The organism is Paraplanobispora takensis, from assembly GCF_016863195.1.
GTDB lineage: Bacteria > Actinomycetota > Actinomycetes > Streptosporangiales > Streptosporangiaceae > Planobispora > Planobispora takensis.
On record NZ_BOOK01000029.1, the window covers coordinates 57,332 to 171,719 of the forward strand.

General features: G+C 72.2%; 98 protein-coding genes and 1 riboswitch (2 of these 99 cut by a window edge). Of the genes, 49 read left to right on the top strand and 49 right to left on the bottom strand.

Features of this window, described 5'->3' with window-relative positions; all coding sequences use genetic code 11:
* Positions 1–383 carry the 3' portion of a TetR/AcrR family transcriptional regulator gene (locus Pta02_RS19150; RefSeq protein ID WP_203876229.1) on the top strand. 253 nt of this gene lie to the left of the window's left edge, so 383 of the gene's 636 nt are visible here — the last part of the coding sequence; its start codon lies off the left edge, out of view; it ends in the stop codon at positions 381–383.
* A 208-nt stretch (positions 384–591) separates the two neighbouring features.
* Here Pta02_RS19150 and Pta02_RS19155 read toward each other — a convergent pair whose 3' ends face one another.
* The 7 genes from Pta02_RS19155 to Pta02_RS19185 form a co-directional block, all read right to left on the bottom strand.
* Entirely contained in the window at positions 592–2,376 is a 1,785-nt protein-coding gene (locus Pta02_RS19155) for an NAD+ synthase (RefSeq protein WP_203876230.1), read from the bottom strand.
* A gap of 81 nt (positions 2,377–2,457) precedes the next feature.
* Positions 2,458–3,999, bottom strand: a complete 1,542-nt coding sequence (locus tag Pta02_RS19160) for a glycoside hydrolase family 13 protein (protein ID WP_203876231.1) — start codon at positions 3,997–3,999, stop codon at positions 2,458–2,460.
* A gap of 193 nt (positions 4,000–4,192) precedes the next feature.
* A complete protein-coding gene (locus Pta02_RS19165) occupies positions 4,193–5,086 on the bottom strand; it encodes a TolB-like translocation protein (RefSeq protein WP_203876232.1) in 894 nt (297 codons plus the stop codon).
* Between the two features lie 143 nt (positions 5,087–5,229).
* Positions 5,230–7,266, bottom strand: coding sequence for a sensor histidine kinase (locus tag Pta02_RS19170; RefSeq protein ID WP_239130926.1), 2,037 nt, complete (start codon positions 7,264–7,266; stop codon positions 5,230–5,232).
* Between the two features lie 195 nt (positions 7,267–7,461).
* Positions 7,462–8,958 (bottom strand): BTAD domain-containing putative transcriptional regulator, encoded by a 1,497-nt coding sequence (locus Pta02_RS42190; RefSeq protein WP_203876233.1) that lies wholly within the window; start codon positions 8,956–8,958, stop codon positions 7,462–7,464.
* 148 nt (positions 8,959–9,106) lie between these two features.
* Positions 9,107–11,107: a sensor histidine kinase gene (locus Pta02_RS19180; RefSeq protein WP_239130928.1), complete on the bottom strand. Its 2,001-nt coding sequence runs from the start codon at positions 11,105–11,107 to the stop codon at positions 9,107–9,109.
* 68 nt (positions 11,108–11,175) lie between these two features.
* Complete coding sequence (locus Pta02_RS19185) at positions 11,176–12,396, bottom strand: MDR family MFS transporter (protein WP_203876234.1); 1,221 nt, start codon at positions 12,394–12,396, stop codon at positions 11,176–11,178.
* A gap of 47 nt (positions 12,397–12,443) precedes the next feature.
* Between Pta02_RS19185 and Pta02_RS19190 the strand changes: the two genes are divergently transcribed.
* The 3 genes from Pta02_RS19190 (at position 12,444) to Pta02_RS19200 (ending at position 16,643) form a co-directional block, all read left to right on the top strand.
* Complete coding sequence (locus Pta02_RS19190; protein WP_203876235.1) at positions 12,444–13,448, top strand: ArsR/SmtB family transcription factor; 1,005 nt, start codon at positions 12,444–12,446, stop codon at positions 13,446–13,448.
* Positions 13,449–13,649: 201 nt separating this feature from the next.
* Complete coding sequence (glnA2, locus tag Pta02_RS19195) at positions 13,650–15,011, top strand: gamma-glutamylpolyamine synthetase GlnA2 (RefSeq protein ID WP_203876236.1); 1,362 nt, start codon at positions 13,650–13,652, stop codon at positions 15,009–15,011.
* Positions 15,012–15,485: 474 nt separating this feature from the next.
* Positions 15,486–16,643 carry a carboxylate-amine ligase gene (locus tag Pta02_RS19200; protein WP_203876237.1) on the top strand — a complete coding sequence of 386 codons (1,158 nt, stop codon included), beginning with the start codon at positions 15,486–15,488 and terminating at the stop codon, positions 16,641–16,643.
* Here the strand turns inward: Pta02_RS19200 and Pta02_RS19205 are convergent.
* Both Pta02_RS19205 and Pta02_RS19210 read right to left on the bottom strand, forming a co-directional pair.
* Positions 16,631–18,199, bottom strand: a complete 1,569-nt coding sequence (locus Pta02_RS19205) for an NAD(P)-binding domain-containing protein (RefSeq protein WP_203876238.1) — start codon at positions 18,197–18,199, stop codon at positions 16,631–16,633. The genes Pta02_RS19200 and Pta02_RS19205 overlap by 13 nt on opposite strands.
* The gene (locus Pta02_RS19210) at positions 18,196–18,759 is read right to left on the bottom strand and encodes a carboxymuconolactone decarboxylase family protein (protein ID WP_203876239.1); all 564 of its coding nucleotides are present in this window, start codon (positions 18,757–18,759) and stop codon (positions 18,196–18,198) included. The genes Pta02_RS19205 and Pta02_RS19210 overlap by 4 nt, the downstream gene beginning before the upstream one ends.
* Positions 18,760–19,026: 267 nt before the next feature.
* On the opposite strand from Pta02_RS19210, the gene Pta02_RS19215 reads away from it, so the two are divergent.
* A complete protein-coding gene (locus Pta02_RS19215; RefSeq protein ID WP_203876240.1) occupies positions 19,027–19,419 on the top strand; it encodes a nuclear transport factor 2 family protein in 393 nt (130 codons plus the stop codon).
* A 110-nt stretch (positions 19,420–19,529) separates the two neighbouring features.
* On the opposite strand, the gene Pta02_RS19220 is transcribed toward Pta02_RS19215, so the two are convergent.
* Positions 19,530–20,219, bottom strand: coding sequence for a carboxymuconolactone decarboxylase family protein (locus Pta02_RS19220; RefSeq protein ID WP_203876241.1), 690 nt, complete (start codon positions 20,217–20,219; stop codon positions 19,530–19,532).
* A 275-nt stretch (positions 20,220–20,494) separates the two neighbouring features.
* On the opposite strand from Pta02_RS19220, the gene Pta02_RS19225 reads away from it, so the two are divergent.
* The 6 genes from Pta02_RS19225 (at position 20,495) to Pta02_RS19250 (ending at position 31,354) form a co-directional block, all read left to right on the top strand.
* A complete protein-coding gene (locus tag Pta02_RS19225) occupies positions 20,495–24,097 on the top strand; it encodes a WD40 repeat domain-containing serine/threonine protein kinase (protein ID WP_203876242.1) in 3,603 nt (1,200 codons plus the stop codon).
* A 245-nt stretch (positions 24,098–24,342) separates the two neighbouring features.
* Complete coding sequence (locus Pta02_RS19230; protein WP_203876243.1) at positions 24,343–25,068, top strand: PaaI family thioesterase; 726 nt, start codon at positions 24,343–24,345, stop codon at positions 25,066–25,068.
* A gap of 191 nt (positions 25,069–25,259) precedes the next feature.
* A complete protein-coding gene (locus Pta02_RS19235) occupies positions 25,260–26,198 on the top strand; it encodes an acyl-CoA desaturase (protein ID WP_203876244.1) in 939 nt (312 codons plus the stop codon).
* Between the two features lie 89 nt (positions 26,199–26,287).
* Positions 26,288–27,001 carry a type 1 glutamine amidotransferase gene (locus tag Pta02_RS19240; RefSeq protein ID WP_203876245.1) on the top strand — a complete coding sequence of 238 codons (714 nt, stop codon included), beginning with the start codon at positions 26,288–26,290 and terminating at the stop codon, positions 26,999–27,001.
* A gap of 174 nt (positions 27,002–27,175) precedes the next feature.
* Complete coding sequence (locus Pta02_RS19245; protein WP_203876358.1) at positions 27,176–30,157, top strand: bifunctional [glutamine synthetase] adenylyltransferase/[glutamine synthetase]-adenylyl-L-tyrosine phosphorylase; 2,982 nt, start codon at positions 27,176–27,178, stop codon at positions 30,155–30,157.
* Between the two features lie 132 nt (positions 30,158–30,289).
* Complete coding sequence (locus Pta02_RS19250) at positions 30,290–31,354, top strand: hypothetical protein (protein ID WP_203876246.1); 1,065 nt, start codon at positions 30,290–30,292, stop codon at positions 31,352–31,354.
* A gap of 136 nt (positions 31,355–31,490) precedes the next feature.
* Here Pta02_RS19250 and Pta02_RS19255 read toward each other — a convergent pair whose 3' ends face one another.
* The 4 genes from Pta02_RS19255 to Pta02_RS19270 all read right to left on the bottom strand — a co-directional run bounded on the left by Pta02_RS19255 (position 31,491) and on the right by Pta02_RS19270 (position 33,900).
* Entirely contained in the window at positions 31,491–32,348 is an 858-nt protein-coding gene (locus tag Pta02_RS19255) for an LLM class flavin-dependent oxidoreductase (RefSeq protein WP_203876247.1), read from the bottom strand.
* 64 nt (positions 32,349–32,412) lie between these two features.
* Positions 32,413–33,015, bottom strand: a complete 603-nt coding sequence (locus Pta02_RS19260; RefSeq protein WP_239130936.1) for a C40 family peptidase — start codon at positions 33,013–33,015, stop codon at positions 32,413–32,415.
* A gap of 129 nt (positions 33,016–33,144) precedes the next feature.
* A complete protein-coding gene (locus Pta02_RS19265; protein ID WP_203876249.1) occupies positions 33,145–33,360 on the bottom strand; it encodes a hypothetical protein in 216 nt (71 codons plus the stop codon).
* Positions 33,361–33,435: 75 nt separating this feature from the next.
* Complete coding sequence (locus Pta02_RS19270) at positions 33,436–33,900, bottom strand: Lrp/AsnC family transcriptional regulator (protein WP_203876250.1); 465 nt, start codon at positions 33,898–33,900, stop codon at positions 33,436–33,438.
* A 65-nt stretch (positions 33,901–33,965) separates the two neighbouring features.
* Here Pta02_RS19270 and Pta02_RS19275 point away from each other — a divergent pair, with 65 nt between their 5' ends.
* The 3 genes from Pta02_RS19275 (at position 33,966) to Pta02_RS19285 (ending at position 37,025) form a co-directional block, all read left to right on the top strand.
* Positions 33,966–34,889: an SMP-30/gluconolactonase/LRE family protein gene (locus tag Pta02_RS19275; protein WP_203876251.1), complete on the top strand. Its 924-nt coding sequence runs from the start codon at positions 33,966–33,968 to the stop codon at positions 34,887–34,889.
* 135 nt (positions 34,890–35,024) lie between these two features.
* Complete coding sequence (locus Pta02_RS19280; RefSeq protein WP_203876252.1) at positions 35,025–36,551, top strand: alpha/beta hydrolase; 1,527 nt, start codon at positions 35,025–35,027, stop codon at positions 36,549–36,551.
* A 132-nt stretch (positions 36,552–36,683) separates the two neighbouring features.
* Positions 36,684–37,025, top strand: a complete 342-nt coding sequence (locus Pta02_RS19285; protein WP_203876253.1) for a DUF5713 family protein — start codon at positions 36,684–36,686, stop codon at positions 37,023–37,025.
* Between the two features lie 42 nt (positions 37,026–37,067).
* Here Pta02_RS19285 and Pta02_RS19290 read toward each other — a convergent pair whose 3' ends face one another.
* The 3 genes from Pta02_RS19290 to Pta02_RS19300 all read right to left on the bottom strand — a co-directional run bounded on the left by Pta02_RS19290 (position 37,068) and on the right by Pta02_RS19300 (position 40,566).
* On the bottom strand, positions 37,068–37,703 hold the full coding sequence (locus tag Pta02_RS19290) for a dihydrofolate reductase family protein (protein WP_239130938.1): 636 nt from the start codon (positions 37,701–37,703) through the stop codon (positions 37,068–37,070).
* A 240-nt stretch (positions 37,704–37,943) separates the two neighbouring features.
* Positions 37,944–39,368 carry a type I glutamate--ammonia ligase gene (gene glnA / locus Pta02_RS19295; RefSeq protein WP_203876255.1) on the bottom strand — a complete coding sequence of 475 codons (1,425 nt, stop codon included), beginning with the start codon at positions 39,366–39,368 and terminating at the stop codon, positions 37,944–37,946.
* 157 nt (positions 39,369–39,525) lie between these two features.
* Entirely contained in the window at positions 39,526–40,566 is a 1,041-nt protein-coding gene (locus Pta02_RS19300; RefSeq protein ID WP_203876256.1) for a hypothetical protein, read from the bottom strand.
* Positions 40,567–40,694: 128 nt separating this feature from the next.
* Between Pta02_RS19300 and Pta02_RS19305 the strand changes: the two genes are divergently transcribed.
* On the top strand, positions 40,695–41,159 hold the full coding sequence (locus tag Pta02_RS19305; protein WP_203876257.1) for an RDD family protein: 465 nt from the start codon (positions 40,695–40,697) through the stop codon (positions 41,157–41,159).
* Positions 41,160–41,249: 90 nt separating this feature from the next.
* On the opposite strand, the gene Pta02_RS19310 is transcribed toward Pta02_RS19305, so the two are convergent.
* The 10 genes from Pta02_RS19310 to Pta02_RS19355 form a co-directional block, all read right to left on the bottom strand.
* A complete protein-coding gene (locus Pta02_RS19310; RefSeq protein ID WP_203876258.1) occupies positions 41,250–42,050 on the bottom strand; it encodes a class I SAM-dependent methyltransferase in 801 nt (266 codons plus the stop codon).
* Complete coding sequence (locus Pta02_RS19315; RefSeq protein ID WP_203876259.1) at positions 42,050–42,727, bottom strand: DUF4191 domain-containing protein; 678 nt, start codon at positions 42,725–42,727, stop codon at positions 42,050–42,052. Before Pta02_RS19315 ends, Pta02_RS19310 begins: the two co-directional genes overlap by 1 nt.
* Positions 42,728–42,902: 175 nt before the next feature.
* Positions 42,903–45,431 carry a beta-glucosidase family protein gene (locus tag Pta02_RS19320; RefSeq protein WP_239130940.1) on the bottom strand — a complete coding sequence of 843 codons (2,529 nt, stop codon included), beginning with the start codon at positions 45,429–45,431 and terminating at the stop codon, positions 42,903–42,905.
* A 134-nt stretch (positions 45,432–45,565) separates the two neighbouring features.
* Entirely contained in the window at positions 45,566–46,495 is a 930-nt protein-coding gene (gene lipA, locus Pta02_RS19325) for a lipoyl synthase (protein ID WP_203876261.1), read from the bottom strand.
* A gap of 159 nt (positions 46,496–46,654) precedes the next feature.
* The gene (gene lipB, locus Pta02_RS19330) at positions 46,655–47,332 is read right to left on the bottom strand and encodes a lipoyl(octanoyl) transferase LipB (protein WP_203876262.1); all 678 of its coding nucleotides are present in this window, start codon (positions 47,330–47,332) and stop codon (positions 46,655–46,657) included.
* Positions 47,333–47,360: 28 nt separating this feature from the next.
* Positions 47,361–48,098: a Type 1 glutamine amidotransferase-like domain-containing protein gene (locus Pta02_RS19335; protein ID WP_203876263.1), complete on the bottom strand. Its 738-nt coding sequence runs from the start codon at positions 48,096–48,098 to the stop codon at positions 47,361–47,363.
* A 38-nt stretch (positions 48,099–48,136) separates the two neighbouring features.
* Positions 48,137–49,030 (bottom strand): TIGR01777 family oxidoreductase, encoded by an 894-nt coding sequence (locus Pta02_RS19340; protein ID WP_203876264.1) that lies wholly within the window; start codon positions 49,028–49,030, stop codon positions 48,137–48,139.
* Positions 49,031–49,185: 155 nt separating this feature from the next.
* Positions 49,186–50,658, bottom strand: coding sequence for a 2-oxoglutarate dehydrogenase, E2 component, dihydrolipoamide succinyltransferase (gene sucB, locus Pta02_RS19345; protein WP_203876265.1), 1,473 nt, complete (start codon positions 50,656–50,658; stop codon positions 49,186–49,188).
* 36 nt (positions 50,659–50,694) lie between these two features.
* Positions 50,695–52,074 (bottom strand): dihydrolipoyl dehydrogenase, encoded by a 1,380-nt coding sequence (gene lpdA / locus Pta02_RS19350; RefSeq protein ID WP_203876266.1) that lies wholly within the window; start codon positions 52,072–52,074, stop codon positions 50,695–50,697.
* Positions 52,075–52,234: 160 nt separating this feature from the next.
* Positions 52,235–53,722: a leucyl aminopeptidase gene (locus Pta02_RS19355; protein ID WP_203876267.1), complete on the bottom strand. Its 1,488-nt coding sequence runs from the start codon at positions 53,720–53,722 to the stop codon at positions 52,235–52,237.
* A gap of 127 nt (positions 53,723–53,849) precedes the next feature.
* Between Pta02_RS19355 and Pta02_RS19360 the strand changes: the two genes are divergently transcribed.
* The 3 genes from Pta02_RS19360 (at position 53,850) to Pta02_RS19370 (ending at position 56,392) form a co-directional block, all read left to right on the top strand.
* Positions 53,850–54,197 carry a GntR family transcriptional regulator gene (locus Pta02_RS19360; protein ID WP_203876268.1) on the top strand — a complete coding sequence of 116 codons (348 nt, stop codon included), beginning with the start codon at positions 53,850–53,852 and terminating at the stop codon, positions 54,195–54,197.
* 65 nt (positions 54,198–54,262) lie between these two features.
* Entirely contained in the window at positions 54,263–55,303 is a 1,041-nt protein-coding gene (locus tag Pta02_RS19365) for a hypothetical protein (RefSeq protein WP_203876269.1), read from the top strand.
* 165 nt (positions 55,304–55,468) lie between these two features.
* Positions 55,469–56,392, top strand: coding sequence for a CPBP family intramembrane glutamic endopeptidase (locus Pta02_RS19370; RefSeq protein ID WP_203876270.1), 924 nt, complete (start codon positions 55,469–55,471; stop codon positions 56,390–56,392).
* Between the two features lie 63 nt (positions 56,393–56,455).
* Here the strand turns inward: Pta02_RS19370 and Pta02_RS19375 are convergent, their stop codons facing one another.
* Together Pta02_RS19375 and Pta02_RS19380 are read right to left on the bottom strand one after the other, a co-directional pair.
* Entirely contained in the window at positions 56,456–57,334 is an 879-nt protein-coding gene (locus tag Pta02_RS19375) for an adenosylcobinamide-GDP ribazoletransferase (protein ID WP_239130942.1), read from the bottom strand.
* A 197-nt stretch (positions 57,335–57,531) separates the two neighbouring features.
* Entirely contained in the window at positions 57,532–58,518 is a 987-nt protein-coding gene (locus Pta02_RS19380; RefSeq protein WP_203876271.1) for a bifunctional adenosylcobinamide kinase/adenosylcobinamide-phosphate guanylyltransferase, read from the bottom strand.
* A gap of 224 nt (positions 58,519–58,742) precedes the next feature.
* Here Pta02_RS19380 and Pta02_RS19385 point away from each other — a divergent pair, with 224 nt between their 5' ends.
* On the top strand, positions 58,743–58,949 hold the full coding sequence (locus Pta02_RS19385) for a hypothetical protein (protein ID WP_203876272.1): 207 nt from the start codon (positions 58,743–58,745) through the stop codon (positions 58,947–58,949).
* 106 nt (positions 58,950–59,055) lie between these two features.
* Here the strand turns inward: Pta02_RS19385 and Pta02_RS19390 are convergent, their stop codons facing one another.
* A complete protein-coding gene (locus tag Pta02_RS19390; protein WP_203876273.1) occupies positions 59,056–60,054 on the bottom strand; it encodes an aldo/keto reductase family protein in 999 nt (332 codons plus the stop codon).
* Positions 60,055–60,109: 55 nt separating this feature from the next.
* On the opposite strand from Pta02_RS19390, the gene Pta02_RS19395 reads away from it, so the two are divergent.
* Positions 60,110–61,192 (top strand): SMI1/KNR4 family protein, encoded by a 1,083-nt coding sequence (locus tag Pta02_RS19395; protein ID WP_203876274.1) that lies wholly within the window; start codon positions 60,110–60,112, stop codon positions 61,190–61,192.
* Positions 61,193–61,336: 144 nt separating this feature from the next.
* Here Pta02_RS19395 and Pta02_RS19400 read toward each other — a convergent pair whose 3' ends face one another.
* On the bottom strand, positions 61,337–61,945 hold the full coding sequence (locus Pta02_RS19400) for a DUF3043 domain-containing protein (protein ID WP_203876275.1): 609 nt from the start codon (positions 61,943–61,945) through the stop codon (positions 61,337–61,339).
* A gap of 145 nt (positions 61,946–62,090) precedes the next feature.
* Here Pta02_RS19400 and Pta02_RS19405 point away from each other — a divergent pair, with 145 nt between their 5' ends.
* From Pta02_RS19405 to Pta02_RS19415, 3 genes are all read left to right on the top strand, one after another.
* Positions 62,091–62,930 carry a PspA/IM30 family protein gene (locus Pta02_RS19405; RefSeq protein ID WP_203876276.1) on the top strand — a complete coding sequence of 280 codons (840 nt, stop codon included), beginning with the start codon at positions 62,091–62,093 and terminating at the stop codon, positions 62,928–62,930.
* Complete coding sequence (gene pspAA / locus Pta02_RS19410) at positions 62,927–63,205, top strand: PspA-associated protein PspAA (protein ID WP_203876277.1); 279 nt, start codon at positions 62,927–62,929, stop codon at positions 63,203–63,205. The genes Pta02_RS19405 and pspAA overlap by 4 nt, the downstream gene beginning before the upstream one ends.
* Before the next feature lie 141 nt (positions 63,206–63,346).
* A complete protein-coding gene (locus Pta02_RS19415) occupies positions 63,347–65,752 on the top strand; it encodes a serine/threonine protein kinase (RefSeq protein ID WP_203876278.1) in 2,406 nt (801 codons plus the stop codon).
* Positions 65,753–65,891: 139 nt separating this feature from the next.
* On the opposite strand, the gene nadA is transcribed toward Pta02_RS19415, so the two are convergent.
* Positions 65,892–67,046: a quinolinate synthase NadA gene (gene nadA, locus Pta02_RS19420; protein WP_203876279.1), complete on the bottom strand. Its 1,155-nt coding sequence runs from the start codon at positions 67,044–67,046 to the stop codon at positions 65,892–65,894.
* A 184-nt stretch (positions 67,047–67,230) separates the two neighbouring features.
* Here nadA and erpA point away from each other — a divergent pair, with 184 nt between their 5' ends.
* Positions 67,231–67,584: an iron-sulfur cluster insertion protein ErpA gene (gene erpA, locus Pta02_RS19425; RefSeq protein WP_203876280.1), complete on the top strand. Its 354-nt coding sequence runs from the start codon at positions 67,231–67,233 to the stop codon at positions 67,582–67,584.
* 153 nt (positions 67,585–67,737) lie between these two features.
* Entirely contained in the window at positions 67,738–68,724 is a 987-nt protein-coding gene (locus Pta02_RS19430; protein WP_203876281.1) for a carbohydrate kinase family protein, read from the top strand.
* Between the two features lie 118 nt (positions 68,725–68,842).
* Here the strand turns inward: Pta02_RS19430 and Pta02_RS19435 are convergent, their stop codons facing one another.
* The 3 genes from Pta02_RS19435 to Pta02_RS19445 all read right to left on the bottom strand — a co-directional run bounded on the left by Pta02_RS19435 (position 68,843) and on the right by Pta02_RS19445 (position 70,787).
* Positions 68,843–69,265: a CBS domain-containing protein gene (locus tag Pta02_RS19435; RefSeq protein ID WP_203876282.1), complete on the bottom strand. Its 423-nt coding sequence runs from the start codon at positions 69,263–69,265 to the stop codon at positions 68,843–68,845.
* Between the two features lie 92 nt (positions 69,266–69,357).
* A complete protein-coding gene (locus tag Pta02_RS19440; protein ID WP_373872400.1) occupies positions 69,358–69,639 on the bottom strand; it encodes a sulfurtransferase TusA family protein in 282 nt (93 codons plus the stop codon).
* Between the two features lie 14 nt (positions 69,640–69,653).
* A complete protein-coding gene (locus Pta02_RS19445; protein ID WP_203876283.1) occupies positions 69,654–70,787 on the bottom strand; it encodes a cysteine desulfurase family protein in 1,134 nt (377 codons plus the stop codon).
* Positions 70,788–71,003: 216 nt separating this feature from the next.
* On the opposite strand from Pta02_RS19445, the gene ctaC reads away from it, so the two are divergent.
* The 4 genes from ctaC (at position 71,004) to Pta02_RS19465 (ending at position 75,217) form a co-directional block, all read left to right on the top strand.
* Positions 71,004–71,750 carry an aa3-type cytochrome oxidase subunit II gene (ctaC, locus tag Pta02_RS19450; RefSeq protein ID WP_444980747.1) on the top strand — a complete coding sequence of 249 codons (747 nt, stop codon included), beginning with the start codon at positions 71,004–71,006 and terminating at the stop codon, positions 71,748–71,750.
* 29 nt (positions 71,751–71,779) lie between these two features.
* Entirely contained in the window at positions 71,780–73,408 is a 1,629-nt protein-coding gene (gene ctaD / locus Pta02_RS19455) for an aa3-type cytochrome oxidase subunit I (protein WP_203876361.1), read from the top strand.
* Positions 73,405–73,800, top strand: a complete 396-nt coding sequence (locus tag Pta02_RS19460) for a cytochrome c oxidase subunit 4 (protein WP_203876285.1) — start codon at positions 73,405–73,407, stop codon at positions 73,798–73,800. The genes ctaD and Pta02_RS19460 overlap by 4 nt, the downstream gene beginning before the upstream one ends.
* Positions 73,801–73,987: 187 nt before the next feature.
* Entirely contained in the window at positions 73,988–75,217 is a 1,230-nt protein-coding gene (locus Pta02_RS19465) for a L,D-transpeptidase (protein WP_203876286.1), read from the top strand.
* 265 nt (positions 75,218–75,482) lie between these two features.
* Here Pta02_RS19465 and qcrB read toward each other — a convergent pair whose 3' ends face one another.
* Genes qcrB through ctaE form a run of 4 tightly spaced genes read right to left on the bottom strand, consistent with a single transcriptional unit; the run spans position 75,483 to position 79,699 of the window.
* A complete protein-coding gene (gene qcrB / locus Pta02_RS19470) occupies positions 75,483–77,153 on the bottom strand; it encodes a cytochrome bc1 complex cytochrome b subunit (RefSeq protein ID WP_203876287.1) in 1,671 nt (556 codons plus the stop codon).
* Positions 77,150–78,256 carry a cytochrome bc1 complex Rieske iron-sulfur subunit gene (gene qcrA / locus Pta02_RS19475; RefSeq protein WP_203876288.1) on the bottom strand — a complete coding sequence of 369 codons (1,107 nt, stop codon included), beginning with the start codon at positions 78,254–78,256 and terminating at the stop codon, positions 77,150–77,152. The genes qcrB and qcrA overlap by 4 nt, the downstream gene beginning before the upstream one ends.
* Positions 78,253–79,095: a cytochrome bc1 complex diheme cytochrome c subunit gene (qcrC, locus tag Pta02_RS19480; RefSeq protein WP_444980748.1), complete on the bottom strand. Its 843-nt coding sequence runs from the start codon at positions 79,093–79,095 to the stop codon at positions 78,253–78,255. Before qcrC ends, qcrA begins: the two co-directional genes overlap by 4 nt.
* Complete coding sequence (gene ctaE, locus Pta02_RS19485; protein ID WP_203876290.1) at positions 79,082–79,699, bottom strand: aa3-type cytochrome oxidase subunit III; 618 nt, start codon at positions 79,697–79,699, stop codon at positions 79,082–79,084. Before ctaE ends, qcrC begins: the two co-directional genes overlap by 14 nt.
* A 195-nt stretch (positions 79,700–79,894) precedes the next feature.
* Here ctaE and Pta02_RS19490 point away from each other — a divergent pair, with 195 nt between their 5' ends.
* The 3 genes from Pta02_RS19490 (at position 79,895) to Pta02_RS19500 (ending at position 82,392) form a co-directional block, all read left to right on the top strand.
* Complete coding sequence (locus Pta02_RS19490) at positions 79,895–80,293, top strand: DNA-binding transcriptional response regulator (protein WP_203876362.1); 399 nt, start codon at positions 79,895–79,897, stop codon at positions 80,291–80,293.
* A gap of 54 nt (positions 80,294–80,347) precedes the next feature.
* On the top strand, positions 80,348–81,391 hold the full coding sequence (gene trpD / locus Pta02_RS19495) for an anthranilate phosphoribosyltransferase (protein WP_203876291.1): 1,044 nt from the start codon (positions 80,348–80,350) through the stop codon (positions 81,389–81,391).
* Between the two features lie 131 nt (positions 81,392–81,522).
* Positions 81,523–82,392, top strand: a complete 870-nt coding sequence (locus tag Pta02_RS19500; protein ID WP_203876292.1) for a sensor histidine kinase — start codon at positions 81,523–81,525, stop codon at positions 82,390–82,392.
* Here Pta02_RS19500 and Pta02_RS19505 read toward each other — a convergent pair.
* Both Pta02_RS19505 and Pta02_RS19510 read right to left on the bottom strand, forming a co-directional pair.
* Positions 82,339–82,626 carry an Lrp/AsnC family transcriptional regulator gene (locus Pta02_RS19505; protein WP_203876293.1) on the bottom strand — a complete coding sequence of 96 codons (288 nt, stop codon included), beginning with the start codon at positions 82,624–82,626 and terminating at the stop codon, positions 82,339–82,341. The genes Pta02_RS19500 and Pta02_RS19505 overlap by 54 nt on opposite strands.
* A 123-nt stretch (positions 82,627–82,749) precedes the next feature.
* Positions 82,750–84,498 carry a DEDD exonuclease domain-containing protein gene (locus Pta02_RS19510; protein WP_203876294.1) on the bottom strand — a complete coding sequence of 583 codons (1,749 nt, stop codon included), beginning with the start codon at positions 84,496–84,498 and terminating at the stop codon, positions 82,750–82,752.
* Positions 84,499–84,645: 147 nt separating this feature from the next.
* Between Pta02_RS19510 and Pta02_RS19515 the strand changes: the two genes are divergently transcribed.
* Positions 84,646–85,902: a sensor histidine kinase gene (locus Pta02_RS19515; protein WP_203876295.1), complete on the top strand. Its 1,257-nt coding sequence runs from the start codon at positions 84,646–84,648 to the stop codon at positions 85,900–85,902.
* 71 nt (positions 85,903–85,973) lie between these two features.
* On the top strand, positions 85,974–86,651 hold the full coding sequence (locus tag Pta02_RS19520) for a response regulator transcription factor (RefSeq protein ID WP_203876363.1): 678 nt from the start codon (positions 85,974–85,976) through the stop codon (positions 86,649–86,651).
* A gap of 162 nt (positions 86,652–86,813) precedes the next feature.
* Here Pta02_RS19520 and Pta02_RS19525 read toward each other — a convergent pair whose 3' ends face one another.
* The gene (locus Pta02_RS19525) at positions 86,814–87,164 is read right to left on the bottom strand and encodes a DUF1801 domain-containing protein (protein ID WP_203876296.1); all 351 of its coding nucleotides are present in this window, start codon (positions 87,162–87,164) and stop codon (positions 86,814–86,816) included.
* A 258-nt stretch (positions 87,165–87,422) separates the two neighbouring features.
* On the opposite strand from Pta02_RS19525, the gene Pta02_RS19530 reads away from it, so the two are divergent.
* Complete coding sequence (locus Pta02_RS19530; protein WP_203876297.1) at positions 87,423–90,776, top strand: helix-turn-helix transcriptional regulator; 3,354 nt, start codon at positions 87,423–87,425, stop codon at positions 90,774–90,776.
* Positions 90,777–90,810: 34 nt separating this feature from the next.
* Here the strand turns inward: Pta02_RS19530 and Pta02_RS19535 are convergent, their stop codons facing one another.
* Positions 90,811–91,929: a phosphotransferase family protein gene (locus Pta02_RS19535; RefSeq protein WP_203876298.1), complete on the bottom strand. Its 1,119-nt coding sequence runs from the start codon at positions 91,927–91,929 to the stop codon at positions 90,811–90,813.
* 250 nt (positions 91,930–92,179) lie between these two features.
* On the opposite strand from Pta02_RS19535, the gene Pta02_RS19540 reads away from it, so the two are divergent.
* The 6 genes from Pta02_RS19540 to Pta02_RS19565 all read left to right on the top strand — a co-directional run bounded on the left by Pta02_RS19540 (position 92,180) and on the right by Pta02_RS19565 (position 100,091).
* Positions 92,180–93,442 carry an NYN domain-containing protein gene (locus Pta02_RS19540; RefSeq protein WP_239130946.1) on the top strand — a complete coding sequence of 421 codons (1,263 nt, stop codon included), beginning with the start codon at positions 92,180–92,182 and terminating at the stop codon, positions 93,440–93,442.
* A gap of 240 nt (positions 93,443–93,682) precedes the next feature.
* Positions 93,683–94,669, top strand: coding sequence for a C40 family peptidase (locus Pta02_RS19545; protein ID WP_239130948.1), 987 nt, complete (start codon positions 93,683–93,685; stop codon positions 94,667–94,669).
* A gap of 773 nt (positions 94,670–95,442) precedes the next feature.
* Positions 95,443–95,600: riboswitch (cyclic di-AMP (ydaO/yuaA leader) on the top strand.
* Positions 95,601–95,706: 106 nt separating this feature from the next.
* Positions 95,707–96,192: a C40 family peptidase gene (locus tag Pta02_RS19550; protein ID WP_203876301.1), complete on the top strand. Its 486-nt coding sequence runs from the start codon at positions 95,707–95,709 to the stop codon at positions 96,190–96,192.
* Positions 96,193–96,475: 283 nt separating this feature from the next.
* Positions 96,476–97,291 carry a gluzincin family metallopeptidase gene (locus tag Pta02_RS41955; protein WP_203876302.1) on the top strand — a complete coding sequence of 272 codons (816 nt, stop codon included), beginning with the start codon at positions 96,476–96,478 and terminating at the stop codon, positions 97,289–97,291.
* A gap of 272 nt (positions 97,292–97,563) precedes the next feature.
* Positions 97,564–98,841, top strand: a complete 1,278-nt coding sequence (locus tag Pta02_RS19560) for a M48 family metallopeptidase (protein WP_203876303.1) — start codon at positions 97,564–97,566, stop codon at positions 98,839–98,841.
* Complete coding sequence (locus Pta02_RS19565) at positions 98,838–100,091, top strand: glycosyltransferase family 4 protein (protein WP_203876304.1); 1,254 nt, start codon at positions 98,838–98,840, stop codon at positions 100,089–100,091. The genes Pta02_RS19560 and Pta02_RS19565 overlap by 4 nt, the downstream gene beginning before the upstream one ends.
* A gap of 49 nt (positions 100,092–100,140) precedes the next feature.
* On the opposite strand, the gene Pta02_RS19570 is transcribed toward Pta02_RS19565, so the two are convergent.
* The 3 genes from Pta02_RS19570 to Pta02_RS19580 form a co-directional block, all read right to left on the bottom strand.
* Positions 100,141–100,773, bottom strand: a complete 633-nt coding sequence (locus Pta02_RS19570) for a carbohydrate ABC transporter permease (protein ID WP_239130955.1) — start codon at positions 100,771–100,773, stop codon at positions 100,141–100,143.
* Positions 100,774–101,097: 324 nt separating this feature from the next.
* A complete protein-coding gene (locus Pta02_RS19575) occupies positions 101,098–101,877 on the bottom strand; it encodes a carbohydrate ABC transporter permease (RefSeq protein WP_239130957.1) in 780 nt (259 codons plus the stop codon).
* Positions 101,874–103,010 (bottom strand): ABC transporter substrate-binding protein, encoded by a 1,137-nt coding sequence (locus Pta02_RS19580; RefSeq protein ID WP_239130959.1) that lies wholly within the window; start codon positions 103,008–103,010, stop codon positions 101,874–101,876. Before Pta02_RS19580 ends, Pta02_RS19575 begins: the two co-directional genes overlap by 4 nt.
* A 184-nt stretch (positions 103,011–103,194) precedes the next feature.
* Here Pta02_RS19580 and Pta02_RS19585 point away from each other — a divergent pair, with 184 nt between their 5' ends.
* Positions 103,195–105,183, top strand: a complete 1,989-nt coding sequence (locus Pta02_RS19585) for a beta-galactosidase (protein WP_239130967.1) — start codon at positions 103,195–103,197, stop codon at positions 105,181–105,183.
* A 48-nt stretch (positions 105,184–105,231) separates the two neighbouring features.
* Here Pta02_RS19585 and Pta02_RS19590 read toward each other — a convergent pair whose 3' ends face one another.
* On the bottom strand, positions 105,232–107,025 hold the full coding sequence (locus tag Pta02_RS19590; RefSeq protein WP_203876307.1) for an AMP-dependent synthetase/ligase: 1,794 nt from the start codon (positions 107,023–107,025) through the stop codon (positions 105,232–105,234).
* 235 nt (positions 107,026–107,260) lie between these two features.
* Here Pta02_RS19590 and Pta02_RS19595 point away from each other — a divergent pair, with 235 nt between their 5' ends.
* The 7 genes from Pta02_RS19595 (at position 107,261) to Pta02_RS19625 (ending at position 113,408) form a co-directional block, all read left to right on the top strand.
* Entirely contained in the window at positions 107,261–108,028 is a 768-nt protein-coding gene (locus Pta02_RS19595) for a metallophosphoesterase family protein (protein WP_203876308.1), read from the top strand.
* Positions 108,029–108,157: 129 nt separating this feature from the next.
* On the top strand, positions 108,158–108,595 hold the full coding sequence (locus tag Pta02_RS19600; protein ID WP_203876309.1) for an SRPBCC family protein: 438 nt from the start codon (positions 108,158–108,160) through the stop codon (positions 108,593–108,595).
* A gap of 40 nt (positions 108,596–108,635) precedes the next feature.
* Positions 108,636–109,805: an ArsA family ATPase gene (locus tag Pta02_RS19605; protein ID WP_203876310.1), complete on the top strand. Its 1,170-nt coding sequence runs from the start codon at positions 108,636–108,638 to the stop codon at positions 109,803–109,805.
* A complete protein-coding gene (locus tag Pta02_RS19610) occupies positions 109,798–110,400 on the top strand; it encodes a hypothetical protein (protein ID WP_203876311.1) in 603 nt (200 codons plus the stop codon). Before Pta02_RS19605 ends, Pta02_RS19610 begins: the two co-directional genes overlap by 8 nt.
* Before the next feature lie 22 nt (positions 110,401–110,422).
* Positions 110,423–111,367, top strand: coding sequence for an ROK family glucokinase (locus Pta02_RS19615; RefSeq protein WP_203876312.1), 945 nt, complete (start codon positions 110,423–110,425; stop codon positions 111,365–111,367).
* Between the two features lie 167 nt (positions 111,368–111,534).
* Positions 111,535–112,248, top strand: coding sequence for an endonuclease/exonuclease/phosphatase family protein (locus tag Pta02_RS19620; RefSeq protein WP_203876313.1), 714 nt, complete (start codon positions 111,535–111,537; stop codon positions 112,246–112,248).
* A gap of 23 nt (positions 112,249–112,271) precedes the next feature.
* On the top strand, positions 112,272–113,408 hold the full coding sequence (locus tag Pta02_RS19625; RefSeq protein WP_203876314.1) for a beta propeller repeat protein: 1,137 nt from the start codon (positions 112,272–112,274) through the stop codon (positions 113,406–113,408).
* Positions 113,409–113,434: 26 nt separating this feature from the next.
* Here Pta02_RS19625 and Pta02_RS19630 read toward each other — a convergent pair whose 3' ends face one another.
* Both Pta02_RS19630 and Pta02_RS19635 read right to left on the bottom strand, forming a co-directional pair.
* Positions 113,435–113,917, bottom strand: coding sequence for a hypothetical protein (locus Pta02_RS19630; protein WP_203876315.1), 483 nt, complete (start codon positions 113,915–113,917; stop codon positions 113,435–113,437).
* Positions 113,918–113,983: 66 nt separating this feature from the next.
* A protein-coding gene (locus Pta02_RS19635; protein ID WP_203876316.1) for an alpha/beta hydrolase crosses the window boundary here: on the bottom strand, positions 113,984–114,388 show its 3' portion. It continues 360 nt past the right edge of the window; the window shows 405 of its 765 coding nt (coding positions 361–765); its start codon lies beyond the right edge, outside the window; it ends in the stop codon at positions 113,984–113,986.

The following is a 114,388-nucleotide window of genomic DNA, read 5'->3' on the forward strand; positions in this document are numbered from 1 at the left end:
CTCTGCCCCCGCTGGAGGAAGGGCCGTTCCGCGACTGGCTGGTCACCTACCTGGAGATCATGCAGCGGGAGGCGCGCGATGTGCGCAGCCGATGCGTGATGAACATCGCGATGAACGGCTACGATCGCGACCCCCGCCTGGTCGAGCGCATCCGCCAGGTGACGATCAAGCCGCGTCAGGAGGCGCTGGCGGCCCTGCTGCGCCGCGGCGTCGAGACGGGCGAGCTGCGGGCCGACCTCGACCTGCCGATCGCGATGGCGATGGTGGTCGGCACGGTGATGTGGTACGTCAAGTCGGCCGGCTTCGGCGAGGGCGGGCAGCTGTCGGAGAACGTCGCCGAGCGCCTCGCCGACCACATCATGGCCGGTCTGGTCCCCCGCTGAGGTCTCTCCGGCCGACGCCCGCCGGGTCAGGCGTCGAACTCGCCGAGTTCGACGCAGTCGCCGGTGGCGCTCAGGGAGGACCTCCGCCAGATCGCGCCGGGCGGATCCGCTGTCATCGATCGATCACCTTCAACAGGCCGGCCGGCTCCGCCCCTCCACCATCCGGCCCCGCGCGGGGGCGCGCAACGGCGCGCCCCCGCGACGGTGGTCAGGACGGGTTCTCGCGCCACCGGTTGGTGATGGGCAGGCGGCGGTCGCGGCCGAAGTTCTTGGGCGTGATCTTGGGGCCCGGGGGATACTGGCGGCGCTTGTACTCGGCCACGTCGACCAGGCGGATGATCCGGGCGACCAGCTCGGGGTCGTGGCCCGCGGCGATGAGCTCGGCCGAGCCCATGTCCTTCTCCACGTAGTCGTCCAGGAGACGGTCCAGCACGTCGTACTCCGGCAGGGAGTCGGTGTCGCGCTGGTCGGGGCGCAGCTCGGCGCTGGGCTCCTTCTCGATGGAGTTCTCCGGGATCGGCGGCGCCGGGAAGTCGTACAGGAACGGGCCGGAGACGCCGACCTGCTCGTTGCGCCAGCGCGACAGCTTCCAGACCAGGGTCTTCGGGACGTCCTTGATCGGGGCGAAACCGCCCGCGGAGTCGCCGTAGAGCGTGGAGTAGCCGGTGGCCAGCTCGCTCTTGTTGCCGGTGGTCAGGACGAGGTGGCCGTGCTGGTTGGACAGGCCCATCAGGATGGTGCCGCGCACCCGCGCCTGGAGGTTCTCCGCGGCCAGGCCGGTCAGCGCCAGCTCCTTGTCGAAGGCCGTCACGATGTCGCTGATCGGGACGATCCTGGCCTTCACCCCCTGCCGCGCGACCAGCTCGTTGGCGTCGCCCAGGGAGTGCTCGGAGGAGTACTGCGAGGGCATCAGCACCACGTGGACGCGGTCGGGGCCGATCGCGTCGGAGGCGATGGTGGCGGTCAGCGCCGAGTCGATGCCGCCGGACAGGCCCAGGATGACCGACTGGAAGCCGTTCTTGGCCACGTAGTCGCGCACCGACAGGACCAGGGCGGAGTAGACCTCGGCGGTGTCGTCGAGGTGCGCGGCGACGGCCGGGGGCTGCGGGTCGTACGGCTCCAGCGGGCTCGACGACAGCTCCACCCGCTCCACCGTGATGACGGTGCCGTCCCCGGCGTCCACCTCGGAGGCGGCGGCGCCCCCGTGGCGGGCCTCGGGCAGCTCCAGATCCGCCACCAGCAGTTCCTCGGTGAACTGCGCGGCCCGCGCGATCAGCTCGCCCGAGGCGGAGACGATGATCGAGTCGCCGTCGAAGACCAGCTCGTCCTGACCGCCGACCTGGTTGGCGTAGGCGAGGACGCAGCCCGCCTCCCGGGCCCGCCGGGAGACCAGCTCCAGGCGCGCGTCGTCCTTGCCCCGTTCGTACGGCGAGGCGTTCGGCACCACCAGCAGCCCGGCCCCGGCCTCGGCCGCCACCGCGACCGGGCCGCCGTCCTGCCACAGGTCCTCGCAGACCGCGATGGCCACGTCCACTCCGTGCAGCCGGAAGACCGGCATCCGGTCGCCGCGCACGAAGTAGCGGTACTCGTCGAAGACGCCGTAGTTCGGCAGGTGGTGCTTGGCGGTCTTGGCGACCACCCGCCCCCGGTGCAGCAGCGCCGCCGCGTCGAGCGGGGCGCCCTTGGGCTGCCCGACCCGGGGGGCCAGCCGGGCGCGGTCGACGTATCCGACGACCACCGGGATCTCGCCGAGCCCCTCCTCGGCCAGGCGCCGGGCCGCGGCCTCGACCGCCGCGATCGAGGCTTCCACGAACGAGGAACGCAGTACCAGGTCCTCCACCGGGTAGCCGGTGAGGAACATCTCGGTGAAGACCGCCAGATGCGCGCCGCGGTCGGCGGCCTGCCGGGTCCACTCGACGAGCTTGGCGGTGTTGGCCGCCAGGTCGCCGACCGCGGGATTGGTCTGTGCAAGGGCGATTCGCAGTTGAGCCACGCTCTCACCTTAGTTCTCGTGCCTCGGACGGGTCCGGGGTGATCCCGGGGAAAGGCGTCCCTTACCCGGGGGAACGGGGCGTCACTCGCGGAACCAGGCCGTGCCGCCGCCGGCCACCGTCCCGGGAGGCGCGTCCTCGGAGGCGAGCACCGGCACGCCCCGGCCGGTCCGGTACGGCTCGTCGCCGAAGACGGTCACGCAGACCATGCCGCCGCGCCGGAAGGCCAGGACGTCCTCGCGGCCGGTGGGCAGCCACTCCAGCGGGCCCTCGAAGCCCGGGCGCGCCAGCAGGGCGTCGCGGTGCAGGCGCCAGGTCGAGCCGTCCCGCTCGATCTGCTCCTCGACGGCGAATTCGCCGAACCAGGAGGGCTGGGGCAGCCAGGTCTCCTGCGCGCAGGAGAAGCCGAACGACGGTCCCTGCGCGGTCCAGGGCAGTGGGACCCGGCAGCCGTCACGGCCGTGCTCGGTCCCTCCGGAGCGGAACCAGGTGGGGTCCTGCCGGGCCTCGTCGGGCAGGTCGAGCACCTCGGGAAGACCGATCTCCTCGCCCTGGTACAGGTAGACCGAGCCGGGCAGCGCCAGTACCAGCAGCGCCGCGGCGCGGGCCCGCCGCACGCCCAGTTCCACGTCCACGACGCCGCGCGGGCGGGTGTCCGGGCCGCCGGTGCGGGTGACCAGGCCGAAGCGGCTCACCGCCCGGTGGACGTCGTGGTTGGCGAGCGTCCAGGTGATCACGGCCCCGGTGGATACGATCTCCTGCAGCCCCCGGTCGATGGAGGCGCGGAAGCGGGCGGCCTCCCACGGGCAGACGAGCAGGTCGAAGTAGAACGCCTGCTGGAGCTCGTCGGGCCGCAGATAGAGCGCCAGGTCGCCCACCGTCGGCACCCAGATCTCCCCGACGAGTGTGCGGCCGCAGGCGTCGGCGAGCTTGCGCCAGCGGCGCAGCACCTCGTGCACCTCGGGCTGGTTCTGGGCGAGGATGTTGTACTCGGGATGGTGCGGCCAGTCGGGCAGGTCGGGGTGCTTGAACAGCATGTGGACCACGTCGATGCGGAAGCCGTCCACGCCCCGGTCGAACCAGAAGCGCAGCACGTCCTCGAAGTAGTCGCCCACCTCGGGGTTGCGCCAGTTGAAGTCGGGCTGGCCGGGGTCGAAGCTGTGCAGGTACCACTGGTCGTCCACCCGGGTCCAGGCCGGGCCGCCGAAGACCGACTGCCAGTTGTTGGGCGGCTCGTCGCCGCGGCCGGGCCGGAAGACGAACCGCTCCCGCGCGGCCGGGTCGCCGGCCAGGGCCTGCCGGAACCAGGGATGCTCGACCGAGCAGTGGTTGGGCACCAGGTCCATGAACACCTTCAGACCGCGCTCGTGGGCGTCGGACAGCAGCCGGTCGAAGGCCGCCAGGCCGCCGTAGCGGGCGTCGATGTCGGTGTAGTCGGCCACGTCGTAGCCGTGGTCGGCGCCGGGGGAGGGATAGCACGGGTTGAGCCAGATCCCGTCGACGCCCAGCGAGGTCAGATAGTCCAGCCGGGCCCGCAGCCCGTCCAGGTCGCCGACGCCGTCGCCGTCGGCGTCGCTGAACGAGCGCAGGTACACCTGGTAGATGACGGCCTCACGCCACCACATGGGTTTCCCCCTTCAGAGCCCCGGACGGTATCCGCAGGGGTTCCTCCCCTCCCGCGCGGATCATATCCACCCGTATCCACGGCGCTCCGTCCCAGGCGGCTGCGGGTGGGAGACCTACGGCCGCCCCCGCCCGAGAGGGCGCCGCACGCCCGGCCGGGGAGACCTCGCACGCCCGGCCGGGGAACGGCCGGGGTCAGCCGATGATCTGCAGCAGCCCGCGCCCGCGGTCGGCGGCCTTCTCGCTCAGGCTCTGCAGCCGCTCGCCCGAAGGGCTGAGCACCACCAGCGTGTTGGCGGGCGAGCCCGCGACGCGGACCACCAGGCGGCCGTCCTTCAGATAGCGGGCGCCCAGCAGCCTGCCCCTGACGGGGACGGCGATCTTCTTGCCGGTCGTCGTGTCGTAGACCGACGGGGTGAAGGACAGCGGCCAGGAGCCGTCCCCGGCGTCCGCGTTCGCGCCGATCGCGTTGACCACGACGCGGCGGCCGTCGGGGGACAGGCTCTCCACGTGGTTGGCGAGCTTGACGCCGGGCGCCTTCCTGGAGACGCGCGAGCCGGTGTCCAGCAGGTGGACGCCCACGGTGTCACCGGCGTATCCGGCCAGGGTGCGGCCGTCGGCCGACCAGGTCAGGTGGCAGGGGCCCAGGGTCGTGCCGAGCCTGCCCAGTCCCTTGCCCCCGGCGCCGACCACGGCGACGGCCGTGCGCTCGGCCGAGCCGGCCAGCGGGAAGGCGATCCGCCTGGAGTCGGCCGACCAGGCGGGGGTCATACACGGGCCCCCGGCGGCCGCGCCCTTGGCGACGATCTTGTCGGTGGCCTTGCCGCCGTCGAGGCCGGAGACGTGCAGCCGGCCCTTGCCGTCGATCCAGGCGACCTTCCTGCCGTCGGGGGAGGCGGAGAACTGCCCGGTGAGCGAGGCGCCGCGCGCCGTCCACAGCGTGCGGCCGCCGGAGAACACCCGCATGTCATTGCCATAGCTGAGGTAGACGCCCTTGCCGGTCAGCGGCGCCGGGGCGGCGGCCTGTGCCGGAACGGCGGCGGTGGTCACGGCGAGTGCGGCGCCGGCGGCCAGAGCCCAGTACTTCACGGACGATCTCCTCATCAACGGTAGATATCGGTGGTTAGAACCCTGGAAGGGAAGAAAGGTTCACCGATCGTCCGGGAATTGTCCCAACCGAAACCTGGGACGGCGGAGAGGCGCCGGAGCCGGGGCCGGAAGCAGGGCCGGGGTCAGCGGGTGACCGGCAGAACGGCCTCCACGACCGTGCCGCCGCCGGGAGCCGGCGCGATCACGCACGTCCCGCCCAGCTCGGTGGCGCGCTCGCGCATCGAGATCAGGCCGATGCCGGAGCGGGCCTCCTCGGGCAGCCCCCGCCCGTCGTCGGTGATCCGGATCGCGAGCAGGCGCTCCTCTCGCCGCAGCGAGACCGTCGCCGAGTGAGCCCGCGCGTGCTTGCGGACGTTGGTGAGCGCCTCCTGCGCGATCCGGTAGGCGGCCACCTCGGCCGCCGCGGGCAGGTCGGACAGGTCCCCCTCGGCCTCCACCGTGACCGGGAGACCGCCCTCGGCCGCCAGGCCCCGTACGGCTCCCGCCAGGCCGAGCTCGTCCAGGGTGGGCGGGCGCAGGCCGTACACCAGCTCCCTGATCTCCTGGCCGACCGCGTCCATCCCGCCGCGCAGGTCGAGCAGGAGCCGGTCGGCCGAGGCGGGCGCGGTGCGCAGGCTGATCCGGGCCATGTTGATCGCCATGGCCATGTCGGCCAGCGCGTGGCCCAGGCCGTCGTGCAGGTCACGGCGCAGGCGGCGGCGCTCCTCCTCGCGGGCGGTCAGGATGCGCTCGCGCGAGCGCTGCAGGTCGGCGGTCATCCGTACGGCGTGCACCACGTCGGCGACGTACGGCGTGACCACGGCGATCAGCCGGTCGTTGTGGGCGGCGGCGAACCTGCGCGGCCCCGGCGGGCCGAGCAGCAGCCGGCCGACCGGCTCGCCGTGCCAGACCAGCCGGACCACCCGGGGCGCCGGCCCCAGCGTGCCGAGCTCCACCCGCCGGCTCGCCAGGTCGCGCACCTCGACCGCGACCCCGGTGACGCCGAGCCCGTCGCGGATCACCGCGGCGACGGCGCCCAGCGCGCCCGCGGGCTCGGCCTCGCCGACCTGCCGGGCCAGCCGGGCGGCCAGGACGGCGGGGTCGCCGTGCGTGCCGTACATGAGCCGGTCGACCAGGCGCCGCAGCCGGTTGCGCAGCGGGTGGAAGAACACCCCGGCGACCAGCGCGGCGGCCAGGCCGCCGATCCGGTCGTAGCCGGACAGGAACACCCCGGCCACGGCGCCCGCGCCGAAGTAGACCAGGCTGACCGCGGCGACCAGCCCCGCGGCGACGAAGGCGCGGCTGACCACGGTGTCGATGCCGTACAGCCGGTAGCGCAGCGCGGCGAAGGCGATCGCGACGGCGGTGATGGCGGTCCACAGCGTGGACATCGGCCACCAGTCCGTCCCACCGATCAGGAAGAAGGTGTAGACGGCGAAAGCGGACATCGGCCAGGCGATCTGGCGCCGCCCGGCCGGGTCGGCCCGGCGGAAGCGCATCACCAGGGAGATCACGGCCACCACGACGAGCCCCACGAGGATCGCCTGGATGACCGCCTGCACGGTGCCGGCGTGGAAGGCGAGCGCCTCGACGCCGATCGGGTTGGGGATCGGCTCGGGCCAGCGCGACCGCTCCCGGGGCGGCGAGGGGAGGAGGAGCTGGTAGCAGGTCTGGAGGACGAGCATGGAGATCGACAGCGCCAGCACCGGCCGCCAGCGCCGCGACGGCAGGCGGCCGTCGGGGGAGAACAGCGGCATGATGACGCCCAGCAGCATGCCGCCGATCCCCCAGCCCACGCTCATCAGCAGGCGGAAATATCCCGAGGCGGCCATGTCGCCCGCGGCCCCGGCCGCCAGCGTCGCCGACGTCGCGAAGGCGTTGACCGCGCACCCCAGCCCGCCGGCGCACATCAGCCAGCCGGTGATCCGGGGCGCGCCGTGCGCCAGCAGGAAGATCCCGATCAGGGGGAAGGTCAGGCCCGCCGCGGTGTCGGGAGTGGCCGGGACGCCGGTGTTCCACGCGGGCGGCAGGCCGAGACCGGTGACGAACCCCCATACGGTGAGTACGGCGGAGGCCAGGGCCGTCACGGCGGCGAGGACTCCCCGGGGCGAGGCGAGGAAGGCGGCCATCGCACTGGGACGCGGCCCGTCGAAGTCGCCGGTGCCGGCGGGCCCGTCCACCGCGTCCACTCCGTGCCCGGGGCTCTGCGCGGTCCGCGCGCCCGGCCGCCCGGGACCCTCGGACGCGTCCTGTATCCCCGGTCCGGGTCCGTCCGCCGCATTCTGTGCGCCCGGTCCGGGTCCGTCCGCCGCATCCTGCGCGGCCTGCCCGCCGGGAGCGGCGCGCCGGTCTCCTCCCGCCTGCCCGAACATCGGTTACCTGCTCACGTCGCCGGGGTTGACCAGGCCGGACTCGTAGGCCGCGACGACGAGCTGGGCGCGGTCGAACAGGCCGAGGTGGTCCAGGAGCTTGTTCACGGACTGGGCCACCGACTGCTCGGGGACCGCCAGGGTGGCGGCGATCTGCCGGTTGGTGAGCCCGCGGGCGACCAGCTTGAGCAGGTCGAGCTCGGTGTCGCCGAGACCGGCCAGCGCGGGCGGGGCCGCGGGGTCGGTGCGCCCGGCGAAGGCGGAGATGAGGCGGGTGGTGACGGCCGGGTCGATCAGCGCGTCACCGGCCTGCGCGGCGCGCATGGCGGTGATGAGCTGTTCGGGCGCGGAGGTCTTGAGCACGAAGCCGCTGACCCCGGCCCGCAGCGCCGAGTAGAGGTTGTCGTCGGTGCCGAACGTGGTCATCATGATCACCTTCGGCGGGTCCTCGTCGGCGAGGATCCGCCGCGCGGCGGTCAGGCCGTCCAGGCGCGGCATCTGGATGTCCATGAGCACCACGTCGGGACGGGTCTCGCGGACCATCGCGATCGCCTGCTCGCCGTCGCACGCCTCGCCGGCGAGCTCGAAGCCCGGCTCGCTGTCCAGCACCACCCGCAGACCGGTGCGCACCAGCGCCTGGTCGTCGACCACGACGACACGCAGCGGCGGCGGCCCGGCCGGAGCGGGCACGGGGGAGGCCGCGGGCGCGGCGGGCGTCTCGGCCGGGACCGCGGTGACCGGATGTCCCGCGGGCAGGTCCAGGTGGGGGGCCTGGGCCAGGATGTCGGACTCCAGGCGCTGGAGTGCGGCGCCGAGGTCGAGGCCCAGCTCCTCGCGGACCACCGTCCTGGCGCGTCGGAGCGCTCCCAGCGCGTCGCCCTGCCGGCCCCCGCGGTACAGGGTCAGGGCCAGCAGCCGCCAGCCCTCCTCCCTGAGGGGGTGGGCCGACACGTGCGCCTCCAGGTCCGCGACCAGGGCCGCCGAGTGGCCCAGCGCCAGCCCCGCGTCGGCGCGCCGCTCGACCGCGGTCAGCCGGAGCTCCTCCAGCCGCCCGGCCTCGGTCACCGCCCACGACAGGTCGGAGAACTCGGCCAGCGCGGGCCCCCGCCACAGGGAGAGCGCCTCCTCCATGCGCTCCCACACGGCGGCCGGGGGGCCGTCCGTCTTGACCGCGTTCTCGAACCGCCAGGCGTCAACCTGCCCGGTCTCGGCGCGCAGCGCGTACCCGGGCGGGGCCGAGACCAGCACCTCGGCCTCCTCGCGGGGCGCGCGGCCCGGCTCCAGCGCGCGGCGCAGCCGCGACACGTAACCCTGGATGGTGGACAGCGCCTGGGCCGGCGGCTCGCCCGGCCAGAGCTCGTCGATGAGCACGCTCACAGGGACGGCGCGGCCCTTGGCTACGAGAAGCCGGGCGAGCACCGCCATCTGGCGTTGTCCGCCCAGGTCGAGCACCACATCACCGTGGCGCGCCTGGAACGGTCCTAGTGCACGGAATGTCAGCATCGCAGCAGTAAGGGTACGGCTACCTGGACTAACGTCATACGGCAACATTCACCATCGTTCGCTCGCTGTGGATCTCACGGTGAGATCTCACGGTGAGATCCCGTTGTGAGACTCGCTGTGGGATCTGCGGGTTCTGTGGGACATCGGGTCAGTGGCAGGGCTCCGTGTCGAGGGTCAGGGGCAGCACCGCCTCGACCACCGTGCCGCCCCCGGGCGGCGATGTGATCATGCAGGTGCCGCCGAGTTCGGCGGCGCGCTCGCGCATCGAGGCCAGCCCCACACCGGAGCGCCGGTCGGGCGGCACGCCCGTCCCGTCGTCGCTCACCCGGACGCCCAGGTGCCCCTCGCGCTCCAGCGAGACGCGCACGACGGAGGCCCCCGCGTGCTTGCGGACGTTGGTCAGCGCCTCCTGGACGATCCGGTAGGCGGCCACCTCGGCGGCGGCCGGCAGCCCGTGCAGGTCGCCGCCCACCTCGACCTGCACGCCCGGCCCGGCCATCTCCCTGATCGCCCCGGCCAGGCCGAGGTCGTCCAGGGCCGGGGGGCGCAGGCCGTACACCAGGTGCCTGATGTCGCTGGTGACGCTGTCCATGCCGGAGCGCAGTCCGTCGAGCAGCCGTTCGGCGTTCTCGGGGGATTCGTGCAGATAGCCGCGGGCCGCGTTGATGGACATGGCCATGCCGCTGAGCGACTGCCCCAGGCCGTCGTGCAGGTCGCGGCGGAGACGGCGGCGCTCCTCCTCGCGGGCGGCGATGATCCGCTCGCGGGAGCGGCTCAGCGCGCCGACCAGCCGGACCGCGTGGGCGGCATCGGCCACGTACGGCGCGAGCGCGGCGATCACACGCTCGTTGTGCGCGGCGGGCAGCCGCCGGGCCCCCGGCGGGCCGATGAGCAGCCGGCCCACCGGCTCGCCGTGCCAGACCAGCTCGACCTCGCGGACCACCTCGCCGAGCTCGCCCGAGGTCGTCGGCGCGGGCCACTCGCCGGCCTGCCCGCCGGCGGGGGGCTCCCCGGCGAACCGCACGGCCACCCCGGTGACGGACAGCCCTTCGCGCAGCACCTCCAGCGCCGCGGGCAGGCCCTCGGCGGGGTCGATCCGCTGCAGCCGCCGCCGCAGCTCCCCGGCCAGCGCCACCGGGTCGCCCCTGCTGCCGTAGAGCAGCCGGTCGACGCCGCGCTGCAGCAGCGTGCGCAGCGGGTGGAAGAAGGCGCCGGCGCACAGGGCGGCGAGCAGCCCGCCGATCTCGTACACATCCGACAGGAGCACGCTGGAGGCCGCGACCACCGCGACGTAGGCGCCGCCGATGACACCGACGAGGCCCGCGCCGACCAGGGCGCGGCTGAGGAGGGTGTCGATGCCGTAGAGCCCGTGCCGCAGGATCGCGAACGCGATCGCGGCCGGGATGAGCGGGACGGTGAACGAGGCCAGCCACCAGACCGAGCCGCCGATCGCCCACGGGACGATCAGGCCCGCGAACGCGAACAGGGGCCAGATGATCTGGCGCCGCTCGGCCGGTCCCGCGCGCCGCAGGCGGATCGCCAGCGAGGCGAACGCCAGGCCCATCACCCCCGAGGTCAGAGCGCGCAGGGCCTCGGTGAGGGCCGGCACGGGCGCGACCGCCTCCAGAAGGACGAGTGCCGACCGCAGGGCGTCGGCGCCCACGACCAGGACGGCCGCGGCGATCAGATATCGCCAGCGGGGCGAGGGCAGGCGGCCGGTCGGGTACAGCAGCGGCAGCAGCACGCCCAGCAGGAAGGTCGCCAGGGCCCAGCTCTGGCCGACGATCACCCACAGCGGCTTGGGCGCGCCGAAGACGTAAGGAGTGGGCGCCTGCAGCAGGGCGGCGTTGGCCGCCAGGATGTTGACCGCGCAGGCCAGGCCGCCCAGGGCCAGCAGCCAGCCGATGAGCAGCCGGGGCCGCCGGAGGATCAGCAGGGCGCCGAAGATCGGGAAGGCCGTGCCCGCCATGTCCTCGGGTGCGAAGGGCAGGGGGGTGTAGCCGGGCTGCGGCAGCTTGGCGGTCACCACGATGTTGGTGCATTCGAGGGCCACGGACAGGACGGCGATCAGCACCCCGCCCAGGCGCATGCGGCCGTTCGCCCCGGCGAAGAAGCTCGCCGGGGCCGATCCGCCCAGCTTGCGCGTCATATGGCCCCTTTATGTACGGACTTAGAGGGACATTAGTCGCAGTGAGCAAATGTTCAATCAAAATGCGTTCAACGCGATATTGATCCGGTACGGCGGCGCAGCGCCGGGCCGATCGCGAGCAGGCCGCCGGCGGCCACCAGCTCGATCGCGCCGATGGTCAGCCAGAGGGCGGTGGGCCCGGCGTCGAGCAGCCGGGTGCCGACCAGCGGGGCCAGCATGGTCCCGGCCGACCAGGAGAAGCCGAACATGCCCGAGTAGCGCCCGCGCAGGTGCGCGGGGGCGAGGGAGGCCACGATGGCGCCGGGGATGCCCGCGGTGACGATCTCGCCCAGCGTCCAGACGACCACGGTGAGCGCGTACCCGATGACGCTGGAGGCCAGGGCGGTCAGCGCGAAGCCGCCGCCGATCACCGCGAACCCGATCGCGAGCGTGGTGCTGTGGTCCCGCCTGCCGAACCAGTCGGCCGTCAGCGGCTGGATCAGCACGATCAGGATGCCGTTGACGGCCATGACCAGGCCGTAGCCGACCTCGCCGAACCCCGCGCCGGTCATGGCCAGCGGCAGGGTCGTGAACGCCTGGGCGTAGACCAGGCTGGAGAGCACGCAGACCGCGAGATAGGCGACCATCAGCCGGTCCCCGAGCACCGTGCCGAACCCGCCGCCCGCGGCGCCCTCGCGCCGGTCCGGCTCCGGCCTGGTCTCCGGCACCGCCCGCCACACCAGCAGCCCGAAGATCACCGCGGTGGTCGCGTTGAACCAGAACATCCAGCCGTAACCCGCCTCGGCCAGCCAGCCGCCGACGACCATCGCCACCGCGAAGCCCAGGTTCAGCGCCCAGAACAGCAGGCCGTAGGCGCGCGGCCGGTCCTCGGCGGAGACCAGGTCGGCCACCAGCGCGTTGGAGGCGGGCCGGTAGGCGTCGAGCGTCAGGCCGAGCACGAACATCGCGGCCACGATCGCGGGCAGCGAGGTGCTGGCCCCCAGCGCGACCATGGTCGCGGCGGTCGCGATCATGCCTCCGGTCAGCGTGATCCGCCGCCCCAGCCGGTCGGCCAGCCAGCCCGCCAGGATCTGTGAGATCAGCGAACCCGCCCCGAAGACCGCCATCACCGCGCCCGCGGCGGCCAGGGACATGCCGCGCGCCTGGGTCAGGTAGACGCCGATGAACGGCTCGACCATCATGCCCACCCGGTTGACCAGCGTCCCCGTCCACAGCGCCCAGAAGGCCCGGGGCAGACCGCCGATCTTGGATTGCAGGAAGGTGGGCTTGGAGAGGGTCGTGGTCGTCATGGGACCAGCGTTGGACAGGTGTTCGTAAAGGTGCGAATCTTTTAGCCGTGCCTAAAGGATCGAAGGAGGGCGGGGCCCGGAAGAACTCCTGCCACGTCGAGTGGATCTTCGCCCCCCACGACGTGGCCCGCATCCGCTTCGCCTTCTCGCCGATCTGGGAGCTGGTGGCCAGCCTGCGCACGCTCCGCGATCCGGCCAGGCGCTCCCTGCACCTGCCCTGGGTGCGCGCCGTACGGCCCCGCCTGGCCGGGCTGGACCTGTCCGAGCTGTTCGCGCTGGTCCCCAAGAACGGCTACATGGTCGACTTCATGACCCCCACCCCCGAGACCCCGGTGCCCGACTTCGCCGCCGAGCTGGAGCGGGTACGGCGCACGCCGCCCGATCGGGCCGCCGCGGAGGCGGGCTGGGTCTCCGGGGCCGACCCGCGGATCATCGAGCGGTTCGTCGCCGACCCCGCGGCCGGGGTGGCCCGGGTCGCCGACACCCTCCGGCGCTACTGGGAGGCTGCCTTCGCCGAGTTCTGGCCCCGCGTGCACGGCCTGCTGGAGAGCGAGGTGACGCGCCGCTCCCGGCAGCTGGCCGCGGGCGGCGCCCGGGAGCTCTTCGCCGACCTGCACCCGAACGTCACCTGGCGCGGCGACAGGCTCGCCGTCGCGCGCCGCTGGGAGTACTCCGCCCCGCTGGGCGGCGACGGCCTGGTGCTCGTGCCGACCGCCTTCTGGTGGCCGGACACCGCCGTGATGGTCGAGCCGTACCAGCCGATGCTCATCTACCCCGCCACCGGCGTCGGCACCCTGTGGACCACCGGCCCGCCGCCCGCGCCCGGCGCCCTGGCCGCGCTGATCGGCCGCACCCGCGCGCAGATCCTCACCGCCCTCGCCGACCCGGTCACCACCTCGGCCCTGGCCCGGCGGATGGACCTCACGCCCGGGGCGGTCAGCCAGCACCTGACCGTCCTGACCGACGGCGGGCTGGCGGCCCGCCGCCGGCTCGGCCGCGAGGTCGTCTACAGCCGTACCCCGGTCGGCGACTCCCTGGTCTGCTCCTCCTGATGTCCCGGCCTTCCCGCTCCCGGATCCCGGCGGCCGGGCACGGTTCCGTGCGGGCGCGGCGGGAAGGACACTGGGATCGGGGCCGTGACGAGGCCGATGCGGTATCGCGGCGCCGTTCCTCGTAACGTGTGCGAAACACGCAGCGGGCAGACTGATAGACGACCAGGCGTGTCGCATCGCGCCGTCAGTGGAGGAGAGGCCTTGGACCGCCAGCAGGAGTTCGTTCTCCGGACGCTCGAGGAGCGCGACATCCGGTTCATCCGGCTCTGGTTCACCGACGTTCTCGGGTTCCTCAAGTCCGTCGCCGTCGCCCCGGCCGAGCTCGAGGGAGCCTTCGCCGAGGGCATCGGCTTCGACGGCTCGGCCATCGAGGGCTTCGCCCGCGTCTACGAGTCGGACATGCTGGCCAAGCCCGACCCGGCGACCTTCCAGATCCTGCCCTGGCGCAGCGAGAACCCGGGCGCGGCCCGGATGTTCTGCGACATCCTCATGCCGGACGGCTCGCCTTCGCACGCCGACCCGCGCTGGGTGCTCAAGAAGACCCTGGCCAAGGCCTCCGACATGGGCTTCAGCTTCTACACCCATCCCGAGGTCGAGTTCTTCCTGCTGAAGAACCGGCCCGAGCGCGGCACGCGGCCCGAGCCCATCGACGAGGGCGGCTACTTCGACCACACCCCGCACAGCTCCGGCCACGACTTCCGGCGTCAGGCGATCATGATGCTGGAGTCGATGGGCATCTCGGTCGAGTACAGCCACCACGAAGGCGGTCCCGGCCAGCAGGAGATCGACCTGCGCTACGCCGACGCGCTCACCACCGCCGACAACATCATGACCTTCCGTCTGATCATGAAGGAGGTCGCGCTGGAGCAGGGCATCTGGGCGAGCTTCATGCCCAAGCCCTTCACCGAGTACCCCGGCTCCGGCATGCACACCCACATGTCGCTGTTCGAGGGCGACCGCAACGCCTTCCACGAGCCCGGCGCCGAGTACCAGCTGTCCAAGACCGGCCGCGCCTTCATCGGCGGCCTGCTGGCCCACGCCGCCGAGATCACCGCCGTCTGCAACCAGTGGGTCAACTCCTACAAGCGCCTGTGGGGCGGCGCCGAGGCGATCGCCGGCCAGGGCGGCGAGGCCCCGAGCTACATCTCCTGGGGCCACAACAACCGCTCGGCCCTGGTCCGCGTGCCGATGTACAAGCCGCACAAGAGCGGCTCCACCCGCATCGAGTTCCGCTCGCTCGACTCCGCCTGCAACCCCTACCTCGCCTTCGCGGTGATCCTCGCCGCCGGTCTGAAGGGCATCGAGGAGGGCTACGAGATGCCCCCCGGCGCCGAGGACGACGTCTGGGCCCTGACCAGCGCCGAACGCCGCGCCCTCGGCATCGCCCCCCTCCCGCAGTCCCTGGACGAGGCCATCGCCACCATGGAGCGCAGCGAACTGGTCGCCGAGACCCTCGGCGAGCACGTCTTCGACTACTTCCTGCGCAACAAGCGCGCCGAGTGGAGCGAGTACCGCCGCCAGGTCACCGAATACGAGCTCGGCCGCTATCTGCCGGTCCTGTGACCGCAGGCCGGCGGTGACCGGTCGGGCGCGAGGGTTCTGCCCGCGCCCGTGGAGGTGAGCCGCGGGGCCCGGCGGGGAGCCCGCCCTAGGGACGCAGCAGCTGCGGGACCGCGGAGGGGTTCCGCACTTGTGGATCAACGTGGGACGCTCTCCGGCATGACCGGGACCCGCCGTTCCAGGTGCTCCTCGTCTTCCTGGGCGCCGCGGTGGCCGGGCGGGCCCTGCGATTCGAGGCGGGGTTCCGCGAGCACCGCCGACGGTGATCGGGGGGACCCGGCCGATCCGTATGACGGGTTGTGACCGTCCCGGCCCCGTGACGTCCTCCTCCACCACCCCTGTCGGCCGACGACAGGCCCCTGCTTTCCGGGAGAAAGGCGATCTTCCGCCTGTGCGGTCGCGGTCCGGTCGATAGTGTGGCGGCGTCGATCACCGTGCCGTCGATCGCGGGGGAGGCGTTCCCCGCTGGGAGTGCAGATGACCGTGACCGCGGACTCCGCGCGTCCGATGCCCTTCGACGCGCTCTGCCCGCTGGTGGGGGTGGAGGAGGAGTACTTCGTCGTCGACCCCCTCACCCGCGAGGCGGCGCCCCGGGCGGCCGCGGTGCTGGAGCGGGCCGCGGCCGAGCTCGGCGGGACGGTCAGCTCGGAGATCACCCGGTACCAGGTGGAGGCCAAGACGGCGCCGTGCGCGCGCACCTCCGAGCTGGAGGAGCGGATACGGCGGATGCGGGCGGCGATGGCCGCCGCGGCGCAGCGGGAGGGGCTCGCCGTGGTCGCCTCGGGGACGCCGGTCCTGGGTGACGTCGTCCCGCCGCTGATCACCGAGGACCCGCGCTACGAGGTGGGCATCGCCACCTACCGGTCCCTCCACGACGAGCAGGCCATCTGCGCCGGGCACGTCCACGTGCACCTGCCGGACCGGGAGCGGGCGGTGCTGGTGGGCAACCACCTGCGGCCGTGGCTGCCGGTGCTGCTGGCGATGACGGCCAACTCGCCGCTGTGGGCGGGACGCGACACCGGCTACGCCAGCTGGCGGGCCCTGTGCTGGGGCAAGTGGCCGGTGGCCGGGCCGCCGCCGTACTTCGCCTCCCTCGCCGAGTTCGAGGAGACGATCGCGGCGCTGACCGAGTCGGGGGCGCTGGTCGACCCCGGGACGATCTTCTGGGACGTACGGCCGTCCGCGCGGCTGCCGACGCTGGAGGTCCGGGTGGCCGACGTGCCCGCCACCGCGGGGGAGTCGGCGATGCTCGCGGCCGTGGTGCGCGGCCTGGTGGTGACGTCCCTGCAGCGGGTGGAGCGCGGCGACCCGGGCCCGCCGCTGCCGGCCGAGCGGCTGCGCGCGGCCTACTGGCGGGCGGCGCGCGACGGCCTGGACGGGCACGGCGTCGATCCCGGCACCGGCCGGCTGCGGCCCGCCGGCGAGCTGCTGGAGGCGTTGCTGCGGCACATCGGCCCGGCCCTGGAGGAGACCGGCGACCTGGACATGGTCGGCGGGCGGATGGCGTGGCTGCGCGCCGCCGGCACCGGGGCGGCGCGTCAGCGGGCCGCCCTCGGCCGGCGCGGGCGGCCCGCCGACGTGGTCGACGATCTGGTGGCGCGGCTGGTGGAGCGGGACACCGCTCAGGCCGGGTGAGCCTCCCCTGAGGCGAGCCGCGCGGCCAGGAAGTCGCGCAGCGGCCGCACGTGCCGTACCGGATCCAGCCAGCGGGCCATCAGGTCCTCCAGCAGGTGCTGCTCGCCCGTCTGCTCACGGTGCCGCCAGGCCCGCACGACCGGGTGCAGGAAGGCGCTCTCGTCGGCCCGCTCGGGGGTGGGGTGCCGCCGGATGGCGAACACGTCGGGATGGTCCCGGCGCCCCCAGCGCAGGGTGACGGTGAAGTACAGCGGGTGCCCGCCGAAGCGCTCGACCGCGTAGTCCTCCGGCAGGTCCTCGTAGCGTGTGACCTCCCCGGTGGTCTCGTCGACCACGTACACGTCGCACAGGTACTCGAACTGCGTCCACAGCGCCGAGCTGTAGTTGACCCGCTCCAGCATGGCGGTGGTCAGCCCGTCCGGGTCGGCCGGAAGGGTCCGCCGGTCGAGCGGGACGCCCTCGTAGCGCTCGCGGAGCAGGGCGGTCATGGTGCGCAGGTTGTAGCGGAACCCGTCGATGAACGCCGAGGAGGCGCGTTTGAAGTCGCGGGCCTGCATCAGGGTGCCCGCGAAGTACAGGCCGTCGACGTTGACCGACCGGAAGTCGGGGCGGATCGCCGGAAGCCGCCCGCCGGGGACGCGCTCGGGCAGGCAGGAGTCGTCGAAGAGCGAGGTGTCCATGGTGAAGCCGGTGCAGCGCAGCACGTCGTCGTACTCCAGCAGCGCCTGCTCGCCGTCGGCCAGGGTGTAGGTGATGGCGACCTCGAAGTGGTCGCCGTCGCGCCGGATCCGGTCGACGTCGCACTCCAGCACCCCGTGCAGGGTCTTGAACCAGTAGCTGTCCAGCAGCGCGCCGTACTGGCCGCGCACGTGGCCGGGATGCTTGCTCGTCCAGGCCAGGCGCACCGGGCTCGGGCTGGCCAGGTGGACCACCGCCGCGTGGCCGAGCAGGGCCTGGGCGGTCTCGAACGCCGAGTTGCCCTTACCGATGATCAGGACCCGCCGGTCGGTGAAGTCCTCCCCGGAGACGGGCATGTCCTCATACCCCCGGGCCAGCTCGATCCCGGGGATGTCGGGGACGTACGGCCCGCCCCACCCGGCCGCGACGATCACGCACTCGGCGTGGAAGACCTCACCCCCGGCGTGTACGGCGAAGCGGTCGCCGGTCTTCTCGATCCGGTCGACGGGCGTGGAGAAGCGCACGTTGAGCCGGTGCCCGCGCTGGAAGTCGGTGAGATAGCGGACCAGGTCGTCGGCCTGGGGGAAGTAATCCTGCGAGTAGCGGGGGAACATCAGCTCCGGCTCGTCGTTGAGCAGCGAGTTCCAGTCCCAGCGCAGGGCGATCTCCGGGTCCTTCTGGCCGGTGTGGACCTTGTTCAGCGAGATCAGCCTGCGGTGGCGCGGATAGCGGCGGAAGAACCCCCCGGGCCCGGCCTCGCGCTCCAGGGTGAGATAGTCGGCCCCGGCGCGCTGCAGGAAGTAGCTGAGCTGCAGTCCGCCCGGACCGGCACCGATGATCAGATAGCGATGGGCGCGCCCCCCGGCTCCGGCCGTCATCGGGCCCGCTGCTCCGCCGGGGCGGCCTCGCGCGCGTATCCGGCCGTGACGATCACCTCGGCCATCGCGGCATAGGCCGCCGGGTCGTCGGGGGCGAAGGTGCCCAGGCCGTCGACGTAGCGGTTGAACATGCAGAAGGCCGCGGCGATCAGCACGGTGTCGTGGATCTCGACGTCGGTGGCGCCCTCGCGCCGGGCGCTGAGGATCAGGTCCTCGGTGACGGCCCTGCCGCTGCGCTGGACCGCGCCGGCGATGGCCAGCAGGGCCTTGAGCTTGGCCGGGATCGGCGCGCCGGCCGGGTCGGCGCGCACCTGCTCCACCAGCTCCATGCCCTCGGGCAACTGGGCCGCGGCGAAGGCGGAGTGCGAGGAGCAGCAGAACCGGCACTCGTTGAGGCCGGAGACGTAGGCCGCGATCAGCTCGCGCTCCCCGCGCGTCAGCGTGCTCTCTCCGCGCAGCAGCACCTCGGCCAGCTGGTTCAGCGGCAGGGCCGTCTCGGGGCGGAAGCGGAACAGGCCGCGGATTCCCGGGTCGTCGGAGTTGAGGGAGATGTGCGGCATGGCGCTCCTTATACGGACGCGTGGAAAATCCACTTACGCGACGAACGAATCCGCCCGACCGATCCTGATGATCGCCACATCGCCGTCCGGCTGTCAATGCCGGATTCACCCCTATTGTTGCAATAAGGGTTCGTCACTATTCCGGGAATTGTCGGGTCCGCCTGGCCATACGGTAAGTCTGTTATTGCCGTATTGTCGATTTCGGTGAATCGGGCGTAACGTCACTCACGTTCCGGAAGGCTCATCCCACCGCAAGGAGTTCCTTTCATGTCAGAACACCCGGACGTCACGGTCGTCCGCGAGAGCTACGAGGCCCTGGCCAAGGGCGACCTGGACCGGTTCCGCGACGACCTGCTCGCCGACGACGTGACGTTCCACATCCCCGGCCGGGGCGCGCTGGCCGGCGACTACCGCGGCAAGGAGGAGGTGGCCGGCTACCTGGCGAAGTTCATCGAGCTCGGCGGCGTGCTGCGGTTCGAGCCGGACGCCTTCCTGTCCGACGACGGGCGGGTGGCCGCGCTGCTGCACATCCGGGGCGAGCGCGAGGGCCGGGTCCTGGACGAGCGGGGCGTGCACGTGTTCCGCGTCGCCGGCGGCAGGATCAGCGAGCGCTGGAGCTTCCCCCAGGACGCCTACGCCGTCGACGAGTTCTTCGCCTGACGGGGCTCACGCCGATGAGCCTGACGGGCTCGCGCCGATGAGCCTGAGGGCTTCCGGCGAGCCTGATGGCTTCCGGTGCCGCCGGTGCGCGCACCGGCGGCACCGGCTCCTCACCCCTGGCGCAGCGCCTCGGCCAGCACCGCCACGTACCCCCCGGTCCGCCGCGCCCGCTCGGCGTAGTGGGCCGGGTCGTCCGAGGCGACCGTCCCGAGGCCGTCGACGTAGCGGTTGAACATGCAGAAGGCCGCGGCGATCAGCACGGTGTCGTGGATCTCGACGTCCGTGGCGCCCTCGCGCCTGGCCTCGGCGACCAGATCCCCGGTGACGGCCCTGCCGCTGCGCTGGACCGCGCCGGCGATGGCCAGCAGGGCCTTGAGCTTGGCCGGGACCGGGGCGCCGGCCGGGTCGGCGAGCACCCGGTCCACCAGTTCCATCCCCTCGGGGAAGCGCACGGCGGTGAACGCCGCGTGGGTGGAGAAGCAGAACCGGCACTCGTTCAGCGCCGACACGTAGGTGGCGATCAGCTCGCGCTCCCCGCGCGTCAGCGTGCTGTCCCCGCACAGCAGCACCTCCACCAGCTGGTTCAGCGGCAGGGCCGTCTCGGGGCGGAAGCGGAACAGCCCGCGCACCCCCGGATCGCCGGAGTCGAGGGAGATGTACGGCTCCGGCTTCCCCTCGTGGTTGACCCACGTCTCCGGCTCCGGCCATTGGATTTCGCAGGAGACCAGGTCGGGCAGGACCGTGATCGACGGCTTGGCGGCGGCGCGCAGAGTGGAAGGATGAGTCACTGCGTTCGTCATTTCTCGCACCTTTCACGCGTTCTCGATTTTCCTCACGCCCTCGAATGTGCGCCTCCCGGCTCTCCGAAAACAGACAAAACAGGATCATCATGTTGTTCGTGGGTGCCGCTTCCTGCCAGTCCGGCGCTTGACGCCGCGCGATTTCTCCTATTCGCCGACCGGCTGAGAAGTCCGGCGGGCTCTTCGCGACAGCGGGCGGGACCGGTCCGGTTCCGGCGCGAACAACCCGCTCCCCCCGTGCGTCCAACCACCGTCAGGTGTCGTGGAGGTGTGCGGTGGGACGCAGCGGGCTCGCCCCGGGGGATCCGGAGCGGCTGGGGGGATACTGGCTGGCCGGGAGGCTGGGTCAGGGGGGCCAGGGAGTCGTCTACGACGCATACGACGAGACGGGCCGCCGGGTCGCGGTCAAGGTGCTGCACGGTGACGTGGCCGCCGACCCGGTGCTGCGCAACCGCTTCGCCAGGGAGGCGGCCGCGGCGCAGCGGGTCGCCTCCTTCTGCACGGCGCGGCTGATCGCGGCCGAGACGACCGGGCCCAAGCCGTACATCGTCAGCGAGTACGTCGAGGGCCCGAGCCTGCGCCGCTCGGTGGAGATGGGCGGGGTGTTCGAGGGCGACCGTCTCATGCGGCTGGCCGTGGCGATCGCGACCGCGCTGACCGCCGTCCACGAGGCCGGCGTCGTGCACCGCGACCTCAAACCGGACAACGTGCTGATCGGCCCCGACGGGCCCCGCGTCATCGACTTCGGCATCGCCAAGACGAAGGAGACCTCGCTCAGCTTCCCCGCCCAGGTCGTCGGCACCCCGCCGTACATGGCCCCGGAGACGCTGACCGCCGCGCGGGTGGGCCCCGCCGCCGACGTCTTCGCCTGGGGGGCGACGGTCCTGTTCGCGGCGACCGGGCACAGCCCGTTCGAGGCCGACAGCGTGGGCGCGGTCATGCACCGGGTGCTCACCCGCGAGCCGTCGGTGGACATGCTGCCCGAGCCCCTGCGCTCCCTGGCCGCCGCCGCGCTGGACAAGGACCCCGAGGCCCGGCCGGCCGCCCGCGACCTGCTGCTCGGGCTGGTCGGCAAGGGGAGCGGCCTGCTCGACGAGGGGGCCAGGGCCGCGGCGGGCCTGCGCGCCCCGCGGAGCCCCGACACCGTCTCCCGCGGGCTCGGGGCGGTCGCCGAGGACGTCTACGCCGCGCTGGGCCCGGCCGGGCAGGAGGCGGTGCCCCGCATCATGCTGCGCATGGTGGTCCCGGGTGACAGCGGCGCCGACACCGTGCGCCGCGCCGCCCTGAGCGAGTTCGCGCCGAGTGACGAGCCGGTGCTGGCCGCCTTCATCCGGGCGGGGCTGCTCTTCCGGGACGAGAGCACGGTACGGCCGGCCGGCGCCGCGCTCCTGCGGGCCTGGCCGCGCCTGCACTCCTGGCTGGAGGCCGAGCGCACGGGGCTGCCGATCCACCGGCGGCTGGGCGAGGCCGCCCGCCTGTGGGAGGAGCACGGCCGCAAGCCCGGCGACCTCTACCAGGGCACCCCGCTGGAGATCGCCCGCGAGTGGGCCACCACCGGCCGCCACTACGTGGACCTCAACGCGCTGGAGACCCGGTTCCTGGACGAGGGCACGGCCGCCACGCGGCGTGCCGTACGGCGGCGCAGGCTGTTCACCACTGCGCTGGCCACGCTGACGGTCGTCGCGGTCCTGGCCGGTCTCCTGGCCGAGCAGCAGCGCCGCGCCGCCGACGCCGAGCGGACGAAGGTCGCCGCGCGGCTGGACGAGGCGGTGGCCCGCTCGCTGGCCGGGCAGGCCGGACGGCTGCGCCCGGTGGCCCCGGAGACCGCCAGGCTGCTCGGCGTGGCGGCCTGGAGGACCGCCCCGGTCCCCGAGGCCCGCACGGCGCTGCTGGAGTCGGCGGGACAGCGGGAGACGGCGGCGTTCACCCTCCCCGCGGGCGAGCTTCCGGCGAGCGTGGAGGATCCGCCCGCCACGGTGATGGACGCGCGCGGCGGGCGGCTGGCGGTCGTGGCCGGCACGGAGGGGCGGATCTGGGACCTCGCCACCCGCAGGCAGGTGTCGAAGATCACCGGCATCCCCCGGGACGTGTACGGCTTCCAGCTCAGCCCCGACGGCACCCGGCTGGCGATGCGGGGCGACCGCGACCGCGTCTGGGACGGGCGGACCGGGCGGGTCACGCCGTCGGAGCTGTCGTCCGACGGGTTCGAGGCGTTGCTGGCGCAGTGGCGGGACTCGGGCGACGGCACGCTGCCCAGGTGGTTCCCCGAGACCTCCGCGGAGCGCTGGGGGTCGGTCAGCGGGGACGGCCGGTACGGCGCGCTCGTCCGCTACGTCACCGACATCCAGGTCTGGGACCTGAACCGGCGCACGATGATCGGGACCGTCCCGGAGAAGGGCGGCTGGCCCTCGCCGGCCTCGGGCGACCCGGCGATGTACACGGAGTTCAGCCCGGACGGCAGGACCCTGGCGGTGCTCAGCGAGCCGGGCGTGGTGAAGCTGTACAGGCCCCGCGAGAGCCCGGAATGGCCGTTCATGACGCTGCGCTACCAGCCGGGGGAGAACTTCGGGGGGATGCAGTTCAGCGGGGACGGCCGGTTCCTGGCGATCGGCGGCGGCCACGAGGTGACCATGTGGCGGATCGACCACGCGGCGTGGGCGCCCTACGACGGCATCCGGGTGCTGCGCCATCCGCTGGCCCTGGCCGACCCCGAGGACGTGCGCTTCGGCCCCGACGACCGGACCCTCGTGGTCGGCGACGGGGTGTCCGTGCGCGTCCTGGACGTGGCGGACCTGACCAGGCCGAAGCTCGCGACCGGCGGGGAGGGCTTCCTGGTGGACGCCGCCTTCAGCCCGGACGGGAGCCTGCTGGCCACGCTCAGGGTGCGCAACCCGCGCGACTACCGCAGCCGCACGGCCACGCTCGCGCTGTGGGACACCGCGACCGGACGGCGCCGGGCCCGGCTCACCGGCCCGTGGGCCGACCCCGACACGGACGAGTTCCTGCCGCCGGCCGAGACGAACACCGATCACCGCCTGGCCTTCAGCCCGGACGGGCGCACGCTCGCCGTCGCGGGAGCCGAGATCACCCTGGTCGACGCGGCGTCCGGGAAGGCCGCCGGGACGCTCGCCCGGACCGGCCCCCGCCTGCTGCCGGGGGATCCGGCGACGCTGCCGAAGCCGGACATCACCCTGCCCGCCTTCGATCCCGCCGGGCGGCGCCTGGTCGCCGTGGACCACGACGCGATCGTCTCCTGGGACGTGGCCGGGCGGCGGCAGGAGTCGGCGACGGTCCTGGACCGCCCGGAGCAGGGCTGGGGGCTGGCGGTGCGCCCCGACGGCGGGGAGCTGAGCGTGTTCGGGGACAGGGGGGTCAGCGTGGCCGCGATCACCGGTGCGGCCCGCCCGGCGTTCCCCGCCACCCGCAAGAGCGCGGTCCTGCGTTACAGCGGGGACGGGCGCACGCTGCTCGTCGGCGATCCCGACGGCTCGGTCCGCCTGTGGGACGCCGGGAGCCGGCAGGTCACCGACCCGCCGCTGCGGGGCCACTCCGAGCTGGTGACGACCACCGCCCTGGCCGGCAACACGCTGGCCACCGGTTCGCGCGACGACACGGTCCGCCTGTGGGACCTGACCACCCGCGAGCAGGTCGTCGCCCTGTCCGGGCACACCGACGACGTGGTCGCGCTGGCGGTCACCCCGGACGGGACGCTGCTCAGCGCCGGGCGCGACGGGGTCATCGGGCGCACCGACCTCGACCCCGGGCGGGTCGCCCGCGCGGTCTGCGACCGGGCCGGCCGTACCCTCACCGCGGACGAATGGGCGCGTCACGTGCCCGGCCGGCCGTACCGGGACGTGTGCACCGCGGCCGGGCCCTGAGCGGGAATCCGGAATCGGGCGCACGGAGGGGATTCACCGGGAGGGGATCCGGCGGCGGGGGATCCGGCGGGAGGAGATCGGCCGGGAGAGGATTCACCGCCGCGTCAAGGGTAGATCGTCAACCGGGATCAGGTCTTCGGTCACCCCTGATTGGGGCTATCGACCCCTGTTCCGGTAAAATCGGTCGGTCCCTATGCAGGTTATATATCTGGATCAATCGCCTTAAAGGCGACAGGAGGTGCGGCATGACGACGGCTGCCGGTCTGCAGACCGTGGTGACCGTCCCGGCACGTTTCCGCGGCCCCGAGGGCTCGGCGAACGGCGGATGGATCGCGGGCACGGTCTCCGAGGCGCTTCACGGCGCCCGCCACGACTCGGCCGTCGAGGTGACGCTGCACGCGCCCACGCCGCTGGAGAGCGAGCTGGACCTGCGCCAGCTGGCCAACACCGCCACCCTCACCCACGGCGAGACCCTCCTGGTCGAGGCGATCACCGTCGCCGAGGACATCGAGGCCCCGGCGTTCGTGCCCTTCAACGAGGCGGCCCACGCCGAGCGCGGCTTCGCCGGACTGACGGGCCACGCCTTCCCCGGCTGCTTCGCCTGCGGCATGCGCGAGCCCGGCGACGGCCTGCGGATCTTCCCCGGCCGGGTGGAGGGCGCCGACCTGGTCGCCGCCGGCTGGCGGGTGCCGATGACCGTCACCGACCAGGACGGAGTCGTCCCCGACGCGGTCGTCTGGGCCGCGCTCGACTGCGCCACCGGCTGGGCCCACTTCGGGCCCGGCGAGTTCGCGCTGCTCGGCCGCCTGACCGCCCGGGTCCACCGCCGCGTCTACCCCGGCGGCACCTACTCCGTGGTCGCCCGCGCCACCGGCCGCGAGGGTCGCAAGCTCTTCGGCGAGAGCGCGATCTACGAGGTGGACGGCACCCTGGTCGCCGCCGCCAAGGCCACCTGGATCGTTCCGGCCTGAGGCCGCCCTCCCGCGGGACCGTTCCGGCCCGGGGCCGGGACGGCCCGGAGCGCGACGATCCGTGATCCGGCCCCTTCCGCCACCCCGTGGGAGGGGCCGGGCCGCTTTATGAGCGGCGTGATAATTTTCGCCGGATAAATCGCCATCCGGGGCGGAGAGTTTGTCGCGGGACGCGACTACCTTCGGCGGACATGGCCTCCCCTTCCGCCGCACCGCCGGACCTCGCCGCCGCACCCGTGCCGTGGTTCGAGCGCCTTCTCGTCGTCCTGTTCGTCGTCGTGCCCTTCCTGGCCGTGCTGGCCGCCGTCCCCTTCGCCTGGGGCTGGGGGCTGGGCTGGCGGGACGTGGTCATCGCCGTGGTGATGTACCTGATCACCGGGTTCGGCATCACCGTCGGCTACCACCGGCACTTCACCCACCGCTCCTTCCAGGCGAAGACCTGGCTGCGGGTGGTGCTGGCGGTCGCCGGCGGCATGTCGCTGCAGGGGCCGGTCATCCGCTGGGTGGCCGACCACCGGCGCCACCACAAGTACGCCGACCGGGACGGCGACCCGCACTCGCCGTGGCGGTTCGGGCCGGGGTTCGTCGGGCTGGGCAAGGGCCTGTTCCACGCCCACGTGGGATGGCTGTTCCGTTCCGAGCGCACCTCCCGGCGGCGCTTCTGCCCCGACCTGCTCGCCGACCGGCCGATCAGGTTGCTGTCCCACGACCTGGCGTACGTGCCGGTCGTGCTGCTCTCGCTGGGACTGCCCACCCTGATCGGCGGGCTGTGGGGCGGCTCCTGGCACGCGGCGCTCACCGCCTACTTCTGGGGCGGGCTGGTGCGCATCTTCGCCCAGCACCACGTGACGTGGTCGATCAACTCGATCTGCCACACCTTCGGCAAGGAGGAGTTCGCGGTCAGGGACCGCTCCCGGAACGTGTGGTGGCTGGCCGTGATCTCGCTGGGCGAGGCCTGGCACAACCTGCACCATGCCGACCCCACCTGCGCCCGGCACGGCGTGCTCCGCGGCCAGGTCGACCCCAGTGCCCGGCTGATCTGGCTGTTCGAGCGCTTCGGCTGGGCCTGGGACGTGCGCTGGCCGGATCCCGGGCGCCTGGCCGCCCGGCGGGTGGGCGCCGCGGCCTGAGACGAGCGCGGCCTGAGGCGAGCGTGGCCTGCGATGAGTCCGGCCTGCGGCGACCCGGGAAAACCGGCTGCACGCCCCATAATTACCGCATGAGGATTACCGTCATCGAACACGAGGCCGCAGCCGGTCCGGGGTACCTCGCCGAGTGGCTGACCGGGGCCGGAGCCGTCTGCGAGGTCGCCCGGCCGTACCTGGGCGAGGCGGTGCCGCAACGCGCTGCCGACGGGCTGGTCGTGCTCGGCGGCGAGGCGGCGGCCTGGGAGGACGAGCAGTACCCCTGGCTGCCCGCCACCCGCGACCTGCTGCGCCGCTCGGTCGCCGGCGGCGTGCCGACGCTGGGGATCTGCCTGGGGGCGCAGCTGATGACGCTCGCCTGCGGGGGGAGCGTCGAGCGCGGCGAGCGGGGCCTGGAGGTCGGCGCGTGCCGCGTCCTGCCGCTCCCGGCCGGGCGGGACGATCCGCTTCTGCGCGGTCTGCTGGACGGCCCGGAGCCCGCGGTGGCGGTGCAGTACCACCGTGACGCGATGACCCGCCTGCCCGAGGGGGCGGTGCCGCTGGCGACCGGGGAGGCCTATCCCAACCAGGCCTACCGGCTGGGGGAGCGGGCCTGGGCGGTGCAGTTCCACCCCGAGGCCACCCCGGAGATATTCGTGAACTGGACGAATGACTCCGCCGACTACCTGACGGGCCAGGACTACCGCGTCGAGGACCTCAACGCGGAGGTCAAGGCCGCCGAGGCCCGGCTCGTCGCGAGCTGGAGGCCCTTCGCCGAGCGCTTCGCCGCCGTGGCCGGGAAGCCGTGATCGGCTGATTACGCGGAGAAACCGCTGACGACTCCGCACCGTTTCCGAACTACCGTGGCGGCGACGCTCCGACGACGTGGCGTGTTTGCCGTTGATCCCCTGGTGCAAGATTGAGGAAGGTCAGTGGTGCTTGCGATCGGAGACGAGGAAGGGGCGGTGGAGACCGTGCCCCGCATGCAGACGACCGCCGGGCGGCTGGCCCGGCTCGGCTTCGCCGACGGGGCCAGGGCCGAGCGGCTCCTCGACGAGCTGGGGCCGGAGGCCGTCGGCGACGTCGCACTGCTGGACTCCCTCGTCGGCGCGGCCGATCCCGACCTGGCGCTCACCTCGCTCAACCGGCTCGCCGAGCGGGATCCGAGCGTTCTCGGAGCGCTCCGTTCCGATCCCGGCCTGCGGGACAGGCTCCTGGGCGTCTTCGGCGTCAGCGCCGCCCTCGGGGACCACGTGGTCAGGCATCCGGAGCACCGGCGCCTGCTGGAGGGCGAGGCGGCCGCGCGCCGCCCGTCGCAGGAGGAGCTCCGCACCGACCTGCTGCTGGCGGTCGGAGCCGAACCCGACGAACCCGGGCCGCGCGCCCGCGACGCCTCCACCGAGACCCTGTCCGCGCTGCGCGTCGCCTACCGGGGCCGCCTGCTGCACCTGGCCGCCAGGGACGTCATCGGGGAGGCCTCGCTGGCCGAGGTCACAGCCGAGCTGTCGGCGCTGGCCGGCGCCGCGCTGGAGGCGGGACTCGCCGTCGCCAGGTCGGAGCACCCCGAGGCCGCGGGCGTACGGCTGGCCGTCATCGGCATGGGCAAGTGCGGAGCACGCGAGCTCAACTACATCAGCGACGTCGACGTGATCTTCGTGGCCGAGCCCGGCGAGGACGCCGGGGAGGGCGCCGACGAGACGCAGGCCGTACGGCTGGCCACCCGGCTGGCCCAGGGGATGATGCGCGCCTGCTCGGCCACCACCCCCGAGGGCGCGCTGTGGGAGGTGGACGCGGCGCTGCGCCCCGAGGGCAAGGCGGGGCCGCTGGTGCGCACCCTCGCCAGCCACCAGGCCTACTACCGGCGCTGGGCCAAGACCTGGGAGTTCCAGGCGCTGCTGAAGGCCCGGCCGGTCGCCGGGGACCCCGGACTCGGCGGACGCTACGTCGCCGCGATGAACGAGATGGTCTGGCAGGCCGCCACGCGCGAGAAGTTCGTCGAGGACGTGCAGGCGATGCGCCGCCGGGTGGAGGCGCACGTCCGCGTCGAGGAGGCCGAGCGGCAGATCAAGCTCGGCCCCGGCGGGCTGCGCGACATCGAGTTCGCCGTCCAGCTGCTCCAGCTCGTGCACGGCCGCCTGGACCCCATGCTGCGCCGTCGCGCCACGCTGCCCGCGCTGGCCGCGCTGTCGCGGGGCGGCTACGTCGGCCGCGACGACGCCAAGGCACTGGCCGAGGCCTACAGCTTCCTGCGCCAGGTCGAGCACCTGATCCAGCTGCACCGGCTGCGCCGTACCCACGTGGTGCCCGAGGGGGAGGGCGACCTGCGGCGGCTCGGGCGCGGGCTGGGCATGACCAGCGACCCGGTGGGGGAGTTCACCACCCGGTGGAGGCGGCACGCGATGGAGGCCCGCCGCCTGCACGAGAAGCTGTTCTACCGGCCGCTGCTGCAGGCCGTGGCCCGGCTGCCCGAGTCGGAGGACCGCCTGTCCACCGCCGCGGCCCAGGCCCGCCTGGAGGCGCTCGGCTACACCGACCCCGCCGGGGCGCTGCGCCACATCAGCGCGCTGACCAGCGGCGTCTCCCGCCGGGCCGCCATCCAGCGCACGCTCCTGCCGGTCATGCTCGGCTGGTTCGCCGACGCCCCCGACCCCGACGCCGGGCTGCTGGGATTCCGCCAGGTCTCCGACAAGCTCGGCGCCACCGCCTGGTACCTGCGGCTGCTGCGCGACGAGACCGCGGTGGCCGCCCGGCTGGCCAGGCTCCTGGGCACCAGCAGATACGCCACCGGTCTGCTGATGCACGCCCCCGAGGCGGTGGCGATGCTCGGCTCCGACACCGAACTGGAACCCCGGCGCCCCGAGGCGCTGCTGTCGGAGGCGCGGACCGTGGTCGGCCGCCACCCGCACCAGGCCGAGACGGCGGTCGCCGCCGTGCGCGCGCTGCGGCGCAAGGAGCTGTTCCGTACGGCGGTCGCCGACCTGGACGGGATCATCGACATCGAACGGGTCGGCCAGACGCTGTCCCACCTCAACGACGTGACGATCCAGGCCGCCCTGGACGCGGCGATCGCCAAGGTCGAGATGGAGCGGCGGACCCCGCTGGGCACCCGGTTCGCGGTGATCGCGATGGGCCGCCTGGGCGGCCTGGAGTGCTCCTACGGCAGCGACGCCGACGTGATGTTCGTCCACGAGCCGCTGCCGGAGGTGCCGGAGAAGGAGGCGACCGACGCCGCCCACGCCGTGGCCAACGAGCTGCGCCGGCTGCTGGCCCTGCCGGCTCCCGACCCGCCGCTGACCGTCGACCCCGACCTGCGCCCGGAGGGCCGCCAGGGGCCGCTGGTCCGCACGCTGGCCTCCTACGCCGCCTACTACGGGCGCTGGTCGTCGCCGTGGGAGGCCCAGGCGCTGCTGCGCGCCCGTTTCTGCGCCGGGGACGCCGGACTCGGGGTGGCCCTGTTGCACCTGGCCGACCCGCTGCGCTACCCGCCCGAGGGCGTGTCCGACGCCGCCGTGCTGCAGATCCGCAAACTGAAGGCGCGGATGGAGGCCGAGCGGCTGCCGCGCGGGGCCGACCCCACCCTGCACACCAAGCTCGGCCGGGGCGGGTTGTCGGACGTGGAGTGGGTGGCCCAGCTCATCCAGCTGCGCCACGCCGGGCGGCTGCCGTCCCTGCGCACCACCCGGACCCTGCAGGCGCTGCGCGCGGCGGTCGCCGAGAAGCTGCTCGACCCCGCCGACGAGGCCGTGCTGGCCGAGGCCTGGTGCTTCGCCTCCCGGATCCGGGACGCGATCGTCCTGGTCAAGGGCCGCGCGGCCGACTCCATCCCGGCGGACGTCCGCGAGCGCGCGCTCATCGCCCGCGCCCTCGGCTACCCGCCCGAGGGCAGCGAGGATTTCATGAACGACTATCTGCGCGTCACCCGCCGCGCCCGCACCGTCGTGGAGCGCGTCTTCTACGGGGACTGACGACTCCTCCAGGAGGACCGACGGGTCCTTCCGCGAGGACCGGCAGATCCGGAAAGACCGATATCCACGGGGTTTCGGGTTCCTGTTGCGCCCGCTCTGACCGGCGTGTATCAACAGTCCGGGTGATCCGTTTTGATATCCGTTTACGCTGATCTGGCCATCGGCCTCGTCCTGGCCTTCCTGCTGCTGTCGCTCCTGGTCAGCGGGATCAACGAGGCCTTCGTCCGGATGCTCGGGATCCGCAGCAAGTTTTTGTGGGCCTACCTGCGCGACACCCTGGACGGCGGTTCGGAGGAGGGGAAGTCGTGGATCCCCACCAAGGTCGCCGACGTCTTCGCCAAGCTGCCCTTCTCCAAGGACGACCCCCGTCCCGAGCACAGCCCGGACCCGGCTCCCCCCGTGGTCGCGCCGGTGCCGGTGGACCCCGCCACCGTGCTGGCCGCCGACGAGCCGGTCCCCAAGATCGACATGACCGAGCGGATCTACCAGCGGCTGCAGGAGATCGACCACCCCAAGGGGAAGCGGACCAGCATCTCCGACATCCCGCCCGAGCGCTTCTCCGGCGCGGTGATGGAGCTGGTCTCCGCCGAGGAGGACGGGGTCGAGGGCCTGCTGACCAAGCTGGAGGCCATCAACAGCCCGCTGGCCGGGCACCTGCGGGGCGTGTGGGAGGGCGCGCAGCGGGACCTGGAGAAGTTCCGCCGCGGCGTGGAGAACTGGTTCGACGGGGAGATGCAGCGCCTGTCCAACCTCTACCGCCGCTACGTCAAGTGGGTGGTGTTCGCCCTCGGGGTGACGCTGACGCTGCTGTTCGGCATGGACGCGCTGGAGTACGGCAAGACGCTGCTGCGGGACAACGCCTTCCGGGCCGGGGTGGCGGCCATCGCGGGCGGCAGCGAGGGGGGCCTGACGGCGCTGGAGGAGAAGTGCGCCGGGGCCAAGCCGTACGACTGCGTGACCGAGTCCCTCAGCTCGCCCGCCATGGTCAAGGTCTTCGACCACGCCATCGTGAGCATCACGATCCCGCCGGGCGGTGAGGACCCGTCCCTGAACTGGAACGGCGCCCTCTGGTGGGACCGCGTGAGCAGCCCGGGGCACTGGCCCGGCTTCATCCTGACGGTCGTCGCCCTGCTGTTCGGCGCTCCCTTCTGGTGGGACGTCCTGCGCCGCCTGACCGGGTTCCGCAACCGTTCCTGAGCGTGCCTGCGGCGCGGCATGTCCGGCGGTCCGTGCGGTCCGTCCGGGACGCGGTCTGCCCGGGTGCGGTCCCGTCCGGGGCGTGGTCCGTGCGGGTACGGCGCCGCCCGGTTCCCCGGGCGGCGCCGTACCCGGATCAGCGCAGGGCGGGCAGGATCCGGTCGACGTGGCCCAGAGGGTCGGACCCGATCGGGCGCAGCACCACGGTGCCGGCCCCGGCCTCCCACAGCGACCTGACGACCCCGGCCGCGGTCTCGGCCGGTCCGGCGGCCATGGGCACCTCGTGCGGCGCGACGCCCAGGAACTCCGCCTGTCCGGTGGCCGCGGGCAGGACGGCGGCGCGGACCTCCTCGGGGTCGTCGCCGACGTAGAGGTGGACGAACACCACCACCTCGTGGTCGCCGCCGGTCTCGCCGATCATCGCGCGGGCCCGCCGTACCCGCCCGGCGTCGAACCCCTCGGGCAGGATCGTGCCCTGGGCCACCCGCCCGGACAGCTCCAGCGAGCGGGGCCGTACCACACCGGCCAGGACCGGCGGCGGTACGGCGGGCGGATGCACCAGGCCGATCCCGTCCAGCCGTACGGCGCGGCCGTCGCAGGTGACCCTCTCGCCGCGCAGCAGCGCCCGCACCGCCACGATGGTCTCCTCCAGCAGCGCCAGCGGCGAGGGCGCGAGCGCCCCGACGCCGCGCATCCACTCCTGCACGCCGTGGCCGATCCCGGCGGCCAGGCGGTGCGGGTGCACGCGGGCGAGGTTGCCCAGCTCCATGGCCAGCAGGGCGGGGTTGCGCAGCGGGGCCGGGGTGATCCCGATGCCCACGCGCAGCCGCTCGGTGACGGCCAGCGCCGTGGCGGCCGACGAGATCGAGCCCGTCCAGCCCAGGTCCTCCACCACCCACAGGTCGTCGACCTGCGTGACGCCGTCCAGGCGGCGGGCGAAGGGGACGAGGTCCTCGGGGGGAAGGTCGCGGTCGAACATCACGCCCAGGCGCATGGCTCTCCTCGATGGCGGGGATCATCACGGACCGGGCCCGGGACGATCACCGGGCTCCGGCCGGTCAAAGGTAACGGAAGAACCCGGCGAAGCCCCTGACCCGGGTCAGGGGGTCGATCCTGACCGTGGTCCCGGTGCGCAACGCGTTGATCATCTTGCCCTCGCCGATGTAGACGCCGACGTGGTGGGTCCTCACCTTGCGCCTTTTCACCGTGCCGTAGAAGACGAGGTCGCCCGGGCGCGCCAGCCGGGCCGGGACCTTCGTGAGCCGCCGGACGTGGTCGTCGGTGTTGCCCGGGCCCAGGACGTCGCGGCCGTAGGCCAGGTGATAGACCCAGCGGGCCAGTCCCGAGCAGTCGAGGCCGCGGGTCCTGGTGGCGGGGCACGGTCTGATCGAGCCCCGATAGCCCCGGCAGGTGCCCAGCGAGGGCCCGGGCCGCTCGGCGTGGCCGCCGCCCCAGGAGTAGGGGATCGCCCCGCCGGGCCAGCCGGGCCGTCCGTCCCCGGCCCGGATCGCGTGGGCGATGGCGGTCAGCCGGTTCGGGGTGACGGCGGGCAGGATCGGTACCGAGGCGCTCGTCCCCAGCAGGACGGCCACGAGCACGGCCGCCGCGGCCGTCCCCCGGTGACGGGCGGACGCCCTTCCGGAGAGTCCGGCCACCTTCACCAACCCCGTTTTATCGCGCTATATCAAAATTATTCTGCCGGACGAAACCCCGGCCCGCGCGGCGTGACCGGGGAGCGGCGTGCGCGCGGGGCCGCTGAGGTGCTCGGATGCGCTCAGGCGTGCTCGCGCTCAGTCGCAGTCGTCGATGTCGACGTCGACCTTCTTCTTGGTCTTCGGCTTCTGGCTCGACGAGGAGCCCTTGGGACCCTTGGTGGCCTGGGCGAACGGGGCGATCGCCGTACCACTGGCCGAGGCGGCGCACGCCTCGTCGTCCACGGTGCAGGCGACGAGCGAGGACAGGGCGATGACGATGGCGCCGGCGGTGAGGGCGACGGTACGGAACACGGTTGTTCGTTCTCCTGCTTGTGCGGTTTGTTGCCCTCTATGGATATCCGAAGTCACTTGCATCGCGCTGAAACGTCACTTGTCTCCTGAATCGGATGGGGCTCCCGGGACGTGGACGCCGCGCTCGAAGAAGGTCTCCAGCACCACGACGGTCTGCGTCCCGGTCACCCCGTCGATCTTGAAGACCCGGCGCAGCACGTCCTGCAGTTCCCGGGTGCTGGAGGCGCGCACCTTGACCAGCAGCGAGGCCGGGCCCGCGATGACGTGGGCCTCCTCGATCTCCGGGACCGCCGCCAGGGCCTCGCCGGTCCCGCCCATCCAGGTGTTCCCGTCGACCATCACGTACGCCAGCACGTCCCGGCCGGCCGCCACCGGATCGATGTCCACCGTGGTCCGCCGGATCAGCCCGCGCTCGCGCAGCTTCCTGACCCGTTCGTGGGCCGCGCCGGCCGACAGGCCCACCGCCGCTCCGAGCGCGGCGTACGGCCGTGCGGCGTCCTCCTGCAACAGGCCGATCAGCATCCTGTCGACGTCGTCCATGACATGAACATATCAGGAGGATCAGGCGTTTGACGGAACTGCATTCGGCGATGTTTGCTCTTCTCATGACAGAGTTCACGAGGGAGACCGTCCCGGCCGAGTTCGACGTCCTGGACGAGCGCTTCGCCACGGTGGGCGGTGACGAGCGGATCGAGCGCCTCCACCACGGCTGCCGCTGGGCCGAGGGACCGGTGTACGTCCCCGCGGGCCGCTATCTGCTGTGGAGCGACATCCCCAACGACCGCATGCTCCGCTGGGACGAGCTGACCGGCGCCGTGGGCCCGTTCCGCGTCCCGGCCGGATACGCCAACGGCCACACCCTGGACGCCCGGGGCCGCCTGATCTCCTGCGAGCAGGGCAACCGGCGGGTGACCCGTACCGAGCACGACGGCTCGATCACCGTCATCGCCGACCGGTGGGAGGGCAGACGCCTCAACAGCCCCAACGACGTGGTGGTGAGGTCCGACGGCTCGATCTGGTTCACCGACCCCTCCTACGGCATCACCAGCGACTACGAGGGACACCGCGCCGAAAGCGAGATCGGCGCGGACAACGTCTACCGCGCCGATCCGGTCACCGGCGAGGTGCGCCTGGTGGCCGGTGACTTCGTCCGCCCCAACGGGCTGGCCTTCTCCCCGGACGAGCGGCAGCTCTACGTCGCCGACACCCGCCGCAAGCACCTGCGGGCCTTCGACGTGCACGACGACGGCACGCTGTCGGGCGGCAAGGTGCTCGCCGAGTGCGCGGCCGGTTCCTTCGACGGGATCAGGCTCGACGACACCGGCCGCATCTGGGCCGCCACCCACGAGGGCGTGCACTGCTTCACCCCCGACGGCACGCTGATCGGCAGGCTCCCGCTCCCGGAGAAGACCTCCAACCTGGTCTTCGGCGGGCTGAAGCGCAACTGGCTGTTCATGACCGCCTCGACCTCCGTCTACGCCATCATGCTCAACGTCCGCGGAGCCCGCCCCGCCTACGCCGCCGGATGACATTTGTCACCGCGCTCGCCTGCAAGATCCACAAGCGTCCGGTGATATCGGCGACTGTCCGTGCGCAGGAGGGGCGGGACAGGATCTTTCCTGAAGGAAACCGCATCTCATCGACTTCCTCAGGAGTTCCAGGCCATGAACAGAGCCCTCCCGCGCCCCGCGAAGATCACGGCGATGGCCGCGACCCTGCCCCTGGCACTGTCCCTGGTCGCCACCGGTGGCCCGGCTGCGGCGGCGAGCACCGGCCCGAGCGCCACCGGCCAGGGATGGATCACCTGGGGGTCGTGCGCCGGCATGCGGCCCGCCGAGGGCCGCAAGCTCCCCGCGGGCACCGAGTGCGGCACGCTCACCGTCCCCCTCGACTATGCGGATCCCCGGGGCGGGACCGTCGATCTGGCGTTGATCCGCGTCAAGGCCACCGGCCCGGGCAGGCGGCTGGGGTCGCTGGTGTTCAACTTCGGCGGCCCCGGCGGCTCCGGCGTGGACATCCTCCCTCTGGCCGCCCCGGCCTATACCGCCTTGAACGCCCGCTACGACCTGGTCTCCTTCGACCCGCGAGGGGTGGAGCGCAGCTCCGGCGTGCGGTGCGGCGGCGCCGGGGAGATGGAGAAGTACAACGCCGCCGACGGCTCCCCGGACACCCCGGCCGAACGGGCCCGGCTCAGGCGGGCCACGGCGGAGTTCGTCCGGGCCTGTCAGAAGACCTCCGGCCCGATCCTGCCGCATGTGGGCACCGTCGACGCGGCCCAGGACCTGGAGCAGCTGCGCGCGGCGCTGGGCGAGGACGGGCTGAACTACTTCGGCATGTCGTACGGCACGCATCTGGGCGCGGTCTACGCCACGATGTTCCCCGAGCAGGTGGGCCGCTTCCTGCTGGACGCCCCGCTGGACCCCACACTCTCCTTCCGGCAGCGCACTCTCGACCAGATGAGAGGGTTCCAGCGCTCGTACGAGGCGTTCCTCGCCGACTGCGCCGCCAAGGGCGCGGGCAGGTGCGCGCTCGGTGCGACCCGCAAGACCGCGGGCAAGACGGTCGGGGCACTGTGGAAGCGCCTGGACTCCGAGCCGCTGAAGGTGGGCGGGCGGGAGCTCAACCAGACGCTGGCGACCACCGGCATCGGGGCGGCGCTGTACTCCCGGCAGGCCTGGCCGGTGCTGGAGCAGGCGCTGAGCGCGGCACTCAAGGGCGACGGCCGCCTCCTGCTGGCCATGGCCGACAGCTACACCGGCCGCAGGGCCGACGGCACCTACTCGACCATGCTCACCAGCTTCCCGGCCATCAGCTGCGCCGACAGCACCGAACGGCCCGGCGCCGCCGAACTGGCCGGGACCGAGGCAGCGGCGAGGAAGATCGCCCCCATGTTCGGCGGCGCCGGCCTCGGCAGTCTCTGCGCGCGCTGGCCGTTCGCCGGCAGCGACCTGGCCAAGAAGGTCGACGCCACCGGCTCGGCCCCGATCGTGGTGGTGGCCACGACCGGTGACCCGGCCACGCCGTACGCGTGGGGGCCGAAGCTGACCGCGCAGCTCGGGACCGCCGTCCTGGTCACGTCCGAGGGCGAGGGGCACGGCGCCTACGGGGTCAACGCCTGCACGACGAAGGTCGCCGACGCCTACCTGCTCGACGGGAAGGTCCCGGCCGAGGGCACGCTCTGCCGTTCCTGACGCCGTGACCGGCCCGGGGCACGGCTGCGGTGAGCCGGGTTTGCGGTGGCGCGGTGTTTGTCGGTGGCGTGGTGCAGGATGCGGGACGTCGTTCCACGGTGAAGAGTTCCACGGTGAAGATGGGAGATCGCGATGCCGCTCACGAACCAGCAGGTGCTCGGCCATGTCTTTCTCAAGGAGATGTACGGCGACGGATACTTCCCCGACCACGTCGTAGACAAGGGCGGAGCGATCCTGCTGAGGCTGTGCGAGCGGATCGAGGCCGAGCGGCCGTCGGACCTGGCGGCGCTGTACGCCCTCACCAAGCCCGCGACGGAGGAGTTCAACGACCTGCAGGAGGAGTTCGAGGCGGCCGGCAGCATGATCGACACCGTCGGGCGGGAGATCATCTGCGACCACTTCTGGTTCGTGGCGCAGGCATACGGGTTCACCGACGCGGACGCGGAGGAACTGGTCGCCGCCCGCGACTGGTGAGGAGCCCGCTCCCGCGGCGGCTTCGGGCCGCACGTGAGCTGATCAGCCCGGGCCGAGGCCGCGGTCTTCGCGTCGCATGTCCCCGGTGACGGGGGTTCCCTCGCCGAGGCCGTACCGCAGGAGCACGGCGCCCTTGGGTGAGGCGACGGGCGGTTCGAGGAGCACCAGGCTGGCGGGGACCGCACCGCCGTCGAACACCTTCTTGCCGACGCCGAGCGTGATGGGGAAGATCCACAGGTCGAGCCGGTCGAAGAGGCGCTCGCGCAGGAGGGTCTGCACCAGGTTCAGGCTGCCGATCACGTGGACGTGCTCGTGCTTGTCACGCAGCTCGCGTACGGCGCCCGCCAGGTCGGGTCCCAGTTGCGTCGAGCCCGCCCAGCTCAGGTCCGGATTGCCCCGTGAGGCGACGTACTTCGGGATGCCGTTGAACAGCGTGGCGATCCCGCCGTCGACGCCGTCGACCTGGTCCGGCCAGTACGCGGCGAAGATGTCGTAGGTCCTGCGGCCCAGGAGCAGGGCGTCCATGCCCTCCATCCCGGCGCCGATCTGCCGGCCGACCGTCTCGTCGAACAGGGGTGCCTGCCATCCCCCGAACGGGAAACCGTCGGGGTCCTCCTCGGGGTCACCCGGCGCCTGACCGACGAGGTCGAGCGTCGCGAACAGATCGATGTGGATCATGCCCATGGTGTCCTCCTCGACGTGTTCCGGCACGAACGCGGTCGGCGTCCGGACGCGAACCCATCGAACGATTGTTCGTGAACCCACGAATGATCGCCGAAGACACGGCCCCTGTCCACCCCGTCCGCCAAGGAAAGCCGCCATGCGGAAAACCCGTCATGCGGAAAGCCCGCGGCAAGGTGCAGGACCTTCCCACGGGCTTCCGATTCCCGACGTACGGCACCGCCGCGCGGCGACCGGTCAGACGTCGTAGTAGAGCTCGAACTCGTGCGGGTGCGGGCGCAGGCGGATCGGGTCGACCTCGTTCTCGCGCTTGTAGGCGATCCAGGTCTCGATCAGGTCGGCGGTGAAGACGCCGCCCTCCAGCAGGTACTCGTGGTCGGCCTCCAGGGCGGCGAGCACCTCGGGCAGGGAGCCGGGGACCTGCGGGATGTTGCGGGCCTCCTCCGGGGGCAGCTCGTAGAGGTCCTTGTCGACCGGCTCGACCGGCTCGATCTTGTTGCGGATGCCGTCGATGCCGGCCATGAGCATGGCCGAGAAGGCGAAGTAGGGGTTGCAGGACGGGTCCGGCACGCGGAACTCGATGCGCTTGGCCTTGGGGTTGGAGCCCGTGATCGGGATGCGGATGCAGGCCGAGCGGTTGCGCTGGGAGTAGACCAGGTTGACCGGGGCCTCGTAGCCGGGGACCAGGCGGTGGTAGGAGTTGACCGTCGGGTTGGTGAAGGCCAGCAGCGACGGGGCGTGCTTGAGCAGGCCGCCGATGTAGTAACGGGCGGTGTCGGACAGGCCCGCGTAGCCGACCTCGTCGTAGAACAGCGGCGAGCCGTCCTTCCACAGCGACTGGTGGCAGTGCATGCCGGAGCCGTTGTCACCGAAGATCGGCTTGGGCATGAAGGTGACCGTGTGGCCGTACTCCAGGGCCGTGCTCTTGATGATGTACTTGTACAGCATCAGGTTGTCGGCGGTCTTCAGCAGCGTGCCGAACTTGAAGTCGATCTCGGCCTGGCCGGCGGTGCCCACCTCGTGGTGCTGCATCTCGACCTCGATGCCCGCCTCGATGAGCCGGCGGACCATCTCCGAGCGCAGGTCGGTGAAGTGGTCCATCGGCGGGACGGGGAAGTAGCCGCCCTTGTAGCGCGGCTTGTAGCCGAGGTTGCCGCCCTCCTGGGCCTTGCCGGTGTTCCAGGCGCCCTCGATGGAGTCGATGTGGTAGTAGCTCTCGTGGGCGCTGGTCTGGAACCGCACGTCGTCGAAGATGTAGAACTCGGCCTCGGGGCCGAAGTAGACGGTGTCGGCGATGCCGGTGCCCCGGAGGTACTCCTCGGCCTTGCGGGCCACGTTGCGCGGGTCGCGGGTGTAGGCCTCACCCGTCAGCGGGTCGTGCACGAAGAAGTTGATGTTGAGCGTCTTGTGGTCGCGGAAGGGGTCCAGCACCGCCGTGGACGGGTCGGGCAGCAGCAGCATGTCCGACTCGTGGATGGCCTGGAAGCCGCGGATCGAGGAGCCGTCGAACATCAGTCCGTCGGAGAAGACGTTCGCACCGAAGTTCTCGGCGGGGAAGGTGAAGTGGTGCGTCGTGCCGGGCAGGTCGGTGAACCTGACATCGACGAACTGAACTCCTTCGTCCTTGATGAAATTCAGGACGCCGTCGGCGGAGTTGAACACGCGAACCTCCCAAGGGGCACGGGCTATCGGACCGAAAGTAGGCCTGTGCCGTTACCGCCCCGTGTCTCGTTTGTTTCACTCGTGTTAAGGGGGAGCATCCCACGGTAGCCCTCCCCGGCCGGGTGAGACGGGGAGAAACCCTTCTTTTGCCCGGGTTTCACGTTCCGGTCGTCCTCCCGCAGCCCTCGATGTCCCTCTGCTCCAGGTCGTACGGATCGACCGGGGCGCCGGTCGCCTTGGCCGCCTCCTCATCCAGGGGAGCGTCGTCGTAGGACGGGCGTACGAAACCGTCGTCGACGTCGCAGCGGGCGCCCGCGACGCTGTTGTTCCACCGCTTGAGCCAGATCGCCGGCCTGCCGTTCTCGCGGTAGGCGAAGAACTCACGCTTGCTGTGGGCGACGAGCCGCATGGCGGTCTCCGGCTGCCCCGGCCGCCGCACGGCGTAGACGAACAGGTAGTTCACCTTGACCCGGACGCCCGGATACCCGTTCTCCCGGGAGGGGGAGAGCGTGGTCCTGCCGCGCACCTTGATCACGTCGGTGACGAGCTCGGTGGTCCTGGGGGCGAAGCTGGTCAGCAGATAGCGGGTGTTGTAGTAGTCCTTCTTGTTCTTCTTCGTCTTCTTCCGGTCGAGGTTCTTCAGGAACCACACCCGGTCCCCGGGGTCCAGAAGTTCGGCAAAGGGCTTGGACCCGGACTTGAGCAGGACACGCCGATCGAGGTGGGCGGCTTTGAGCAGGGCCCTGGTACGGCTGAGCGCGGCGGCGACCTCCTTCTTGCTCAGCCCGCCCATCGCCTTGGGGCGCGGCATCGTCAGGCCCTTCTCCCCGTCGGCGTACTTCATCGCCGGGGAGCCCTCGAAGGGGGACACGGCGACCGGCTCCCTCTCGACGGGCGTCGTCTCCTCGGGGACCGGCCCGAAGGCGCGGTCGGCGTCCTCGGGCACGGCGTCGGCCAGGGCGGTTGTCAGGGCCGTACCGGCCTGTCCCAGGACCTCCGGGCGCCAGGCGACGAACGCCCCGGCGCCCGCGACCGCCACGGCCGCCACCGCCGCGGTGATCCGCAACCTGCGACGGCGCCTGAAGCGGGGCAGGTGAGCCCACTCCCGCTCGGCCGTCTTCCTCATCTTCCGGCGCTCCTGCCGGTCGATCTGCTCCATGAGGGCGTTGAAACGCTCGTCGAGGTCGTTATCTGACACTGGGGGGTGCTCCGCAACGAAAGTGATTAAAGGGACTGCCGGTGCATATGATGTACGGCTTTCGCCTCATCCGGGTAACAGGTTCGGGCGGGTTAGAGGGCGGCCCCACCGGCGGATACGGTGGGGACATGAGCAGCAGGCAGCAGCCCCGTTGGACCCAGACCTGGCTCGGCGGCGTCAGGTCGGCCGGAGTCGACCTGGGCTACCCGGGACAGCGGCTCGGGCTGCCCGAGGAGGGCAGCGGCGCGGTGGCCGGGTTCGGCCGCAGGATCGGCGCACTGCTGATCGACTGGATGATCTGCACCTGGGCGATCGCCCAGGGCCTGCTGCGGATCAATCCCGCCGAGCAGGGGTGGGTCCCCCTGGTCGTCTTCGGGCTGGTGAACATCCTGCTGGTGGGGACCATGGGGATGACCTTCGGCATGCGCCTGCTGGGCATCCGGGTCGCCGCCCTCGACGGGGGCAACCCCGGCTTCCTGCCGGCCGTACTGCGCAGCCTGCTGCTGTGCCTGGCCGTGCCCGCGCTCATCTGGGACCGCGACCAGCGCGGCCTGCACGACCGCGCGGCGAACACCGTGGTCGTGCGCGCGTGACGGTCGTGCGGCGTGACGGTCGTGTGCCTGTGACGGTCGTGCCCGTGTGACGCCCCGGCCGCGCGCGAAGAGGCCCCCGGCCCGCGGATCTCAGGCGGGCCGTTCGCAGGTGAAGATCGCGGTGCCGGGCAGGTGGCGGCCGCGCAGCGGGCTCCAGCCTCCCCACACCCGGTCGTGCCCCTCGGGCCACTCCGGCTCGGTCAGCGCCGTCAGGACCAGCCCCGACGCCACGATGTGCCCCACCCAGTCGGCCATCGTGCGGTGGTGCTCGACGTAGCTCGGCCGTCCGCCGGCGTCGAACTCCACGTACGGCGCGCGGTCGAAGTAGGACCGGTCGGAGGTCAGGCCGCGGGGCCCCGGATCGTCGGGGAAGGCCCAGCGGACCGGATGGCTGACGGAGAAGACGAAACGGCCGCCGGGCCGCAGGACCCGGCGGATCTCGGCGAACACGGCCGCCGGATCGGCGACGAACGGCAGCGCGCCGTACGCCGAGCAGGCCAGGTCGAACGACTCGTCGGCGAAGGGCACGGACTCGGCGTCGGCCTGCACCGCGGGGAGCGGCGTGCCGAGGTCGAGGTCGATCCGGCGCGAGTGCTGGAGCTGGCGGAAGGACAGGTCGAAGGCGGCCACCCGGGCGCCCCGGCCGGCCAGCCACCGCCCGCACTGGCCCGCGCCGCAGCCGATCTCCAGCACGTCCCTGCCCTCGACGTCGCCCAGCAGGCGCGCGTCGGCCTCGTCGAGCCCCTCGGGGCACCAGACGAAACCGGAGTCGCGCAGGAACCCGCCGTGCTCGGCCTGGTAGTCGTCGGCCGCGTCGTCCCACCAGCCGCGGTTGGCCCGCGAGGTCGCCGTGGCGTCGACCCGGTGACGGCCGACCCCCTCCGGCGACATCAGCGCATCTTCGGACGGGGCATCTTCGCCCCGCGCGGCAGCGGGCCCTTGGGCATCGGCAGCGTCTGCGGGAGCGCCTTGAGCCGGTTGTTGATCTCGTAGACGGCCGGCTTCTTGAGGTTGCGGGGCAGCTTCATCAGGTGCCGCTGGAGCTTGCCGATCGGGATCTGGCCCTCGCCGTCGCCGGCCTGGACGTCGTAGACCGGCACGTCGAGCGCGATCCGCTGGACCCGCTTCTTCTCGGCGACGAGCATCTTCTGCACCCGGGTGCCCGGGCCCTCGGAGACCAGGATGATCCCCGGGTAACCGACCACGCGGTGCACGATGTCCTGGTCGCGGTTGACGGCGACGGCCGGGGTGACCTCCCAGTTGCCCCGCATGCCCTGCAGGATCGCGGCGGCGGCACCCGGCTGACCCTGCAGCATGGAGTACTGCGCCTTCTGGGCGAGCTGACCGAAGACCACCAGGCCGACGGTGAGAGCCAGCATGACGCCCATGATGTACAGCGGCCACCAGCCCGTGACCAGGCCCAGCACGACGAACAGCACGAGTGTGCCGAGCGCCGAGGCGTAGACGATCGGCATACCCTTCGGGTTGGCCTGCTTGATGATCTGCGCGATCATGCGGAGCTGCTTGATGCGCCCCATGCTCTCCGGGTTTTCCGGCTTCTTCGCCATGTATGAAGGATACAAATCCCGGAGTCAAGAAATGAAAACGTGACCTTCGATCGCATGCCCCGATCCCGCCCGCGGAGGCGCGAGGGGGCTCCGGCGGACGGGATGCGACGGGCCACGGCGGGGTACGGCGGGCGCGGCTGACCCCGGCGGGTCCGGCGAGCGGGTCCGGCGAGGCTCAGACGGACACCACGGCGCCGAGCGGCCGGTCGGCGACGCTGCGGCCCGCCTCGACCGTGTAGTCCCCGCAGACGGTCCTCCAGCCCTCGCCCGTCCACACCTGGAAGGCGCGCTCGGGCAGAGTGACCGTCGTGATCACCGTCTGGCCCGGCTCGGCGTCGACGACGTCGAAGCCGGCCAGCCAGCGGGCGGGTCGTCCGGGGTCGCGCTCCACGGGCGAGAGATAGAACTGCACGACCTCCCGGCCCGGGCGCCGCCCGGTGTTGGTCACCGCCACGCTCACCGTCCTGGCCGTGGCGGTGATCGTGCCGTAGGACCAGGTGGTGTACCCGAGGCCGTGCCCGAACCAGAAGGCGGGCTCGCGTCCCGCGCGCTCCCAGGCGCGGTAGCCGATGAAGACGCCCTCGTCGTAGGCGACCTCCCCCTCCACCGGGGTCACCTCCAGCACGGGCACGTCGGCCTGGGCGGCCGGCCAGGTGGTGGGCAGCCGGCCGCCCGGCTCCACGTCACCGAACAGCACGTCGGCCAGCGCGTCGCCGGCCTCCTGGCCGGGGAACCAGGTCAGCAGGACCGCCGGGACCCGCTCCAGCCACGGCATCTCCACCGGGGATCCGGCGTTGACCACCACGATCGTGCGCGGGTTCGCCCCGGAGACCTTCGCGATCAGCTCGTCCTGGCGTCCGGGCAGCGCCAGGCCGGTGCGGTCGAAGCCCTCGCTCTCGACCTCCGGCGTGGTCGAGGCGACCACCACGGCCACGTCGGCGTCCGCCGCGGCGCGCACGGCCTCGGCGATGAGCGCGTCGTCGCCGGGGGAGGGGGCGGCGTGGCCCAGGGCGAACGCCACGAAGACCATGCCGCCGACCGTCCCGGTCCGATGCCGCAGGCTCAGCTCGACCGGGACGCCCTCGGTGAGGGCGACCGCGACCCGCCGCTCCGGAGGGGACAGGAAGGCGGCGCCGGGATCGCCGCCGTCGGGGACGAGGACCTCGTCGAGGACCGTGGCGCCGTCGACCGTCAGGGTGTACGCCCCGGCGCCCGTGACCGAGAACTCGTGCTCGCCGCCGGCGACGGGGGTGTGGCTGAGGCGGATCTCCACGGCGGCCAGGCGCTCGCCGTCCACGTCCGCGGGCAGGCGGCCGAGCCGGCGCACCTCGGCGGCGGCCAGGGGGTGCTCGGCCAGGACCTCCCCCTCCGGGTCCAGGAACAGCACGCGGGCCGGGCCGGCCGGCGGCGCGAGCCGTATCCGGGGATCGGTGCCGCGGGCGTGGCGGACCTCGACGCCCTCCCGGGCGCGCAGGCCGTCCAGCGGCGAGACGATCCGGTCGGGGAACACCCGGGCGCTGCCCCCGCCCATGATCCTGGCCTCCCCGGCCGCCGACCCGATCAGGGCCACACTCCGGATCCCCTCGAGCGGGAGCAGCCCGCCCTCGTTGCGCAGCAACGTGAACGACCGCGCGGCCACCTCCCTGGCGAGCGCCACCCCGTCGATCGCCGTACGGCCGGCGCCGGGGACGTCCGCGACGCCGCCCGCCGTACCGGCGCCGGGGGAGAGGGAGGCACCGGCGGCGTCGGCGGCGGAGAGAGTGGCCTCCTGCGGGGAGGCGCCGGAGAGAGCGGCGTCGTGCGGGGAGGTCCCGGAAACGTCCACGGCATCGCCCGCCGTGCCGGCGCCGGGGGGTTTCAGGGCGCCGACGCGCCGGGCCAGGCGCAGGACGCGGCGGACCTGGTCGTCGACGATCTCCTCGGGGACGCGGCCCTCGCGGACGGCGGCCTCCAGCTTCCCGCCCCAGGGGCCGGACGGGCCGGGCATGGCGACGTCGAGGCCGCCCTCGGCGGTGGCCTCGGTGGAGCGGGCGGCGGTCCAGTCGGAGACGACGAAGCCGTCGAAGCCCCACTCGCCCTTCAGCAGGTCCCGCTGCAGGGCCCGGTGCTCGGTCATCGTGATCCCGTTGACCGCGTTGTAGGCGGCCATGACGCCCCAGGCGCCGGCCCGCACCACCCGCTCGAACGGCGCCAGATAGACCTCGCGCAGCGTCTTGTCGCTCACCTTCACGCTGACCGTGAACCGCTCGGTCTCGAAGTCGTTGGCCACGAAGTGCTTGGGCGTGGTGGCCACGCCGCCCTCCTGCACGCCCTCGACGTAGGCGGCGCCGATCTCACCGGTCAGGTACGGGTCCTCGGAGAAGCACTCGAAGTGGCGCCCGCCCAGTGGGCTGCGGTGCAGGTTGAGGGTCGGGGCCAGCAGCACGTGCACGCCCTTGCGCCGGGCCTCCTGGGCGAGCAGCCGCCCGGCCCGGCGGACCAGCGCGAGGTCCCAGGTCGCCGCCAGCGCGGTGGGACTGGGCAGGGCGATCGAGGGGTCGGCGGCGGTCCACTGCTCGCCGCGCACCCCGATCGGGCCGTCGCTCATCACCAGCCGATCGAGCCCGATCTCGGGCATCGCCGGCAGCGACCAGGTGTCCGCCCCGGTCAGCAGGCGCACCTTGGCACGCAGATCGAGCTTCGCGATCAGTTCTTCGATGTCCACGGCGCCAGTCTCACTCTGCATACCGAGCGTCCGGTAGGCGCCGAGATCGGATCGTTGCACGCGCTGCCGGGCCGGGTTAACGGCAAGGGCCCCGCGCGGGTGCGCGGGGCCCTTGCCCTTCCGTCCGCGGGCGTCTACGCGTGCTGGCGGGCCTCGACGGCCTGCTTGTACAGGCGGCCGGCCCGGTAGGAGGAGCGGACCAGCGGGCCGGACATGACCCCGGCGAAGCCGATCGCCTCGGCGTCCTTCTGGAACTGCACGAACTCCTCGGGCTTGACCCAGCGCGTCACCGGGTGGTGGCGCGGGGTGGGCCGGAGGTACTGCGTGACGGTCAGCAGGTCGCACCCGGCCTCGTGCAGGTCGCGCATGGCCTGGACGACCTCCTCCGGCTCCTCGCCCATGCCCAGGATCAGGTTGGACTTGGTCACCAGCCCGGCCCGGCGGGCCTTGGTGATCACTTCCAGGGAGCGCTCGTAGCGGAAGGCTGGGCGGATGCGCTTGAAGATCCGCGGCACGGTCTCGATGTTGTGCGCGAACACCTCGGGCCGGGCGGAGAAGACCTCCTCCAGCTGCGCGTCGTCACCGTTGAAGTCGGGGACCAGCAGCTCGACGCCGCAGCCGGGCAGCAGGGCGTGGATCTGCCGGGCGGTCTCGGCGTACAGCCACGCGCCGCCGTCGGGCAGGTCGTCACGGGCGACGCCGGTCACCGTGGCGTAGTTGAGGCCCATCTGGCGGACCGACTCGGCCACGCGGCGCGGCTCGTCGGTGTCGTACTCCTTGGGCTTGCCGGTGTCGATCTGGCAGAAGTCACAGCGCCGGGTGCACTGGTCGCCGCCGATGAGGAAGGTCGCCTCGCGGTCCTCCCAGCACTCGGAGATGTTGGGGCAGCCGGCCTCCTGGCAGACGGTGTGCAGACCCTCGCGCTTGACCAGCGCCCGCAGCTCGGTGTGGTTGGGACCGGTGCGGAACCGGGTCTTGATCCACTCGGGCTTCTTCTCGATGGGGGTCTCGGCGTTGCGAACCTCCAGGCGGAGGAGCTTGCGGCCATCCGGGGAAACGGTCATGCTTCCTCCTTCGCCGGTCGCACGACCAGGCTGCTGTGGTGCCGGTCGGTTCGCTCGCTGCGCTCGCTCACGTGTATCACCCTACGCTTTGCGGAACCTGGGATCGCCAGGGGGTCACCGGATTATCCTACGTCTCCGCGGAGTCCGGCACGCCCCGGGTCAGCGCCGGAAGAGATCCTCCTCCGGCAGGTCGAAGGACTGCATGCCGAGCGCCTCGGCCAGGCGCTTCTCGGCGTAGGGCATGACGTCGTCGACCACGATCCGGCGGCCGGTCTCGGCCGACAGCGAGGAGACCCCGGCGCCGCTGATCCCGCAGGGGTCGATCCGGTTGTACCAGCTCGGGTCGTTGACGCAGTTGAGGGAGTAACCGTGCATGGTGACGCCCCGGGTGACCCGGATGCCGATCGCGCCCACCTGCCGGTCGGGCAGGCCGTGGGAGGCGTCGCCCGGCGCCCACACCCCGCTGAGGCCCTCGACCCGGCGCGCCTGAACCCCGAAGTCGGAGCAGACCTGGATGAGGACCTCCTCCAGCAGCCGGACGTAGGCGACGACGTCCAGCCGCTCGCCCAGCCGGATGATGGGATAGCCGACGAGCTGGCCGGGGCCGTGCCAGGTGATCCGGCCACCCCGGTCGACGTCGATGACCGGGGTGCCGTCGGAGGGCCGCTCGTGCGCGGCCGTACGTCTGCCCGCCGTGTAGACCGGAGCGTGTTCGAGCATCATGCAGGCGTCGGGCATCTCCCCGGCCGCCCTCCGGGCGTGGATCCGCCGCTGGAGGTCCCATGCCTGCTCATAGGGGACATCGACGCCAAGTCGGACGATCGCCAGCTCGCTCACGGACAAAGACTAGTTGACCCGCTCGCCGTCACGACATGAGAAGCCGGGGCTCGATGCGGAACTCCTTGACCCCGCCGGCCCCGTCGAGCTCGACCTTGTAGGCGTAGCCGTCGGGGCTCACGCTGACGGCCTGGATGAAGTCGGTGCCCACGTAGTGCAGGGCGACGCCCTCGTCGGCGGCGTAGCCGCCGGGCAGCTCGCCCGAGGCCACCGAGGCGTGCAGCAGCTGACGGCGCTGGGGGTCGGAGTCGTAGTGCACGCCGCAGGAGTAGGGCAGCATGGCCAGGCCCTCCGCCCACGCCTGCAGCGTCGGCCCGAAGGAATCGGTGTTGCCGCCCACGTGCCAGCACAGCGCGCCCGCGCTCTGCCCGGCCAGGACCACACCCGCCCGCCAGGCCTCCTCGAAGACGTCGTCCAGGCCGTGCAGCCGCCACAGCGCCACGAGGTTGGCCACGCTGCCGCCGCTGACGTAGATCATGTCCTGGCTCAGGACCCACTCGCGCGGATCCTCCACGTTGGGCATCGGGAAAACGGTCAGGTGGCTGACCTCGACGTCCCAGTCGCGGAACGCCCCGTACATCTTCAGCAGCCACTCCGAGTCGTCACCCGTCGCGGTGGCCAGCAGTCCCAGTCGTGGACGGTCCTGGCCGGTCAGGTCGAGACCGTAGCGCAGCAGGGCGCTGGCCTCGATGAACCCGTAACGGGCCGACGGGCGGAACGAACCGCCGCCGATCGCGAGGATGTGGGACTGACCTGACCTGCTCATGCGTGATCTCCCGATGACTCTCCGTACGAACTGCGCCCCTAGAGTACGGCGAAGAGTGCGTCGTTGAGGTGGTTATGCCGGAACGCGTAGCCCGTCCCCACCAGGCGCCGGGGTATCACGCGCTGCCCGGCCAGCACGCCCTCCTGCGCGAACTCCCCGATCGCGGCGCGCAGCACGGGCCCGGGAACCGCCAGCGGCATCGTGGGCCGGTGCACGGCCCGGCCCAGGGCCCTGGTGAACTCGGCGTTGGTCACCGGCTCCGGCGCGGTCAGGTTCACCGGACCCTCGACCTCCTCGGTCCGCAGGAGGTGCCGTACGGCCTCCACCCAGTCCTCGACGGAGATCCACGACCAGTACTGCCCGCCCGAGCCGAGCGGCGCGCCCAGGCCGAGCTTGAAGATCGGCAGAATCCGGGTCAGCATGCCGCCCTCGCGGCTCAGCACCAGCCCGGTGCGCAGCAGCACCGTCCGTATGCCCGCCGCCGCGGCGACCTCCGCCTCGGCCTCCCACGCCCGGACCACCTCGGCCATGAAGCCCTCGCCGGAGGGGCTCGACTCGTCCACCTCGCGGTCGCCGGTGTCGCCGTAGTAGCCGATCGCGGACCCGGACAGGAACACCCCCGGCGGGGCCGAGAGCTTCGCCAGCGCCCCGGCCAGCGTCCGGGTGCCGTCCACCCGGCTGCGCATGACCTCGCGCTTGTGCTCCTCGCTCCAGCGGCGGTCGCCGACGCCCGCGCCGGCGAGGTGGATCACCGCCTGCGCGCCCTCCAGGGCGGCCGGGTCGATGAGCCCCTTGGCCGGGTTCCAGAACGACTCGTCGCCGCCCTGCGGCGCCCGCCGTACCAGTCTGACCACCCGGGAGCCGTCGGCCCGCAACGCGCCGACCAGGGCCGAACCCAGCAGCCCCGAGGACCCCGTCACGATGATCGTCATGTTCCCCAATGTAACCGACCTCCACCGTCCCCTTCGGGAGGCGGACCGCGCCGGTTGCCCGCGGACGGGACGGGTGCCGGGGGACGGGACGGGCGCCCGGGAACGGGACGGGCCGGCCCGCGGGATGCGGACCGGCCCGTGGGCGTCGAGGAGGACTAGGCGTTGAGGCCCAGCTGGTTCTCGAAGCGGCCCTCCTCCAGACGGCGCTTGACCGTCACCAGGAAGCGGGCGGCGTCGGCGCCGTCGACCAGGCGGTGGTCGTAGCTGAGCGCGAGGTACACCATCGAGCGCACGGCGATGACCTCACCCTCGGGGGTGTCCACGACGACCGGGCGCTTGACGACCGCGCCGGTGCCCAGCATGCCGACCTGCGGCTGGTTGAGGATCGGCGTGTCGAACAGCGCGCCGCGGCTGCCGGTGTTGGTCAGCGTGAACGTGCCGCCGGTGATCTCGTCCGGGCTCACCTTGTTGGCCCGGGTGCGCTCGGCCAGGTCGGCGATCTTACGGGCGAGGCCGGCGATGTTGAGGTCGCCGGCGTTCTTGATGACCGGGACGAGCAGGCCGCGCTCGGTGTCCGTCGCGAAGCCGAGGTGCTCGGCGTCGAAGTAGGTCACCTCGTTGGTCTCGCTGTTGATCGTGGCGTTCAGCTTCGGGTGCTGCTTGAGCGCCTCGACGGTGGCCAGGGCGAAGAACGGCATGAACGAGAGCTTGACGCCCTCGCGCCGCTGGAACTCGGCCTTCGCCCGGTCGCGCAGCCGCGCGATCTTGGTGACGTCGACCTCGACCACGGTGGTGAGCTGGGCCGAGACCTGCAGCGACTCGACCATGCGCTTGGCGATGGTCTGCCGCAGGCGGGACATCTTCTCGGTACGGCCGCGCAGGGTCGTGTCCACCTCGACCGGCTCGGGAGCCTGGGCGGCGGCGGGCTGCTCCTGGGCCGCGGCCTGCGGGGCCGGAGCCGGGGCGGCCTGCGGGGCCGGGGCGGCGGCCCGCTCGCGCTGGGCGCGCGCGGCCTCCAGCACGTCCTGCTTGCGGATGCGGCCGCCGACACCGGTGCCGTTCAGGCTGTCGAGGTCCACGTTGTGCTCGCCGGCGAGCTTGCGGACCAGCGGCGTGACGTACGGGCTCTCACCGGAGGACGGCGCGGGCGCCGGGGCGGGGGCCGCCGGCTGTGCCGGGGCCTGCGGGGCCGGGGCCTGCGGAGCCGGGGCCTGCGCGGCCGCCTGCGGGGCGGGGGCGGCCTGCGGCGCGGGAGCCTGCGGGGCCGGGGCCTGCGGGGCGGGCTGCGGGATCGAGGAGATCGGCGCCTGCGGGGCCGGCTCCGGCTCGGGCTCCGGGGCGGCCTGCGGGGCCGGCTCGGGCTCGGCCGGGGCGGCGGCGCCCTCGGTGGCGTTCTCGTCGATCAGGGCCAGCTCGGTGCCGACCTCGACGGTCTCGTCCTCGGCGACAATGATCTTCGTGAGGATGCCCGCCGCCGGGGACGGGATCTCCGTGTCGACCTTGTCGGTGGAGACCTCGAGGAGCGGCTCGTCGGCCTCGACGCGCTCGCCCTCCTTCTTCAGCCAGCGGGTGACGGTGCCCTCGGTGACGCTCTCGCCGAGCTGGGGCATCTGTACGGACTTCGGCATGGTGTCTTCTCTCGCGCTTTCGAGTGAGGGCTTCGGCTAGTTGTGGACGTGCAGCGGCTTGCCGGCCAGGACGAGCATCGCCTCGCCGATGGCCTCGGACTGGGTCGGGTGGGCGTGGATGAGCTGGGCGACCTCGGAGGGCAGGGCCTCCCAGTTGTAGATCAGCTGGCCCTCGGTGACGAGCTCGCCGATGCGGCGGCCCACCATGTGCACGCCGAGCACCGGGCCGTTCTTCTGGGCGATGATCTTGACCGCGCCCTGGGTGCCGAGGATCTGGCTCTTGGGGTTGCCCGCCAGGTCGTAGGTCGCCTCCACGACCTCGTAGCCGCGCTCCCGGGCCTGGGCCGAGGTGATGCCGACCGAGGCGACCTCCGGGTCGGAGTAGGTGATGCGCGGGATGCCGTCGTAGTCGATCGCGGGCGGGTTGAGGCCGGCGATGTGCTCGGCCACCATGATGCCCTCGGCGAAGCCGGCGTGCGCCAGCTGCAGGGTCGGGATGAGGTCGCCGACCGCGTAGACGCCGGGGACGCTGGTCTGGCAGTGCTCGTTCACCACGACGGTGCCGCGCTCGATCGCGATGCCCGCCTCCTCGAAGCCCATGCCGGAGGAGACGGCGCCGCGGCCGACGGCCACCAGCAGCAGCTCGGCGTCGATGGTCTTGCCGTTGGCGAGGGTGACGACCACGCCGGTGTCGGTGGTCTTGACGCCCTCGAAGAAGACGCCCAGCTCCTGCTTGATGCCGCGGCGGCGGAAGGCCCGCTCCAGCAGCTTGGAGCTGGACTCCTCCTCCAGCGGGAGCAGGTGGGGCAGGGCCTCGACGATGGTCACCTCGGCGCCGAAGGAGCGCCAGACGCTGGCGAACTCCACGCCGATGACGCCGCCGCCGAGCACGACCACCGAGGCCGGCACGCGGTCCAGCTTGAGCGCGTGCTCGCTGGTGATGATCCGCTCACCGTCGATCTCCAGGCCGGGCAGCGACCTGGGCGCCGAGCCCGTGGCCAGCACGATGTTGCGGCCCTCGTAGATCGTGTCGCCCACGGCGATGCGGTTCGGGCCCGCGAGACGGCCCTCACCCTCGATGATCGTGATGCCCTTGCTCTTGAGGAGGCCCTGCACGCCCTTCCAGGCGCGAGTGACGATCTTGTCCTTGAACGTGTGGACGGCGGGGACGTCGATGCCCTCGAAACGTGCCTTGACGCCGTAACTCGCGCTCTCCCGGGTCTCGTCGGCGACCTCCGCCGAGTGCAGGAGGGCCTTGGTGGGGATGCATCCCCGGTGCAGGCACGTACCGCCGATCTTGTCCTTCTCGATCAGGGCGACCGTCTTGCCCAGTTCCGCCGCCCGGAGGGCGCAGGCGTAGCCGCCGCTGCCTCCGCCCAGGATGACGATGTCGTAGGGGCCGCTGCCATCAGCCACAGGAATGCTCCTTGTCGGATTGGTATGCCACCGAGGTCTCGCTGTCGGCCCGGCCCCGGCAACCGCATCTTTTCACTTGTCCGCGCCGCTCGTGCCCCGCTGCGCGGGGCGGATGCGGGCCCCGTCCGCCCAGCCTGAGGGGCGGGACGGACGGGGGCGCTCAGCCCGCGTAACGCTCGGCGATGCCGACGAGGGTCCGGGTGATCGCACCCGTCCCGCCCTTCGGCGTGTAGCCGTGCGGCTCGCCCTTGTTGAAGGCGGGCCCGGCCATGTCGATGTGCGCCCACTTGACGCCGTCCGGCACGAACTCCCGCAGGAAGATGCCCGCGGTGAGCATGCCGCCGAACCGCTCGGGGTGCAGGTTGGCGATGTCGGCGACGGGGGAGTCGAGGCCCTTGCGCAGTTCCTCCGGCAGGGGCATGCCCCAGGCGGCCTCGCCCTGCTCGCCCGCCACCGCGACGACCTCCTCGCGCAGCGCGTCGTCGTTGGCCATGACGCCCGCCGTACGCCAGCCGAGCGCGACGATCTGCGCGCCGGTGAGCGTGGCGATGTCGACGATCAGGTCCGGGTCGTCCTGGCCCGCCCTGGCGATGCCGTCGATCAGGACCAGGCGGCCCTCGGCGTCGGTGTCGAGCACCTCCACGGTCTTGCCCGCGAAGCTGGTGAACACGTCGGAGGGGCGCTGGGCGGTGCCGCTGGGCATGTTCTCCGCCAGGCAGAGGTAACCGACCGCGTTGACCTTCAGGCCCAGCCTGGCGATCGCGACGAGCGCGCCGAAGACCGCGCCCGCGCCGCCCATGTCCGACTTCATCCAGTCCATGGAGGTGGTCGGCTTGAGCGACAGGCCGCCCGAGTCGAAGGTGATGCCCTTGCCGACGAAGGCGACGGTCTTGGCCGCCTCCGGGTGGCTGTAGGCCAGGCGGACCAGGCGCGGCGGGTTGACCGAGCCCTGGCCGACGGCCACGATGCCGCCGTAACCGCCCTCCTTGAGGGCCGTCTCGTCGAGGACCTCGACCGACAATCCCACCTCGGTGCCGGTCTGCTCGGCGATCTCGGCGAAGCGGGACGGCCACAGGTCCGACGGCGGGGTGTTGACGAGGTCGCGGACCAGGGAGACGGAGGCCGCGACGGTGGAGGCGCGCTCGACGGCCGCCTCGGCGCCGTCGGCCCCGCTCAGCACGGTCAGCTCGGACACCGGGACGACCTGCTGCTCGCCGGTCCGGTACTTGGTGAAGGAGTAGGCGCCGAGCAGCCCGCCCAGGGCCAGGGCGCCGGCCTGCTCGGCGGAGGCGGCGGGCAGGGCGAGCGCCACGCGGGCGGTCCCGGCCAGGGCGCGGGTCGCGACACCCGCGGCGCGCCGGAGGGTCTCGGGGTCGTAGTCGCCCCCGGGGGCGTCGCCGAGACCGACGACGACCAGGAGCGGAGCGGTGAGGGCGCCGAAGGTCGGGACCTTGGCGATCTCGCCGGGCTTGCCCTTGACGCCCACGGCGTCGAGAGTTGCGGCCAGTCTGCCGCCGAGCGCCTCGTCGAGCCCCTCGGCGCCCGGGGCGGCCCGCAGGCCCTCCGGGCCGGTGTGGATCCCGACGACCAGCGCATCGGTGTCGAAAGAGACGACGTTGTCACTTGGGTTCAGCCGCACAGTGGTCACGTAAGGAGATGCTAGTCCTCGCCGCCTCGTATACGGAAACGCGGGTTCATCCTACCTATAGGTAATCCGGGAATGATGCTAATCGGATTGGCTCCATTTCTAGAATGGTGCTATTGTCGATAGCACCATGTTGCTCACTCTGGATCTGAACGACCTCCGCCCCCTGCATGAACAAGTGGCCGGGGCGATCCGTCGCGCCATCGCCGACGGCTCCTACGCGCCCGGGGACCGCCTGCCGCCCGCCCGCGATCTGGCGGGCGCGCTCGGCATCAACGCCAACACGGTGCTGCGCGCGCTGCGCGACCTGCGCGACGAGGGCCTGCTGGAGTTCCGCCGCGGTCGCGGCGTCAGCGTGCTCGGCCGTCCCGACGCCCACGCGGTGCTGGTGGAGGCGGCGCGTGAGCTGCTCGCCGAGGCCGACCGGTACGGCTACGGCCCGGAAGAAGTGATCCACATCATCAGGGAGCTCTCATGACCGCGCCCGCCCTCGACCGGAACGCCGCGGACCGGAACGCCCCCGCCTCTCGGACAGGAGGAAGCATGCCCGTCTTCTCACCCGGCCGGAACGCCCCGGGTGCGGTTGCGCCGGTCCCCTCGCGGGGCCGCGCGGTCACCGTCGCCGCCGTCTGGGGCTCGTTCGTCACCGCGGTCCTGGTCGCGGCGCCCCTGATGCTCCGCGACCGCCTGCCCGACCCGCTGGCCACCCACTGGAGCGGTGGATCCGTCCCCGACGGGAACGCGTCCTTCGGCGTCGCCCTGGTCTTCTCCGTGGCCCTGTGGGCGGTGATCTGGGCCGGGTTGCTCGGCTCCGCGCTGCACGGCGCGGTCCTGCGCGCGAGGCTGCCCCGCGTGCACTGGTGGGGCTTCCTGCTGGGCGGAGCGGTGTTCGCGCTCGGCATGCAGGCCGTCACCCTCAACGCCAATCTCGACGCCGCCACCTGGCACGAGGCGCTGCTGCCCGGGTGGCACGTCGCCGTCGTGATCGCCGCGAGCGCCGCGGCGGGCGTGCTCGCGGGCTACCTCGGCCGGGGTGAGCCGGACCGAGTCCCGGACCGGTCGTCGGCGGACAAGCCGATCATGCGGCTCCGGCCCGGGCAGCGCGCGGTCTGGGTGAGCCGGGTCTCCAACCCCTGGCTGATCGGCCTGACCACCACGGCCCTGCTGGCGGCGATGGTCATCACCGGGCTCGCCGTGCTGGGCGTGCTGGAGGCCACCGCCGCCTGGATCGCCCTGGCCGTCTCCATCCCCATCGGGCTGATGGGGGTGGCCACGGCCACGGTCCAGACCAGGGTCGACGCGGAGGGCCTGCGCGTCGGGTTCGGGCCGTGGGGCCGGCCCGCCCGCCGTACCCCGGCCGACGCGATCGAGTCGGCCTGGGCGGAGCGGCGCAGCCCCGCCGAGGTCGGCGGCTGGGGGATCCGCGTCGTGCCCGGCAGCGGGCGGACCACCCTCATGCTGCGCGGCGGCGACGTCCTGGTCATCCGCCGCACCGGAGGAGGGGAGTTCGCGGTCTCCGCCGACGACGCCGAGCGCGGCGCCGCCCTGCTGAACGCCTACATCGCCGAGACCGCCGGCTCCTGAACGCCTGCCGCCGAGACCGCCGGCCCCTGAACGTCTACCGCGGAGACCCCGGCTCCTGAACGTCTACGCCGCCGGGGCCGGCGACCTCCGACCCGCCTCCCCGTGCTCCGCCGCCCCGTCCCGACCGGGGAGGCCGGTTCCCCGTGCCCGAAGGAAGGTGCCCTCGTGCCACGCCGTTCCCCGGACCTCCGGTTGTTCCTGCTCGTCGCGTTCGGCCTGTCCTGGCTGCTCGCGCTCCCTTTCTGGGTGGGGGAGGTCGCCCTCGGCTCCCCGCCCGCCGCCGCGATCAGTGTGGCGATCATGTTCACCCCGGCGCTCGGGGTGCTGGCCGTGTGGCTGTACGGCAGGCGGCGCGGGCTTCCCGGCACGGCCCGGCGCGAGTGGGCCGCGCGGACCGGCCTGACCCTGGGGGAGAACAGGAGGCGCACGATCGCCCTATTCGCGCTCGCCTGGTTCGGCACCCCGCTGCTGACCGTCGCGGCGATCGCGCTCAGCGCCGCCCTCGGGCTGCTCACGCTGGACCTCGCCGGGCTCGGCCTGTACCGGCAGACCCTCGCGCAGGCCACCCCCGGGCAGGAGATCCCGGTCGACCCGGCGGTCCTGGCCGCGGTACAGGCCGTCTCGGCGGTGACGGTCGCCCCGCTGATCAACTCGATCGCCGCGTTCGGCGAGGAGTGGGGCTGGCGGGGCTGGCTGCTGCCGCGCCTGATGCCGCTGGGCACCGCGCGGGCGCTGCTGCTGTCCGGGGTGATCTGGGGCGCCTGGCACGCCCCGCTGACCCTGCGCGGCTACAACTACCCCGAGCTCGGGGCCTGGGCCGCGCCGATGTTCGTCGTCTTCTGCGTCGCCTACGGGACGCTGCTCGGCTGGTTCAGGCTCCGCACCGGCAGCGTCTGGCCCGCGGTCGTCGGCCACGGCGCGCTGAACGCCTCGGCGGGTCTGCCCCTGCTGCTGGGCGACGCCGCCGCCCCGCCGAACCTCGCGGTCGCCGGGATCACCGGGCTGGTCGGCTCGGCCATGCTGGCGGTGATCTCCGCGGTGCTGTTCGCCCGCCGGCCGGTACGGTCGTCCGCCCCGGTCACCACCTGACCGGGGAGAGTCCTCGGCCGCGCCGCCACGGGCTCCCGTCTCGCGGGGTCTGGCGGCGGCGCGTCACCATACCGCCGCGCAGACCACCAGCGCGGCGGCGGTGGCGGTCTCGACGAGCGCGCCGAGCACGTCCCCGGTGATCCCGCCCAGCCGCCGCACCGCCCTGCGCCGCAGCGCCCAGGCCGCCGGCAGGCCCGCGACCACCGCCGCCGCGGGCAGTGCGCCGAGGGCCCCCGGGCGGAACGCGGAGGCCAGGACGGCCACGCCCGCGAGCGAGAGCACGGTGGCGGCCAGCGCGGGGCCGCGCCGTACGGTGCCCGCCACCATGGAGCCGAGCCCGCCGGGCCGGGCGGCGGGCACGTGCTCGCGGCAGGCCCAGGTGAGCGCCAGCCGTCCGGCGACGCAGGCCGTCACCAGCGCGGGCGGCCCGGCTCCCGCCGTCACCGCCTCGGTCAGCGCCGCCACCTGGACCAGCAGAGTGAGGACGAGCGTCACGACGCCGAACGGGCCGATGTCGGAGCGCTTCATGATGTCCAGGGCCCGGTCCGCGGGCTTGCCGCTGCCCAGCCCGTCGGCCAGGTCGGCCAGCCCGTCCAGGTGCAGCGCCCGGGTGAGCAGTGCGAGCGTGCCCACGGCCAGCGCCGAGGCGAGCAGCGGGGAGATCCCCAGCCACAGCGCGGCCACCAGCACGGCCGTGGCGGCCACCCCGAGCGCCGCCCCCACCAGCGGGGCGAGCACCATCGCCCGGCCTCCGGCCCGGCGGTCGACCACGCCCGGCCGTACCGGGAAGACGGTCAGCGTACCGACCGCCAGCCGGAACCCGTCGGCGAGCGTGGACGGCCGCCCGGGAGCGTCCGGTCCCGGGGAGTCCGCGGGCCCGTTCCCTGTGGCGTCCGGGCCGTCCGGGTCCTGGGAACCCTCCGGGGGCGGTGTCTCGGGCACAAGCGGTGATCGTAGCGCCGGTCCCGCCGGGGGAGCCGGGCAGGTACGGGGCGCGCCGAGGGGGAGCGGTCGCCGGGGCCCGACGGGACCGGGCCGGCAGGGAGGAGGTGGCCGAGGGCCGGACGGGACCGGGCCGGCAGGGGAGAGCCGGCCGGGGGGCGGGTCGGATCGGGAGGGGGAGGAGGCGAGGGGCGGGGTCAGATCGGGAGGGGGAGGAGGCGGCCGGCGACGACCAGGGCGACGTCCTCGGACTCGGCGGCCAGGCGCTGGTTCAGCCGGCCCAGGGCGTCGCGGAAGGCCCGGCCGCTGGAGGTGGCCGGGACCACGCCCAGGCCGACCTCGTCGGAGACGGCCACCACGCGCGAGCGCGTCTCCCGCCACGCGGCCACCAGTTCGTCGCAGCGTGCGTCCACCCGTTGCCGGGCCGCCGCGCCGCCCTCCCACGCCCCGCACTCGTCGAAGACGGCGGCGATCCAGGTGCCGAGACCGTCGATGAGCAGCGGCGCCCGCGAGGTCCGCAGCAGTCCGGTCAGATCCGTGGTCTCGGCCGTCTCCCAGCAGGCCGGGCGGCGCTCCCGGTGGCCGCGTACCCGCGCCAGCCACTCCGGGTCGTCCCCGCCGGAGGGCCCGGTCGCCACGTAGACGACCTCGGGCTCGGCCAGCAGCCGCAGCTCCGCCTCGGCCGACTTGCCCGAGCGCGACCCGCCCAGCAGGAGCGTCCGGCGCGGCTGCGGGGGCCGGGCGGGCGCGGCCTCGCGGGTGTCGAGCACCGTGCCGTCGGGTACGGCGCGTACCCCCCACAGCGCGAGCCTGCGCTCCAGCTCGGCCTCGGACGGCACCCGGTGGTCGATCCCCACGGCCACGACCGGGGTGCCCTCCCCGGCCAGACCCCGGCGACGCAGCTCGCCCAGCCGTTCCGGCCGGTCCAGCACGTCGATCAGCACCAGGTCGCAGGGCCCGTCCCCGGCGGGGGCGTCCGCGGGGTCGAAGCCCGCCGGCGCGTACAGCAGTCGCGTGCCGTCGGGGAGGACGACGGCGCCGCCGTCCGGCGGGAGCGGTGCGCGACCGTCGGCGACGGCGCCGAAGGGCCGGCGGGGGGAGGGCCGGCGGGCGCAGGACGCGCAGCCGCACCCCGGGACGGGCCAGCCGAGCGGCCCGGCCGTCCCCTCGATCAGGACTTTCACCCCGCAAGGGTCGCACGCCCGGGGCGGGACCCCGGCCGCTCGGGGGCCGGCGGGCTGGACGGGACCGCCGCCGGGGAGGAGCGTGCGGAACGGGAGGGCACGGGTGACCGGGAGAGGGGACGCGGGTGGCGCGATCCCGGAGTCGGAGCTGGAAGATCGGGGGATAGTAGGGTTCGCTGAGCCGTCAAGGGCGACGGCGACAACCGGCGAGAGGGGCGTGTGGAATGACGTGGCGCTGGCGTTACGAGAACGCTGACGGTGGCGAGCTGGCCGGTGGGGCCCTGCCGGCCGACACGTTCCCGAACCAGGCCGACGCGGAGTCCTGGCTCGGTGAGAACTGGCGTCAGCTGCTGGAGGCCGGGGTGGAGCAGGTCAGTCTCCTGGAGGACGGCCGGCCGGAGTACGAGGGGATGTCGCTGCGCCCCGAATGAGCCGGCACGGCCGCCGATGAGCCGACGCGGCCCGTCGGCGCCGGAAGCGGCGGAGCCCCGGGATCTCCGGGCGAAGGGGAGATCCCGGGGCTCTGCAGCCGGTTGCCTACGGGCGCTTGGCGGGGCTGACGGTCTTGGCCGGGTCGCGCTCGACGATCGGGCCGAGAGCGTCGTCGATCTTCTTCAGCACCTCGGCGTCCAGCTTCACACCGGCGGCCTTGACGTTGTCGCGGACCTGCTCCGGCCTGGTGGCGCCGACGATCGCGGAGGCCACGTTCGGGTTCTGCAGCACCCACGCCACCGCGAGCTGGGCCATGGTCAGGCCGAGGTCGGCGGCGATCGGCTTGAGCTCCTGAACGCGGGTGAGCACCTCGTCGGTGAGCATCCGGGAGATGAAGTTGCCGCCGGTGGGGTCGGTGGCCCGGGAGCCCGCGGGCGGCGGCCGGCCCGGCAGGTACTTGCCGGTGAGCACGCCCTGCGCGATCGGGGACCAGACGATCTGGCTCAGGCCCTCCTTCTCGCACAGGGGTACGACCTCGGACTCGATGACCCGCCACAGCATGGAGTACTGCGGCTGGTTGGAGACCAGGCGGTCGAAGCCCATCTCGTCGGCGATCTTCAGGGCGGCGGCGATCTGCTCGGCGTTCCACTCGCTGACGCCGACGTAGAGGACCTTGCCCTGACGTACGAGGTCGTCGAAGGTCTTGAGGGTCTCCTCGAGGGGGGTCTCGACGTCGAAGCGGTGGGCCTGGTAGAGGTCGACGTAGTCGGTCTGCAGACGGCGGAGCGAGCCGTGGATCGACTCGGTGATGTGCTTGCGGGACAGGCCGCGGTCGTTCGGGCCGGAGCCGGTCGGCCAGTAGACCTTCGTGAAGATCTCCAGCGACTCGCGCCGCACGCCCTTCAGCGCGCGGCCGAGCACCTCCTCCGCGCGGGTGCCGGCGTAGACGTCGGCCGTGTCGAAGGTGGTGATCCCCTCGTCGAGCGCCGCCTTCACGCATTCCTTGGCGGCGTCCTCCTCGACCTGGGAGCCGTGCGTGATCCAGTTGCCGTAGCTGATCTCGCTGACCATGAGACCGCTGCGGCCAAGGTGACGGAATTCCATGCTCCGACCCTATTAGGCGCTCTCCGGTGGATTGATTCGGGATACCCTGCCCGGCGTGCGGCGGTTGATCAGTTCTCGATGGGTACGGCTCGCGCTCGCGGCCGCCGTCACGGCGGTCGTCGTCGTGGCGGTGCTCCGGCTCCGGCGCGCCCCGGCGGGCTCCGAGGTCCGGGTGTCCCCGCGGACCCCGCCCTCCCCGAGGGGAGCGGCGGGCTCCGATGCCGTGCCCGGGCGGGAGACGCCGGTCGGCGCCGGTCCGGCGGGCCACCCCGGGGGACCTCCCGCGGCGGAGGCGCCCGCGGCCCGGAAAGAGGTGATCCGCCGCCGCGTGGTCCGCTGGGGATCGGTCGTGATCGCGCTGTGCGTGCTGGTCTTCGCCACCCGGGCGGTGGAGAGGGCGGTCTTCTCCGAGGAGACCGTCCCCGTGGCGGAGCGCTTCGAGGAGCCCCCCGCGCCCTCGGCGACGTCCGCCGACTCCTCCGCCGCACCGTCCGCCGACTCCTCCGGCACGGCGGCTGAGGAGGACTGCCGGCCGGGGACGGAGACTCCGGCGGTGCGCGAGGTCGACCCCAGGGTGACCCGGGCGGTGAACCGGCAGTGGCGGCGGATCGAGCGGTGGCTCGAAGCCAACGCGCCCAGGACCCACCGCACGCTCTCCCCGCCCGCCCGCGCCCGGACGATCGCGATCGCCGAGGCGCAGATGGGCCTGCGCTTCCCCGGCGACCTGCGGGCCTCGCTCCTGCGGCACAACGGGAGCGTCCTCAACAAGGGCTCCGGACTTACGATCTTCCTGTACGAGGCCATGAACGTGCGCGACATCCGCGACACCTGGCGGAGGCTCTGCGGGATCGGCGCCGGTGACCGCATCGGTCCGCGCGTCGGCTCGTGGGAGGGGCGGATGATCCCGGTCGGCGCGGACGGGAGCGGCAACCACCTGGTGGTCGACTCGATCCGGCGCGACGTCGGACGGACCGGCGATGAGGGGGAGACGAGCTTCGAGCTCGGGGGCGTGCGGATCCCCTCCTATCACGCCCTGCTGAGGATGACGGCCGACGCTCTGGAGCGGGGCGGGACCGTGGGCCAGTGGAGGCCCGTCGTCGACGGCGGCACGTTGAGCTGGGAGACCGTCCGGAACTGAGACGGCCCGGCACGGCCGTCCTCCCAAAGATCCGGGCACGTGAGAGCCCCGTCATGCGGAAGGCCCGGGCGGGCACGGAGGCCGGGTACGCGCGAAAGGCCCCGCGGTTCCGTCGGGGGACCGCGGGGCCTTTCGCAGACCGGGCTACTTCTTCGGCGGGACGGGCCTGCCGCCGGGCAGGAACTGGGGCGGCGGGAAGCGCAGCTTGCGGATCTGCAGCGCGCGCATCGCCGCGTAGAAGCCGACTCCCTTGAGGCTCTCGCCGGGGAACTTCTCGGCCGCGAGCTTCTTGACCTTCCAGGCCACCCAGATCGAGGTCAGCAGGACGCCGACCATCATGAGCGGCCAGCCGATCGTGATCACCGACACGTAGACGTAGGCGCGGATCTGCTGGGGGAAGGGGATCCAGGTCAGCAACAGGATGACCAGGGAGAACGGCAGGAAGTACTGGCTGACCAGGCGGCGGGAGTCGACCCAGTCGCGGGCGAACTTGCGCACCGGCCCCCGGTCGCGGACGGGGAAGTATCGCTCGTCACCGCGCAGCATGCCCTCGCGGGCCTTGGCGCGGTCGGCGGCCTGGCGCTCGCGGAGGTTCTTGTAGGCCTCTTTGCGGTTCTGCGGAGCGTTCACCGGCTGGCGGCGACGGCCTTCGGCGTCCCTGCGCTTGGGGGTGGGACGCCCCTTGCCCACGGGCTTCGGATCGGCGGCGGAGGCGGGGGAGTCGTCCGCGGCGGCTTGGGTACGTCGGAACACAACGTCAGCCTACCGGGACTGCAACTTAGTGACGCCCCCGTGCGTTATGCGTAGGGTGAACCCTATGTGGGCCCGCCGCTTTCCTGGGGGCAGGAATCACCGGGGCGACCCGAAGCGCATTTGAAGAAGGGGACGGCCGACGCGCATGAGCGTGATGAAGAGACTTTCCTTGATCTTTAAGTCCAAGGCGAACAACGCCTTGGACAAAATGGAGGATCCGCGCGAAACCCTGGACTACTCCTATCAGCGGCAGCTGGAGCTGCTGCAGAAGGTGCGCCGGGGTGTGGCCGATGTCGCGACATCGCGTAAGCGGGTGGAACTGCAGATCAACCAGATCGAGGCGCAGGCGCGCAAGCTGGAGGACCAGGGCCGCAAGGCGCTGGGCGTCGGCCGGGAGGACCTGGCCCGCGAGGCCCTGACCCGGCGCAGCAGCCTGCAGACCCAGATCGCCGACCTGCGGGTGCAGCATGACAACCTGCAGGCCGAGGAGGAGAAGCTCACCACCGCTTCCCATCGGCTTCAGGCCAAGGTTGACTCCTTCCGCACGCGCAAGGAGACCATCAAGGCCACTTACACCGCCGCCGAGGCGCAGACCCGGATCAACGAGGCCTTCTCCGGCATCTCCGAGGAGATGGGCGACGTGGGCCTGGCGATCCAGCGCGCCGAGGACAAGACCGCGCAGATGCAGGCGCGGGCCGGCGCCATCGACGAGCTGCTCGCCAGCGGCGCGCTCGACGACTTCAGCGGTTCGCGCGGCGACGACATCCAGGCGGAGCTCGACCGCATGGGCGGCGGCAACGACGTGGAGCTGGAGATCGCCCGGATGAAGGCCGAGCTGGGCCAGGCGCCGGCGCCCAAGAGCGCGATCGAGCCGGGCCCGCCGCAGCAGCAGCCCTACCAGCAGCCGCAGCAGCAGCCGTACCAGCAGTCGCAGCCGCAGTCCGAGCCGACTCAGCAGTACCGCCAGCCGGGGGAGGGCCAGTGATCGTTCGAATCATGGGCGAGGGGCAGGTGGAGATCGCTCCCGGTGATCTGACCGTCCTCAACGACCTGGACGGTCAGCTGGAGGCGGCGATCGAGGCGGGGGACGAGGACACCTTCAGGACCCGGTTGCACGCCCTGCTGGACCAGGTGCGGCACGTGGGCAAGACGCTCCCCGACGACAGCCTGGAGCCCTCGGAGCTGATCCTTCCCCCGGCCGACGCCTCCATGGAGGAGGTCCGGGAGATGCTCGGCGACGAGGGCCTCATCCCGGGATGATCTGACCGTACGGCACGGGCCCGGTCCGCCGGGACCGGGATCCGGCCGTGGGTCCTGTCAGGATGGCCCATGCATGATGTGCGGGCCGTTACCTTTTGCCCTCACAATGGGACACAAAAAGCCCAAAAGGAGGGTGTCGTTATGCCGGACCTTGCGCCCCTGCGGCCCGGGGATCCCGAGAGGGTGCGGGAGTACCGGCTCACCGCGCGCCTCGGGGAGGGTGGCCAGGGCACGGTATACCTCGGCGAGTCCCCCGACGGAGCCAGCGTCGCGGTGAAGCTCCTCCGCGCCGACCTCGCTCAGGACGAGGAGGCTTTGGAACGTTTCGTTCGCGAGGTCAGCACGACCCAGCGCGTCTCGGCCTTCTGCACCGCCGCTGTTCTGGACACCGGAGTGGACCAGAACCGGCCGTACATCGTCAGCGAGTACATCGACGGGCCGACGCTCGACGCGGTGGTGGCCGGCGAGGGGCCCCGCACGGGCTCGTCCCTGCACCGGCTCGCGATCGGCACGGTCACCGCGCTCGTGGCGATCCACCAGGCGGGGATCGTGCACCGGGACTTCAAGCCGTCCAACGTGCTGCTGGCCTCCGACGGTCCCCGCGTCATCGACTTCGGCATCGCCAAGGCCCTCGACCGGACCTCGACGCTGACCGCGATGGCGATCGGCACGCCCGCCTACATGACCCCCGAGCAGCTCGCCGGCGAGGCCGCCGGCTCACCCGCCGACATGTTCGCCTGGGGCTGCACCATGGTCTTCGCGGCCACCGGGCAGCCGCCGTTCGGCACCGACAGCCTGCCCGCGATCTTCAACCGCATCATGAACGTGGAGCCGGACCTGTCGGCCCTCACCGACCCGGCCCTGCGCGAGCTGGTGGGCCAGTGCCTGGCCAAGGACGCCGGCCGGCGCCCGACGGCGGGCGAGGCCCTGATGCGCCTGCTCGGCCACACCGTCCCGACCGCCCCCGGCACGCCGCCGCCCGCCGCGCCCCGGGGCATCCTCATGGAGGGCGTGGCCGCCGCCCAGCAGACCGGTCCCGAGGGGTACGCCCACCAGCAGGGCCCCGGCGGTTACCCGCCGCACCAGACCGGTCCCGGCGGGTTCCCGCCCTACCAGAGGGGCCCGGGCGGGTTCCAGCAGCCGCAGGGGCCCGGAGGCTATCCGCCGCACCAGACCGGCCCCGGCGGCTTCCCGCCGCACCAGACGGGCCCGGGTGGCTTCCCGCCCCACCAGACCGGCCCCGGCGGGTTCCAGCAGCCGCACGGCCAGCCGCAGGGGCAGGCCGCCTTCCAGCAGGGGCCCGGGGGCTATCCGCCGCACCAGACCGGTCCGGGCGGCTTCCCGCCGCAGGGCCAGGCCACCTTCCCCGGACAGCTCTACGGGGGACCGTCCCAGGGCGCCTCGCCGTACGGCATGCAGGGCCAGCAGCCCGGCACCTCCGGTGGCGGCGGACGGGTGCGCCGGGTCTGGGTCGCGGTCGCCTCCGGCCTGGTGGTCGCGCTCATCGCGGTCGGGGTCACACTGCTGATCCAGCGCTCCGGCGGCGAAACCGGGGAGGACGGCCCCTCGCCGACGCCGGTCGCCAACAGCGGCGGACCCTCCGGCACCCCCACCCCGGCCGTCGCGGCGATCCCCGAGGCGGAGCGTCAGATCAAGCTCCCGGGCAGCTCGATCACGATCCACGAGAGCGACAAGGATCCGATCAAGCTGACGTCCTACACGCTGACGTCGGGCAAGAACTTCTTCCTCTACGCCCGCGAGAACGGCGGGAACGGCTTCGCCAAGAACGACGACTACTACGACTACACGGTGGACGTCTCGGGCGCCAAGGCGCTCGGCACCGACAAGAAGTACAGCGCGGACAACTACTTCCAGCTCTCGATCATCGACCGGGCCGCCGGCTCCGCGGACCAGGTCAAGATCACCAAGTATCCGGTCTACCCGACGCTGCCGCAGTGGTCGCCGGACGGGAAGAAGGCGCTGGTGACGCTGTACGAGCTGGTCGGCGACAAGAGCAACCCGTACGGGTTCGCGGTCGTCGACGTCGCCACCAAGAAGGCCAAGGTCATCAAGGTGAAGGAGAAGGACGCGGGCACCTGGAGCTACTTCTGGCGTGGCGACGGCCGGGCGGTCGGCACGTGGGCGCTGGCCGGCAAGACCCAGCGCATCCGCTTCTACGACCCGCAGAGCGGCGTCGTGCTGCAGACCCTGCTGGACGTGGGCACCCCGCTCACCGTCGAGGGCGACGACATCAACCCCTCCGGCACGCTGCTGATGACCCACTGCAAGGGGGCCTCCGAGCAGGACAAGGAGATCTGCGTGTGGTCCACGACGGCGGACGCCGAGCCCGAGGCCCGGGTCCCGTTCGACACCAAGCGGCTCGTCGGCTGGTACGACGACCAGCACATCGTGGCATGGCAGCAGAAGGGCTCCACCCACGAGGCCGTGGTGATCGACTTCAAGGGGCAGGTGAAGCGGGTGCTCGCCGTCAGCACCAACGCCAAGGAGTACGAGCAGCAGTTCATGCGCTACACCCGGGTGAAGTGACGCACGGCGTTCCCTGACACGTACCGCGTTCCCTGAGACGTACGGCGTTCCCTGACACGTGAGGAGGCCCCGGCGCACCGCCGGGGCCTCCTCACGTGCCCGTGCCCTGCGCGCCCGGAGGGGTCCGGGCGCGGCGGGGTCACGGGAGGGCGAGCATCCGGTCCAGGGCGACCTTGGCCCAGTGGGTGGTGTCGGCGTCCACCGTGATCTGGTTGACGACCTGGCCCGCGGCCAGGGACTCCAGCGCCCATACCAGGTGCGGCAGGTCGATGCGGTTCATCGTCGAGCAGTAGCAGACGGTCTTGTCCAGGAACGTCACGTTCTTGTCGGGGAACATCGCCCCCAGCCGCTTGACGAGGTTCAACTCGGTGCCGACGGCCCAGGAGGAGCCGGCCGGGGCGTCCTGGAGCTTGTTGATGATGTACTCGGTCGAGCCGACGTAGTCGGCCTTGACGACCACCTCGTGCTTGCACTCGGGGTGGACCAGCACGTTGACGCCCGGGATGCGCTCGCGCACGTCGTCGACGTTCTGCGCCGAGAAGCGGCCGTGCACCGAGCAGTGCCCGCGCCACAGGATCATCTTCGCGTCGCGCAGCTGCTGGACGGTCAGCCCGCCGTTCGGGCGGTGCGGGTTGTAGACGACGCAGTCGTCCAGCGACAGGCCCATCTCCAGCACCGCGGTGTTGCGGCCCAGGTGCTGGTCGGGCAGGAACAGCACCTTCTCGCCGCGGGAGAAGGCCCAGTCCAGGGCCCGCCGGGCGTTGGAGGAGGTGCACACGGCGCCGCCGTTGCGGCCGCAGAACGCCTTGATGTCGGCGCTGGAGTTCATGTAGGTCACCGGGACGGTGACGTCCGCGATCCCGGCGTCCTCCAGCGCCTCCCAGCACTCCTCGACCTGGTCGAAGGTCGCCATGTCGGCCATCGAGCACCCGGCCGCCATGTCGGGCAGCACGACCTTCTGCGCGTCGCCGGTCAGGATGTCCGCCGACTCGGCCATGAAGTGCACGCCGCAGAAGACGATGTACTCGGCCTCGGGCCGCGCCGCGGCCTCCCGGGCGAGTTTGAACGAGTCCCCGGTCACGTCGGCGAACTGGATGACCTCGTCGCGCTGGTAGTGGTGGCCGAGCACGAAGACCCGGTCGCCGAGCGCCGCCTTGGCGCGCCTGGCCCGCTCGACCAGCGCCGGGTCGGACGCCGCCGGCAGCTCTCCGGGACAGTCCACGCCGCGCTCGCTGTGCGGGTCGGCGCTCCGGCCGAGAACGAAGAGCGGAAGCCCGGTCTCAGTGGTCGTCACGACCACACCCCCTTATCGTCGGAATGACGACTAATGATGACACACGGTTTGAGGGATTTATTCCGGAGGGTGGAGGGGTCGTGGAATGTGTGGCAGTGGGCAGGTGTTGGTAGCGTCTAAGAAGGACGTCAGAAACAGACAGCCGCTCCAGGCGGGCGGCTGACGCAGACGCGGGAGTCACCACATGTCGGTTGAGAGCAGCGAGACCACGGCGCAGGGCCTGATCCTCAGTGACGCGGCCGCGGCGAAGGTCAAGAGCCTGCTGGAGCAGCAGGGCGAGGAGGGACTCCAGCTGCGCGTGGCCGTGCAGCCCGGTGGCTGCTCCGGCCTGCGCTACCAGCTCTTCTTCGACGACCGTTCGATGGACGGCGACATCGTCTCCGACTTCAACGGCGTGAGTGTGGTCACCGACCGTATGAGCGCGCCGTACCTCATGGGCGCCACCATCGACTTCGTCGACACGATCGAGAAGCAGGGCTTCACGATCGACAACCCGAACGCCACGGGCTCCTGCGCCTGCGGCGACTCGTTCAACTAGTCGTTCGACTGGGCGGTTCCGTCCGCCGGGACGGGCCGGGAAGCCCTGCCGGGTGAGATGTTCCTCACCCGACAGGGCTTTCACGTGCCATGAGTTCGCGTATTCTTGCGTGGCTCATTTTCCGAAGATGCTGACAACGAGGAGAAGGATCCCGTGCGCATCGCCGTCACCGGCTCCATCGCGACCGACCATCTGATGACCTTCCCGGGCCGCTTCGGCGACCAGCTCATCGCCGAGCAGCTCGATCGGGTCTCCCTCTCGTTCCTCGTGGACGACCTGCAGGTCCGCCGCGGCGGCTGCGCGGCCAACATCACCTTCGGGATGGGCTGCCTGGGCCTGTCGCCGATCCTCGTCGGCGCGGTCGGCACGGACTTCGCCGACTACCGCTCCTGGCTGGAGCGGCACGGGGTCGACTGCGACTCGGTGTACGTCTCCGAGACCCACCACACCGCACGGTTCCTGTGCACCACGGACGAGGACCACAACCAGATCGCCTCGTTCTACACCGGCGCGATGGCCGAGGCCCGGCTGATCGAGCTGCAGCCGATCGCCGAGCGCGTGGGCGGGCTCGACCTGGTGCTGATCAGCCCCAACGACCCCGACGCGATGCTCCGCCACACCGACGAGGCCCGCCAGCGCGGCATCCCGTTCGCGGCCGACCCCTCCCAGCAGCTGGCCCGCATGCCCGGCGAGCAGATCCGCCAGCTGGTCGACGGCGCCGCCTACCTGTTCGGCAACGACTACGAGAAGGGTCTGATCGAGCAGAAGACCGGCTGGTCCGGCGAGGAGATCCTCGACCGGGTCGAGGTCCGCGTCACCACGCTCGGTCCCAAGGGCGTCGTGATCGACCGCAAGGGCGAGCCGTCCCTGCACGTCCCGGCGGCCCCCGAGCTCGGCAAGGCCGACCCCACCGGCGTCGGCGACGCCTTCCGCTCCGGCTTCCTGGCCGGTCTCGCCTGGGACCTGTCCCTGGAGCGCTGCGGCCAGATCGGCAACCTGACCGCCACCCACGTCCTGGAGCGCGTCGGCGGCCAGGAGTACGAGCTCGGCCAGCAGGTCTTCCTGGAGCGCTTCGCCGCCGCCTACGGCGCAGAGGCCGCCGGCGAGGTGGCCGGGCACGTGCGCTGCCACTACGCCTGACGGCCCCGGCGTGCGCCGTCGCGACATCCGGCGGCCCCGCACGCCCTGTCATCGAGCCCGGCGTCCCCGGCGGGCGCCGGCACGACGCCCGGCGCCCGCCGTACCGCCTCTGCGCCGGTCAGACTCCCGCGTAGACGCGGTGGACGAAGTCGGCGAGCTGGTCGTCCGGCAGGTTCTTGGCGAGGTCCGCTTCGCTGATCATGCCGACGATGCGCCCGTTGTCGATCACCGGCAGCCGCTTGATCTGGTTCTGCTCCATCTTGGCCAGCGCCTCCTCGACGCTGGCCTCGGCGGAGACCCAGACCAGGCCGGTGGCCAGCTCACCCGCGGTGATCTGCGCGGGGTCCCCGCCCGCTGCCAGGCACTTCACGACGATGTCGCGGTCGGTGATGATGCCCTTGAGCCGGTCGTCGGTCCCGCAGATCGGCAGCGCTCCGACGCCGATGTCCTTCATCATCCGTGCGGCGTCCAGGAGAGACTGGTTCTCTCCGATGCACTGACACCCCGGGTTCATCACGTCCTTGGCGGTTTCCCCGCTCATCCCTGTTTCCCCCCGAAACGTGTGGTTGTGTTCCGGGTGGGCTCCTACCCACTTTCCGGGCGTATCCACTGGTCGCCCCGCAGGTGGACGGCTCAGTAGTTGCGCCGCACGTGGATGGCCCAGCCGCCCTGCGGGAGCTCGTGGCTGCCCACGTGGTGGTGCGACTTCAGCCGGCACCAGGCCGGGATGTCGGTGAAGGCCGCCGGATCGTCGGCCAGGACGGAGACGACCGCGTTCAGCGGGACGTGGTTGATCTGCTCGGCGAGCATGATGATGGGGATCGGGCACTTCTTGCCCAGGGCGTCGACGGTCAGCGCCGGAGCCTGGGCGGCCTGCTGGGCGGCGGTGTGCCTGGGCGTCATCGCGTCACTCACTCCCCGAGTCCTGATCATGATTTTACTCCCGCCTCCTCCCGGATCCTGCGGACGGCGTCCGGCAGGACGGACAGGAAACGGTCGACGTCGGCCCCGGAGGCGCCACGGGGCAGCGACACCCGGACGTTGCCGTGGGTGAGCACGCCCATGGCCTCCAGGACATGCGATGGACGAAGCGTACTCGCCGTGCACGAACTGCCGGACGAAACGGCGAATCCGGCCTTGTCCAGCTCCACGAGAAGCGCCTCCCCCTCCACGTAGAGGCACGAGAAGGTCACGATGTGCGGGGCCCGCGCGACGGGCTCGCCGATGACCTCCACGTCCGGCACGAGCCGGGGGACCTCCGCCCGGATCCGGTCGACCAGCGCCGCCAGCCGGGCCCCCTCCCGCTCCGCCTCGGCCGCGGCGGCGCGCAGCGCGGCGGCCGCGGCGACGATCGCGGGCACGTTCTCGAAGCCCGGGACCCGGTTCTCGCGCTCGTCCTGGGGCAGCGGGCCGCGCCACCGCACGCCCTTGCGCACCGCCAGCACACCGACGCCCGCGGGGCCGCCCCACTTGTGCGCGCTGGCGGTCAGCACCGACCAGCCCGGGGGAACGGGCATCCGGCCCGCCGTCTGGGCGGCGTCCACCAGCAGCGGGACCCCCGCCCCGGCGCACAGCTCCGCCGCCTCGGCGACCGGCTGGAGCGTGCCGACCTCGTGGTTGGCGCTCTGCAGGCACGCCAGGGCCGTACCCCCGGCGCGGACCGCCTCGCCGAAGGCCGCCAGGTCCACCACCCCGGTGAGGCCGACGCCGACGGTCTCCACCGTGCCGCCCTCGCGCTCGTGGACCTCCCCGGAGTGCAGCACGCTGGAGTGCTCCACCGCCGAGACGACCAGGCGCCGCCCCGCCCGGTGCCGGCCGCGCAGGACCCCCAGGACGCCGAGGTGGACCGCCTGGGTGCCGGAGGCGGTGAAGGACACCTCGTCCGGGCGGCAGCCGAGCACCTCGGCGACCTCCGCCCTGGCCCCTTCCAGTAACATCCTTGCCCGGCGTGCGGGGCCGTACAGCCTCGCCGGGTCGGCCCATCCGGCGTCGAGCGCCGCAGTCAGGGCCTCCCGGGCCCGGGGATGCAGCGGCTCGGTGGAGGCCGCGTCGAAGTACGCCACGCACCAATCGTCGCATCACGCGCGACACAATCGGGGGCTGCGCGGGAGGCCGGAGGCAGCCCGCGCTAATGTGTCCCAAAGCGTGAAGCTGTGAACTGTCAGTTGTGAATCTGAATAAACGACCGCCCAGGAGTGACTCTTGGGCTTCATCTGTGGGGTAGGCGATCCGTGAGTCCGACCCGCCGTTCTGCACGGCGTCCGTTGGCCCGCCGCCGGGTGCCACGCACTGCCGCTCTGGCGCTGCTGCTGGTGTCCGCGACGGCGTGTAGTGCTGAAGACTGGTCCCGTGGCGGCATGCCTGAGGGCATCACCGAGCAGTCCGAGGTCGTCCAGAGTCTGTGGAACGGATCCTGGATCGCCGCCCTGGCCACCGGCGTGGTCGTGTGGGGCCTGATCCTGTGGTCCGTGGCCTTCCACCGCAAGCGGAAGAACTCGAACGAGCTGCCGCCCCAGGTGCGGTACAACCTTCCGATCGAGATGCTGTACACGATCGTGCCGCTGATCATGATCAGCGTGCTGTTCTTCTTCACCGCGCGCGACCAGAACTACCTGACCGACATGTCGCAGAAGCCCGACGTGACGGTCAAGGTCGAGGCGTTCCAGTGGAGCTGGCGTTTCACGACCGAGGTGAACGGCAAGACGGCCCAGGTCGTCGGGATCCCCGCCGACAACTACGAGAAGGGCCCCCAGCTGGTCCTCCCGGTGAACAAGCGGATCCAGTTCAATCTCCAGTCGCCGGACGTCATCCACTCCTTCTGGGTGCCGGCGTTCAAGTTCAAGCTCGACGTGATCCCGGGTGTGGACAACCGCTTCCAGGTCAACACGCTGAACGCGCCCGGCGTCTACGCCGGCCGCTGCGCGGAGCTGTGCGGCGTCGACCACAGCCGGATGCTCTTCAACGTCAAGCTCGTCACGCAGGCCGAGTTCGACCAGTACATCGCTAGCCAGGCGGGTGCCCAGTGACCGCACAGAACGTTCCCGTCCCCTCGGTGATGGCGACCCGCAAGGGGTCGATCATCGCGAAGTGGGCGTCGTCCACCGACCACAAGGTCATCGGACATCTCTATTTGATCACCTCGTTCGCGTTCTTCCTGATCGGCGGCGTCATGGCGCTGGTCATCCGCGCCGAGCTGGCCCAGCCGGGCCTGCAGGTGGTCAGCAACGAGCAGTTCAACCAGCTGTTCACCATGCACGGCACGATCATGCTGCTGATGTTCGCCACGCCGCTGTTCGCCGGTTTCGCCAACGAGCTGATGCCGCTGCAGATCGGCGCGCCGGACGTGGCCTTCCCCCGGCTGAACATGGTCAGCTACTGGCTGTTCCTGTTCGGCAGCCTCATCGCCATCTCGGGTTTCCTGACCCCCGACGGAGCGGCCAGCTTCGGCTGGTTCGCCTACACCCCGCTGTCGAACTCGGTCTCCTCCCCCGGCATCGGCGGCGACCTGTGGATCCTGGGCCTGACCATGAGCGGTCTGGGCACGATCCTGGGCGCGGTCAACTTCATCACCACGATCGTCTGCATGCGCGCGCCCGGCATGACCATGTTCCGCATGCCGATGTTCACCTGGAACGTGCTGCTGACCTCGATCCTGGTGCTGATGGCCTTCCCGGTGCTGGCCGCGGCGCTGCTGGCGCTGGCCGCCGACCGCAAGCTGGGCACCCACATCTTCGATCCGGCCACCGGCGGGCCGCTGCTGTGGCAGCACCTGTTCTGGTTCTTCGGCCATCCGGAGGTCTACATCATCGCGCTGCCGTTCTTCGGCATCGTGACGGAGGTCCTGCCGGTCTTCAGCCGCAAGCCGCTGTTCGGCTACATCGGCCTGGTGGGCGCCACCATCGCCATCGCCGGGCTGTCGATCACCGTGTGGGCGCACCACATGTTCCCGACCGGCCAGGTGCTGCTGCCGTTCTTCTCCTTCATGACCTTCCTGATCGCGGTCCCGACCGGGGTGAAGTTCTTCAACTGGATCGGCACCATGTGGCGCGGCCACCTGAGCTTCGAGTCGCCGATGCTGTTCTCGATCGGCTTCCTGGTCACCTTCCTGTTCGGCGGTCTGACCGGTGTCATCCTGGCCTCGCCGCCGCTGGACTTCCAGGTGACCGACTCCTACTTCGTGGTGGCGCACTTCCACTACGTGGTCTTCGGCACCGTGGTGTTCGCGATGTTCGCCGGCTTCTACTTCTGGTGGCCGAAGTTCACCGGCAAGATGCTCAACGACACCCTGGGCAAGTTCCACTTCTGGACGCTGTTCATCGGCTTCCACACCACCTTCCTGGTGCAGCACTGGCTGGGCGCGCAGGGCTTCCCGCGCCGCTACGCCGACTACAGCCCGATCGACGGCTTCACCGACCTGAACATGGTCTCCTCGGTCGGCGCGTTCGTCCTGGGCGCCTCGACGCTGCCGTTCCTCTACAACGTGTGGAAGACGGCCAAGACCGCGCCCAAGGTCACGGTCGACGACCCGTGGGGCTACGGCAACTCCCTGGAGTGGGCCACCTCGTGCCCGCCGCCGCGGCACAACTTCACCTCGCTGCCGCGCATCCGCTCCGAGCGCCCGGCGTTCGATCTCAAGCACCCGCACGTCACGCCGGCCGAGCGTGAGCTGGAGGAGGTCCGATGAAGGTTCAGGGCTGGATGTTCATCCTGATCGGCATCTTCTTCGCCGCGGTGGACGTCGTCTACTGGTACTGGTCCAAGGAGCCGGTCGGCACGACGGCGATGGCCATCTCGGTGGGCTTCGCCCTCATGATCGGCTACTACCTGATGTACACGGCCCGCCGCATCGGGGCCCAGCCGGAGGACGACAAGCAGGGCGAGATCAGCGACGGCGCGGGGGAGCTCGGCTTCTTCAGCCCGCACAGCTGGTGGCCGCTGTTCGTCTGCCTGTCGGTCGCGCTCACCGCGCTCGGCTTCGTCATCGGCTGGTGGCTGTTCATGATCGGCGTCTTCGCGGTGGTCATGAGCATGGTCGGGTTCGTCTTCGAGTACTACCGGGGCAACTTCTCGCACTGAGCCGCACGTACCGGACCCGCCCGCGGATCCGGTACGGCGGGCCCTGCGCCCAAGCGGGCCACGGAAACCTCCGTGGCCCGCTTTTTGGCGTTTATTGGCAGCTCAGAGGGGATGTGTCGGGTGCCGTGCCGCTTGCTCCGGGTAGTAACGGACTGTAGTAGATCAGGCGGAGAACGGGGGAGTTCACGTGGGGCAGGCGATCCGTGGTTCGACCTATGCGCCGGGGCTGGTGGCCCTGTCACTGGTGACGGCGTGTTCGGCGGCGGACGCCGCGACCGGGTGGGCGGATCCCGCTCAGAACGCGGGATCGGCTCCGGGGGCCGTACGGGCCGCCGCGACCGTGCTCGTGACGCCCGCCGACAGCAGCGGGGACGTGCCGACCGACATGCCCGTCCTGATCGGCGCCCGGGGCGGGACGCTGAAGAAGGTCAGCGTGAAGGGCTCCAAGGGCTCTCTGGCGGGCGTTCTGAGCGCCGACAAGACTCAGTGGCGCAGCCGGGGGACGGCGGCTCCCGGGGCCACCTACAAGGTCACCGTGGAGGCGGTCAACCCCGACGGGGAGACGACGGAGACCACCAGCTCCTTCTCCACGGTCAAGGCCGAGGACCGCTTCTCCATCGCGAGCCTCACGCCGGACAGGGACTACACCGGCCTCACCGTGGGCGTCGGCATGCCCATCATGATCACCTTCGACCGGGACATCTCCGACCGCGTCGAGGTCGAGCGGAACCTGACGGTCCGCACCTCCAAGCCGGTCCAGGGCGCCTGGCACTGGTTCGACGACAGGACGGTCCACTTCCGGCCCAAGCGCTTCTGGCCGGCCTACACCAAGGTCCGGCTGGAGGCCCGCCTGACGGGGGTCCGCGGCGGCGAGGGCCTGTACGGCAGGGCCGACCGCGTCCTCGACTTCAAGGTCGGCCGCTCCCAGATCACCCAGGGCAGCATCCAGAGCCACCACCTGACGGTCAAGCGCGACGGCAAGAGGATCCGCACGATCCCGATGAGCGCCGGCCAGGGCGGCCAGTGGAAGTACCACACCACCAGCGGCGTCCACCTGGCGATGTCCCGCGAGCCGGTGACCATCATGGTCTCGCCCGGCATCGGCCCCGGCCAGCCGGGTTACTACCGCAAGACCGTCTACAACACCGTGCGCATCTCCAACAGCGGCGAGTACGTCCACAGCGCGCCCTGGTCCGTCGGATCGCAGGGGAGCGCCAACGTCAGCCACGGCTGCGTCAACGTCAGCCCCGGCCACGCGAAGTGGTTCATCGACAACACCCTGATCGGCGACCCGATCATCATCACCGGTTCGCCCCGTGTGCTCGAGCCCCTCAACGGCTGGGGCCACTGGCAGGAGGACTGGTCGGAGTGGACCCGCTGGAGCGGCACCCTGGGCTTCGTCACCGAGACGGCCTGACTCCACCGCCCGAGCTCCAGGCCTGACCGCCTGGCCCCCGGCGCTGACCGCCTGGCCCCCGGCGAACCGGGGCGAGAGGGCTTCTGACGGGACCGGAAGGGCTTCTGACGAGGCACGGGACCTTCCGGTGGGCGGCCGGGGGTTTCCGGCGCCGCCGTACGGGGAGGAGCCCGCTGGGGAGAGGAACCGAAAGGCCCGGGCGGTGATCCGCCCGGGCCTTTCGCCTGTCGCAGTGGAGCAGTGGACCGGTCCCGCCGGTCCCGGCTCAGCGGGTGATGGACTTGTCGTCCCCGCCCGCTCCGACGGCCGCGTGCTCGTCGCCGTGACCGTCGTGGTGGCCGTCGTGGTGACCGTCGTCCAGCGGGATCTTCTCGCCGCCGTACGCGGTGCTCATCCTGGCCTTGAGCTTGCCGATGGGGCCGCGCATGCCCTTGGGCGGGATGCCGCCGGGCTCGGTGTCGGCGCCGGTGAGGACCGGAACCGGCTCCTTGCCCCGCATGTGGGCCTCGATGTCCGCCGACGGCGGCACGTGGACCTCGATGTACTCGCCGTGGGGCAGGCGCTTGATGACGCCCGACTCCACACCGTGCCCGATGATCGCCGCGTCCTTGCGCTGCAGGCCGAGGCAGATCCGGTAGGTGACGATGTAGGCGATGACCGGCGCCACGAAGATCAGGACCCGGCCGATGTAGGTCGTCCAGTTCAGCGAGACCTTGAAGACCCAGGAGATCTCGTCGTTGGCGCCCAGCAGCCACAGCACACCGTAGAACGTGATCGCGGAGATGCCGATCGAGGTGCGGTGCGGGTTGTTGCGGGGACGGTCGACGACGTGGTGCTCGCGGTTGTCGCCGGTGATCCACCGTTCGGCGAACGGATAGACCGCCAGGCCGGTCATGATGATGCCCATCGGGACCAGCGCGGGTATCAGCACGCTCATGGGGAGCGTGAAGCCCAGGAAGTTGATCTCCCACGAGGGCATCAGACGCAGCGCGCCTTCCAGGAAGCCCATGTAGAAGTCGGGCTGGGAGCCCGCCGAGATGTCCGCCGGCGTGTAGGGGCCGAAGATCCAGATCGGGTTGATCTGGGCGAAGGTGCCCAGCAGCGCGATGACGCCGAAGGTGAACATGAAGTAGGCGCCGGCCTTGGCCATGAAGGCCGGGTAGAACGGGGCGCCCACCACGTTGTTGTTCGTACGGCCCTTGCCCGGCATCTGCGTGTGCTTCTGCACCCACATCAGGATCATGTGGGCGGAGATGAGCGCCAGCAGGATGCCCGGGATGAGCAGGATGTGCAGCGAGTAGAACCGGGAGATGACGTCCTCACCCGGATACTCGCCGCCGAACAGGAAGAACGTGATCCAGGTGCCGACCAGCGGCAGCGAGATCGCCACACCCTCGGTGATCCGCAGACCGGCGCCGGAGAGCAGGTCGTCGGGGAGGGAGTAGCCGGTCAGGCCCTCGGCCAGGGCCAGCGTCAGCAGCAGGACGCCGATCAGCCAGTTCAGCTCGCGCGGCTTGCGGTATGCACCGGTGAAGAACACGCGGAGCATGTGCACCATCATGCCGGCGACGAACAGCAGGGCGGCCCAGTGGTGCATCTGCCGCATGAGCAGACCGCCGCGGACGTCGAAGCTGATCTCCAGCGACGAGGCGTAGGCCGCGGACATCCCGACGCCCTTGAGCGGCTCGTAGGCGCCGTCGTAGATGACGTGCTCCATGCTGGGCTTGAAGAAGAACGTCAGGAAGGTACCGGTCAGCAGCAGGATGATGAACGAGTAGAGCGCGATCTCACCCAGCAGGAACGACCAGTGGTCGGGGAAGACCTTGCGCAGGTTGCGCTTGAGGAAGTTTCCCGCACCGAGACGGTCGTCGAGGAACCCGCTCGGACCTGCGATGGCCTGGGGCACGTTTGCGTCGGGGCCGCCGGAGGGGCTCACGATTGGCCTCCCTTCTCAATGACCTCGGCCTCGGCGTCGCCGCGCTCCCAGAAGCTGGGACCGACGGGGACGGCGAAGTCGGCCGTGGCGACGAGATACCCCTCATCGTCCACGGCAATCGGCAGCTGTGGCAGGGGTCGGGCGGCCGGGCCGAAGATGACCTTGGCGCCGTCGGCGGCGTCGAAGGTCGACTGGTGGCACGGACACAGGATGTGGTGGGTGGTCTGCTCGTACAGGGCCGCGGGGCAGCCGACGTGCGTGCAGATCTTGGAGTAGGCCACGATGCCGTCGTGAGTCCAGTTCACGTTCGTGCCCGACTTGATCTCGTCCGGACGGAACTTGATCAGGATCAGTGTGGCCTTGGCCAGCGCGTTCAGGTCGTGTTCGTATCCCTCGGGGACAACCGACAGGATACCTCCGGGCGAGTTGAAGTCCGCCGCGCGGATGGGAGCGCCGCTGCCCTCGACGACGAGCCTGCGCGGCTTGCCCTCCTTGGTCTTCTCGCCCCAGACGGTGTGGCGCAGCTTCTCGTCGAAGTTCGTGTAGCTCGGGCCGAGGTCGCGCAGGAGCACCAGCGGGGCCAGGCCCAGCGGGGCCGCGGCGGCCAGGAGCGTACGGCGCAGCAGCGGCCGCTTGGTGATGCCGCTCTCGGCCGCGCCCTGCAGGAAGGTCTCGCCGACGTAGGACCGGGTCTCGCGGTCGGAGGCCATCGCGTGGCGCTCCTGGATCAGCTTGTACTTCGGCATGACCATGCGGACCCAGACCACCAGGCCCGAGGCCAGCGCGAGAAGCGCCAGCGTGAGCGAGCCGCCCAGGGCCAGCGTGGACGTCTGCGTGCTCTCGAGGTCGCCGACCTGGAAGACCACGTAGGAGACGACGAACGCGATGCCGGCCAGGAACGTGATCGTGAAGCAGAGGGCGGCGAGCTTCTCGCCCTTCTTCGCGGTCTTCTCGTCCTGCAGGTCGACGCCGGCGACACTGAGCTCACCGGGCGTCTCGTCGGGGCCGAGCAGCGAGGTGCTCGCCGCGGGCGCAGGAGTGCCGATGACGCGCCTGGGGACGCGCTCTTCGGGCTGCTCGATGTCGTGCTTGTTGTCTGTCATTGGGCCTGTCGCCTCTTTGCGGTGATCCAGATGGCGGCCAGAGCGAGGAGGCTGATGCCCACGATCCATGCCACCAGACCCTCGGTGACCGGGCCGATGCGGCCGAGGCCCGCACCACCGGGGTTGGGCTCCTCACGAACGCCCACGATGTAGGCGATCATGTCCCGCTTCTGCTCGGGAGTGATGATGCTGTCGTTGAACACCGGCATCGCCTGCGGGCCGGTGACCATGGCCTCGTAGATCTGCCGGGGAGTGGCGTCGTGCAGCGGCGGGGCGTACTTGCCCTGCGTCAGGGCGCCACCGGAGCCGACGAAGTTGTGGCACTGGATGCAGTTCGCGCGGAACAGCTGGCCGCCCTTGGACTTGTCGCCCTTGGCGGGGTCGACCATCTCCTGCGTCGGGACGGTGGGTCCGCCGCCGAGAGACTGGACGTAGGCGCCCAGCTGGCGGATGGTGTCCTCGTTGACCCAGGGGGCCGGCTTCTTGCGCGGGGCCTGGGCGCCGAGCTGGGCCAGGGGCATACGGCCGCTGCTGACCTGGAAGTCCACCGACGCCGCGCCGACGCCCACGAGGCTGGGACCGCGGTTGGCGATGCCCTCGGCGTTGAGACCGTGGCAGCTGGCGCAGCTCTGCTCGAAGAGCTTCTTGCCCTCCGCCACGTCGTCGGCCCTGCCGGACGCGATGGCCGCGTCGGCCCGCTCGCTCGTCGGGGCCGCCAGGGTGTACGCGACACCCAGCAGCCCCAAGGTCAGAAGCAGGACGGCGTATCTCGCGAGGGGATGCCGCCGCCTAGCGGTGATCCTATTCACAGAGATCCCCGATTCCTTAATGAATGCCATAGATGGTCACGAAAAGGCCAATCCAGACCACGTCGACGAAGTGCCAGTAGTAGGACACGACGATCGCGCTGGTCGCCTGCTCACGGGTGAAGCGCTTCGCGGCGTACGTACGTCCCAGCATGAACAGGAACGCGATCAGTCCACCGGTCACGTGGAGTCCGTGGAAGCCCGTGGTCAGGTAGAACACCGAGTCGTACGCGGTGTGCGACAGGGTGTGGCCTTCTGCGACCAGCTGGCTGTACTCGTACAGCTGGCCGCCGACGAACACGGCGCCCATCAGGAAGCTGACGATGTACCAGAAACGCAGCTTGCCGACCTGGCCCTTCTCAGCCGCCCAGACGCCCAGCTGACAGGTCACACTCGACAGGACCAGGATGATCGTGTTGGCCAACGAGAACGGGACGTTCAGATGGGCCTCGGGCCAGGGCAGTCCCTGGCCGAGACTCACCGACCGGATGGTGAAGTACATCGCGAACAGCGCCGCGAAGAACATGAGCTCGGAGGACAGCCAGACGATCGTCCCGACACTGACCAAGTCAGGTTTGTTGGACGAGTGGGCTGTCGTCGTCGTTGAGATTGCGGATGCTGTCGCCACGGGCAGCATTATTGCGGCTCCCCTGTCCGGGTCGCCGCACGACCCCCCGATAGGGGGGTCAACCGTCCCTCTAATCTGGACGTAGGGGGCAAATGCCCTGTCGATGCCTCCGGTCTGGGTCTGTGAGCGGGGTGACCGGTAGCATCCCAGGTGACCATACATCGACGAGCGATAGTGAGCGCGACCTTGAGCACCGACGACAAGATGAGGGTCCTCGTCTACAGCGACGACGCAAGCACCCGCGAGAAGGTGCGTCAGGCGATCGGCTGGCGCCCCGCCGCCGACGTGCCCCTCGTGGAGATCGTGGAGTGCGCCACCCACGCGAAGGTCGTCCAGCACTTCGACTCGGGTGAGATCGACGTCGCCGTCCTCGACGGCGAGGCCAAGCCGGCCGGAGGCATGGGCGTGGCCCGCCAGGCCAAGGACGAGGTCCACGACTGCCCCCCGATCTGCCTGCTGATCGCCCGCCGCGACGACCGCTGGCTGGCCGAGTGGTCCAAGGCCGAGGCCGTCGTGGCGCTCCCGATCGACCCCGTGGTGCTGGCCGAGACCGTCGCCGACCTGATGCGCCGCCGCCTCTCCACCCGTCTCACCGCCCGCTAGAAGAGAAGACCGGCAACCCCCCTCTGGCCCCCTCTGGCCCCTCTGGAGATCCCTATGGACGCGCGCACCACCTGGCCCGCGCTGCTGTCGGCGCTGCTCGCCGGTGAGCACCTGACGGCGGACGAGACCGCCTGGGCGATGAAAGAGATCATGTCCGGCTCGGCGAGTCCCGCGCAGATCGCCGGATTCGCCGTGGCGCTGCGCGCGAAGGGGGAGACGGTCGCCGAGGTGACCGGTCTGGCCCGCACGATGCTGGAGCTGGCCACCCCGCTGACGGTCGAGGGTCCCGTGGTCGACATCGTCGGCACCGGAGGCGACCGCGCCCACACGGTCAACGTCTCGACCATGGCCGCGATCGTGGCCGCGGGCGCGGGGGCGCGGGTGGTCAAGCACGGCAACCGGGCCGCCTCCTCCTCCTGCGGCGCCGCCGACGTGCTGGAGCACCTCGGCGTCGCGCTCGACCTGGCGCCGGCCGACACCGCCCGGGTCGCCGTCGAGGCGGGCATCGCCTTCTGCTTCGCGCCGGTCTACCACCCCGCGCTGCGCTTCGCCGGTCCGCCGCGCAAGGAGATCGGCGTGCCGACGGTCTTCAACTTCCTCGGCCCGCTGACCAACCCGGCCCGCCCGGCCGCCCAGGCGATCGGCGTCTACGACGCGCGCATGCTGCCCGTCGTGGCCGGCGTCTTCGCCGAGCGGGGCGTCTCCGCCCTGGTGTTCCGGGGCGACGACGGGCTCGACGAGCTGACCATCGCCACCACCTCCACGGTCTGGGTGGTCCGCGACGGCACCGCCACGCAGACCGTCTTCGACCCGGCCGTGCTCGGCATCCCGCGCGCGGAGGCCGACGCGCTGCGCGGCGGCGACGTCGCCTTCAACGCCCGCGCGGTGCACGACTTCCTCGGCGGCAAGACCGGCCCGGTCCGCGACGCGGTGCTGCTGAACGCCGCCGCCGCCCTGGTCGCGCTCGACGGGCCCGGCGACGACCTGGACGCCGCGATGATCGAGGCGTACTCCCGCGCCACCCGCGCGGTCGACTCCGGCGCCGCCGCCGCCACCCTGGAGCGCTGGATCGAGGCCAGCACGACCTCGCGGTCGTGACGTCCCCGCGGTCGTGACGTCCCCGCCCGGACCGTGTCGTTCGTGACGCGGGCGTTCTCCCCTCACGGGAGGACGAACCCTCCTCCCGTGAGGGGACGCCCGCGTCCCGGCCGGATGCTTACATGGCCGTCATGTGGCGTGCTGACCTGATCGTGGCCCTGCTCCTGGTGGCGCTGGCCGGCCTGACCGCGGCCGTCGTCCGGCTCGCCCGCGACCGCCGGTCCCTGGCCGCGAGCCTGCGCGGCGAGCGGCTGAAGCTGGCCGGCCAGCGGGAGGCGCTGGCCCGCGCCGCGGTGACCGGGGAACGCGGCCGTATCGCGCGCGAGCTCCACGACATGGTGGCCCACGGGATCAGCATGATGACGCTCGGCGTCGGCGCCGGACGGATGATCATGGATAAGGACCCGGAGCGGGCCAGGCAGACCCTCCGGGCGGCCGAGGAGTCCGGCCGCCAGGCGCTCGCCGAGCTGCAGCGCATACTGGGGCTGCTCCGCGCCGGGGACGCGGCGGGCGCCAGGACGCCCCAGCCCCGGCTGTCGGACCTGTCCGACCTGCTGGCCAAGGTGCGCGCCGAAGGGCTGCGGGTGGACGTGGTCGAGGACGGCAGGCCGGTCGAGGTCGGTCCCGCGCTGGAGCTGTCGGCCTACCGGATCGTCCAGGAGGCGCTGCGCAACACCCTGCGGCACGCGGGGGCGAGCTCGGCCCGCGTCACGCTGCGCTGGCGGCCCGGCTTCCTCGACGTCCTGGTCCGCGACGACGGCCGGGCCGGGCCCGCCGTGACCGCGGGCACCGGGCTGGTCGGCATGCGGGAGCGGGTCACCCTGTTCGGCGGGACGCTGGAGGCCGCGCCCCGCGCCGAGGGCGGCTTCGAGGTGCGGGCCCGCCTGCCCACGGCCGGTGAGCGGCGCGGGTCCCCTCCGCCACGGCGGGCCGCGGACCCGCCCGCGTCAGTCCGACTCGCTGAGCCCGATGGAGAAGGCGGCGTCGAGATCGTGCCGTGAGTAGGCGCGGAAGGCGATGTGCGTCTCGGTGTGCAGGACTCCGGCCACCTTGTTGATCCGGCCGGGGACCACCTCGGCGATCTCCTCGTAGGCGGCGACGCGCACCATGGCCATCAGGTCGTATTCGCCGGTGATGGAGTAGACCTCGCTCACCCCGTCGATCTCGGCGATCGTCTGGGCGACCTCGGGGATCCGGTCCACCTCGGCGTTGATGTGCACGATCGCGGTGACCACGCGCTTCCTCCTCGTTGAGTACGGCTTGCCGCATCCGAAGTTATCAGCGCCCCGGCCGGGCGTCGCCGTCACTGCGCCGGAGATCCGCGCAGTGCCCGCGAGCGTCTTCCGGCGGGAGAGCCGTCAGCGTTCGGGGCGGCCCTCACGCCACCGGCGCGGCTCGGCGTCTCCCGGCCGGTAGGCGCGCTCGATGCGCCCCATGAGCCGGCCCGCGCCCGAGACCGGCAGGCTCCAGGTGCCCTCCACCTGGACCAGCCGCACCCCCGGGGACTCCAGCCAGCGCAGGATGCACTCGGTCTCCTCGGCGCTGGCCGCGGGGATCGGACCGGGACCCGTGGCGACGGTCTCCGCGGTGGCCACCAGGGCGTCCACGACGGGCGTGGGGTGGACGCCCTTGTCCAGCACCCCGGCCGAGGCCAGGCGGCCGTAGCGGATGACGTGGACGTCCCAGCGGCCGTCGGGCAGCGGGCCGGCCGCCACCATCTGCGGGATGGAGGTCAGCGACCGCAGCCGCTGCATCCGGGCCGAGGCGCGCACGTAGGCGGCCAGCCGGTCGCGGTCGGCGGCGGCCTCCTCGTAGCGCTGGTCCCCTGACAGCCGGTCCATCCGGGCCTCGATCGCGGAGAAGACCGGGGCGGCGTCCAGCTCCATGGCCTGCCGGGCGGCGGCGGCGTGCGCGCCGTACTCCTCGGCGCTCTGGCGGCCCTCGCACGGCGCCCCGCACCTGCCGAGCCCGGCCAGCGCGCACGCCGAGCGCAGGGCGCGCCCGGTGAGCCGCAGCGGGATCTTGTCGGTGCACTGGCGCAGCGGGATCGCCTCGTGCAGCGCGGCGCGCGCCTCCTCGGCGGTGCGGGCGCTGGTGAACGGGCCGAGGTAGCCGGCCCCGTCGTCCTTGATCTCGCGGACGATCGACAGGCGGGGGAAGGGCTCGTCGGTGAGCTTGAGCCAGACGACCTTCTCCGGGAAGCGGGACCTGCGGTTGTAGCGGGGCTTGGCCGAACCGATCAGCCGCAGCTCCCTGATCTCGGCCTCCAGCGCGGTCGCGCAGACGATCGTCCGGACCCGCACGGCGATGCCGACCATCTCCCGGATCCGGGGGCGGGTCTCGCTCGCGGTGAAGTAACTGCGCACCCGGGTGCGCAGGTTGACGCTCTTGCCCACGTAGAGCGGGTCGCCGCGCTCGTCCTCGAACACGTAGACGCCCGGGGCGGAGGGCACCGCGTCGGCCAGGTGCCGCTTGCGGCGCTGCTCGGGCGAGGGGGCGCGGACGAAGCCCTTGAGCTCCTCCAGGGTGTGCACGCCGAAGGACCCGGCGCGCTCCAGGAGCGCGTGCAGCACGTCGACGGTGGCCCTGGCGTCGGACAGCGCGCGGTGGCAGGGCTCGGTCGAGCTGAAGATCTTGGCCAGCGTGGAGAGCTTGCAGTTGGGCGCCTCGTCGCGGGTCAGGAGCTTGCGCGCCAGGGTGACCGTGTCGACCACGGGATGGTCGGGCGGCGGGTAGCCGTGGGCCGCGCAGGCCGCCTTGACGAACCCCACGTCGAACCCGGCGTTGTGGGCCACCAGCGTGCTGCCCCGGGCGAACTCCAGGAAGGCCGGCAGGACCGAGTCGATCTTCGGCGCCGCGGCGACCATGACGTCGGTGATGCCGGTCAGCACCGAGATGAACGGGGGGATCGGCGTCCCGGGGTCGACCAGGGTGCCGAACTCGCCCAGCACCTGACCGCCCCTGACCTTGACCGCGCCGATCTCGGTGATCGCGTGCTCGCCCGCGGAGACGCCCGTGGTCTCCAGGTCGAAGACCACGAACGTGATCTGGTCGAGCGGGGTGCCCAGCTCGTCCAGCGTTCCCTGCACGGCGTTTTCCACGGTCATGACCATAAGAGGACCGACCGACATTTAGCGCGGCGGGGCCGCTCACGGCACGCCGGACCGTCGTTTCCGGTATGGGGCGACCGGCTGCTCCCAAGGTCGGCGGCGGATCGACTTTGGTCGGTTCCGAAAGCGCATGAACTACTCGTAATGTCAGTGAACGTGACCCAGCACGTGACGGAGTACCGGTGGCTGCTGCCGGGGAGCCTGCGGGACGCGCCGCGGCAGGAGAGGGCCCGGGTCCGCCGCTCGACCCGCGACTGGATCGTGGACATCATCGTCTTCCTGCTGGCCGCCGGCCTCGGTCTCCTGTCGGTGGAGACCGTGCAGGCCGAGGTCGGGCTGCCCGAGCCGATGCGGATCGCCGACCAGCTCATCGGTTTCGCCGCGTGCGTCTCGGTGTGGCTGCGCCGCCGCTGGCCCGTGGGGCTGGCCCTCGTGCTCGCGCCGGTCTCGGTCCTGTCGAGCGTCTCGGGCGGGGCGGCCGTGGCGGCGATGTTCACGGTGGTCGTGCACCGGCCGTTCAAGATCGCGGCGCCGGTGGTCGCGGTCCACCTGCTGACGATCCCCGTCTATGTGAAACTGCGCCCGGACCCCACCCTGCCCGCCGGGTGGGCGATGACGCTGTGGACGCTGGTCACGCTGGTGGTCGTGATGTGGGGGATGTTCGTACGGGCCCGCCGGCAGCTCGTGGTCTCCCTGCGCGAGCGGGCCGAGCGCTCCGAGGCGGAGGCCGAGCTGCGGGTGGAGCGGGCCAGGCACCTGGAGCGCGAGCGCATCGCCCGGGAGATGCACGACGTGCTCGCCCACCGGCTCTCGCTGCTCAGCGTGCACGCGGGCGCGCTGGAGTACCACCGGGGCATGCCGGCCGAGGACGCGGCCAAGGCGGCCGGAGTCATCCGCTCGGGCGCCCACCAGGCGCTCCAGGACCTGCGCGAGGTCATCGGCGTGCTCCGGCACGGCGCGGAGGACACCACCCCCGACCGGCCGCAGCCGACGCTGGCGGACCTGGCCGGCCTGGCCGAGGAGTCCAGGGCGGCGGGCATGGACGTCACCCTCGACCTGAGGATCGGCGACCACGGGGAGGTCCCGGCGGGGCTGGGCCGCAACGTCTACCGGATCGCGCAGGAGGGGCTGACCAACGCCCGCAAGCACGCCGCCGCCGCGCCGGTGAGCGTGGTGGTCGCGGGCGGGCCCGGCGACGGGCTCACCCTGGAGATCCGCAATCCCCTGACCGGGGGCCAGGCCATCCCGGGCAGCGGCACCGGCCTGATCGGCCTCACCGAGCGGGCCCAGCTCATGGGCGGGCGCCTGGAGTACGGCAGGGCGCCCGACGGCCGCTTCCGGCTCAGCGCGTGGCTGCCGTGGCGGGCCGAGGACGTGGCCGACGCCGCGGGGGCGGCGTGAGGAGACCGGGAAGACGGGCGGAGGGGGAGGGCATGACCGGTGCGACGGAGAGCGCGGCTAACGTGATCGACATGAACTCCTCCCTCCCCGCGCGGCCGATCCGGGTGCTGGTCGTCGACGACGACGCGCTCGTCCGGGCCGGGCTGTCGATGATCCTGGGCGGCGCCGACGACATCGCCGTCGTCGCAGAGGCCGCGGACGGGGACGAGGTGCAGCCGCTGGTGGCCGAGCACCGGCCGGACGTGGTGCTGATGGACATCCGGATGCCCCGCGTGGACGGGCTGACCGCGACCGAGCGCCTGCGGTCCTGCGCCCCGGCCCCCGAGGTGGTCATCCTGACGACCTTCCACGCCGACGCCCAGGTGCTGCGCGCGCTGCGCGCCGGGGCGGCCGGGTTCCTGCTCAAGGACACCCCGCCGGGCGAGCTGGTCGCCGCGATCCGCAAGGTCGGGGCGGGCGAGCCCATCCTGTCGCCCGCCGTGACCCGCCAGCTCATCGCCCACGTCGCCGACGGCGGCGCGGTGACCCGCCGCGAACGGGCGCTGGGACTGCTGGCCGGGCTCAGCGAGCGCGAGCACGAGGTCGCGGTGGCGGTCGGCAGGGGCAGGTCCAACGCGGAGATCGCCACCGAGCTCTACATGAGCGTGGCCACGGTCAAGGCCCACGTCTCACGGATCCTGACCAAGTTCGGCCTGAACAACCGCGTCCAGATCGCACTGATAGTCCACGACGCGGGCCACCTGCACTGACAGGCGGGCGATCCGCCCTGGCACGCCGGTCGCCTGTGCCGGCGCGCCGGGGCTTCGTCGTGCCGGCCGGCCGTGCCGGCGGGTCGCCGGGGAGGGGCGGGACTCGTCGGCGTGGTCCGTCCCGGCGGCTCCGCACCGCCGTGACGGCCCCGTTTTCTTCGTCTACTTCGCGTCGAGTTCGGCGGCCTGGGTGATGTAGTCGCTCAGGGCCTCACGGTTGACGTCCTCCACCTTCTTGAGCTTGACGTGCCGGGTCTTCTTCCCGACCCCCTCCAGCAGGCCGTACCGGTCGGTGAACTCGGCGCCCCGCTCGAAGGCGAAGGTGAGGTGGGTCTTGCTGACACTGATGATGGCCAGAGCCTTGGACCCCTTCCAGGCGGGGGAGCCGTACATGATCACCTCCTCGGCGGCGGGAGCGTGCCCCTTCATGAGGTCGCGCAGGATCGCGACGATGGGCCGGTGCTCCGGTGCGACTTTGACCCGCACGAACTCGTCGACGGCTTGGTTGCTCATGAGCCGGCTCCTCATCAGGTCCTGTCCGTTCGGGCCCGGGGCACGGCGGATCCGGCTCCGTCGCGCGTCCGCGGTCCCTCCGGGATCCGGCGGGCACGTGATCAGAACATGGTCGTACGTGTCGACGGCCGATGTTTCTCGCTGCGTGCTCTGCCGGTGAGGGTGTCGCGGTTCCGTGTCGCGGTACGGCGCGCCGGTCGCCCGCGGGGAGGCCGGACGGGCACTGGTCTGCGGCCGTGGCGCTGACACACTGGGGAGGTGGGCATCGACCGGCGGCCGGACGTCTTCGTCGGACGCGAGCGCGAGACGACGACGCTGCGCGAGATGGCGGCGGACGCCCGGCGGGGCCGGGGCGGGGTCGTCCTCGTGTCGGGCCCCGCCGGCATCGGAAAGTCCCGCCTGGTGGATGAGGCCTTCGCCGGTGACCCGAACGTCCTGCGAGGCCGCTGCCCCGCCGAGGACGGCGTCCCACCGCTGTGGCCGTGGCTGCGCGCGGCCTCCCGCGTCCTGACCGGCACACCGTCAGGAAACGCCCTCCTGCAGGCCGCGGAGGCGGTGAGAACGGTCCTCGGAGAAACCCCGGAGCAGGCCGTCCCGCCCACGGCGGAGGCCGTACAGGTCGAGCGGGAAGCCGTCCCGGGCGTGGTGGAAGCGGTAAGGGTCGCTCGGGAAGCCGTATCGGCGGGGATGTCCATTCCGGCGGCAGGGGAGCCTGTTCCGGTGGCCGGGACGCGCGTTCAGGCGGCGGAGAGGGGCATTCCCGCGGACGCGGCAGGGAGGGCCGTTCCCGGGGACGCCGGGGACGCGGCGGAGACTGCGGCGGCGCGTTTCAGGCTGCTCGCCTGTCTGGCCGATGCCCTCATCGGGGCGGCGGAGGCCGCGCGGGGTCTCGTGGTGGTGATCGAGGATCTTCACGACGCCGACGAGGCCTCCCTGGGGCTGCTCCGCCGGATCGCGGCGGAGATCGCGGGTTCCCGGCTGCTCGTCGTCGCGACGCATCGGGACGCCGCCGGACGAGCCGCCTTCGCCGGGACCCTCGCCGAGGTCGCCCGCAGCGGGGCCGCGCGGACGATCTCACTCGCCCCGTTCACCGAGCGGGACGTCGCGCACTACCTCGCACCCCTGCCGGGCGGCGCCGATCTCGCCCGCCCGGTGCATGAGCGCACCGGCGGGCTTCCGCTGCTGGTGTCGGCGATGGCGCGGGCACTGGCCGAAGCCGGTGACCGGGGGCCGGGTGGAGCCGACGGCCGGGAGGAAGCGGGTGGCGGGGAGCCCAACGGAGCCGACGGCCGGGAGGAAGCGGGCAGCCGGGGGCCGGGCGGGGCCGACGGCCGGGGATCCGGGAAAGCCTGTGGCGAGGGTCTGGCGGGCGCTGGGAGGCGGCTCCCCGAGTTGCCTCCGGCGGATCTGCGTCTCCTCGTTCTGGGGATGCTCGGCGGGCTCGACCCGGCGGTCCGGGACACGGTGGAGGCCGCGGCGGTGCTCGGCGAGGACGTCGACGCCGGGCTTCTCGCCGAGATCCGGGGCGTGCCGCCGGACACGGTCTCCGGCCGGTTGGAGGCGCTGGTCGAGGCGGGCCTGCTGGTCCGCGCCGACGACACCTCACAGCCTCGCTACCGCTTCGCCCACGCCCTGGTCCGCGAGGGTGTCGCGGTGGAACCGGCGGCCGCCGCCGCGCTGCACCGCAGGGCGGCCGAGATCCTGCAGCGGCGGGCGGGCGCCGGCCTCGCCCACGCCGCCCGTGTCGCGGCGCACTGGCGGCGGGCCGGAGACGACCTCGGGGCGCTGCGGGCCACGGTGCGGTGGGCGCGGGCCGCCGCCGCGCACGCGTCGCGGACACCGGCCCCCGAGGAGGCGGTCCGGTCGCTCGGGCACGCCCTGGACGCCCTGGACAGGACGGGAGCCGCACCGGCCGAACGGGCCGGACTCCTCGTCGAGCTCGCCTGCGCCGAATACGTGGCGGGCCGCATCCCCCAGAGCCTGCGCCACTGCCACGCCGCGGCGGACGCCGCGGAGTCCGCCGGGCGCCCGGACCTGCTCGCCTCGGCCGCGCTCGTCGTCCGCAGGGCGGGCGACCCCGCGGTCCTCACGACGGTGACCGCCTTGTGCGACCGCGCTCTGTCGGCCCTCGACATCACGGTGGACGCGGCGGGCTCCCGGCGGGACGACGGCGCCGCGGAGGAGCCGCGGGCCCGGTGGGGCGGCGACGTGGCGGACGGGACGCGCCTCCGGGGGGACGGCGGTGCCGTCGGCTGGGAGGTCGTGCGGGCCCGGGTGCTCGCCCGCAAGGCGTGCACGGAGGTGGAGGCCGGGCGGTCCGGGAGCGGGGAGGCGGCGGGGCGGGCGTGGCGGCTGGCCGGGTCGTGCGGGGACCCGGTCGCGTCGCTGGACGCGGCACGGGCCAGGGCCGGGCTGCTCGACCGGCCGGAGGACGTGGGGGAGCGCCTGCGGATGGGGGACCTGGCGGTGCGCGTCGGGCTGCGCTCCGGGCAGGCGATGGCCGCCGTACAGGGGCACGTCTGGCGCGCCGACGCGGCCTACCAGCTCGTGGACGTCGCCGCCGTCGACGACGAGATCGCCCGGCTGGCCGAAGTCGCCGCGGCCACGCGTCTGACCGCCGCCCGGTGGTACCACCTGCGTACGGCGGCGGCGCGCGAGGCGCTGTCCGGCCGGTTCGGGCGCGCCCGTTCCCTGTCGGCGGAGGCGGGGGAGACCGCCGCCCGGATGGGCGACGCGATGGCCTCGGCGTTCACGGAGATGTTCGGAGGGCTCCTGGCGCTCGTACGCGGGGACCGGCGCGAGATCCCCGGCGGCTACCGGGAGGTCTTCGCGGCGTTGCCCCCGGTCCCGGTCGTCGAGGCCGCCCACGTGCTGCGCCTGTACCTCGACGGGGCCCGTGAGGAGGCCTTCGCCGGATACGAGCGCCTGCGCCTGCTGCTGCGGGAGCCGGTGCGCGGGATGCGGGGGAGGGTCGTCCTGCAGAACATGACCGAGCTCGTCGAGGCCTTCGGGGACGAGGAGGCCGCGGGCTGGGCGCACGCCCACTGGCTGCCCTGGGCCGCCGCCGGAGGCCTGCCGGGCAACGCCGACAGTTTCTGCGGCGGCTCCTGCGCGCGGGCCGTCGGCCGGATGGCCGCCGTCATGGGTCGGCTCGACGAGGCCGCGGACGCCCTGCGGGGCGCGGCGGAGGTCGACCTGCGGCTCGGTGCCGGGCCCTGGCTCGTGCACACCCGGCTCGCCCTCGCCGACGTGCTGCGGCGCAGGGGGGCCGGCGGCGACCACGCGGAGGCGGCGGCGCTCGCCGTACGGGCCGCGGCCGAGGCCAGGCGGCTGGACCTGCCGGGACCGCTGGCCCGCGCCGACCGTCTGATCGCCGACCTGGAGGCCCGCCGGCGCGCCGGTGATCCGCTGGCCCCGCTGACCGCACGGGAGCGCGAGGTGGCCGACCTGGTCGTCCGGGCGCTGTCGAACCGGCAGATCGCCGACCGGCTCGTCCTGAGCGAGCGCACCGTCGAGAGCCACGTGCGCAACATCCTCGTCAAGCTCGGCCTCGCCAACCGGACGGAGCTCACCGTCCGCCTGCTCGCCGGCCGGAGGGACCTGTCCCGGTAGCGCCCGCCGGACCCGCGCTCGCCGGTGGGCGGGGTCAGGCCCAGTAGCTCCCGTCGAGCATCCGCTCGATGGTGGCCCGGTGCATGACCAGGTCGTCGGGGTCGGCGGGCATGGGCTGCTCGCCGAAGTGGATCCGCCGGTGCCAGACGCGGGCCATGATGACGCCGTGCCGGAGAGCGGCGTACATCTCGTAGAACTCCATGTCGCGCGGCCGGTAGCCGGTCATCTCCTCGTAGGCCCGGCAGACGTCCTCGCGCCGCATGAAGTCGGGCAGTCCCGGCAGCTCCATGACCTCGGTGATGTCCTGGAAGAAGCGGTGCAGGAAGATCATCCAGGAGATGTCCAGCTCCCGGGGGCCGACGGCCGCCATCTCCCAGTCGAGCACCGCCACCGGCGTGAAGCCGTGATAGATCATGTTCCCGATGCGCGCGTCGCCCCAGCTGAGCACGTCGGGGCCGGGGTCGGCCGGCCAGTGCTCCTCCAGCCAGTCGAAGGCCCGCTCCAGCAGCGGGATCCGCATCGAGGAGTGCGCCCACTCGTAGTAGGCCCGCTGGTCGTCGACGTGCCTGCGCAGCGCGGAGTCCCCGGGGCCGTCGAGCTGGAGGGGGCGCAGCTCCTGGACGGTGAACGGGGCGTCGTGCAGCCTGGCCAGGACGGCCACGCTCTCCCGCTGCAGCCCCTCGCGCTCGGCGGGCGAGGCCTCCAGGAGCCAGCCCTCGAAGGTGTAGGGCAGCACGTCCGGCGGGACCCGCCCGGAGAGGCGCTCCATCACGAAGAACGGCGCGCCGAGGGGCTCGGGGTCGGGCTCGAACCACAGGGTGCGGGGCGCGGGGACGCCCGCGCGCTCTCTGGCCATCCGCATGACCTCGAACTGCCTGCCGAGGTCGTAGCTGGGGAAGACCGGCACCGCCTCGCTCGCCGGGGCCATCCGGGCGACGCACTCGACCTTCCTGCCGCCCTCCCCGGAGGCCCAGGAGGCGTCGAACAGGAGGGTCTCGCTGGACATGCCGTTGCCCGAGGGATGGCTCAGCTCCGACAGCGTGACCGGGCAGCCCAGGCGCCCGCTCAGCCACGAGCGCATCCGGCCGTGGAGTTCGTCCAGGTCGCGGGTGGAGGTCCGCATCGTCCCGTCCTGCTCACGCCGTTCGTCCATCGCGGTCTCCTGGGGCCGGGGGGTACGGCGTCCGTCGTCACGCCGCCGACACAGTCGTACAACGCCAACCAAACGCTTGTCCACAAAACGTTCACGAGCAGGTCAGATGGCGTTCGATCTCTTATCCGGTCGGCGCCCGGGCGCGATGCCCGTACCCTTGACAGATAGACCAATCCGAGTAGGGGCCGTGATGAGTTCAGCCGGAGAGGGCCTGTCTCGTCCGCTGCCGGAGCAGGTCCGCTTACACGTCGTGGAACTGGCAGCCCAGATCCTCGGTTCGATGCCCGCCGCGTCGGTGCCGCCGCCGCTGCGCAACATCGCCAAGTTCGACCCGCGCAAGCGGGCCAAACTGGGCGGCACGCCGATCGCCGCGCAGCTGGAGAACGACAAGGAGTTCCGCGAGGTCGTCGCGGAGGCCCTGGCCGCCGGCTGGCCGGAGCTGGTCGCCGGTCTGGCGGAGGGCTCCGTCCCGCCGGCCGCCGAGCCCGTCATGGTGGCCGCCGCCGCCTACCTCACCCGGCCGCCCGGCTGGGAGGAGATGATCGAGACCGCCCGCACCGACATCGAGCGCTCGGCGGCCGTCGCGGAGGGCTCCGCGCTGGAGCAGACGCTCCTGCGGCTGCGCGAGCAGCTGGCGGCGCAGAAGACCTCCGCCAAGGAGGAGTCCGACCGGCTGCGCGAGCAGCTCAAGGCCGCCCGCGGGGAGATCTCCGACCTGCGCCGCAAGCTGCACGACGCCCGCGAGCGGGCCAAGACGGCCGAGGCGCGGGCCGCGGCGATGGAGGAGGCCGCCCAGGAGGCCAGGACCGCCGCCGCCTCGGCGGGCAGCGCGGGGGAGAGCGAGCTGCGGCGCCTGCGCGAGCGCCTGGCCGACTCCGAGCGGCAGTTGGAGGCCACCCGCCGGGCCGCACGCGAGGGCCGCAGCGTGGAGGACACCAAGGTCCGGATGCTGCTCGACGCCCTCCAGGACGCCGCGTCCGGTCTGCGCCGGGAGCTGGCCCTGCCCTCCAGCATCGTCAGGCCCGCCGACTCCGTCGCCTCGGTCACCCCGGGCAGCCCGGGGGTCCGGGCGGTGCCCGCGCGGGCGCTCGCCGACGACGATCCCGCGCTGCTCGACCAGTTGCTCACGCTGCCGCAGATCCACGTGATCGTGGACGGCTACAACGTGACCAAGACCGGTTACGGCACGCTCACCCTGGCCGACCAGCGCAACCGCCTGCTCACCGGGCTCGGCGCGCTGTACGCCCAGACCCGCACCGAACTGACCTGCGTCTTCGACGGCGCCGAGCTGAACGGCCCGGTGCCGGTCTCGGCCCCGCGGGGCGTGCGGGTGCTGTTCAGCGCGCCCGGGCAGATCGCCGACGACCTGATCCGCCAGCTCGTACGGGCCGAGCCCGTCGGGCGCGCTCTGGCGGTGGTCTCCTCCGACCGGGAGGTGGCCGAGTCCGTGCGCCGGATGGGCGCCAGACCGGTCCCGGCCGGGCTGCTCCTCAAGCGCCTGGGCCGCGCCTGACCCGGGCCTCCTGGCCGACCGGAATTGCGGACCTGCTCTTCGCCGCGTGCGCGGCGGTCCGTTCGGGAGGTTCGCGGCGGGACGGCGGGGCCGTACGCAGGGGCGATGGGTGCGGATCCGGTAGCCGATACGCATGAGTAGCGGGTAAAACATCCGAAAAGGTGAGTTCGGCCTTACCGATTCTGTACTATTTCGCCCAGGTCTTTGCGCGGGAGGGGCGTCGTCGTGACCGTGGCGGGTATGCCGAAGAGTTCCGGGCGGATGCCTGTGGCGGCCGGACTGGTGCTTGCGGCTCTCCTGCTGCCCCTCCTGCCGGTCGGCGGTGCCTCCGCCGAGCCGAAGCCGACGATCGCCGAGGCCAAGAAGAAGCTGGAGAAGCTCAACCACGAGGCCGACGAGATCGTCGAGAAGTACAACCAGGCCGGCGAGAAGCTGAAGCGGGCCAAGAAGAAGTACCGGGATCTCAACGCCGACCTCACGCGTCAGAACGCGAAGGTCTCCGGGCTGCGCAAGGAACTCGTCACGATGGCGGTCAGCACCTACCAGGTGGGCGGCCTGACCGGCTGGGAGGGCCTGTTCACCCAGCCCGACCCCGGCGCGATGCTCAGCGGCCTGGCGACGGTCGACCAGATGTCGGCCTCGCGGGCCCAGTCCCTCAACGCCTTCGACGAGGCCAACGAGGCCCTGCGGACGAGCAGGGACAAGGCCAAGACCGCTCTGGCCGAGGCCGATGAGACGCGCGACGAGCTGGCCGAGGAGAAGGCCAAGGCCGACAAGATGGTCAAGGCGCAGACCAAGCTCCTGCGCGAGCTGGGCGCCTTCAGGACCGGCGACCCCAGCAGCACGGGCATCGCCTACACCGGACCGGCCTCCGGCAACGCCCGCTCGGCGCTGGACTTCGCCTTCGCCCAGGTCGGCAAGCCGTACCAGTACGGCGGGACCGGGCCCGGCGGCTGGGACTGCTCCGGCCTGGTCCAGGCCGCCTGGCGCGCCGGAGGGGTCAGCCTCCCCCGGACGACCTGGGAGCAGTGGAGCTGGGGCGCCGGCCGCAAGGTCTCCCTGGACGATCTCCAGCCCGGGGACCTGATCTTCAGCGAGGGGCTGGGGCACGTGAGCCTCTACGCCGGCGACGGGCAGATCGTCCACGCCCCGCAGACCGGGGACGTCGTCAAGGTCGTCAGCCTGTCCTCCTACGGCCGCCGCCTCGTCGGCGCGGTCCGCCCCTGATCCCCGGATTCACCGGGCCTTGACAGAATTCCTTTTCCGTGGACGGCGCCTGTCAGGGCATTTCCGGACGCCGGGACGATAAATGCCGGGAAGCCTCTCCGTAAATATCGATCTCCGTTCCGTCCTCCGGCGGAGGTGGCCATAAATGCGTCGGGATCGTTCCACGGCGATCTCGGCGTTCACCCCGCGACGCTGCGGAAGGGCACGTCGGGCGGCGGCGGAAAAGCGTCTCCCGGGTGGGCGGGGAAAGCCGGGGCGTAAATGGCGCGTGGCGGGGAGGCGCCGGGAGGGGCCTTCCGGGAATGAAGCGGTCTTTTCAATTCCGTGCCGGTGACGCGTCGTGTCGGAGTCTCCGCGCTCCGGAGACCTTCTCGGTCGCCTGAAATCCTTCCAGCCGCTCCGAAATCCTTTTCGAGTCGCGCTCATATCCTGCGCCTCCCTCCCCGGATTCCTTGATCATCCATGGTCGCGCCGCGACCAAGATCAATACTGGTGTGACTCGTGTGACGGAAGTGACGTTTTTCAGGATCCACTCCGGGGAATGTGACGAGAGTCATATTGAGACAGCGGAACTGCCGATTGCGCAGGGGTTATAGATCTGTGATCAAGGCGTAGCGACCCACTCCCGATGGGGAATGCTTTGCTGAAATTTACTGATCCGAGTACCTTCTGGCGTCGCGGCGAGCAAGCCATGCCGTCGCACTGAATGTCGGCCCCTCCAGTGCCGATGTCCGCATAGAAATCCATCCGGCCGCCCGAAGCGCCAATGAGGCGAAAGCGGCCTGCCGAATCCGTGCAGCCAGGAGGCACGGAACCGGGGACCCAACAGGCACGAACCTGTGACCAGGGGTGAATCGGCATCGCCATGCCGTAGGGCGTCTTCCCTGCCCGAATCCGTCAGCTAACCCGGTAGGCATCAGTGGAAGTCCCAAGGAGAAATCCTGTCTACAACCCTGCACAATCCCTGCTCGTCACGCCTTTTCCGCCTTTCCATCGGCGGACTCGCCCTCAGTCTGACCGCCTCAGCCGGAGCGGTCATGATGAACTCCACAGCGGCGCAGGCGAAGACGGACAGCGCGACAGCGGCACAGGTGAAGGCCATCGTGGGAGCCGAGGCGAGCGCCAAGGTGAAGGTCACGATGAGCCGGGCCGCGCGGCAGAAGTCGAGAGCGGCCAAAGCCGTCGCGACGGCCAAGAAGAAGGTCGGCGCCCCCTACCGGTGGGGAGCCAGCGGCCCCGGCGCGTTCGACTGCTCCGGACTGGTCCAGTACTCGTGGCGCTCGGCGGGAGTCAAGCTCCCCAGGGTCACCTACAGCCAGTACCGGGCCGTCAGGAAGAAGGTCTCGTGGCGCGACCTGCGCCCCGGCGACCTGATGTTCTTCCGGGGTAAGGGCCACGTCGGCATGTACGTCGGCAAGGGGAGGATGGTCCACTCGCCGAGCAGCGGCAAGACCGTCCGGATCGTGAGCCTGAAGGGCTGGTACAGATCGTCCTTCTCGGGAGCGGTCCGTCCCGGCGGTTGATCCGAGTGAAGGCCCCGTCCGGCTCAGTGGAGCCGGGCGGGGCCTTCCCGCCGGTACGGCAGGACGCCCGGGCCGGGTCCTGTTATGGTCCTTGTGCCCGGACCTCCGGCCTCAAGCCTGAGCCCCAACCCCGGCCCCGGCCGCAAGCCTGAGCCCTGACCTCAAGCCTGGGCCCCGGCCTCAAGCTTGAGCCCCGCCCTCAGGGCGTGGGACCCCGGGCCCCGTCCCCCGGCGCGGGCCCGTCGCCCCCACCCCTCCGCGCAGCGCAGGAGCCGCCGATCCGATGTCCGTCCCGCGCAGCCGCCGCGCCGTACTGGCCGGGATGCTGACACTGGCGGGCGCCGCGCAGGCCGCCGGTGACGCGCCGCTCGCGCGGGAACCGTGGCCCGGCGCGAAGGTGCTCCGCGGCGAGCGCTACGTCGTCATCGGCCACCGGGCCCACTCCGGCCTGCTGGCCGATCTGGCCGCCAGGGCCGAGCGGGCCCGCCGCAAGGTCGCCGCGATCTGGGGGCCGGTCCGCCCGGTGATCCTGTTCCCGGAGACCGACGCCGGGGCCGAGGTTCTCGCGGGCGCCGGTGCCAGCGACGGACTGGCCGCGATGGCCACGGCCGACCGGGTGATCGTCGTGCCGAGCGGCTACGCCAGATTGAGCCGGATCGGCAGGGACGTGGTCGTCGCCCACGAGCTGACCCACGTGGCCACCGGGGCGACGCGGGGCGGACGGGTGCCGACGTGGCTGTCGGAGGGGTTCGCCGACTACGTCGGATACTCGGGCAGCGGGCTGGACGTCCGTACGGTCGCCGCCGAACTGGCCGGGGAGGTCCGGGCGGGCACCCTGCCCGACGGCCTGCCCGGCCCCGCCGACTTCGCCCCCGGCGCCGCACGGCTGCCACAGGTCTACGAGGAGGCCTGGCTCGCCTGCCGCTACATCGCCGGGCGTTTCGGGGAGCGGGCCCTCGTGCGGCTCTACGGCGGCGGACCCTCGCCCGGCGGATCCGGGCCTCCTTCTCACGGCGGCGACATCGAGGCCGTGCTCGGCCTGTCCCCGGCCGCCTTCGCTGCCGGCTGGCGCGACTACCTCCGCCGGGAACTCGGCTGAGATCCTCCGGTACGGCCCCGGGCGACGCGACGGGGCGAAGATCGGCGGGAGGGGCACTAGGTTCGATATGCCGCAACGGCATGGGACGAGGGCGGCGGGACGGGCGGCACGGGAGATCGTACGGCCCGCGCGGCGGACGGGAGCGGTGAACGGCCGATGGGACGCGTGGAAGCGGCGAGCGGACCTGTGAGACGAGGGGAAGCCGAACGGCCGATGGGACGCGTGGAGGCGGTGAGCGGGTCCGTGGGGCGCGTGGAGGCGGTGAGCGGCCGATGAGCCGGAGTGCGGCGCAGGCGCCCTCGGGGGTGCGGGCGGCGGGGTGGGCGCTGGTGGTCCTCGGGGCGGCCACGCTGGCGGTCGTGGCGTTCACCACGCCGTGGCGGCCGCTGCCCTCCGGCGCGCCGCCGGTCACGCCGGAGGCGGCCCGCGACTTCACCGCCGGGCAGATCGCCCGCTCGGCGGCCTTCGACGCGGTGGTGGGCCCGCCCGCCTACCTCTCTCTCGGCCTGACCCTGGTGACGGCCGGGCTGCTGGTGGCCACCCCCCTCGGCGCGCGGCTGCTGGGCAGGCTGAGGGGGCCGTGGTGGCTGCGGGTGCTGCTCGGCGTCGTGGCCGTGACGGTGGCCGTGGAGATCGTGCGCTGGCCGCTCGGCATGTGGCAGGAGACCCATCTGCGCGACTACGGCCTGTCCACCCAGACCTGGCTGACCTGGAGCGCCGACCGGATCAAGAGCATCGGCATCAGGACCGGGCTGACCGCCGTCATGGTGCTCGCCGTGGTGGCGCTCGCCCGGCGGATGCGGCGCTGGTGGATCCCCGCCGCGCTCGGGGCCTTCACCCTGACGGTGGCCGCCTCGTTCGTCTACCCGGTGCTGATCGAGCCGGTCTTCAACGACTTCACGCCGATGGCCGCCGGGCCCCTGCGCGACGATCTGCTGGCCATGGCCGCCCGCGACGGCGTACCGGTGGAGGACGTGCTCGTGGCCGACGCCTCCCGCAGGACCACCGCGCTCAACGCCTACGTCTCCGGGTTCGGGGCCACGCGCAGGATCGTGGTCTACGACACGCTGCTCAAGGCGCCGGCCGAGGAGGTGAAGCTGGTCGTGGCGCACGAGCTCGGTCACGCCGACAACGGGGACGTGCTGTACGGCACGCTGGTCGGCGGGCTGGGCGCGGCCTGCGGGGCGTGCCTGCTCTATCTCGTGACCTCCTGGGGGGTCGTACGGCGCCGCAGCGGGGTGGCCTCGGTCGCCGACCCCGCCGCGGCGGGCCTGCTGATCGGGCTGGTGAGCCTGGCCACGGTGCTGTCCGGTCCCGTGCAGAACGTGGTCAGCAGGCAGGTCGAGGCCCGCGCCGACGCCCACGCGCTGGACCTGACCCGGGATCCGGCGATGTTCGTCGCCATGCAGAAGCGACTCGCGATATCCAACATTTCTGATTTGTCGCCGGATGTCGTTGAATATGTTCTTTATGCCTCCCATCCTCCGATACCCGAGCGCATCGCCATGGCCCGCTCGTGGGCAGCGCTGAACGGCCTGCCGGAGCCGTGAAGCGCACACTGATCGTCACCAACGACTTCCCGCCCCGTCCGGGCGGCATCCAGTCGTTCGTGCACGGGCTGGCCGCCTGCCTGCCTCCGGAGTCGGTGGTCGTCTACGCGCCCCGCTGGCCCGGCTGCGAGGACTTCGACGCGCGCCAGCCGTACCCCGTCGTGCGCCACCCCACCTCCCTGATGCTCCCCACCCGCGCGGTCGCCCGCCGGGCCGGGGAACTGGTCGCGCGCTTCGGGTGCGAGACGGCGGTGTTCGGCGCCGCGGCCCCGCTGGGCCTGCTGGCGCCGCGGATGCGCGCGGCCGGGGTGGGACGCGTCATCATGCTCACCCACGGCCACGAGGCGTCCTGGGCGCGGGTCCCGGTCGCCCGCCGGATGCTGGCCAGGATCGGCGCCCACGCGGACGTGGTCACCTATCTGGGGGAGTACACGCGGCGGCTGCTGGCCACGGTGATCCCCGAGGGCAAGCTGGTACGGCTCACGCCCGGCGTGGACACCGAGGTGTTCTCCCCGGAGACCGCCGCCGGACCGGCCCGGCGGCCGGACGGCGACCCCGGCACCGGTGCCCCCGCGGCCGCCGGTTCCGTGCTTCCCACCTCCGACGGCTCTGCGTTTCCCGTCCGTCCCGGCTCCGGGTCCGGGGATTTCACGATCTCCCGCGTCCTGGCCGCCCTCGGCACCGGGCCGGTGGTCGTCTGCGTCTCCCGGCTGGTGCCGCGCAAGGGTCAGGACGTGCTGATCCGCGCCTGGCCCCGGGTGCTGCGGGCCGTACCGGAGGCCAAGCTGCTGCTGGTGGGCGGCGGGCCGTACCGGGGGAGGCTGGAGCGCCTGGTCGCCTCCCTGGACCTGGGCTCGTCGGTGGTGCTGACCGGCTCGGTGGGCGCCGCCGACCTGCCCCGGTTCTTCGCCCTCGGGGATGTGTTCGCCATGCCGTGCCGTACCCGGCTGGGCGGCATCGACGTGGAGGGGCTCGGCATCGTCTATCTGGAGGCCTCGGCCAGCGGCCTGCCGGTCGTGGCGGGCTCGTCGGGAGGCGCGCCCGACGCGGTGGTGCACGGAGAGACCGGCCTCGTCGTGGACGGCACCTCGCCGCGGGCGGTGGGGGAGGCGCTGGTCGACCTGCTCGGCGACCCGGCCCGCGCCCGCGCGATGGGCCGGCGCGGGCGCGAGTGGGTGGCCCGGGAGTGGGGCTGGGACCTGGTCGCCGCCCGGTTCGCCGAACTGCTCGAACCGGCGCAGACGCCGTAGCCGCCGCCCGGCCCCTGACCCCGCGGGTCCCGCCGGTCCGGGGCCCGGGTCACCCCTTGGTGGAGCCGAGCGTGAGCCCGGCGACGAACTGCTTGTGCAGCATCTGGAAGACGATCAGCGTGGGCAGCGCGACGAGCACCGAGCCGGCCGCCAGCAGGTTGTAGTCGGTGAAGAACTGGCCCCGCAGGTTGTTCAGCGCGCTGGTCACCGGGAGCTTGTCGCCCGAGGACATCAGGACCAGGGCCCACAGGAAGTCGTTGTACATCCAGGTGAACTGGAGCGTGCCCAGCGCGGCCAGCGCCGGGCGGCACAGCGGCAGCGTCAGCTGCCAGTAGCGCCGCCACACGCCGGCCCCGTCCACCATGGCCGCCTCGGAGATCCCCTCCGGGATCGTGCTCATGAAGTTGGCCAGCACGAAGACGCAGAACCCGAACTGGAAGCCCACGTGGACCAGGATCAGCCCCAGGTAGGAGTCGTACAGCGACAGCGAGTCCGACATCCACCACGGCAGCGGCACCATCGTGTAAACCGTGTAGAGCGGGGTGATGAGCACCTGGGGCGGCAGCAGGTTCCCGGCGGTGAAGACCACCAGCAGGATCCGGCGGCCGGGAAGGCGCAGCCGGGCGATGGTGAAGGCGGTGAACGAGGCCAGCGCCAGCGTCAGCGCGACCCCGGGGATCACGATGATCAGCGTGTTGAGATAGTACTTCGGCAGCTCCGCCTGGGTCCACGCCTCGCTGTAGTAGTCGAGCGTGAGCGTCTCCGGCAGGGAGAAGTAGCCGAGCCGCGCGGTCTCCTCGTACGGCCGGAGCGAGGCGTAGACGGCCAGCGCCGGCGGGGCCAGCCACCCCAGCGCGACCGGGAAGAGGAAGGCGTGCAGCAGGAGGCGCAGCGGGAGGGCGGGGGCGGGTCCGCCGGGGCCGTCCGGGCGGGCTCGGTGAGGGTCGAGGTCATCGGCCCTCCCCGGAGCGGCGGGGGCCGGTCTCCTGCGGGAGGCGGGCGGAGGTCATCGCTCCTCCTTGAACACCTGTGTCAGGTAGGTGACGATGAACCCCATCGAGATCACCAGCAGGACCACCGCGATCGCCGAGCCGAAGCCGATCCGGCTGGTCTCGCCGACGATGTTCTCGGTGACCAGGACCGACAGCAGTTCCAGGCCGTTCCTGCCCTTGTTGATGGCGTAGACGATGTCGAACGCGCGCAGCGCCTCGATGACCGTGATCACCAGGACGATGACGTTGATCGGCCGCAGCACCGGGAAGACCACCCGGAAGAAGGCCTGACGCTCGTTCGCGCCGTCGATGGCCGCGGCCTCCTTCAGGGCGGGGTCTACGGCCTTCAGCCCGGCGAGATAGATGATCATCACGTAGCCGACGTGCCGCCAGGCCGCGGCGACCATGACGACCCAGATGTTGATCGACGGATCGCCCAGCCAGTCGGTGTTCATCCCGGTGACCGCGTTGAGCACGCCGTAGTCCTGGGAGTAGACGAGCTGGGCGATGAAGCCGAGCCAGAGCACGTTGTTGCGGACGGCGGTCCAGAACGGCGGGTACTCGGTGGTCAGGTCGCGGTAGTTGTCGCCGCCGATCCAGCGCAGCTTGGAGATGCCGTTCCAGTCGGTGCCCGACAGCGCCACCGAGGCCAGCGTGGGGCCCCAGACCACGGCCAGGTCGACCAGGACGGCGATGCCCAGGCCGATCACCAGGACCACCACGTCGCGGGTGGAGTAGCGGCGGGCGCGCCGGGTGCGGCGGGCCGTCGCGGGGGAGCCGCGCAGCGCCGTCACCGGAAGATGTTCACCTTCTGCGCCTCGATGTCCTTCAGCAGCGCGTCGATGTCGTCCGGCTCGCCGATGAACCGCTGGAAGGCGGGGATCATGACGGTCGAGGCGAAGTCCGGGCGGGTGTCGCGGTCGAGGAACTGGGAGATGTGGGCGGCCTGCGAGACCAGCTCGGCGCCGCGCTTCTGCAGGGAGCTGTAGCCGGAGGTGTCGGCCTTGGAGCTGGCGGCCAGCGTCCCGGGGTCGAGGCCGGTGGCGATGTTCTGCGAGGACGCGGCGGCGAAGTGCTTGAGGAGCTGCTTGGCCCCGTCCACGTTCTTGGCCTTGGCGGAGATCATGTAGCCGTCGACGGGCGCCTCCACCGAGTCCTGGCCGAACTGCGGGTTGATCTCGGGGAAGGCGAAGAAGTCCAGGTCGTCGCGCTCGTCCTCGGGGAACTGCTGGGCGACGAACATGCCCAGCAGGTACATGCCGGTCTTCTTCTGCTGCAGCGACTGGGCGGCCTCCTGCCAGGTGCGGCCGTTGGCGCCGGTCTGGTGGTGCTCCAGCAGGCCGCGCCAGGTCTCGAAGACCTGCTTGACCCTGGGGTCGGCCCACGACTCCTTGCCGGCCATCAGGGAGATGTGGAAGTCGTAGCCGTTGGCCCGCATGTCGACGATGTCGAAGGTGCCCATGGCCGGCCAGCCGTCCTTGTCGGCGAAGGCGATCGGGATGAGCCCGTCGGCCTTCATCTTGCGGGCCAGCGCCGTGAACTCGTCGAGCGTCCCGGGGACCTCGTAGCCCTTCTCCCGCCAGAGGCTCTTGCGGTAGAAGACGGCCCACGGATAGTAGGTGAACGGCACGAAGTACTGCTTGCCGTCGGCTCCGGTCGAGGCGGCCTTGAAGGCCGGGGTGTAGTCGCCGCCGATCTGCTGCCACACGTCGGAGATGTCGACGGCCAGGCCCTGCTCGGCGAAGAACTGCATCCGGTAGCCGGCGAACCAGGTGAACGCGTCGTCGGGCGTGCCCCGCAGATAGCGGTTGATGTTCTCCTGGAAGGTGTTGCGGTCGACTGTGTTGATCTTCACCTGGGCCTGGGTGAACGACTTGACCACGGTCTCCAGCGACTTCTTCGGAACCTCGTCGGAGGCGTCGCCCAACGGGACATGGAAGGCGCGGGAGACATGGCCCGGCGGGACATCGGCGGTCGTTGGGTCATGATGGTTCCTCCTGACCGGAACGCTCAGTTTCCCCCGATATCGCTCACATTCTTCCACATGGAATGTCCCTTTCATGGGGTTGTCAACGGATGTTCTCATAACGATGTTCGTTTATGGTGACATCATGTATTTTGGCGGTGACTACAACCCCGAGCAGTGGTCGGAGGACGTCTGGGCCGACGATGTGGCCCGGATGCGTGAGGCCGGGGTCAACCTCGTGACGGTCGGGGTGTTCTCCTGGGCGTCCCTGGAACCGGAGGAGGGCTCCTACCGCTTCGGCTGGCTGGATCGCGTGCTCGGGCTGCTCGCGGACAACGGGATCGGCGTCGACCTGGCCACGGCGACGGCCAGCCCGCCGCCCTGGTTCTCCGCGTCCCATCCGGAGTCGCTGCCGGTCGACGCCGACGGCGCGCGGCTGTGGCCGGGCAGCCGCCAGGCCTACTGCCCCTCCTCGCCCCACTACCGGGCGGCGGCCGTACGGCTGGCGCGGGCGATGGCCGAGCACTACGCCGGGCATCCGGCGTTGCGGATGTGGCACATCGGCAACGAGTACGGCTGTCACGTCTCCCGCTGCTACTGCGACACCTCGGCGGCGGCCTTCCGCGACTGGCTGCGCAAGCGCTATGACCTGCCCGGCCTCAACGAGGCGTGGGGCACCCGCTTCTGGTCGCAGGAGTACACCTCCTTCGAGGAGGTGCTGCCGCCGCGCAGGACGCCCAGTTTCCTCAACCCGGCCCACGATCTCGACTTCCGCCGCTTCAGCTCGGCCGAGCTGCTGGCCTGCCATCTGGCCGAGCTGGAGGTGCTGCGCGAGGTCACCCCCGACGTCCCGGTGACCACCAACTTCATGGCCGGGGTGCACTGGGAGATCGACTACTGGCAGTGGGCCCCGCACGTGGACGTGGTCGCCACCGATCACTACCTGCGCGCCGACGACCCCGACTCCCACATCGACCTGGCCTTCGCCGCCGACGTCACCCGGGGGCTGGCCGGGGGAGCGCCGTGGCTGCTGATGGAGCACTCCACGAGCGCGGTCAACTGGCAGCCGCGCAACATCCCCAAGACGCCCGGCCAGATGCGCCGCAACTCGCTGGCGCACGTGGCGCGCGGGTCCGACGGCGCGCTCTTCTTCCAGTGGAGGGCCTCCCTGGCCGGAGCCGAGCGGCACCACTCCGGGATGATCCCGCACGCCGGGACCGACTCCCGCATCTGGCGGGAGGTGTGCGAGCTGGGCGCGGACCTGGGACGGCTGACGGAGGTCGAGGGCTCCCGGGTCACCGCCGACGTGGCGATCGTGTTCGACTGGCCGGGCGTGTGGGCGCAGGAGCGGCCAGGCCACCCCAGCGTCGACATGACCGCCCGCGACGAGATCGCCGCCTGGCACCGGGCGCTGTGGCGGCTGGGGATCACCGCCGACTTCGTCCCGCCGCACGGCGACCTCACGCCGTACCGGCTGGTCCTGCTGCCCGCCCAGTACCTGCTGGGGGAGACGGCCCGCTCGGCCCTGCTCTCCTACGTGGAGGCGGGCGGCACCCTGGTCGCCGGCGCCTACAGCGGGGTCGCCGACGACAACGACCGCATCTGGCCCGGCGGCTACCCCGGCGCTCTGCGGGAGGTGCTGGGCGTGCGGATGGAGGAGTTCGTCCCGCTGGCCGAGGGCGGCACGGTCACGCTCTCGGACGGGTCGACCGGCCGGATCTGGCGCGAGCACGGCCGGGCCGTCACGGCCGAGGTGATCGCCTCCTACACGGCGGGCGACGCGGACCCGGTGGCCGACCCGTGGGCCCGCGTCCTGGACGGGGTTCCGGCGATCACCCGCAACGCCCGCGGCGGCGGCGCGGCCTGGTACCTCTCCACCCGCCTCGACGACCCCTCCCTGATCCGCCTGCTCACCCGGATCACGGGCGAGGCGGGGGTGCGCCCCGCGCCGGGCGCGGTAACGGGCCTGGAGCTGGTACGGCGCGCGCACCCGGGCGGCCCGTCCTACCTGTTCGCGATCAACCACGGCGCCGACGCCGCCCCGCTGGAGGCCGCTGGCCTCGACCTGCTCACCGGGGAGCCCTTCCCGGGCACCGTACCCGCGGGCGGCGTCGCCGTGATCAAGGAGTCCTGACCGGAACGCGCCGCCGTACCCCGCCTGACGCCTCAGGCTTTCCTCGTCCTAGCTGTACAGGTCGTCGACGTGCTTGGCGAAGTCGCGCATCACGACGTTGCGCTTGACCTTGAGGGTCGGGGTGAGGTGACCGCTCTCCTCGGTGATGTCGATGTCGAGGATCGAGAACTTCTTGATCTGCTCGGCCTTGGACACCGACCGGTTGGCGTCGTCCACGGCCTTCTGCACCTCGGCGACGATCGCCGGGTCGGCGCTCAGCTCGGCGATGGTGGCCGACTCCTTGCCGTTGGCGGCCTTCCACTGCTCCAGCGCCTCGGGGTCGAGGGTGACGATCGCGGCCACGAAGGGCTTGTCGTCGCCGACCACCATCGCCTGGCTGACCAGGGGGTGGGCGCGGATGCGGTCCTCCATCGGGGCCGGGGCGACGTTCTTGCCCGCGGCGGTGACGAGGATCTCCTTCTTGCGGCCGGTGATCTTCACGTAGCCGTCGGCGTCGAGCTCGCCGATGTCACCGGTGTGGAACCAGCCGTCGGAGTCGATCGCCTCGGCGGTGGCCTTGTCGTTGTTCCAGTAGCCGTCGAAGATGTGGCGGCCCTTGACGAGGACCTCGCCGTCGTCGGCGATGGCGACCGTGACGCCGGGGAACGGCTTGCCGACGGTGCCGATCTTGTTGGCGCCGGGGATGTTGACCGTGGACGGGGCGGAGGTCTCGGTCAGCCCCCAGCCTTCGACGATCTCGATGCCCACGCCCCGGAAGAAGTGGCCGAGCCGCTCGCCCAGGGCCGAGCCGCCGGAGATCGCGACCGACAGGTTGCCGCCGGTGGCCGCGCGCAGCTTGCCGTACACCAGCTTGTCGAACAGCGTGTGCTTGAGCTTGAGGCCGAGCCCGGCTCCGCCGGAGGACTCCGCCCGGCTCCACGCGATCGCGGCGTCCGCCGCGGCGTGGAAGATCTTGCCCTTGCCCTCGGCGGTGGCCTTCTGCTCGGCGGTGTTGTAGACCTTCTCGAACACGCGGGGCACGCCGAGCAGGAACGTCGGCTTGAAGCCCTGCAGGTCGGGGCCGACGTTCTTCATGTTCGGGGTGTGCGCCAGGATCGTGCCGGTCTCGACCAGCACGGTCTGGATGATGCGGGCGAACACGTGGGCCAGGGGCAGGAACAGCAGCACCGCGCGGCCGTCGACGGTGAACAGCCGCTCCAGCGGGCCGCCTGCCACGTTGCGCGCGGTGAACAGCAGGTTGTCGTGGGTCAGGCGGCAGCCCTTGGGCATGCCGGTGGTCCCGGAGGTGTAGACGATCGTGGCGAGGTCGGCGACGCCGCGCGAGCCCCTGCGCTCGTTCAGCGTCTCGTCGGAGACCTCGGCCCCGGCGGCCGTCAGCTCCTCCACCGCGCCGCCCTCGAAGCGCCAGATGTCCTTCAGGTCCTCCAGCTCCGGCAGGACCTCGCGGACGGTCTCCTCGTGCGACTCCAGCTCCACGAAGATCGCCTTGGTGCCGCTGTCGGACACGATCCACTTCACCTGGTCGGCGGAGGAGGTCTCGTATATCGGCACGGTGACCGCGCCCGCGGCCAGGATGGCGTAGTCGGCGACGGTCCACTCGTAGCGGGTGCGCGACATCAGCGCGACCCGGTCGCCGGGCTCGATCCCCGCCGCGATCAGACCCTTGGCCGCGGCGGCGACCTGGTCGCGGAACTCCCGGGCGGTGACGGCGATCCAGTCGTCGCCGGCCTTGCGGCGCAGGACGATCGAGCCGGGCTCCTGCTCGGCCCGCTGGAACACCGTGTCGGTCAGGTTGGCGGAGGCGGGGACGTCCACCAGCACGGGGACACTGTACTCGCGCACGGGGATCACTCCTGGGACGCACGGATCGATGGTTCCTGGAAGCTACCGCGAGAAGTTACGCGTGGGTAGATTTGTCACTCAGGCGTTACCACTGCAGGCGTTACCAAGGGCGATTTCACGTTATCAGTGCCGCCGGGTGCGGCCGTCTGACATGCGGGGCCGCCGCTATGGCGCATCTCACTCACACCTCTCACGCGCACCGTGGAGGAACCGGTCGATCGCTAGGATGTCGGGCATGCGGGTTCATGTCGTCAGCGATGTGCACGGAAGAGCCGACGCCCTGGCCCGTGCGGGAGAAGGCGCCGACGCGCTGATCTGCCTGGGCGACCTGATCCTGTTCGTCGACTACGACGACCACTCGCAGGGGATCTTCGCCGAGCTGTTCGGGGCCGAGCGGGCCGCGGAGTTCATCGCCCTGCGCACCGCCAAGCGCTTCGACGAGGCCAGGGCCATGTCCGCCGCGCTGTGGGCCTCGCTGGAGGGCGACCCGCGCGATCACATCGAACGCTCCGTCCGCCGCCAGTACGGCGAGATCTTCGCCGCCATGCCGACCCCCGCCTACCTCACGCCGGGCAACGTGGACCTGCCGCGCTACTGGCCCGAGTACGCGCGCTCCGGCCACCACGTGCTGGACGGGGAGACCGTCGAGATCGGGGGCCTGCGGTTCGGCTTCGTCGGGGGCGGGCTGCGCACGCCGTACCGCACGCCGAACGAGATCGACGACGAGGAGTTCGCCCGCAAGGTCGAGGCGGTCGGCGAGGTGGACGTATTGTGCTGCCACATCCCGCCGGCCGTGCCCGAGCTGCTGTACGACGTGGTCGCCCGCCGGTTCGAGCGGGGCAGCGAGGCCACGCTGGAGGCGATCAGGCGGACCCAGCCGCGCTACGCCCTCTTCGGCCACGTGCACCAGCCGCTGTCGGCGCGCACCCGCATCGGCAGGACCGAGTGCCTCAACGTGGGCCACTTCCGGGGCAGGGGGGTGCCCTTCGCCCTCGAGTGGTGAGCCGTGCCACCGGTGGGCCGTGCCACCGGTGATCCGGGCAACCGGTGATCCGGGCGGCGCGGGAGGATCTTCGCGGCCGGGTGTGAGCCGGACGTACGCCAGGAAAGCCTGAGCGAGTACGGTAACCCCATGGCTGATCGCACCACTTCCAGCATCACGATCGGCGCGGGCCGGTCGACCGTCATGACGGTGATCGCCGACTTCGCCGCGTACCCGGAGTGGGCGGGTCAGGTGAAGTCCGCCCAGGTCCTGTCCAACGGGGAGGACGGGCGCCCCGACCGGGTCAGGTTCGTCCTGGACGCGGGCCCGATCAGCGACGAGTACACCCTCGCCTACACCTGGCACGGGGACGAGTCCGTCGACTGGGTCATCGCCGAGGCCGGGAAGATGGTCTCCGGCCTCACCGGCAGCTACCGCCTGGCCGAGACGGGCGCGGGCACCGAGGTCACCTATGAGCTGGCCGTCGACCTCAAGGTCCCGATGATCGGCATGATCAAGCGAAAAGCGGAGAAGGTCATCATCGACACCGCCCTGAAGGGGCTGAAGAAGCGCGTCGAGGCCGGGTGACCGGGCACGGCGCCCGGACGCGACCGGTGGAGGAGACCGAGTGACCCGGGTCCTGCTGTTCACCGGCAAGGGCGGGGTCGGCAAGACGACCGCCGCGGCGGCCACCGCCGTCCTCGCCGCCCGGTCCGGGCTCAAGACGCTCGTGGTCTCCACCGACACCGCGCACTCGCTGGCCGACGCGCTCGGAGCGAGCCCCGGCCCCGAGCCGGCCCAGATCGCCCCCGGCCTGCACCTGTACCAGGTCGACACCCAGCGGTCGCTGGAACGCCAGTGGGGTGAGCTGCGCGACTACGCCCGGGGGTTCTTCGCCGAGCTGGGCCTGGACGAGGTCACCGCCGAGGAGATCACGGTGCTGCCCGGCGCCGAGGAGGTCATCGCGCTGCTGGAGCTGCGCGAGCAGGCCCGCACCGGGAGCTGGGACGTGATCGTCATCGACTGCGCGCCCACCGCCGAGACGCTCCGGCTGCTCGCGCTGCCCGAGGCGCTCGACTGGCACGTCAACCGGCTGCTCCCGGTCGGCAGGCGGCTGCTTCGCACCCTGGCGCCCCTGGTGCGCAGGGTGGCGATGGTCAGCGTGCCCGACGACCACGTGGTCGGCGCGGGCGAGCGCCTGCACCGGGGGCTGATGGAGGTGCGCGAGCTGCTCACCGGCCCCGGCGCCAGCGTCCGCCTGGTGCTGACGCCCGAGGCCGTCGTGCTGGCCGAGGCCCGCCGTACCCTCACCTCCCTGAGCCTGTACGGCTACCGCGTCGACGCGGTGATCGCCAACCGGGTCTTCCCCGCCGAGGGCGCCGACCCGTGGCGGCAGCGGTGGGCGGCCGCCCAGGCGGGGCACCTGGCCGAGGTGGAGCAGTCCTTCGCGCCGCTGCCCGTCCACCGGGTGCCCTATCTGGAGGCCGAGCCCGTCGGCCTCGACGCCCTGGCCGGCGTCGCCGAGGCCATGTACGGCGAGAGCGACCCCTTCGCCGCGCCCGCGGTGGAGCCGCCGCTGCGGATCACCCCCGAGGGCGAGCTGATCCTGGCGCTGCCGCTCGCCGAGAAGGGGGAGGTCGACCTCGTCAGGAAGGGCGACGAGCTGATCGTCACCATCGGCCCCTACCGCCGGGTCCTGGCCCTGCCCGCGGCGCTGGCCCGCAGAAGCGTGCGGGAGGCCGCGCTCTCCGACGGCCGTCTCCGGGTACGGTTCGATGCGGGAGGGCCAGATGACTGACAACGGTGAAATGAACGGCGGCGCCCAGAAGCCCCGCGATGACGACGCCCCGCGCAACGACGAGACTCCGCGCAACGAGGACGCCCCGCGTGGCACGCAGACACCCGGGGGCGGGGACGCCCCGCGTGGTGAGGGCGCGTCCCGCGGCACGGACGCGCCTCGCGGCGGGGACGCCCCCCGCGGCTCCGACCCGCTCGGGAGCGCGGCCGAGGAGGCCTTCAGGCTCTTCGACACGATCCAGCGCAGGGCCACCAGGGAGCTGCGGAAGAACCTGATCAAGGGCACCATGACCGGGTTCGGCAGCGCCTTCTCCGGCGGCGGCTCCCGCGGCGGCCGCAGGGACGTGTGGGAGGAGGCGGTCTCCGAGCACGAGGATGAGTACATCTGCCGGGCCTGCCCCGTCTGCCGTGCCATGGCGGCGCAGCGGGAGTCCGGCGGGCAGGTCGCCGATCACCTGATGCAGGCGGGCTCCGAGCTGTTCGCCGCGCTGAAGTCGGCCGTCGACGCGATCAACCGGCCCTCGCCCTCACAGCGGGCGAAAGAACGTGACGCGTCGCGGGAAGATACCCCCGTGGAGCACATCGACCTGGGGTGATCCCCGGCGGGAAAGGTGAGAGATGGCGCTGACCATCGGCATTGACATCGGCGGCACCAAGGTCGCGGCGGGCGTCGTGGACGAGCAGGGGCAGATAGTCGAACAGCTCCTGCGCCCGACTCCGGCGGAGAACCCCGAGAAGGTCGCCGAGACGATCGCCGAGGTGGTCGGCGAGCTGAGCAGGGGCCGGCAGATCGAGGCCGTCGGCCTCGGCGCGGCGGGCTTCGTCGACGAGACCCGCTCGGTCGTGCGTTTCGCCCCCAACCTGGCCTGGCGCGAGGAACCGCTGCAGAAGAAGGTCGCCGAGCTGGTCGGCCTGCCCGTCGTGGTGGAGAACGACGGCAACGCCACGGCGTGGGGCGAGGCCAGGTTCGGCGCCGGGCGGAACGAGAGCCATCTGGTGTGCGTGACCGTCGGCACCGGCATCGGCGGCGGCATGGTGTTCGACGGAGCCCTCTACCGCGGGCGCTGGGGCATGGGCGCCGAGCTCGGGCACATGCAGGTGGTCCCCGAGGGCCGTCCGTGCGGGTGCGGCAACCTCGGCTGCTGGGAGCAGTACGCCAGCGGCAACGCCCTGGTCGCCGAGGCCCGGCTGATCGCCGAGGCCGACCCCGAACGGGCGGCCGGGCTGCTGGAGATCGCGGGCGGCTCGCCCGGCGACATCGAGGGCACGGAGGTGACCGAGGCCGCCCGCGCGGGCGACCCGGCGGCGCTCGCCGCCTTCTCCTCGATGGCCGAGTGGCTGGGCCAGGGACTGAGCGACCTGGCCGCCGTGTTCGACCCCGGCTGCTTCGTCCTGGGCGGCGGCGTCTCGCGCGCCGCCGACCTCTGGATCGACCAGGTCCGCGAGGCCTTCGCCCGTCATCTGACCGGGCGCGGGCACCGTCCGCTGGCCGACATCCGCCTGGCCGAGCTGGGCGCCTCCGCCGGTCTGGTCGGCGCCGCCGACCTCGCCCGCAACCGCTGAGCCCTCCGTCCCGCGGAGCCGCCCGTACCCCCGAGCCGTCCGCTCCCCGGAACCGCCCGCTCCACCGGGCCGTGCGGTTCCGGGGGACCGGATGGGGAGGGGGGTGTTATCGCCGGATATCGCCGGTCCGGTTACGCTCGGCTCACGGGTGTTCCCGGGAGGTCGCCGTGCTGCTCAGAGTCGCCAGCTACAACGTGCGTGCCATGCGTGACGACGTGGTGGCGCTCGGGCAGGTCATGACCGCGCTGCGGGCCGACGTGCTCTGCGTCCAGGAGGCCCCCCGGTTCCTGTGCTGGCGCCGCAAGCGCAGGAACCTGGCGGCCTCCGGAGGGCTGAGGGTGGCCGCGGGACTGCGCGTCGGGGGCGTGGCCGTCCTGGCCGGGCCCGGGGTCCGGGTGCTGCACGGCGAGGGCCGCCGGCTGCGGTTCTTCTTCGGCCTGGAGCAGCGGGCGATCGCCGTCGCCGTGGTGGAGAGCGGCGGCGTCCGGGTGGCGGTCGGCTCCATCCACCTCGACCTCAACGAGGGCGCGCGCCTGTACCACGCCCGCGAGGCGGTGCAGATCCTGTACGACGTCGCCGGCCGCTTCGACGCGCTGCCCGTGCTGGCGGGGGACATCAACGAGAAGTCCGACCGGCCCTCCTGGCGGTACATCGCCGGGAAGCTGCCCGACTGCTACCCGCTCGCGCCGCGCGGCGACGGCCTGACCTTCCCCGCCCGCGGACCGCACCTGCGCATCGACGCGATCTTCGCGGTGGCCGGGCTGCGGGTGGTCTCCTGCGGCGGCGCCGAGGCCGACCCCGCCCTCCTGGCCGCGGCGAGCGACCATCGGCCGGTGCTCGCCGAGCTGGCCGTGGCGGGGAGAAGCACGCACGAGGAGTGAGCCCGGCCCGTACCATTTGGAGCATGACTCGTCGCTTTCTGCGGCGTGCGCTGGCCCTGTGCGCATCGGGGCTGCTCCTGGCGTCCCCCTTTCCGACGGCCGCCGCGCACGCAGATCCCGTCCGCCCACCGTCGGCGGAGGCCTGGCAGGCGCCTGCCACGGCGCGGCTGAGCAGCGACGGGTCGCTCTCCGACGTGGCCGGGATCTCGGCCACCAACGTGTGGGCGGTGGGTCAGCAGAGCGTCTGGGACGTCTGGCAGAGCCGCAGCGCCATCGCGCACTGGAACGGCAGCGCGTGGACCGAGGTGCCCATCCGCAACGACCCCACCGGCGCCGCGCTGCTGCGCTCGGTCGCCGCGGCGTCGGCCGACGAGCTGTGGGCGGTGGGCGAGGGCCACGACGGCACGCCGTACCTCGCCAGGGGTGACGGATCGGCCTTCGACCGCGTCGCCGTCGGCCCCCTGCGGCTGAACGACTGGCTGGCCGGGGTGGCGGCCACCTCGGCCCGGACGGTCGTCGTGGGCAGCCGCGACCGGCAGCCCCTGATCGTCACCGGCACCGGGGGGAAGTGGAAGCTCACCCAGGTCGACGGCGACGGCACGCTGTACGGCGTGGCGCTGCCGTCCAAGAGCGACGGCTGGGCGGTGGGCGAGACCGGGGACAAGCCGCTGATCATGCGGTTGTCCGGCGGGCACTGGAAGCCCTTCCCCGTGCCCGACATCCCGGGCGGATACCTGCGCGACGTGCACTTCAACGGAGCCAAGCGGGCTCTGGCCGTCGGCGGGATCTACCGCTCCTCGGGCGAGATCGACCCGCTGCTGCTGTCCTGGAACGGCAAGAAGTGGTCCCGGGTGTCCGTGCCCGGGGGCGACGTGCGCCTGTACGGAGTGACCGGCGACCGCAAGAGCCGCTTCTGGGTCTCGGGAGCCGATCCGGCGCGGCCGGCGGAGGCGTTCCTGCTGCGCTACGACGGTCACGCGGTCAAGGTCCTGCGCGGGGCCGCGCCCGCGACGCCCCGGACGATCAGGCTCCAGTCGGCCACCTACCTGCCCGGCACGGGCACGGTGTGGACCGTCGGCCACGTGGTGGACGACGACGGCCGCTTCACCGACGTGATCGAGCGCTTCGGCACGGGCGCACCCGAGCGCGTCAAGTCGTAGCGCCCGGCCGGACCGCGGCGGGCGCCTCAGACGACGGCGCCGTCGTCCCAGCCGGAGTCGTTGGGCGGGCCGTCGCCCATCCGCACGACCAGGGCCACGAAGCCGCCGATGAACGCGGCGACCGCGGTGAACAGCGCCCAGCCCTCCAGCTGCCAGCCCGCCGCCGCGGTCACCAGCAGATAGGCGGGGCCGCCGAACAGGGCCAGCCAGGCGATCTTGGTGGTGGCGTCGGTCTTGGGCAGGGGAGGGGGCGGCGGAGGCACGTAGTGGCCCTCGTCGTCCTCGGCGCCCTCCCGCTCGGCCGCGACCTCGGCGTGGTCACCGGGCTCGTCGCCGTCGGGCAGCACCCGCCCGCTCTCCTCCGGCTGCCTGACCACGCGCCGGGAGGGTTCGGCCGGGAGGTTCTCGCTGTCCGGCCAGGGCTGGTCGCCCGGTTCGCGCTCGGCGGTGTCGTTGAAGGACGCGACGATCTGCCGCCAGACCTCGTCCTCATCGCTTTGAGGTGTCACTTAGCTGGGCCTGTCACTCATAGGCCGTCCACTTCCTCCCGAAGACCGCGCATCCCCCACCCGCGATCAGTCTCTTTGCAAGGGTACAGAGGCATTCGCGCGGACGAACTCCAGGCTCCCCGCGAAGATCTGATCGGCGTCGTTGTCGAGCGTCGCGACATGGTAGCTGTCGGCGAGCTCCAGCACGCGCAGATTTCCCCTGGTCAGCTTCTCACGAAGAATCCGGACACTGGTGGGTTTCACTACATGATCCTGCGGACTGTGGAAGACCAGCACCGGCTGGCTCAGTTCGTCCAGCCCGGCCTGGGTCAGCGCCCACAGCTGCGGCAGGCTCGCCGCGGCCCTGACCGGCGTGCGCGTGTAGCCGAGCTCGGTGGCCCCCTCCTTCTTGATGTCACCGGCCACCCCGGGGACCGAGGGGACGAAGAGCTTGAGCAGCGGCGCCAGCTTGAGCAGGGGCACGTCGTTGGC

Excerpts from the sequence above, each read along its gene's own strand:
- Pta02_RS19535 (WP_203876298.1), bottom strand. The coding sequence starts at position 91,929 with ATGGACGAACGGCGTGAGCAGGACGGGACGATGCGGACCTCCACCCGC.
- Pta02_RS19510 (WP_203876294.1), bottom strand. The coding sequence starts at position 84,498 with ATGACCGTGGAAAACGCCGTGCAGGGAACGCTGGACGAGCTGGGCACC.
- Pta02_RS19180 (WP_239130928.1), bottom strand. The coding sequence starts at position 11,107 with ATGACGCGCAAGCTGGGCGGATCGGCCCCGGCGAGCTTCTTCGCCGGG.
- Pta02_RS19520 (WP_203876363.1), top strand. The coding sequence starts at position 85,974 with ATGAACTCCTCCCTCCCCGCGCGGCCGATCCGGGTGCTGGTCGTCGAC.
- Pta02_RS19305 (WP_203876257.1), top strand. The coding sequence starts at position 40,695 with ATGAGCAGCAGGCAGCAGCCCCGTTGGACCCAGACCTGGCTCGGCGGC.
- Pta02_RS19230 (WP_203876243.1), top strand. The coding sequence starts at position 24,343 with ATGACGACGGCTGCCGGTCTGCAGACCGTGGTGACCGTCCCGGCACGT.
- Pta02_RS19500 (WP_203876292.1), top strand. The coding sequence starts at position 81,523 with ATGTGGCGTGCTGACCTGATCGTGGCCCTGCTCCTGGTGGCGCTGGCC.
- Pta02_RS19285 (WP_203876253.1), top strand. The coding sequence starts at position 36,684 with ATGCCGCTCACGAACCAGCAGGTGCTCGGCCATGTCTTTCTCAAGGAG.
- Pta02_RS19220 (WP_203876241.1), bottom strand. The coding sequence starts at position 20,219 with ATGACGAACGCAGTGACTCATCCTTCCACTCTGCGCGCCGCCGCCAAG.
- Pta02_RS19315 (WP_203876259.1), bottom strand. The coding sequence starts at position 42,727 with ATGGCGAAGAAGCCGGAAAACCCGGAGAGCATGGGGCGCATCAAGCAG.
- lipA (WP_203876261.1), bottom strand. The coding sequence starts at position 46,495 with ATGACCGTTTCCCCGGATGGCCGCAAGCTCCTCCGCCTGGAGGTTCGC.
- Pta02_RS19245 (WP_203876358.1), top strand. The coding sequence starts at position 27,176 with ATGCAGACGACCGCCGGGCGGCTGGCCCGGCTCGGCTTCGCCGACGGG.
- Pta02_RS19340 (WP_203876264.1), bottom strand. The coding sequence starts at position 49,030 with ATGACGATCATCGTGACGGGGTCCTCGGGGCTGCTGGGTTCGGCCCTG.
- Pta02_RS19235 (WP_203876244.1), top strand. The coding sequence starts at position 25,260 with ATGGCCTCCCCTTCCGCCGCACCGCCGGACCTCGCCGCCGCACCCGTG.
- Pta02_RS19365 (WP_203876269.1), top strand. The coding sequence starts at position 54,263 with ATGCCCGTCTTCTCACCCGGCCGGAACGCCCCGGGTGCGGTTGCGCCG.
- sucB (WP_203876265.1), bottom strand. The coding sequence starts at position 50,658 with ATGCCGAAGTCCGTACAGATGCCCCAGCTCGGCGAGAGCGTCACCGAG.
- Pta02_RS19625 (WP_203876314.1), top strand. The coding sequence starts at position 112,272 with ATGACTCGTCGCTTTCTGCGGCGTGCGCTGGCCCTGTGCGCATCGGGG.
- Pta02_RS19525 (WP_203876296.1), bottom strand. The coding sequence starts at position 87,164 with ATGAGCAACCAAGCCGTCGACGAGTTCGTGCGGGTCAAAGTCGCACCG.
- qcrA (WP_203876288.1), bottom strand. The coding sequence starts at position 78,256 with ATGACAGACAACAAGCACGACATCGAGCAGCCCGAAGAGCGCGTCCCC.
- Pta02_RS19595 (WP_203876308.1), top strand. The coding sequence starts at position 107,261 with ATGCGGGTTCATGTCGTCAGCGATGTGCACGGAAGAGCCGACGCCCTG.
- Pta02_RS42190 (WP_203876233.1), bottom strand. The coding sequence starts at position 8,958 with ATGCTGACATTCCGTGCACTAGGACCGTTCCAGGCGCGCCACGGTGAT.
- Pta02_RS19275 (WP_203876251.1), top strand. The coding sequence starts at position 33,966 with ATGACAGAGTTCACGAGGGAGACCGTCCCGGCCGAGTTCGACGTCCTG.
- trpD (WP_203876291.1), top strand. The coding sequence starts at position 80,348 with ATGGACGCGCGCACCACCTGGCCCGCGCTGCTGTCGGCGCTGCTCGCC.
- Pta02_RS19515 (WP_203876295.1), top strand. The coding sequence starts at position 84,646 with ATGTCAGTGAACGTGACCCAGCACGTGACGGAGTACCGGTGGCTGCTG.
- Pta02_RS19390 (WP_203876273.1), bottom strand. The coding sequence starts at position 60,054 with ATGGAATTCCGTCACCTTGGCCGCAGCGGTCTCATGGTCAGCGAGATC.
- erpA (WP_203876280.1), top strand. The coding sequence starts at position 67,231 with ATGTCGGTTGAGAGCAGCGAGACCACGGCGCAGGGCCTGATCCTCAGT.
- Pta02_RS19585 (WP_239130967.1), top strand. The coding sequence starts at position 103,195 with ATGTATTTTGGCGGTGACTACAACCCCGAGCAGTGGTCGGAGGACGTC.
- Pta02_RS19490 (WP_203876362.1), top strand. The coding sequence starts at position 79,895 with ATGAGGGTCCTCGTCTACAGCGACGACGCAAGCACCCGCGAGAAGGTG.
- Pta02_RS19210 (WP_203876239.1), bottom strand. The coding sequence starts at position 18,759 with ATGCCGCACATCTCCCTCAACTCCGACGACCCGGGAATCCGCGGCCTG.
- Pta02_RS19280 (WP_203876252.1), top strand. The coding sequence starts at position 35,025 with ATGAACAGAGCCCTCCCGCGCCCCGCGAAGATCACGGCGATGGCCGCG.
- Pta02_RS19435 (WP_203876282.1), bottom strand. The coding sequence starts at position 69,265 with ATGAGCGGGGAAACCGCCAAGGACGTGATGAACCCGGGGTGTCAGTGC.
- Pta02_RS19545 (WP_239130948.1), top strand. The coding sequence starts at position 93,683 with ATGCCGAAGAGTTCCGGGCGGATGCCTGTGGCGGCCGGACTGGTGCTT.
- Pta02_RS19460 (WP_203876285.1), top strand. The coding sequence starts at position 73,405 with ATGAAGGTTCAGGGCTGGATGTTCATCCTGATCGGCATCTTCTTCGCC.
- Pta02_RS19415 (WP_203876278.1), top strand. The coding sequence starts at position 63,347 with ATGCCGGACCTTGCGCCCCTGCGGCCCGGGGATCCCGAGAGGGTGCGG.
- Pta02_RS19255 (WP_203876247.1), bottom strand. The coding sequence starts at position 32,348 with ATGCGCCTGGGCGTGATGTTCGACCGCGACCTTCCCCCCGAGGACCTC.
- Pta02_RS19270 (WP_203876250.1), bottom strand. The coding sequence starts at position 33,900 with ATGGACGACGTCGACAGGATGCTGATCGGCCTGTTGCAGGAGGACGCC.
- Pta02_RS19360 (WP_203876268.1), top strand. The coding sequence starts at position 53,850 with ATGTTGCTCACTCTGGATCTGAACGACCTCCGCCCCCTGCATGAACAA.
- ctaD (WP_203876361.1), top strand. The coding sequence starts at position 71,780 with ATGGCGACCCGCAAGGGGTCGATCATCGCGAAGTGGGCGTCGTCCACC.
- ctaE (WP_203876290.1), bottom strand. The coding sequence starts at position 79,699 with ATGCTGCCCGTGGCGACAGCATCCGCAATCTCAACGACGACGACAGCC.
- Pta02_RS19335 (WP_203876263.1), bottom strand. The coding sequence starts at position 48,098 with ATGAGCAGGTCAGGTCAGTCCCACATCCTCGCGATCGGCGGCGGTTCG.
- Pta02_RS19205 (WP_203876238.1), bottom strand. The coding sequence starts at position 18,199 with ATGACGGCCGGAGCCGGGGGGCGCGCCCATCGCTATCTGATCATCGGT.
- Pta02_RS19215 (WP_203876240.1), top strand. The coding sequence starts at position 19,027 with ATGTCAGAACACCCGGACGTCACGGTCGTCCGCGAGAGCTACGAGGCC.
- Pta02_RS19550 (WP_203876301.1), top strand. The coding sequence starts at position 95,707 with ATGATGAACTCCACAGCGGCGCAGGCGAAGACGGACAGCGCGACAGCG.
- Pta02_RS19200 (WP_203876237.1), top strand. The coding sequence starts at position 15,486 with ATGACCGTGACCGCGGACTCCGCGCGTCCGATGCCCTTCGACGCGCTC.
- Pta02_RS19240 (WP_203876245.1), top strand. The coding sequence starts at position 26,288 with ATGAGGATTACCGTCATCGAACACGAGGCCGCAGCCGGTCCGGGGTAC.
- Pta02_RS19610 (WP_203876311.1), top strand. The coding sequence starts at position 109,798 with ATGACTGACAACGGTGAAATGAACGGCGGCGCCCAGAAGCCCCGCGAT.
- Pta02_RS41955 (WP_203876302.1), top strand. The coding sequence starts at position 96,476 with ATGTCCGTCCCGCGCAGCCGCCGCGCCGTACTGGCCGGGATGCTGACA.
- Pta02_RS19615 (WP_203876312.1), top strand. The coding sequence starts at position 110,423 with ATGGCGCTGACCATCGGCATTGACATCGGCGGCACCAAGGTCGCGGCG.
- Pta02_RS19185 (WP_203876234.1), bottom strand. The coding sequence starts at position 12,396 with ATGACGACCACGACCCTCTCCAAGCCCACCTTCCTGCAATCCAAGATC.
- Pta02_RS19560 (WP_203876303.1), top strand. The coding sequence starts at position 97,564 with ATGAGCCGGAGTGCGGCGCAGGCGCCCTCGGGGGTGCGGGCGGCGGGG.
- Pta02_RS19600 (WP_203876309.1), top strand. The coding sequence starts at position 108,158 with ATGGCTGATCGCACCACTTCCAGCATCACGATCGGCGCGGGCCGGTCG.
- Pta02_RS19160 (WP_203876231.1), bottom strand. The coding sequence starts at position 3,999 with ATGTGGTGGCGTGAGGCCGTCATCTACCAGGTGTACCTGCGCTCGTTC.
- Pta02_RS19405 (WP_203876276.1), top strand. The coding sequence starts at position 62,091 with ATGAGCGTGATGAAGAGACTTTCCTTGATCTTTAAGTCCAAGGCGAAC.
- Pta02_RS19290 (WP_239130938.1), bottom strand. The coding sequence starts at position 37,703 with ATGATCCACATCGATCTGTTCGCGACGCTCGACCTCGTCGGTCAGGCG.
- Pta02_RS19385 (WP_203876272.1), top strand. The coding sequence starts at position 58,743 with ATGACGTGGCGCTGGCGTTACGAGAACGCTGACGGTGGCGAGCTGGCC.
- qcrC (WP_444980748.1), bottom strand. The coding sequence starts at position 79,095 with ATGGCATTCATTAAGGAATCGGGGATCTCTGTGAATAGGATCACCGCT.
- Pta02_RS19310 (WP_203876258.1), bottom strand. The coding sequence starts at position 42,050 with ATGTCGCCGGAGGGGGTCGGCCGTCACCGGGTCGACGCCACGGCGACC.